Origin of the sequence: Nonomuraea sp. NPDC004580, assembly GCF_040609855.1 — a bacterium.
GTDB classification, from domain to species: domain Bacteria; phylum Actinomycetota; class Actinomycetes; order Streptosporangiales; family Streptosporangiaceae; genus Nonomuraea; species Nonomuraea salmonea.
The window spans coordinates 1-93,489 of the sequence record NZ_JBEXLH010000030.1; the positions used below are offsets into that span (position 1 = coordinate 1).

Sequence of the window (93,489 nt, forward strand, 5' to 3'; positions counted from 1 at the left end):
GGCGTATCAGATGACGCTGATGGTCGATCGCGCCGGTCAGGTGCTGACTCCGGCTGTGCGTGCGGAGCTGCGCGCCAGCCAGACCAGGTGATGTAGGTGAGTAATTCGTGGAACAGCGGCGGCTGGGAGCCCCCACCTCCGCCCCCAAGATCCGACCCCGCCTCGCCCGTCCGCCCCTACGCCGTGACCGGTGGACGGACGGCGCCGCGGGTCAAGCTGGCGATGGAGGCCCTGGTGTCGTCGGCGACCGCCGAGCACCGGGAGTTCTCCCACATCACGCCCGAGTACAAGGCGATCAGCCAGCTCTGCCTGCAGGTCAGATCGGTGGCCGAGGTGTCGGCGCTGTTGCGGATCCCGCTCGGCGTGGTGCGTGTTCTGATCGCGGACATGGCGGCGGAGGGCCTGGTTCGGGTGCATCAGCCGCAGCTCGAGGCGGGTCGACCGGACGTCAACCTGCTGGAAAGGGTGCTCAGTGGACTTCGCAGGCTCTAGCCCCGGTCTGACCTCGACGAAGATCGTGGTCGCCGGGGGCTTCGGCGTGGGCAAGACGACGTTCGTCGGCGCGGTGTCGGAGATCATGCCGCTGACCACGGAGGCCGTCATGACCGACGCCTCCGCCGGTATCGACGACCTCGGCATGACGCCGCTGAAGACGACCACGACCGTGGCCATGGACTTCGGCCGGGTCTCCCTCGACCGTGACCTGATCCTGTACCTGTTCGGCACGCCCGGGCAGCACCGGTTCTGGTTCATGTGGGACGACCTCGTCCGCGGCGCCATCGGCGCGGTCGTCCTCGTGGACACCCGCAGGCTCGCCGACAGCTTTCCCGCGATCGACTACTTCGAAGAGGCCCAGCTCCCGTTCGTGGTCGGCGTGAACGGCTGGGACGGCCAGTACCCGCACAGCGACGCCGAGGTGCGCGACGCGCTCACCCTGGCCCCGCACATCCCGATGGTGCGGCTCGACGCCCGCTCCAAGGACTCCGTCAAGAACACGCTGATCCAGCTCGTCGAGCACGCGCTGACGGTTCGGATGGCCGTGCCAGGCTTCGGCGGCTAGCGGAGCGGCTAGGCTGGAGTCTTGACGTACATTCGCTTCGAGGACTGGCCAACCACGTGTTCGAGACGCTTTCCGACCGGCTGACATCGGTCTTCTCCTCCCTCCGATCCAAAGGGCGGCTGTCCGATGCCGACATCGACGCCACCACCCGCGAGATCCGCATCGCCCTGCTTGAGGCCGATGTCGCGCTGCCGGTGGTCAAGGCGTTCGTCGCCCAGGTCAAGGAGCGTGCCCGCGGTTCCGAGGTCTCCCAGGCGCTGAACCCGGCGCAGCAGGTCGTCAAGATCGTTTATGACGAGCTGATCGGGATCCTCGGTGGCGAGACCCGCAGGCTGCGCTTCGCCAAGACGCCCCCGACCGTCATCATGCTGGCGGGCCTCCAGGGCGCCGGTAAGACGACGCTGGCGGGCAAGCTGGCCAGGTGGCTGCGTGAGCAGGGCCACGCGCCCATGCTCGTGGCCGCCGACCTGCAGCGGCCCAACGCCGTCCAGCAGCTCCAGGTCATGGGCGAGCGCGCGCAGGTCGCCGTCTACGCGCCCGAGCCGGGCAACGGCGTGGGCGACCCCATCGAGGTGGCCCGCAGGTCCATCGACGAGGCCAGGCGGCTCAACCACGACATCGTCGTCATCGACACCGCCGGTCGCCTGGGCATCGACCAGGAGATGATGAAGCAGGCCGCCGACATCCGCGACGCGGTCTCGCCCGACGAGGTCCTGTTCGTGGTCGACGCCATGATCGGCCAGGACGCCGTGGTCACGGCGCAGGCGTTCATGGAGGGCGTCGGCTTCGACGGCGTGGTGCTGACCAAGCTCGACGGCGACGCGCGCGGTGGCGCGGCCCTGTCGGTGCGGCACATCACCGGCCGGCCGATCATGTTCGCCTCCACGGGTGAGAAGCTCGAGGACTTCGACGCCTTCCACCCCGACCGCATGGCCTCGCGCATCCTCGACATGGGTGACATCCTCACCCTGATCGAGCAGGCCCAGAAGACGTTCGACGAGGAGCAGGCCGCCAAGATGGCGGGCAAGCTCACCTCGGGCGAGAACTTCACCCTCGAGGACTTCCTCGAGCAGATGCAGATGGTCCAGAAGATGGGGCCCATCAAGAACCTGCTCGGGATGATGCCCGGCATGGGGCAGATGCGCGACCAGATCAACTCCATCGACGATCGCGACCTCGACCGCATCGCGGCCATCATCCGCTCGATGACGCCCGCCGAGCGGCAGGACCCGAAGATCATCAACGGCTCCCGCCGCGCCCGCATCGCGGGCGGCTCCGGCGTGAGCGTGAGCGCCGTGAGCAACCTCGTCACCCGCTTCTTCGAGGCCCAGAAGATGATGAAGCGGATGGCGGGCGGCATGGGCATCCCCGGTATGCCGGGCGGCAAGGGCAAGGCGTCCAAGCAGCAGAAGAAGGCCAAGAAGGGGCGGCGCGTCAGCGGCGACCCGCGCAAGGCCGCGCTGGGCAAGGGCGGCTCCGCCGACGGCGCGCCGGCCGAGCCGGCCCCGAAGGGCGGCGGCGTCCTCGGCAACCTCGGCGGCAAGCTCCCGCCGGGCGTCGAGCTCCCCCCGGGCTTCGACCCCTCCAAACTCCGCCTCCCCGGCCAGAAGTAACGGGGCTCGGACCAGGACATCTGACCCACCGACCCCCGTCCGGCCTCCCGGACGGGGATCGGCTCCCGGCTTCCCGCTTTCGTCGTCGGTCTGGGGATCGCTCGCTGACGCATGCTCTCGGGTGGGTTCGGCGCTTCGGCTGCCGGCCCTGGCCGGTTCCCGCTGCTCTCTGGTCGAGGTCGTTGACGCCGTCACCCCCTCTCTCGCCTCAGGGACCTCGCTGTGTGGGGCTTTAGGGAGGGGTTGGGGGATCTTTGCGGTGGGGTTCGGTGACGGGTCGTGAGCAGTGCCGCAGATCTGGCACAATGACATGTTGGAACACCGTGACCAGGTGGGTGCCCTCTCATCTCCCGCCGGACACGTTTGTCCCTGGAGCGTCGTCGCGTCGTGCCCCACTCGGCGAGGCGCCGTTCACCCACGTGCGAATGCAGGAGAGACCACACCCGTGGCAGTCAAGATCAAGCTCAAGCGGCTCGGCATGATCCGCAACGCTCAATACCGCATCGTCGTCGCCGACAGCCGCACCAAGCGTGACGGCCGGGCGATCGAAGAGATCGGCCTGTACCACCCGAAGGAGAACCCTTCGCGCATCGAGGTCAACGCCGAGCGTGCGGCCTACTGGCTGGGTGTCGGCGCGCAGCCGACCGAGCCGGTTCTCAAGCTGCTCAAGCTCACCGGCGACTGGCAGAAGTTCAAGGGCGAGCCCGCCCCTGAGCCGCTGAAGGTCGCCGAGCCCAAGCCTGACCGTCACGCCCTCTACGAGGCCGCGGCCAAGGAGGCGCTGTCCGGTGGCGACACCGGCACGGCCGCCACCACGCCGAAGAAGGCCAAGAAGAAGGACGAGGCCGAGGCCCCCGCCGAGACCCAGACCGAGGGCGAGGCCTGACGTGCTCGAGGAGGCTCTCGAGCACCTCGTGAAGGGCATCGTCGAACATCCTGACGATGTCCGGGTCCGCGCACGCCGCATTCGCAGCGGGCGCGTCCTGGAGGTCCGGGTGCACCCCGAGGACCTGGGCAAGGTCATCGGACGCGGCGGGCGCACCGCCAAGGCGCTGCGTACGGTCGTGAACGCCCTGGCCGACGGGAAGTACGTACGGGTCGATCTGCTCGATCTGGACGAAGCAGTCCGTTAGCGTCAGGTTTGCGCGCCCTCATCGGCTTCGTACCGATGGGGGCGCTTGCGTTGAGAAGAGAAGGCAGGTTCACGTGCAGCTGGTCGTCGGCCGGATAGGCCGCCCCCACGGGGTACGCGGTGACGTGACCGTGGAGGTGCGCACCGACGATCCCGAGCTGCGCTTCGCCCCCGGCACCGCCATCGCCACCGACCCCGCCGACCAGGGCCCCCTGGTGATCGCAGGACGCCGGTGGCACAAGGGCATGCTGCTGGTGACGTTCGAAGGGGTCCACGACCGCGACGCCGCGGAAGAGCTGCGGGGCACCATGCTGGTCATCGACTCGGCCGACGTGACGCCGCCCGACGACCCCGACGAGTTCCACGACCACCAGCTCATCGGGCTGGCCGTGCAGACCGTCGCGGGCGAGCCCGTGGGAGAGGTGGAGGACGTGCTGCACCACGGCCAGGATCTCCTCGTCGTCCGCAGGAAGGGCCAGGACGACGCGCTGATCCCGTTCGTCAAGGCGCTGGTGCCCGAGGTCGACCTGGAGGCGGGACGGCTGGTCGTCGATCCGCCGGAGGGGCTGCTGTGATGCGGCTCGACATCATCTCCATCTTCCCCGAGTACTTCGCGCCGCTCGACGTCTCGCTGATCGGCAAGGCGCGCGAGCGCGGCACCCTCGACGTACGCGTCCACCAGCTGCGCGACTGGGCCCACGACGTGCACAGGACCGTGGACGACACGCCGTACGGCGGCGGTCCCGGCATGGTGATGAAGCCCGAGGTGTGGGGCGAGGCCATCGACGACGTGATCGAGGGCGGCTCGCCGCGCATGGTCGTGCCGACGCCGAGCGGCCGGCCGTTCACCCAGGAGCTGGCCCAGGAGCTGGCCCAGGAGCCGTGGCTGCTGTTCGCCTGCGGGCGCTACGAGGGCATCGACTCGCGGGTCATGGAGGAGTACTCCGGCCGCCTGCGCGTCGACGAGGTCAGCATCGGCGACTACGTGCTGGCCGGCGGCGAGGTGGCGGTGCTGGTCATGGTGGAGGCCGTCGGCAGGCTGCTGCCCGGCGTGCTGGGCAACGCGCAGTCGGCGGTGGACGACTCGTTCGCGCCCGGGGCGATGCAGAACCTCGTCGAGGGGCCGGTCTACACCAAGCCGCCGGTGTGGCGGGGGCATGAGGTGCCCGCCGTGCTGCTGTCCGGGCACCACGGAAAAGTCGCCAGATGGCGGCGCGACGAGGCGATCCGGCGTACCGTACGGAACAGGCCGGAACTGGCGGCGGCGCTCGACCCCGCGGCGCTCGACAAGCATGATCGCAAACTGCTCGAAGAGCTGTCGTTTCGCCTCCAGCCGGAAGATATGGCAAACTGAATCGCTGCCGACCAACCAGCGGTCGGTGTTGCGTGCCCGGGAAGAGCGACCCCGGACCCCAGGAGACAGCAAGCGCGTCCACTTCGCCGCCGTGCTCGTGCCGAGTGCGGACGGGTGGACCTCCGCGTGCTCGCGAAACATTGAGGAATAGACTCTCATGCACACGAAGATCCAGGAGCTCGAGAAGGCGACCCTGCGCGGCGACGTGCCGGACTTCCGCCCCGGTGACACGCTCGAGGTTCACGTCCGAGTCGTCGAAGGCAACCGTTCCCGAATCCAGGTCTTCAAGGGCTTCGTCCTGCGCAGGCAGGGCAGCGGCGCCCGCGAGACCTTCACGGTCCGCAAGGTCAGCTACGGCGTCGGCGTCGAGCGCACCTTCCCGGTGCACAGCCCGGTCATCGAGAAGATCGTCCTCGTGACCCGTGGTGACGTCCGCCGCGCCAAGCTCTACTACATGCGTGACCTTCGCGGTAAGGCCGCCCGCATCCGCGAGAAGCGTGAGACGACGGCCGCCAAGTAAGCGTCGTTTTCCGATGGCCCGCGCCAACGCGCGGGCCTTTCGGCTTTACAGCGGCGTTTCCTTTATGTGGAGCGACTCGTGCGTGGGTGTAACGTCGGTCGAAGGTTGTCGGGCCTAGTCATCATCTAGGCTCGTCAGCGATGACTAGCGAAAGCCAGGAGCACGGCGCTGCGCGCCGCCCTGTCGAGGACGAGGTGGACGTGGTCGCCGAAGAGACTCATAAGCCGGCCAAGGGTGAAAAAAAGGAGAAGAAGGGGTCGTTCTGGAAAGAGCTCCCCGTTCTCATCGTCGTCGCCCTTGTGCTGGCCCTGATCATCAAGACGTTTGTGGTCCAGGCCTTCTACATTCCGTCGGAGTCGATGGAGAACACCCTGCTCAAGAACGACAGGGTCCTGGTCAACAAGCTCGTCTACCACACTCGTGACATCGAGCGCGGTGACGTGGTGGTCTTCTCCGGCGTCGACTCCTGGGACGGCGAGTTCCAGATGGAGGAGCCGTCCAACGCGGTCGCGGGCTTCTTCCGGTGGGTGGGCACCGCCTTCGGCTTCGTGCCCGGCGAGAAGGACTACATCAAGCGCGTCATCGGCGTCGGCGGCGATCACGTGAAGTGCTGCGACTCCAAGGGCCGCATCACGGTCAACGGCACCCCGATCGACGAGGAGAGCTACCTCTATCCGGGCAACGTGCCGTCCGACACGTTCTTCGACATCACCGTGCCGCAGGGGCGGCTGTGGGTGATGGGCGACCACCGGTCCGTCTCGCTCGACTCGCGCTCCCACACCGGCGATCCAGGCGGCGGGTCCATCCCCGTCAGCCAGGTCATCGGGCGGGCCTTCGTGATCGTCTGGCCGTTCGACCGGTTCTCCTCCATCGACATTCCTGAGACGTTCGCACAGCCCGCGCTGCAGGCGCTCGGCGGCTCGGTGCCGGTGGTCGCCGGGTTCGGGCTCGCCGTACCCTTGGTCCTGGTTCGTCGGCGTCTGAGGAGGCGTCGATGACCTTCACCAAGAAGGCGGAGGGCGTGGCGAAAGAGAAGAAGAAGGGCGGGTTCCGCGAGACCGTCCTGCTGCTCGTCTTGGGGGTCGGCATCGCGCTGCTGCTCCAGGCGTTCGTGATCGGTTCGTTCTACATCCCGTCGGAGTCGATGGAGAACACCCTGCAGGTCAACGACCGGGTGTTCGTCAACAAACTTTCTGGCGATCCCGAGCGCGGCGACATCATCGTGTTCAAGGGATGGGACGGCGAGGACACGATCAAGCGGGTCATCGGCGTCGGCGGCGACAAGGTGGTGTGCTGCGACAAGCAGCGGCGCATCACGGTCAACGGCACCCCGCTCGACGAGGAGTCCTACCTCTACCCCGACGACTACCCGTCCGGCGACAAGTTCGACGTCACCGTGCCCGCCGGCAAGCTGTGGCTGATGGGCGACCACCGCAGCGCCTCGTTCGACTCCAGGGGTCACGCCAAGGAGCCGGGGGGCGGGTTCATCTCGGAGGACGACGTCATCGGCAAGGCCGTGGTGCGTTACTGGCCGCTGTCGCGGGGCTATCTGTTCTCCCGTCCCGAGACCTTCGACAAGGTCAAGTAGCCTCTCGCTTCAGGTCGCGGTTTGCGGCGAATGGGGCGTACGCTGCCTGTGTCATGACAGTTGCGTTCCGCCCTCGACCGAGCGTCGTCCGGCGCGATTCCGGACTCTACGCCTATGAGCGTGCGCTTGCCCGCCGCGGCCTCACCCCCATCGCGGGCGTCGACGAGGCCGGCCGTGGCGCGTGCGCGGGCCCGCTGGTGGTCGCCGCCGTCATCCTGCGCAAACCGGTCGCGGGGCTCGGCGACTCGAAACTGCTGAGCCCGCCGGTGCGCGAACGCCTCTACGACCAGATCATGCGCGTCGCCCACGTAGGCGTAGTGATCATCCCGCCTGGGGAGATCGACGCCAAAGGTCTGCACAAGTGCAACGTTTCAGGAATGCGGCGAGCCGTCGCACAGTTGCCCTGTGACCCGGAGTACATCCTGACGGACGGTTTCCCGGTTCCCGGGCTGCCGGCGCCGTCACTGGCCGTGTGGAAGGGGGACCAGGTGGCCGCGTGCGTGGCGGCCGCGTCGATCGTGGCCAAGGTGACCCGGGACCGCCTGATGGTCGCGCTCGACGAGCGCTACCCGCATTACGGCTTCGCCGAGCACAAGGGGTACGTCACACCGGGACATCGGCTGGCGCTGGAAACGCACGGCCCGTGTCCCGATCACCGTTACTCCTTCGTCACGGTGGCGAGGGGGATGGGTGAGAATGAAATGGGGGCCGGGGTTGCCTGAGCAGGCACACCGGGGGACCGGTACGACAGGAGGACCGCGATGAGCGCAGAGGATCTCGAAAAGTACGAAACCGAGATGGAGCTGCAGCTTTACCGCGAATACCGGGATGTCGTCGGTTTGTTCACATACGTGGTGGAGACTGAGCGGCGGTTCTATCTGACCAACTCAGTCGATCTCGACGTCCGTACCGCGGAGAACGGCGACGTCTTCTTCGACGTGAAGATGCAGGACGCCTGGGTGTGGGACATGTATCGGCCGGCGCGGTTCGTGAAGAACGTGCGCGTGGTGACCTTCAAGGACGTCAACGTCGAAGAACTCGCCAAGGCGGACCTGGAGATGCCCAAGGAGGGGTTCTCGGGGTAGCCCTCCTGCCTCACGTGAGGCCGGCGTCGTGGGCGAGGAGGGCGATCTGGGTGCGGTTGTCCAGGTCGAGCTTGGTCAGGATGCTGGAAACGTGGGCCTTCACCGTCGTGACGCCCATCGCCAGGTCGGTGGCGATGTCGGCGTTCGTACGGCCCTGGGCGATCGCCAGCGCCACCTCGTGCTCGCGGGGCGTCAGCGCGGCCAGCGCGGCCCTGGCCCGCTCGTAGGCGCCCGCCTGGGCGACCGTACGTTCCATCAGGCGCCGGGTGATGCGCGGTGACAGGATCGGATCGCCCCCCGCCACCCGGGTGATCGCCTCCACGATCCGCGGCGGCGAGGTGTCCTTGAGCAGGAAGCCCGCGGCGCCCGCGCGGAGGGCGTGCAGAACGTTCTCGTCGGTGTCGAACGTGGTCAGCACGATCACCTCCGGTGGCCGCGTCCGCGCCCGCAGGCGGCGGGTGGCGGTGATGCCGTCGACGCGGGGCATGCGCAGATCCATCAGGACCACGTCGGGGGCGTGGGCGTCGGTGGCGGTGATCGCCTCCTGGCCGTCGGCCGCCTCGGCCACGACCGTGATGCCGGCGGCGCCATCGAGCATCATGGACAGGCCCGCCCGGACCAGGGCGTCGTCATCGACCAGGAGCACGCGGATCATCCGGGCCATGCTAGCGGGGGCCGCCGCTCGGGCCCAGGGGCATCGTGGGGCGATGACGTCGGCCAAGGTAGGCGGGCCGTGAGGTGGAACTCGCCGTCCTTCTTGCCGTGGTCCAGCTGCCCGCCGTCCAGGCGTACTCGCTCGGTCAGCCCGACCAGGCCGAGGCCGCTGCCCGTCGCTGTGGGGGTCGTGCCCGCCGGAGGCAGCGGGTTGCTGATCTCGATGCGCAGATCGTCGCCGGGTTCGCCCTGCAGGTGGATCTCGACCGGCAGGCCGGGGGCGTGTTTGCGGGCGTTGGTGAGGGCCTCCTGGACCACCCGGTAGGCGGTCTTGTCCACCGGGGGCGGTGGGGCGCCGGTCACCTTGTCGCGTAGCCGTACCGGCTGGCCCGCCCCCTGCGCCTCCGCGATCAGGGTGGGCACGTCGGCCAGGCCGGGAGGCGGCTCCAGCTCGTCACGTTCGTCGTCCTGCTCATGCAGCAGACTGATCACGCTGCGCAGCTCCTCCAGCGCCTGGTGCACGCCCGCCCGCACCACCCCCGCCGCCCTCGCGAGCTGCTCGGGGGAGGAGTCGGGACGGTACTCCAGCGCGCCCGCGTGCGTGGCCACCAGGGACAGGCGGTGCGCCAGTACGTCGTGCATCTCCCTGGCCAGCAGGCGGCGCTCGGCCGCCCGCGCCTCGGCCACCCGCCTGCCCTGCTCCGCCTCGGCGCGCTGGGCACGTTCGTGCAGGGAGATGAGCAGGGCGCGGCGCGAACGGGCCCACGCGCCCCAGCCGAGCAGCGCGCCGTACGCGGCGCAGATCAGCAGCAACCACCAGGACAGCGAGATGCCCGAATTGGGCCGCCACCAGCCCTGGATCAGGTGAGCCGCCATGCCCGCGGCCGCCACCCCCGCCGCCACCGGGAACCGCCTGCGCTGCGCCACCTGCAACGCGCCCATCGTCGCCACCGGCGTCGCCACCGGGGACAGCGTCGCCAGCGCGGTCGCGGCGAGCGCGCCGTGCACCGGCCACCACAGCTGGGCCACCGCCGCCGCCAGGCTCGCCACCGCGATCGCCACGTCCATGCCCCAGGTGGGCCCGCCTACCAAGGTCCACAAGGTCACGCCGGTCAGCGCGCCCATCGCCAGGAGGACGACGGCGACGGCGAGGGAGAACCGGAGTCGGAACGCGCTCATCGGGCCAGGCTAGCCCGCGGCCCTTCCCGGCCATCACCTACCAAAGTCGGAGGCCCGGGCCACTGGGGGAGGAGGCGCCGCGGCCTCGGGCCCGATGTGGCGGGCCGGGGTCACGGGTCATCGTTGGCTGCGGCTTCTCCGGATCGTCCGGTCGGCTCGGTCGCGGGCCGGTGGAGCTCAGCCCCATCAACACCCCAAGAGGACAGGTGACGTCATGGACAAGTCTCTTCGAAGGCCGCTCACCGTCGGCGTTGCCGCTGTGGCCGCACTGGTCGTGTGGGCGGTGGCGGTGCCCCTGGCAGGGGTCGCGCTGACCGTGCACATGGGCGGCGGCATGCAGGAGATCGGGCCCGTGTCCGTGGTCGTGGCGAGCCTGGTGATCGGGCTGGCGGGGTGGGCGCTGCTGGCCGTGCTGGAGCGGGTCACGTCCAAGCCGGGCCGCGTATGGACGGTCGTCGCGCTGGCCGTCCTCGTGCTGTCCCTGCTCGGGCCGCTCGGCGGTGCGGCCGGTGGCGGCGCGATGTCGGTGCTGGTCGTGATGCATCTCGTCGTCGGCGGCGTCCTCGTGGGCGGGCTGGCGCGGCGATGAGCCGGCCTATGGCGGGCAGAGCGCCGTGGTCGCTCGTCCGTCCCCTGAAGCGTCGTGTTCCCGTACGTACCAGGAGATCCGCATGACAGTCCTCGCCCAGGCGATCGACGTCACCCGCCGTTACGGCGAGGTGTGCGCGCTCGACCGCGTCTCCCTGGACATCCAGGCGGGCGAGCTGGTCGGGCTGCTCGGCCCGAACGGCGCCGGCAAATCCACTCTTATCAACCTCTTCACCGGCCTGCGCCGGCCGACGTCGGGCACGGTCACGTTGTTCGGCGGCTCGCCGGGTGATCCTCTTGTGCGGCGCGGCATCGGCGTGACGCCCCAGGAGACCGGACTGCCCGAATCGTTGCGCGTCGGGGAGATCGTCTCCTTCGTCGCCGCACACTTCCCCGACAGCGTCGGCACGACCGAGCTGCTCGGCCGCTTCGGGCTGGACGGCCTGGCCAAGCGGCAGGTCGGCGGGCTGTCCGGCGGGCAGCGGCGGCGGCTGGGGGTGGCGCTGGCATTCGTGGGGAGGCCGCGGCTGGTGTTCCTGGACGAGCCAACGACCGGGTTGGACGTCGAGGGCCGGCGGGCGCTCTGGGCCGGCATCAGGGCGTTCCACGAGGACGGCGGCACCGTCCTGCTCACCAGCCACTACCTGGAGGAGATCGAGGCGCTGGCCGAGCGGGTCGTGGTCGTCGGCGAGGGGCGCGTGCTGGCCGACGACACGATGCGGGCCGTGCGCGGCATGGTCGGTACGTGGCGCGTCTCGCTCACCGCCGGCCATCTGCCCGCGCTGCCCGGCGTGCTCGCTGCGGAAATCCTGCCCGGCGTTCCCGCCGCTGACCGCCTGTCCGGCTCATCCGGCGCGCCTAGTTTGCCCGGTAGTTTGCCCGGTAGTCTGCCCGGCTCTCCCGCTGCCGATGGATTGGCCGGCGTGCTCGCCTCCGGGCGCGTGGATGGCCGTTTCGAGCTGGTCGTCAGTGATGCCGATCGGCTGGTCGTGGAGCTGGTCCGGAGTGGGGTGGCGTTCTCCGGGCTGGAGATCAGGCCGGCCACGCTCGAAGAGGCCTTCCTCGCCCTCACCTCGAAGGAGACCGCCGATGTCTAGCCTGGTGCTCGCGCACACCCGTTTCCTGCTCATCGAGCAGATCAGGACCCCGGTGGGCCTGCTCGCCGCCGCGTTCTTCCCGGCCGTCGCGATGGTGGCGTTCGTGGTGCCGTACACGGGTCAGGACCCGGCGGCGGCGACCACGGCGACGAGTTCGCTGATGGTGTTCGGCGCCATGTCGTCCGCGCTGACCGGGCTCGGCACCGCGGTCTCGCAGGATCGGGAGCAGCCGTGGAACCCCTACCTGCGCACCTTGCCCGCCGGGCCGCTGCCGCGGTTCGCCGGGCGCATCCTGTCGACGCTGGCGGTCATGCTGATCTCGGTGGTGCCCGTACTGGTGATGGGGGCGCTGTTCACGGCGGCGACGATCACGCCGGGCAGGCTGCTGCTGGGGCTGGGCGCGCTGGTGGTGAGCGTCGTGCCGTTCATGATGACGGGGTTGTTCGTCGGGTTCGTGCTGGTGTTCAAGGCGGCGATGGCGGTGTCGCAGCTGCTGTTCTTCCCGATGGCGATTCTCGGTGGGTTGTTGCTGCCGCCGCAGATCCTGCCGGGGTTCGTGCAGGTCATCTCGCCGTACGTGCCCACCAGGGGCGCGGCGGAGCTGATCTGGTGGGCGGTGGCCGGTGTGCGGCCGGGGGTGGTGCCGCTGGTCATGCTGGGTGTGTGGACGGTGGGCATGGGGGTCGCGGCCGTGTGGGCGTACCGGCGGGACGAGGGCCGGCGCTTCTCCTGACCGCACCCATGGAACGCTCACCCGCAGCCACTGCCTGATGGCTCATCCACAGCCGTCACCACGGCTCGTCGCTCATCCACAGCCGTCACCACGGCTCGTCGCTCATCCACAGAATCCCGTTCGGCCGAATTCAGTCCGCCCCGCATCCGGGAAAGTCATGCCGCACCCCGCATCCACCGACAGGACGGAGTTCGGCAGATGGCCACCGAGAGCAAGCAGGAGCTGGGCAAACGAGGCGAGCAACTGGCGGCGGCCTACCTCGAGTCCGAGGGCATGCGCGTGCTCGAACGCAACTGGCGCTGCCGCCACGGCGAGATCGACATCATCGCCGAAGACGGCCGCACCCTGGTCGTCGCCGAGGTCAAGACCAGATCGAGCAGGTCACACGGCTCGGCGCTCGAGGCGGTGAGCCGGGTCAAGCTGGCCAGGCTGCGGATGCTGGCGGCCCAGTGGCTGTCCGGTCAGCCCCGTACGTACGAGTCGGTGCGCGTGGACGTGGTCGCCCTCGAACGGTTCGCGGGTGACTTCTCCCTGTGGCACGTACGGGGGGCGATGTAGATGGCCGTGGCCCGTACGCGGAGTGTGGCCCTGGTGGGGGTCGCGGGCCGCACGGTCGAGGTGGAGGCCGACGTGGGCAACGGCCTGGCCGGCATCCACCTCATCGGCCTGCCCGACACCGCGCTGAGCGAGGCCCGCGACCGGGTCAGATCGGCCATGGTCAACAGCCACTACCCCTGGCCCGACGCACGCATCATCGTCAGCCTCTTCCCGGCCAGCCTGCCCAAGCGCGGTTCGCAATTCGACCTGGCCATCGCCGTCGCCATACTCGGAGCCGCGGGCGTGGTCCCCGCCGAGCGCATCGCGGAGCCGTTCTTCCTGGGGGAGCTGGGGCTCGACGGGCGCATCAGAGGCGTACGCGGCGTGCTCCCCTCCGTCCTGGGGGCGGCCACGCACGGCGACGTCACGGTCGTGGTCCCGGCGGCGAACGCGGCGGAGGCCGTCCTCGTACCTGATGTGAAGGTCATCCCGGTCGGCGACCTGCGCCAGCTCGTGGAGTGGCTGCGCAAGGGGGACGAGCCGCCCAGCCCGGTCGTCGAGGAGCAGCAGGAGCCGGGCTCCGCCGAGCCGCCCCAGACCACCGGCGCCCCCGACGTGGACCTGGCCGACGTCGTGGGCCAGCCGGTCGCCCGCCGGGCCCTTGAGGTGTGCGCGGCGGGCGGCCACAACCTGTGGATGCTCGGCCCGCCCGGCACGGGCAAGACCATGCTCGCCGAACGCCTCCCGACTCTCCTGCCCGACCTGGTGCTCGACCACGCTCTTGAGGTGACGGCCATCCACTCGGTGGCCGGCGCCCTGCCGCCCAACGCGCCCATGATGTGCCGCCCGCCCTTCGTCAGCCCGCACCACACGGCCACGGCGGCCGCGATCATCGGCGGGGGCAGCACGACCGTACGTCCCGGGGCGGTCTCGCTGGCGCACCGAGGGGTGCTCTTCCTCGATGAGGCGCCCGAGTTCCAGCGCAGCGTGCTCGACGCCCTGCGGCAGCCTCTGGAGTCGGGGCGGGTGACGGTGTCGCGGTCGGTGGGCTCGGTGACGTTTCCCGCCAGGTTCATGCTCATCCTGGCCGCCAACCCGTGCCCGTGCGCGCAGGCCGAGGACCAGAACGACACCTGCCGATGTTCACCGACGGTCAAACGCCGCTACATCGGCAGGCTCTCGGGTCCGCTGCTCGACCGGATCGACATGAAGGTCACGGTCGCCCGGTCGTCGCGACGGGAGCTTCTGGCCGATCGGCAGTTCGTGGAGGACAGCAAGACGGTGGCGGAGCGCGTACTCGCTGCCCGCGAACGCGCCGCAGCCCGCCTGGCCGGCACCCATTGGCGCTCCAACGCCGAGATCCCGTCCGCCGTCCTGCACGCCGACTTCCGCCCTTCGCCCGAGGCCATGCGCCCCATGACGGCCTGCCTCGACAGCGGCACCCTGACCGCCCGCGGCTTGGACCGCGTGGTCCGGGTCGCCTGGACCCTCGCCGATCTGGCCGCGAAAGACGCCCCCGGCCAGGACGAGACCAACACCGCGCTGGGCTTCTGGCTCGGCACCCACTCCTGATTCACTCGCCCGATCCCTGCCTGTAGGAGCAACCCCCATGCCCCTTACGCCCACACACCGACGCCCCCTGCGCGGCACCACCCCGCCGACGGCCCCCTTCCCTCAGGTGACAGAGACCCCCAGCATCGAACGACTGGGCACCCCCTTCTCAGCGGCAAGCGCGAACGTCGCGACACCCTTCCCGCCTGCCTCGGGCGCCTCCGCACCAGCTTCCAGCGAGGCGCCACCACCCGCTGCTGAGGCCCAGACCGGCACCGAGAGCGCAGCCCGGATGGGGCCCGACACCGCAGCCCGGATGGAACCCGACACCGCAGTCCGGATGGGACCCGACACCGCATCCAGGACAGACATTGTCGCCGGGGCGGGAACCGCAGCCGGGACGGGGACAGAGGCCAGGACAGGCACCGGAGCCGGGCCGGAGAGCGGGACCAGGGCGGGCGCCGGATCCGGACCGAGGGCTGGCGGGGGACTGAGCGAGGTGGAGGCCAGGGCGGCACTGATGCGAGCCTGCGACGTAGGCGACGTGCTCATGGGCCGCCTCGTCGCCGCATACGGAGCCCCACAAGCCGTCAAGGCGATCCGTTCCCGCACCCTGCCGCCGGAGTTCGTGGCCCAGGAAGCCCAGCAGGAACGTCCACCGGACCTGACCGCCCGCCTCCACACCTGGTACGCCCGCCTCGCAGCCGCCAACCCGGCAGCCGACCTGGCGGCGGGCACCGGATCCGGCGCCCGCCTGATCATCCCCGGCGACCCGGAATGGCCCACCCAACTGGACCAGCTGGGCCCGAGCCGTCCCCTGGCCCTGTGGGTGCACGGCGACGCGGACCTGCGCTTCTCCTGCCTCAAATCCGTCTCCATCGTGGGAGCCAGAGCCGCCACCCCGTACGGCTCGCACACGGCGGCCGAGTTCGGCGTGGGACTCGGAGAGTCGGGCTGGACCGTCGTCTCCGGCGGAGCCTTCGGCGTCGACGGAGCCGCGCACCGAGGAGCCCTGGCGGCCGGCGCACCGACGGTCGCGGTCCTGGCCTGCGGCGTGGACGTCTGCTATCCCAGCAACCACGACACGCTGTTCGCCGCCATCAAGGAACAGGGCGTCGTGATCAGCGAATGCCCACCGGGCGTCCACCCGACCAGGGCGCGCTTCCTCATCAGGAACCGCCTGATAGCAGCCCTGTCGAGAGGAACGGTGGTGGTGGAGGCCGCCATCCGCAGCGGCGCACTCAACACGGCCACCCATGCCCTGTCACTCAACCGGCACCTAGGAGCGGTTCCTGGCCCGATCACCTCGTCCATGTCCGCGGGCTGCCACAAGCTCCTCCGCGAGCGCAAGGCCGTCTGCATCACCTCACCCGAGGACATGATCGACCTGGTCGGCGTGATGGGCGACGACCTCGCCCCGCACGTACGCGCCCCCGCCGTCCCGAGAGACCGTCTCAACGAACCCACGAAGAAGGTCCTGGACGCCGTCCCCGCCCGCGGCGGCGCCGGCCCGGCCTCGATCGCAGTGGCGGCCGGCGTGACTTTGGACGCGGCGCTGAGCGCCTTGGGCGGCTTGGCAGCGGCCGGCTACATCGAACGAACCCCACGCGGCTGGCGCCTCCGCAAACCAAGCACCTCATACCGCAAGGCCCCCGACACCCTCGCCCTCCAACCCCCACCAACCCCCGAACCCGACCCCACAGATCTCCCCCCACCCCCAGACGATCTCCTGCACGTGGGCTACGAAGAGTGACGAAAATCCAGGATCATGGGCAGACCACGATGTAACGGACGACGGCCGACCTCTCACGTCCAAGGCGAGGATCGGGCGGAGGAAGGCCCGGAACTGCCCTTTTGCGACGTAGGCGAGGCATGTCCGTGAGGAGGGAGGGAAAGCGGCGACGAAGTAGGGGTCACTCACGGTGAAACGCCCTCGCGGCGGGGATCCGGGTCTCACAATGAATGCGCGGCCATCGTTTCCCTCTCCTGCGGTCTCGACCATAGCCGTGATGGATCAAACGATGGCCGTCACCACTCCTCCGCCCTCCATGCTCAGGTGCGTTGCGACAAGCACCAGAACCCGAGCGCCCGTCAGGGGTTCAAATTCGGCCGTCGTCCACACACGGCGGCCCGTCGGTCAGCGGCCCGTCGGTCAGCGCCCCGTTGACCGCGGCGAAGTAACGCGATGCGTCGGCCACCGTGGCCGCCGAGGGAGGGCAGTCGCTACACACGGCGGCCCTGCTCATGAGCTTGCTCGCCCGCATTGCTCCTGGGCCCTCCTCGCCTGGCGTGCTCGCATGCTTTGCTCGTGAGCCTTCCTGCCTGGCGTGCTCGCAGGCCTTTCGCGGGCCGTGCTTGCGCGCCTCTCGCAGGCCCTGCTCGCTGGCTCACCTCACCCGGCACCGACCCCAAGGAGGTGGCGCACACCGAACTCATGACGGCATAGTCGAACACACCACTCCGTGGGACGTGACCCACCCGCGGGGGCGGGCTTGGTCGTGGGCTCCCCTTGCGGGCCACGCCGGCGGGCTCTCGTCGCGTGTTCTCTCCGGCGTCGGATCGATGGTCGGCGGTCCCCTGGAGGGGGAGTTTCCTGGTGCTACTAGCGGGTGGCTTGCGTGTTGGGGTTGGTGGTGGGCGGGGCTTGGGGGAGATTTGGGGGATGGGTGTGGATAGGGAAGAGGTTGTGGCGGAGTTCGGGCGGTATTTGCGACTGGAGCGGGATCTTTCGCCTCATACCGTTCGGGCTTATCTGGGGGACGTCAACTCGTTGCTCGATCACCTCGGCGGGCGGATCGAGGCGCTTGAGATCGGGGTGCTGAGGGAGTGGCTGGCCGGGCAGCATGCGGCGGGGAAGGCTCGGGCCACGTTGGCGCGGCGCACCGCCTGTGCCCGTACGTTCACCGCCTACTGTCATCGGCGAGGGTGGCTGGCGAATGATCCCGGGCTGTTGCTGGGCAGTGCCAAGGCGGGGCGGGAGCTGCCTGCGGTGCTCGATCAGCGGCAAGCCGAGGCTGTGCTGGGGGTGGCGTCCGCCGGGGAGCCCAAGGAGTTGCGCGATCAGGCGATGCTTGAGCTGCTGTACGCCACCGGGGTGCGGGTGAGCGAGCTGTGTGCGCTCGACGTCGATGACGTGGATCGGGAGCGGAACGTCGTCCGAGTGCTGGGCAAGGGGCGTAAGGAGCGGGTGGTGCCGTTCGGGGCGCCCGCGTTGCGGGCGTTGGATCGGTGGTGCATTCACGGGCGGCCGCTGTGGGTGCGGGAAAGGACGGGGCCGGCGCTCTTCCTGGGGGTGCGGGGCGGCCGTATCGATGCGGGGACGGTACGGCGGGTGGTGCATGCGAGGTTGGCCCAGGTTGAGGGGGCGCCGGACATGGGGCCGCATGGGTTGCGGCACAGCGCGGCCACTCATCTGCTGGAAGGGGGTGCGGATCTGCGTAGCGTGCAGGAGTTGCTGGGGCATGCGTCGTTGAACACCACGCAGATTTATACGCATGTGTCGATCGAGCGGTTGCGGGCGGCTTATCGGCAGGCGCATCCGAGGGCTTGACCTGGTCAACGGCTCTGGTGGCCAGGGGTTCTGCCTCTTCGACCTCGGGTTCGGTCATGGCGGCTCTTCCGGTGCTGGCCTCTGGTCGAGGTGTGGCGGCGTGGGCGGGGTCGATTGGCCCTGCGTCTGCGGCACCTGAGGGTGATGAGGAGGAGGGTCGCCAGGAGGGCTGCGATCGCGAGGGCAGCGGGGTGCGGGGACGAGGCGGCTCGTATGAGGGTGGGGATCGGTTCCGGGTTGGGCGTGGTGAACTGTGGATCGCTCGGCAGGCCTTTCGCGGACCTTGTGGTGAAGGCGTTCTGATCGGCGGCATCAGGCCCGGTGCCGGCAGTGGTGTCGGTCGCAGTTCTGGTCGTGGCGTCCGCCGGAGCTCTGGCCGGGGGGTCGGCCGGCGTCTTGGTGGTGGGGTCCGCCGCGGTTTTGGTGGTGGGGTCGGCTGGGGTCTTGGTGGTCTGGTCTGTTGGGGTCTTGGTTGCGGCGGTGAGCCAGGCGTCGGCTGCCCTGTTGGCCGGCGTGTCGGCTGCGGGGGTTGTGGCGGGGGCTTGCTTGTCGGTGGCCGGGCTGCTGGTGGTGAGGGGCGAGTGGTTGGCACCCGTGCTCTCGCCGTTGGCTCGGATGTGGTGGCGGTCGGGGCTGTCCCAGAAGGGGAGGAGGCGGGTGGGGGCGTGGCCTAGGAGGTGGAGGGGGTTGAGGTATTGGGCGTCGCGGATGAGGCCCCAATGGAGGCAGGACTCTGGGCAGTGCGGTTTCGAGGGGGCCGCTATGACGCCTATCTCGGTGCCCGGGGTTACCGGGTGGCCGCGGGTCAAGGAGGGGGTAACGGGGAGGTAGGTGGTGCGCAGGCCGTTCGGGTGGTCGATGGTGACCACGCCTTTGCCTGCTATCGGGCCTGCGAAGCGGATGGTGCCTGGGCCGGCTGCCAGGACCGGGGTGGCGACCGGGGCGGCCAGGTCGATGCCGCGATGGCCCGCCAGCCAGGGCATGGGTGGTGGGGCGAAGCGGCGGATGATGCGGGGGTGGCCGTTCAATGGCCAGCGCCAGGTGGGAGCCGAGGGAGAGGCTCTGGCTGGGGTTGCTGAGGTGGGGAGGAGGGCGGAAGTCGTGATGAGGGTGACCAGGAGGGCGGCCTTGGCCAAGGCTGTCAGGAGGTGAGGGCTTCTTGAGGAAGCTCCTTGAGTGCGGGTGGGGTGGTTAAGGGGTGTGGTCTCGGTGGGTTTGAGGGTGGGGGGTTCGACGTTCATGCGCGGGAGTTTGGCGGGTGGGGTGGGGGCCGCGGAGTGGTGAACGTCGTTCTGTGGAGAAGCAGGGGTTGGCGCGGCCGGGCTGTGGATTGGGGCCTTGGACTTGGGCCGCATTGAGGTGATCGGTGGGTGGCTTGGTCAGATGGAGTGGCGTTTCGTGGTCATGTAGGTCGATGTTGTGGTGGGCGTCGGTGGGAGTGCTGGGCGGGTAGGACGGGGGCCTTCGGGGTGGATGGGGGAGAGCCAGATCCAGAACGTGCTCAGGGCTATGCCGCCTGCGCAGATGAGGATCACCGGGCGTAGGCCGATCAGTTCCGCCAAGAGGCCGCCTGCCAGGCCGCCCAGCGCCAGGACGCCCTGAATGGCGAAGGTCATCGTGGCGTTCACCCGTCCTCGCAGCTCCGGGCTCGTTTCTCGCAGGACGATGGCGCCCATGCAGGTGGCGAAGGCGACCACGATGGCGCCGGCGACCGTACCGGCTAGAGCGAGCATGACGAGCTTCCACCACAGCGGGCCGGTCAGCAGGCCCACGGTGAGGATCTCGGCGGGGAAGAAGATCACGGACAGGAGGAGTACGCGGTTCTCGCCGTACTTCTTCGACAGGCGGGCGGTCAGCCAGGCGCCCAGGAGGCCGCCGGCGCCGCCCAAGGCGATCAGTACGCCGATCAGCCCCTTGGGGATGCCCAGCGTGTTGACCATGTAGAGCATGTAGACGGCCGTGTACGCCATGGCGAAGAAGTTGATCGTGACGCCGGCGAACAGCAACGCGCGCAGCACCGGGTGCGTGACGCTCGCCTTCAGGCCCTCCACGATGTCGCGCCACATGCCCTTGGAGGCGGCGGGGGTGTTCCGCTCCGGCGTACGGATGGCGCGCAGCAGCAGGGCCGAGGTCAGGAAGGACAGCGCCTCCGCCAGTACGGCCAGCGGCGCCGTAAGGACCTGCACCAGGAGACCGGCCAGGCCGGGGCCGGCGACCGAGGCCACCGAGTACGTCGTCTGGAGGCCCGCCATCGCCTCCGTTCGCTGCTCGGGGCCCGCTATCGCGGCGATGTGCGGGAAGTTGGCCGCCTTGAAGAGCACGCCCGCCGTACCGATGACCAGTGCCACGACGATCAGCCACGTCACGTTCAGGATGCCGAGCAGCCACGCCAGGGGGACCGTGGCGGCTGCGGCGCAGGACGTCAGCTCGCACGCGATCATCAGCGGCCTGTGACGGGTGAGGCGGTCGGCGATCGCTCCCGACTGGAGGCCGAACAGCAGCACCGGTACGGACGCCGCCGCCGTCAGCATCCCCATCTGCGCCGGGGACGCGGTCAGCAGCGCCACGGCAGTCAGGGGGATGGCGAGCTTGGAGACCTCGGAGCCGGTGATCGAGATCGTCCGGGCCGACCACAGCAGGCGGTAGTCGCGTTGTTTGCGCAGGGGCCGAGGGTCAGCGGAATTCCGAAAGGAACGCTTCATAGATGTGAAGATAATCCTTCATAGTTTGTGAAGGCAACCTTTCATATCTTCAGGAGTGGGTACCTTGGGCTCATGACGGGCGAGACTTCGGCGCTCAGCGACCCCAAGGCGATGCGGGCGCTGGCACATCCGGCGAGACTGGCGATCCTGCAGCGACTCGGCTCACACGGCAGCGCCACTGCCACCGAGGTGGCTGAGGGGGCGGGGATCACCCCCAGCGCCGCCAGCTACCACCTGCGCATGCTCGCCAAGTACGGCTTCGTCGAGGACGCGCCCCCTCGCGGCGACGGCAGGGAACGCCTGTGGAAGTCCGCGGAGCGGAAATTCTCCGTCGGCATCGAGCCCGAGGATCAGCCCGAGGTGCGGGCCGCCAAGCAGATGTTGATCGAGGCGTTCCGGCGTGCGGCCAACGAGGAGGCGGAACGGGCGCTGCAGACGGTCGAGCGAGAGCCCGATGAGTGGCGGGACGCGATCACGTTCGGCCGGCATCGCATCAGGGTCGACGCACGGGAACTGGCGGGGCTCAGCCGGGAGATCGAGAAGCTCATCGAGCCGTACCTGGTGCGCAACCGGAGTGCGGAGGCCGCGCCTGAAGGGGCGAGGGTGTCCGAGGTGCAGGTCAACCTGTTCCCGACGCCGCCCAGGACGAAGCCGGGGCTGCCGACCGAGGACCACGGGTTCCCGGCAGTGCGGCGCGAGGGGGATATTCCGGAAATATCCGAGGAGTGAAGGTCCCGAGGTTGGAGGATGTGGGTGGCGGGTGATGCTCCTCGGAGCCGCCTCGGGGCGAGGGTAATGAGGGGCGGGAATGGGGTGTCGGTAGGCCGGGAGTATGTGGTGGGCGTTTGACCGGGGGCGGTCAGGCCGGCGCGGCGCGGGAGGTAGACTTTCCGGTGGCCTGTCACCGCAGGCCGACTTCGCATGCCCCATTGCGGACCGCTTCATCGGTCCGGGCCACGTGCCCGGCTGGAGCGGGTTCGGGGCATCAGGGCGGCAGACGACGCGCTGCCGCGGCACAACCGAAAACCGCGCCCATCCGCAGGGCGCCCAGACCTGGAGGACCAGCACATGGCCCCCGTCGTCACCATGCGACAGCTGCTCGAGAGCGGCGTTCACTTCGGCCACCAGACTCGGCGCTGGAACCCGAAGATGAAGCGGTTCATCTTCACCGAGCGCAACGGCATTTACATCATCGACCTTCAGAAGTCGCTGTCGTACATCGACCGCGCCTACGACTTCGTGAAGGAGACCGTCGCCCACGGCGGCACGATCCTGTTCATCGGCACCAAGAAGCAGGCTCAGGAGGCCATCTCCGAGCAGGCCGCGCGGGTCGGCATGCCGTACGTCAACCAGCGCTGGCTGGGTGGCATGCTCACCAACTTCTCCACCGTGCACAAGAGGCTGCAGCGTCTGAAGGAGCTCGAGGAGCTCGACTTCGACAACGTCGCCGCCTCGGGGCTCACCAAGAAGGAGCTCCTGATGCGCCGCCGCGAGAAGGACAAGCTGGAGCGTACGCTCGGCGGCATCCGTGACATGGGCCGGGTGCCCAGCGCCGTGTGGGTCGTCGACACCAAGAAGGAGCACATCGCGATCAGCGAGGCCAAGAAGCTTGGCATCCCTGTCGTCGCGATCCTCGACACCAACTGCGACCCCGACGAGGTCGACTACCCGATCCCGGGCAACGACGACGCCATCCGCGCCGTCGGCCTGCTGACCAGGGTCGTCGCCGACGGTGTCGCGGCCGGTCTGATGGCTCGCTCCGGCGCCGCCCGCGGTGACGAGAAGCCGGCCGCCGCCGAGCCGCTGGCCGAGTGGGAGCGCGAGCTCATCGAGCAGGGCACGGAGAAGGCCGCCGGTGAGGCCGCCGCTCCCGAGGCCGCTTCTGAGGCCGCTCCTGAGGCCGCTGCCGCCGAGACCGAGGCTCCGGCCGCCGCTGCCGAGGCTCCGGCCGAGGCCGCCGCTCCGGCCGCCGAGGGCGAGACCGAGCAGCAGGGCTGACGCCCTGACTTCGGGGTGACCTCCGAGGGTCTGCCCCCGACCGGCCCTTCCATGTTCTGATGGAAGGGACCGGTTCGGTGACGGGTTCTCGGTGGTCGTCCCGCCAGGGGCGGTCGCTGCCGCTCGGATTGCCGCGTACCGGCCGAGGCTGGTTCCGCTCTGGACGGTCCGCGAAGGCTCGGCAGGCTCGTGGCGGTGCCGGGAGGTGCCGCTGTGCCGGCTGAGCACCGCACGTGGCCGCCGGGGTTCCGGCAGCCGGGCAAGGTGTACGTCTCGGTCCGGCAAAAGGCCGGGCTGGGACGGCACGCCGGAGCGGTTCACCAGCACCGGGTGAGCTACTCCAGGGCTCGGGTCTCTGCCGATCGGGCCGGGAACCGGGCACGCCGAGCCTGGTCCTGAGAGGGACGAACTCGGGGCCGGCGTCCCTGGGTTCCGGTCGAAGGGCCGGGGCCAGTGGTCCGGTCCAGGTTCGAGGCTCCGGGTCGGGTCCGAGCGCTGGGGCTCGGGGCTGTGGGACTGGTGGCGGTAGGGCGGTAGGCCGAGGCGAGGCTGGGCAGTATGCCGGGCGAGGCAGCGGCAATGCCGACCGAAGGCCCTGGCCCGGTGCGAGGCCCTGGGCCACAGGGGTCCGAGGCCACGGTCAACGGCTTCGGGCAGTGGCTCGGTGCAAGGCACGACAGAAGGCTCACCGTACGGCATGCGCCCGCCGTACGAACCAGGGTGGAAGGCCGCAGACCGGCCCCCGCCCCGACCATGATGACGACGACGAAATCCCACAAGGAAAAAGAGCAATGGCTTCCGTGAACATGGCCGACGTCAAGCGGCTTCGCGAGATCACCGCTGCCGGCATGATGGACTGCAAGAAGGCGCTCGAGGAGGCCGAGGGCGACTTCGACCGCGCCATCGAGCTGCTGCGCCTCAAGGGTGCCAAGGACGTGGGCAAGCGCGAGGCCCGCACCGCGTCCAACGGCCTCGTGGCGCTCAAGCAGGACGGCGACTCCGCCGCCGCGCTGCTCGAGCTCAACTGCGAGACCGACTTCGTGGCCAAGGGCGAGCGCTTCCAGGAGCTCGCGGGCCAGGTCGTGGCCCACGTGCTGGAGACCCGTCCGGCCGACGTGACGGCGCTGCTGGAGTCGTCCTTCGACGGTAAGACCGTCAAGGAGCACCTCGACACGGCCAACGCCGCGCTGGGCGAGAAGATCGAGATCCGCCGCTTCGAGGTGCTCGAGGGCGGCTACATCGGCTCCTACATGCACAAGACCGACCCGGCCCTGCCGCCGGCGGTGGGCGTGCTGGTCCAGCTCGACAAGCCGAACGCCGAGGTCGCCAAGGACATCGCGCAGCACGCCGCGGCGATGGCGCCGACGTACCTCAAGGCCGACTCCGTGCCCGCCGAGGTCGTCGAGAAGGAGCGCAAGCTCTTCGAGGAGATGACCCGCGAGGAGGGCAAGCCGGAGGCCGCCATCGGCAAGATCGTCGAGGGCCGCGTGAACGGCTGGTACAAGGACTTCACGCTGCTCCAGCAGGCCTTCGTGAAGGACAACAAGAAGAGCGTGGGCAAGTACGCCGAGGAGAATGGCGTCGAGGTCCTGGGCTTTGTCCGTTTCAAGGTCGGTCAGGCTTAGGCTTAGGCAAGCCGCGAGCTCAACGATCCACCGAATGAAGGAGGCCGCCGCCGTGCAGGACCACCGGGAGTCAGCCCACGAATCCACACGGACGGCGGCTTCCTCATCTCAACACCCGCAGAGCCCGCTGAGGTGGAAGCGGGTGATGCTGAAACTGTCAGGAGAGGCGTTCGCCGGCAGCGAGCCGCTGGGCATCGACCCTGTCGTGGTCGATCATCTGGCCGACTCGATCGCCGAGGCGGTCAAGGAGGGCGTCCAGGTCTCGGTCGTGGTCGGCGGCGGCAACATGTTCCGCGGCGCCACCCTTTCGCAGGGCGGCATCGACCGGGCCAGGGCCGACTACATGGGCATGCTCGGCACCGTGATCAACTGCCTGGCCCTGCAGGACTTCCTCGAACGGCGGGGCGTGGAGACACGCGTGCAGACCGCCATCACCATGCAGCAGGTGGCCGAGCCGTTCCTGCCGCGCCGGGCGATCAGGCACCTCGAGAAGGGGCGCGTGGTCATCTTCGGCGCGGGGCTGGGCTCGCCGTATTTCTCGACCGACACCGCGGCGTCCCAGCGGGCCCTGGAGATCGGCGCCGAGGCGCTGCTCAAGGGCACGCAGGTCGACGGGATCTACGACTCCGATCCCCGCAAGAACCCCGACGCGGTCCGGTTCGACCACCTCGACTACGGCGAGGTGCTGCTGCGTGACCTCGCGGTCATGGACGCCACCGCGATCAGCCTGTGCAAGGACAACGATCTGCCGATCGTGGTCTTCGACCTGATGGGCGAGGGCAACATCCTGCGAGCGGTACGCGGTGAGAAAATCGGCACGCTGGTGAGTCCCGCAGGCAAATGACGGAGCGAGCCCGACACCGCCAGCTAGAAGACAGGGAGCCGCTGTGATCGACGAAACCCTCCTCGAAGCCGAGGAAAAAATGGACAAGGCCGTATCGGTGGCGAAGGAGGACTTCGCCTCCATCCGTACGGGCCGCGTCACCCCCTCGATGTTCAACAAGATCAACGCCGAGTACTACGGCACGCCGACGCCGATCCAGCAGTTGGCGTCCTTCCACGTGCCCGAGGCTCGCATGGTCCTCATCCAGCCCTACGACAAGAGCTCGATGGGCGCGATCGAGAAGGCCATCCGCGACTCCGACCTCGGCGTCAACCCCACGGACGACGGCCAGGTGATCCGCGTGACGTTCCCCGAGCTGTCGGAGGAGCGCCGCAAGGAGTACATCAAGGTCGCCAGGAGCAAGGGCGAGCACGCCAAGGTGTCGGTGCGCAACATCCGCCGCTCCGCCAAAGAGGTCCTCGACAAGATGATCAAGGACGGCGAGGCGGGCGAGGATGAGGTCAGGCGGGCCGAGAAGGAGCTCGACGACCTCACCCAGAAGCACGTCGCCAAGATCGACGAGCTGCTCAAGCACAAGGAAGCCGAACTGCTCGAGGTCTGAGCGGCGCGCCGCACGGCGGGCCGCGTCCTGCGGGCCGTCTCACGTAGCGGGTCTGCACTGCGGCCCTCGCCGCTGACGGCGGGGGCCGTGGCATATGGAGAAGTCTGTGGAAGAACGTACGGCTGGCACCAGCTCGAGCGGCGGCAGCCGTACCGGAAGGAACCTGCCTGCCGCGATCGCGGTCGGGGTGGTGCTGGGCGCGCTGGTCCTCGGCACCATCTACACGGTCAAGGAGCTGTTCCTCCTGGTCGTGGTGGGCTGCGTGGGCGTCGGTGTGGTCGAGCTGACCAGGGCGTTCGCCACCCGTGACATCGCGGTTCCCGTTCCGCCGGTGCTGGTGGGGCTGGTGGCGATGCAGGCCGGCGCCTACTGGGGCGGGCCGCTGTGGATGCTGGCGGCGTTCGCGGTGTTCGCGTTCGTGCTGCTGATCTGGCGGATGTTCAGCGCCGGCACCGACGGTTACGTACGCGACGCGTCGGCGTCGGTGTTCACGCTGTTCTACCCGGCGATGCTGAGCGCGTTCGTGGCGCTGCTGCTCAAGCCCGACGACGGCAGCCACCGGGTGTTGATCTTCATCGCGGTGACGGTGGCGAGCGACATCGGCGGCTACATCGCCGGCGTGCTGTTCGGACGCCACCAGCTCACGGCGATCAGCCCCAAGAAGACCTGGGAGGGGCTGGCGGGCTCGCTGGTGGCCTGCATCGCGGTCGGAGGCTGGCTGGTGACCTGGCTGCTGGGCGGCGAGCTGTGGCAGGGCGCGCTGATCGGGACGCTGGGTGCGCTGCTCGCGACCGTGGGCGACCTGATCGAGTCGATGATCAAGCGGGATCTCGGCATCAAGGACCTGGGGACGATCCTGCCGGGGCATGGCGGGCTGATGGACCGGCTCGACTCGCTGGTGACGACGCTGGTGCCGGTCTGGCTGCTGATGACGATCTTCTTCTAGCTCAGTGCTGGTGGGCCTGCATCGCCTGGACGGTGATGGGGGAGAGCCAGAGCCAGCGGACGGCCTCACCCCCGAATGCGAATCCTGACATGTCAGGCATGTGGGGTGGGTTGGCCTGCATGAGCACCCCCGAGTACTGCGGGCCCAGCGGGAACGTCGCCGGCTCGTGATACCACTTGGCCGTGTGGCCGTGGCCCAGCCAGGTCACCGAATGCCACGGATATTGACACAACCACACCAGCAGCAGCGCCGCGTCGCGCGGGTCGTCGCGGGTGGCCACGGCCAGCTCGACCCTCGCGTACGCGCCGGGCCGGTCGATCCACTGCTCGACCGTCGGCATGCGCTGGCAGCTCATCCCCACCGTCGACAGCACGGTGAAGCCGCGCTCGCCGTGCGGCGGCCGCTCGGTGATGCCGACGGTCGGCAGCCGCTCGCCGCTGGCGTCCCAGTAGCGGCCCGCCGGGCCCAGCACCTCGTCGAGGTGACCCATCACGAACTGCTGGAACGACGGCCACGACCCCTCGCTGTGCCGCCAGCGCCAGTAGGATCTGGCGTTCGAGATACGGGGCCGCAGCCCTTCGAGCGCCTCCGACAGCGCCCAGGCGAACGGCGACTCTCCCACCGCGTCGCGCGCGTACCCCGGCATGCCGCGGCTCATGTCTGCCCAGCCGGGGATGACCGCGAGCAGTTCGTCGTCCTCATAGAGCGCCACGCCGTCGCCCTCCTCGAACCACAGCGGGCTCAGCTGCCCCAGCGGGCGGCGGCCGTCGGGGTGCAGCGTGTTGGGGCGCGGCATGAGCGGCGGGCGGCCTGCGTTGATGCGGGCCAGGTCGACGACCAGCGGCGCGGGACGATGGTTGGCCAGCCACACGGCCCCGTGGACCGTGCCGTCGGGCGAGCACAGGTAAGCTACCGAGGAGTCCTCGTCCCGCTCGACGACGAGCGTCCGGCTCCCGTACGGGTTGCCGGCGGCGAGCACGACCTCGGTGCCACCCTCGCCAGATGCCGACCGAAAAATCGCCATACGAGATGACTGTAGATCGGCCGGAGACCAGGACGCGAGCCTCACAGTGACCAGGAATTCCACCTCCGATCCGAACGTTCACTACCCTGGTCGCAAACCCCTCAAGCAAAGGCAGCACAGTGTCCCAGCCTCCTGGTCAGCTCACCTTCGTCGCACCGCGACGGGCCAAGCCCGCCCGGCACCTGGCCGACCTGTCGATGGCCGACCGGCGGGCGGCGGTCACCGAGCTGGGCGAGAAGGCGTTCCGCGCCGACCAGCTCTCGCGCCACTACTTCGAGCGCCTCACCACCGACGTGCAGGCGATGACCGACCTGCCCGCGGCGGCGCGAGACAAGCTGGCCACGCTGCTGCCCGACCTGCTGACGCCGGTCAGAGAGCTGACCACCGACGGCGGCACCACGCGTAAGACGCTGTGGAAGCTCTTCGACGGAGCGCTGGTGGAGTCGGTGCTCATGCGTTATCCCGACCGGGTCACCATGTGCGTGTCGTCGCAGGCCGGTTGCGGCATGAACTGCCCGTTCTGCGCCACCGGCCAGGCCGGCCTGACCAGGAACATGTCGACCGCCGAGATCGTCGAGCAGGTCGTCGCGGGGGCCAGGGCCCTGGCGGCGGGCGAGGTGCCCGGCGGGCCCGGGCGGGTCAGCAACGTCGTGTTCATGGGCATGGGCGAGCCGCTGGCCAACTACAAGCAGGTCATCGGGGCGGTGCGGCGGCTGGTCGAGCCCGCGCCGCACGGGCTCGGCATCTCCGCGCGCGGCGTCACCGTCTCCACCGTGGGGCTGGTGCCGGCCATCGGCAAGCTCGCCGACGAGGGGCTGCCGGTCACGCTGGCGCTGTCGCTGCACGCGCCCGACGACGAGCTGCGCGACACGCTGGTGCCGATCAACACGAGGTGGAAGGTCGCCGAGGTGCTCGACGCCGCGTGGGCGTACGCGGCGCGGACCAAGCGGCGGGTGTCCATCGAGTACGCCCTGATCAAGGACGTCAACGACCAGGAGTGGCGGGCCGACCTGCTCGGCAAGCTGGTCAAGAACAAGCTGGTGCACGTCAACCTGATCCCGCTCAACCCGACCCCCGGCTCCAAGTGGACGGCCTCCCGGCCGGAGGACGAGCGGGCGTTCGTGCGGCGGCTGGAGTTCCACGGTGTGCCGGTGACCGTCCGCGACACGCGCGGCCGCGAGATCGACGGCGCCTGCGGCCAGCTCGCCGCCGCCGAATGAAGACCCGCCCAACTCCCGCACAGAGACCCGGCCCGCACAGAGACCCGGCCCGCACAGAAACCGGCCCGTGCGGGAAAGCGCGGCGCGGGCCCGTGCGGGGTGGGGCCTGGTCGGTCGTCCGAGGTTACGTACGGGTGCGGCGGAGCCAGGTATAGGCGGTCAGCGCGAGGGCGCACCACGCCAGGGAGATCGCGCCCAGCTCCGGCAGGCGGGTCACCAGTTCGCCGGCGTTCGCGGCTTTCATCCAGCCGATCAGCGGCACGGTGAGCCAGGCCGGGGCAGTGGCGCTGAGCAGGAGCATGGCCAGATAGCCGAGCACCAGGGCCATGATCGAGATGGCCGGTGAGGGGAGCACGGCCCTGCTGGTGAGGGCGCCCAGGGCGGTGCCGGTCAGGGCCGACACTCCGTACAGGAGGACTGCCGCCGCCAGCACGCCCGACGAGGGGCGCTCTGTGACGCCGAACAGGAGGGCCCAGAGCAGGGCGAGTGCCGCGAACACCGCACACGCCGCGAACGCCGCCAGCAGTCCCGCGGCCACCTCCTTGCCGCACCCGCCGACCTGGACGGCCGACATCTCCCGCTGCCGGTCGGGCTCCGTGTCGAGCAGGCTGCGGGCCGCCCAGGCGAGGACGGGGATCAGCAGTACGGCCCCGTCGGCCAGGACGGAGGCCTCCTCGCCGCGAGGGGCCCTGCTGCCGTGCAGGATCGCCAGCATGGCCAGGGTGAGCAGCAGCGCCTGGTAGACCCGGTGCGAGCGGACGTAGCCGGCGACACGGTAGACGGCCAGCGCGATCATGGGCTCTCCTCGATCCTGCGGGCCGCGTAGCCGTCCTCGCGCATCCTGGCCAGGAAGCCCGGCACCTCGTCGGCGGGCAGCGTGACCGCCACGGTGGCGTGGGCGGGCACGGCGGCGGGGGCGGCCGTGCCCTCCTTGAGGTGGCCGTCCATCATGGCCCACTGCCGCAGGCCGGGCAGGTCGCGCAGCCCGCCCTGGTGGTCGGAGGCGATGACGATGCCGCCCCGCCCGGCCACCTCGGCGGCGATCGCGGGCAGCGCCGCGCGCGTGTCGGCGTCGAGGCCGGCGAACGGCTCGTCCAGGATCAGCAGCCCCGGCTCGGCCATCAGCGCCTGCGCCAGGCCCACCTTGTGGGCGCTGCCCTTCGACAGGTCGCCGAGCGCGGCGCCGAGCAGGTGGCCCATGTTCAGGCGCTCGGCCCAGGGCTCCCAGCGGGCGCCGCCGCGTACGCGGGACATGTGCCGCAGGTACGCGGTCACCGTGAACGGCTGCCCGGTGGGAAACCGGTCGGGGGCGAAGCCGACGACCGCCGGCCGTTCGGTGATCGCACCCGACGTGGGCTTCGCGAGCCCGGCGAGCAGGCGCAGCAGCGTGGACTTGCCCGCACCGTTGGCGCCGGTCAGCTCGATCAGGTCGCCCGGCGCGAGACGTGCGTCGGCTTCTTCGATGACGAGCGGGTCACGTCTTCGATATCGGAAGGAGACTCTGGACAGACGCATGATCCTGTAACCGTATATGTCGGGTCGCAGGGCCGGGATAAAGGTCCGACAATGGAGACACCCCAGCACATCTCAAGAGGAGTGAGGCTTGAACCGCTTTCCACGCGTCATGGGCATGCGTTCAGGCTATGACCCCGTCGAGGTCGACGCTCTGATCGGGCGGATCGAGTCGACCCTGGGCCGGGGCTCCCACCTCCTGGAGCCCGTCACCGCCGATGAGGTGCGCAGCGCAACGTTCCGCGCCGTGCGCGGCGGCTACCAGGAGACCGCGGTGGACTTCGCGCTGGAGGCGTTCGTGGTGGCGCTGGAGACGCAGGCCAAGCGGCCCGTCCGGCTCGCCATGGCCGAGCCGACCGGCGACATGCTGCGCGAGGAGTGGTTCGAGACGCAGGCCGCCCGCGTCGAACGGGTCGGCTTCCGCTCGGGCCGCATGGGCACCGGCTACAACGAGGACGAGGTGGACGCCTTCCTCGACCGCATCGTGGCCACGCTGCGCGGCACGACCGACTACCCGGTGACGGCCAAGGAGGTGCGGACGGCGAAGTTCTCGACCGTGCTGTTCAGGGCCGGCTATGTGATCGCGGACGTCGACTCGTTCCTCGCGGGCATCGCCGACGTCCTCGATCAGCGTTCCTAGCGGGCCGCCTCGGCGTACGCGGCCTCGACGGCGGCGCGCAGGCCGTGCAGGTCGGGCTGGACGCGCTGGATCACCGACGGGTCCTCCGGCTCCTGGCCGAGCCGGTTGATCCACACGCGCGGCAGGCCGAGCCGGTGCGCGGGCACCTGGTCGTGGAAGTAGCTCTGGGCCACGTGCACCCATGCCTCCGGCTCGTACGCGCTCCTGAACACCTCGAAGTGCGCGAGCTCCGGCTTGTACGCCCCCGCCTCCTCCGCCGTCACCACCGCCTCGAACGGCACCGGCAGCCGCCGCAGCGCACCGGCCACCAGGTCGCGGTCACAGTTGGTGAGCAGCGCGAGCCGCCAGCCCGCCGCGCGCAGCTCCGCCAGGCCGGCCGCGACGTCGGGGAACGGCGGCCAGTACGGGATCGTCTCGCCCAGGATCGAGGCGTCGTCGGGGACCAGGTCCACCTTCTCCTCGGCGCACGCCCTGCGCAGCGTCTCGGCCAGCACGGCCCGGTAGCGCAGCACCGGCTTCGTGGTCTGCACCTCGGGCTCGTGCCGCGTGTACGCCTCCAGCAGCCGCTCGCCCCGCCCCGGGGCGACCAGTTCGGCGCCGGTGCGGATGCCGTGCCGCCAGTCGATCAAAGTGCCGTAACAGTCGAATGTCACCCATCGCATACGTCACATAATGGGGGCCATGTCGATATCCGTGCGTCCCATCGGTCCTGAGGACGAGCGTGTCGTGGCCCGCGTGCTCACCGAGAGCTGGGCGGGCACCACCGTGATGGCGCTGGGCAGCGGCGAGCTGATCGACGCCGCCGCGCTGCCCGGCTTCGTCGCCGAGCTGGACGGGGACGTGGCGGGGGCGCTCACGTACGCCGACCGCGGCGGCTCGCTGGAGATCATCACCATCAATGCCGTCGTGCCGGGCAAGGGGGTCGGGGCGGCGCTGCTCGACGCCGTACGGGCGGTGGCGGTCGCGCAGGGGCTGTCCAGGCTCACCCTGATCACCACGAACGACAACACCCACGCGCTGCGCTTCTACCAGCGCTACGGGTTCGACCTGGTCGCGCTGCACCGGAACGCGGTGGATCGGGCGCGCGAGCTGAAGCCGGACATCCCGGCCGAGGCGGATGGGATCCCGATCCGGCACGAGCTGGAGCTCGAACTCCTCCTCTGAACGGCACTCACGAGCACTCGGTGACCGGCCGCAGCCTGCCCGGCCCCTGACCGCCGGGGCCGGGGCCTGGAGATTCCTGGCCGGGCCGGGATGTGCCGAGCGGTCCTCCGAGCGGTCCTCCGTGCGGTCCTCCGTGCGGTCCTTCCTGCGGTCCTCCGTGCGGGCCCGCGGGCTGCGGAGGCGGGCCGGTCGGGCTGGTCGGGCCGGTCGGGCCGGGGCCGAGCGGGCCGGCGCCCGGAGGTTCTCGGCCGGGAGGGCCGGATTCTTCGGCGGCGCGGGCGCGGTGGAGCAAGGCGACGATGACAGAGGTCACCGGCGCGGCCAGGAACGCGCCCGCGATCCCGGCCACCACGCTGCCCACCGCGATCGCCACCAGGATCACCGCGCCGGGCAGGTCGAGCGCCTTGCCGTAGATCTGCGGCGCCAGCACGTGCCCTTCGAGCTGCTGCACGGCCACGGTCACGGCGACCACGATCAGCGCGACCAGCCACCCCTTGGCGACGAGCGCGACCACGGCGGCCAGCAGCCCGGCGACGAACGCCCCCACCACCGGCAGGAACGCCCCCGCGAACGTCAGCACCGCCAGCGGCAGCGCCACCGGCACCCCGAGGATCCACAGCGCGACGCCGATGCAGAACCCGTCGACCAGCCCCACGATGGCGACGCCCCTGATGTAGCGGCCGATGACGGTGAAGATGAGCGCCCCTGTCTCGGCCAGCTTGGGCCGGGCGGCGGCGGGTGCGAGGGCGGTCAGCCAGGGGAAGAGCCGGTCACCGGAGTGCACGAAGTAGACGGACAGGATGACGGCCAGCACCGCGCCGACCACGATCTCGCCCGCCGTCCTGACCCCGGCCAGCGCGCCGGTGGTGATCTGCCGGTTGCGCGAGGACAGGTAGTCGCGCGCCTGCGCGAGCAGTTGCCGGTCGTCGAACCCCAGCCGGACCGCCAGCCGGTGCAGGTCGTCGAGCACCTTGCCGACGCTCGCGCTCAGCTCCGTCAGGCTGGCCACGGTGGGCGGCACCAGCAGCGCGAACAGCGCACCGGCCACCACCAGGCCGCCGGTGAAGACGACGGCGGTGGCCAGGGCCGGCCCGGCGCCGCGCGACCTGAGCCAGCGGGCAGGCGGCACCAGCAGCGCCGTCAGGAAGACCCCGATGACGATGGACAGCGCCACCGTACGCAGATGATGGAGACAGAACAGGACCACCGCGACGACCGCGATCCACCCGAGCAGCCGCCACGGCTTCATCCCCACGCCCCCCGATCGTGCCTGGTCAGAGGAGTTCCCCAGGCCGATCGGGGGCAATCATGGCTAGGCGGGCGGCGCCAGGTGAGCGTGCTGGGAGCGCTTGCCGGCCGCGTACTCCTCCTTGGCCGTCCGCGTCGCGTCGGTGGTGGCGACCTGCGCCACGGGCACGTCCCACCACGCCTCGGACGAGGGCACGTCGTCGGCCAGGCGGTCCGTGGGCACGTAGATGACCGTGGTCTCGCTCGCCGACCGCGCCGTGTCGAGTGCCTTGCGCAGGTCGGCGACCGACTCGGGGCGCAGCACGGTCGCGCCGAGACTGGCCGCGTTGGCGGCGAGGTCGACGGGCAGCGGGCCGCCGTCGCTTGCCTGGTAGGCGGTGCCGAGGCGTTCGGCGCCGACGCTCTCCGACAGCCGCCCGATGGAGGCGAAGCCGGAGTTGTCGACCAGCACCACGATGAGCTTGACGCCGTCGGCGACGGCGGTGACGAGCTCCTGGGCCATCATTAGGTAGGAGCCGTCGCCCACCAGCACGAACACCTCGCGCTCCGGCACGGCCCGCTTGATGCCGAGCCCGCCGGCGATCTCGTAGCCCATGCAGGAGTAGCCGTACTCGACGTGGTAGCTGCCCGGGCCGCTGGGCCGCCAGAGCTTGTGCAGGTCGCCGGGCATCGACCCGGCCGCGCACACCACCACGCCGTCGTCGCCGGCCGCCGCGTTGACCGCGCCGATCAGCGCGGCCTGCGAGATCGGGGTGCGCTCCACCGCGTACGCGGCGTCCACGGCGGCGTCCCAGGCCCGGTTGAGCTCGGCGGCGCGCCCGCGGTAGCCGACGGGGGTGCTCCAGCCGGCGACCGCCTCGGACAGGTCGTTCAGCCCCTCGCGGGCGTCGGCGACGAGCTGCAGGCCGGACAGCTTGGCCGCGTCGAAGCCGGTGACGTTGACGTTCACGAAACGGGCGCCGGGCGCGAAGATCGTGCGGGAGGCGGTGGTGAAGTCGCTGTAGCGGGTGCCGACGCCGATGATCACGTCGGCCTCGCGGGCCAGCGCGTTGGCCGCCGTGGTGCCGGTGGCGCCGATCGCGCCGACGGCGAGCGGATGCCCGTACGGCAGCGCGCCCTTGCCGGCCTGCGTCTCGGCCACCGGCACGCCGTGCGCCTCGGCGAACGCGCGCAGGGCGTCGGTGGCCTCGCCGTAGATGGTGCCGCCGCCGGCCACGATGAGCGGGCGCTCGGCCGACCGGAGCAGCTCGGCGGCGCGGGCCAGCGCCGCGCGCTCCGGCCGGGGCCGCGGGACGTGCCAGACGCGGCGGGCGAACAGCTCCTCCGGCCAGTCGTACGCCTCGGCCTGGACGTCCTGCGGCAGCGCCAGCGTCACCGCGCCGGTCTCGGCCGGGTCGGTGAGCACCCGCATGGCGGCGAGCAGCGCGGACGGCAGCTGCTCTGGCCGGTTGATGCGGTCCCAGAACCGGGAGACCGGCTTGAGGCAGTCGTTGACCGAGACGTCGAAGGAGCGCTGGTCCTCCAGCTCCTGCAGCACCGGGCTGGCCACCCGGGTGGAGAAGATGTCGCCGGGCAGCAGCAGCACGGGCAGCCGGTTGATGGTGGCGCCCGCCGCGCCGGTGATCATGTTGGTGGCGCCGGGGCCGATCGAGGTGGTGCACACCAGCGTGGACAGGCGGTTGCTCGCGCGGGCGTAGGCGGCGGCCGTGTGGACCATCGCCTGCTCGTTGCGGCTGAGGTAGTAGGGCGGCTCGTCGCCTGAGGTGGCGAGCGCCTGGCCGACGCCGGCCACGTTGCCGTGGCCGAAGATGCCGACGACGCCGCCGAAGAACCGGCGTTCGACGCCGTCGCGCTCGCTCCACTGCTGCGCCAGGAAGCGGACGACGGCCTGCGCGACGGTCAACCGGATCATGACGTCCTCCCGAACGGCAGTCTGGGGTCGATGTCCTGGCCCGCCCAGGAGGAGCGGATCCAGGCGTGGCGCGGGTCGTCGCAGAACGCCATCGACCGCTGCTCCATGGGGCCCGCCAGGACGTTGAGATAGTAGAGGTCGTAGCCGGGCGCGGCCATGGAGGGGCCGTGGTAGCCGTACGGGATGAGCGCCACGTCACCCGAGGCCACTTCGGCGAGCGTGTCGATGTGGCCCCGCTCGGAGGAGTAGACGCGCTGGTAGCCGAGGCCGTCACCGGCGACCTCGAAGTAGTAGATCTCCTCCAGCACCGCCTCGCCCGGGTTGGGCGTGTCGTGCTTGTGCGGCGGATAGGAGGACCAGTTGCCGCCGGGCGTGAGCACCTCGACGGCCATCAGCTTGTCGCACTCGAACGCGTCGGGCGCGCAGAAGTTGTTGACCTGGCGGCTGGCCTGGCCGGCCCCTCTGATCTCGACGGGCACCTCGGATGCGGGCACGTGGCGCGGGTCGAACCTGCGGGTGGCGCGCGCCGAGGGCAGCGCGACACGGCCGGCGCCGGTCAGCGTCACCTCGGTGCCGATCGGCACGTACGCGAAGTCGGACGGCCCGTCGAAGACGGAGGCGCGCCCGGCCAGCTCGAACGTCCGCCCGGGGATCGTGACCGTGCACGAGCCGGCCAGCGGCAGGACGAGCAGCTCCTCATCGCCGGTCTCGAACGTGACCGGGCGCTCGCCCAGGTCCGTCACCCGCAGCCCCGAGTACGTCCAGCCGGCCAAGGACGGGGTGACCTCCACCGTCCAGGGGTCGCGGGCGGCTTTGCCGTGAGGAAGGTAGGTCATGCACGAACCTCTCGCACCAGGGCCGCGGCACCGTCGACCGCGGCCGCCACGTCGTCGTCCGGGGGATAGAGCAGGGCGCGCCCGACGACCAGGCCGCGCACGCCCGGCAGGCTCAGGGCGCGGTGCCAGTCGGCGTAGGCGGCGTCGATGTCGGGCGGGTCACCGCCGAGGAGCAGCGCGGGCAGCGTGGTGGCGGCCATGACGCGTTCCATCTCGGCCACGGCGGGGATCTTCAGCCACGTGTAGGCGGAGGTCACGCCGAGCGCCTGGGCGATGCTGATGGCCTTGATCACCGCGTCGGGGGACAGGTCGTTGCGTACGACGCCCGACTCGTTACGGCCCGACCAGAACGGCTCCACCATCGCCACCAGCCGCCGCCTGGCCAGGTCGCTGACCGCCCGCGCGCACGACTCCAGCGTGGCGACGGTGGCGGGGTCGGACGGGTCGATGCGGCAGAGCATCTTGCCGCCGTCGAGCCGCATGGCGTCGATGGAGTCGGCGTCGAAACCGGTGAAGCGGTCGTCGAGCTCGAACACCGAGCCCGCCAGGCCGCCCCTGTTCATGGAGCCGAAGGCGAGCTTGCCTTCGAGGGCGCCGAGCAGCAGCAGGTCTTCCAGGACGTCGGGGGAGGCCAGGATGCCGTCCACGCCGGGCCTGGCCAGCGCCACGCGCAGCCGGTCGAGCAGGTCGATGCGGCTGGCCATGGCGAGCGGCCGGTCGCGCACGCCGAGCGCGCCCCTCGCCGGGTGGTCGGCGGCGATGATGAGCAGCCGCCCGCCCTCGCCGGGCAGGCCGCGCCGCTCCCTGCGGGCCGCGGCGGCGGCGATCTCGCCGGGGCTGGTGGCGCGGATGCGGGTGAGCCGCCCGTAGTCGGCCGCCTTGGGCAGCGTGATGTCGCTCACGAGCGGGCCCCGTTCAGCAGGTCGTCCACCTCGGACGTGGTGGGCATGGCGTCGGCGCAGGCCAGGCGGGCGGCCACGAAGGCGCCGGCGGCGTTGGCGAAGCGCAGGGTGCGTTCGAGCGGCCAGCCGCGCAGCAGGCCGAGGCAGACGGCGCCGCCGAACGCGTCTCCCGCGCCGATGCCGTTGACGACCTCGACCTTCATCGGCTCGACCAGCGCGCTCTCCTCGGCGGTGCGCGCGAACACGCCTTCGGGGCCCATCTTCACGATCGCGACGCGTACGCCGGCGTCGAGCAGCGCCTGCGCGGCGGCCTCGGGGTCGCGGACGCCGACCGCGACCTCCACCTCCTCCTGGTTGCCCACGGCCACGTTCGCGTGCGGCAGCGCGCGCCGCGCGGCCTCGTGGGCGGCCGCGCGCGACTCCCAGAGGCTCGCCCGGTAGTCGAGGTCGAAGACGGTCCAGCCGGAGGTGCGCGTCTCGAGCGCGGCGGCGTGGGCAGCGGCGCTCGGCTCCTTGCTGAGCCCGGTCAGCGAGAACCAGAACAGCGGGGTGCGGGCGATCGCGCCGAGGTCGAGCATGGACGGCTCGATGCGCAGGTCCGGCGGATGCTCACCGCGGTAGAAGTAGATGGGGAAGTGGTCGGGCGGGAAGATCTCGCAGAACGTCACGGGGGTGGGTGCGCCCTCGATGGTGCTGACGAAGGCGTCGTCCACGCCGAAGCCGCGGATCGCCCGGCGTACGTAGTCGCCGAACGGGTCGGCCCCCACTCCGGTGATCACGGCGGGGCGCAGCCCGTGGCGAGCGGCGGCGACGGCCACGTTGGTGGGGCTGCCGCCGAGGAACTTGCCGAAGGTCTCGACGTCGGCCAGGCCGACCCCGGTCTGCAGCGGGTAGACGTCGACGCCGCAGCGGCCGATCGTGATCAGGTCGTACAACAGCACCTCCAGGGACGGAGCTTACCCTCGACACTATGGCATATTGTCATGACATTCGGATGTCCGCTATGTTGCGCTGTGTGCCCCGTCCGAAACCCCGTCGCTCACTTCTGCGGGCGCGGGACGTGAAGATCGCTCCTGCCTGGGAAAAGGCGCAGCATGTGGGCACTTCCTTGATCATGGCCAGGTCTTTACGTCATCTGAATGTCATGACATATTGGCCCATGGCTGCCTCCCTTTATGGACACGTCGGAGGGTTTGCATGGCATTGCGGAAACGGTCATTGGGTGTGGTCGCGGTCATCACCGCGGCCGGTCTGGGGCTCGCCGCGTGCGGCCAGTCCTCCGGCGGTGGTGAAGGCGGCGACGCCATCGAGCTGACGATCACCCAGAACGCCATCGCGGGCGGCAAGAACGCCGCCGCCGCGAAGTTCGTCGCCGACTGGGTGATCCCGAAGTTCGAGGCGGCCCAGAAGGCCAAGGGTAAGAACGTCACGGTCAAGTTCGTACCCAGCGGCGTCGACGACGAGCAGTACAAGACCAAGCTCTCGCTCGACCTCAAGTCAGGCAAGGGCGCGGACGTCATCGACATCGACGGCATCTGGGCCGGCGAGTTCGCCGAGGCCGGCTACCTCAAGCCGCTGTCGGAGCTGGTCGGCCCCGAGGCCGACAGCTGGGACGGCTGGGGCCAGATCCCCGAAGCCGTGCAGAGCATGACCGAGTTCAACGGCAAGAAGTACGCGCTGCCCGTCGGCACCGACGGCCGTGTCCTCTACTTCAACAAGAACCTCTTCGCCAAGGCCGGGCTGCCCGCCGACTGGCAGCCGACGAGCTGGCAGGAGATCCTCGACGCCGGCGCCAAGCTCAAGGGCTCGGGCGTGCCCGTGCCGATCCAGATCAACGCCGGCACCGCCATGGGCGAGGCCACCTCCATGCAGGGCGTGCTGCCGCTGCTCGCCGGCGCGGGCGGCGAGGTGCAGAAGGACGGCAAGTGGACCGGCGCGTCCCAGCCGCTCAAGGACGCCCTCGGCCTCTACCAGAAGATCTACGGCGGCGGCCTCGGCGACCCCAAGCTCCAGCAGGAGGCCAAGGGCCGCGACAAGTCGTTCCAGCAGTTCGCCGACGGCAAGATCGGCATCCTGATGGAGGGCGACTACTTCTGGCGCGGCGTGGTCAACCCCAAGACAGGCGTCGCCAAGATGGCCGACCGCGACCAGGTCGTCGGCTACGCGATGATCCCCGCCATCGAGCCCGGCAAGGGAATCCGCGGCCAGGACTTCGTCAGCATGTCCGGCGGCGCGCTGCGCACGGTCAACCCCAACAGCAAGCACCCCAAGGAGGCCTTCGAGCTGGCCGCCTTCACCCTCTCCCCTGAGGCGCTGAAGGAGGAGACCAAGGACGGCAACGTGCGCGTCGCCCCGCGCTCGGACGTCAACAAGGAGATCCTGGCCGGAGAGCCGCTGCTGACGTACATCTCGGAGAAGGTGCTCCCGGTGACGGCCTACCGCCCGCCGGTCGCCGTCTACCCGCAGGTGTCGGTGGCGCTGCAGGAGGCCACCGCGGCGGTCACCGGCGGCACCGCGCCCGACCAGGCCGCGGCCGACTACCAGAAGAAGCTTGAGGGAATCGTCGGTGGCGCAGGCAACATCGCCTCCTGAAGTAGCGACCGAGAGCGGCAAGGCCCGCTACAGCTCGGACGCGGCGGGCCTGGGCAAGGCCAGGGCCGGGGTCTTCATGACCCCAGCCCTGCTGCTCATCGCGGCCTTCCTCGTCTTCCCCGCGCTGTGGGTGCTCTATCTCGGCCTGACCAACTACCGCCTGACCGGGCTCGCCGCCGCCGATCCGCAGTTCGTCGGGCTGGACAACCTCCTCGACGCGGTCGCGAACCCGACGTTCTGGAGCTCGACCTGGCTCACCGTCGAGTTCGTGCTGGGCTCGGCGGTCATCGGGCAGGTCGGGCTCGGCTTCACCATCGCCTGGCTGCTGCGCGACAAGCGCGGCCCGCTCAAGCGGGTCGTCGAGGGCCTGGTCATCCTGGCCTGGATCCTGCCCAGCGCCATCGTGGCGTTCCTGTGGGTGGCGCTGCTCGACCGCGACGGCGGCACGCTCAACGCGCTGCTCGGCATGCCCGGCATGGCCTGGCTGCTCGACCACCCGATGCTGTCGATCATCGTGTTCAACACCTGGCGCGGCACCGCGTTCTCGATGATGTTGTACGGCGCCGCCCTCGGCAACGTGCCGCCCTCCCACCTGGAGAGCGCCCGCCTGGCCGGCGCCTCCGGCTGGCAGCAGCTCAGGGACGTCGTCTTCCCCCATATCAGGGGCCACATCCTGACGAACCTGCTGCTCATCAGCCTGTGGACGTTCAACGACTTCAGCCCGTTCCTGCTCACCGCCGGCGGCCCCGACGGCAAGTCCGAGGTGCTCGCCGTGCACGTCTACAAGGTGGCCCTGCAGGGCGGCGAGCTGGGCTACGGCGCCGCCGTCTCCACGATCATCCTGCTCATCAACCTGGTCGTGGCGGTGTTCTACCTGCGGCTGCTCAGGAGCAAGAAATGACGCGATTCGTCCTGGGCCGCATCGGGTTCTACACGCTGATCGCCGTGCTGCTGGCGTTCTTCACGATCCCGCTGCTGTGGCTGGTCACCGCGCCCTTCACCTCCGACCCCACCTACGAGGTGCGGCTGCCCGACTTCACCTGGGACAACTTCCAGGCCGTCATCGAGCACCCGTACGCGCTGCCGTCGCTGTGGAACTCCGTCGTGCTGTCGGCCGGCACCGCCGCGCTGGTCGTGATCTTCTCGGCGCTGGCCGCGTACGCGCTCAGCCGGGTGCGGCTGCCCGGCCGCGACGCCCTGCTGTACGGGCTGCTCCTGCTGTCGTCGATCATCACCGGCACGGCGGCCATGGTGCCGCTGTTCCAGCTCGCGGTGGAGCTGAACCTCATCGACTCGCAGATGGGGCTCATCCTCATCCTGACCGGCGGCCTGCTGCCCGCGGCGATCTTCATGCTCAAGGACTTCATGGACTCGACGCCGAAGTCGTACGAGGAGTCGGCCCGCGTCTTCGGGGCCACGCCGCTGCAGATCGTCCGGCACGTCGTGGTGCCCCTCGTCCGTCCCGGGCTCGCGACCATCGCCGTGTGGGCCGTGGCCAACGTGTGGGGGAACTTCCTGATGCCGTACCTGCTGCTCAGCGACGTGGAGAAGCAGCCGGCGGCGGTGATCACGTACACGCTGTACACCGAGGGCGGGCAGGCCAACCTCAGCATGCTGTCCACGTTCGGGCTGCTCTACTCGATCCCGGTGGTCCTCATGTACCTGTTCGTCAGCAAGAAGTACGGCTTCCGCTTCCACGGAGGGATCAAGCGTTAATGGCCGCCATCGAACTACGCGGGCTGACCAAGGTCTACCCGGGCGGGGTGACAGCGCTCGACGCGCTCGACCTGGCCATCCCCGACGGCGAGTTCTTCGCCCTGCTCGGTCCCTCCGGCTGCGGCAAGACCACGCTGCTGCGCACGATCGCCGGCCTGGAGACCGCCACCGGCGGCGCCGTCGTCATCGGCGAGCGCGACGTGACGGGCGTGCAGCCGGGCGGCCGGGACGTGGCCATGGTGTTCCAGGACTACGCGCTGTTCCCGCACATGGACGTCACCGACAACATCGCCTACCCGCTGCGCATCAAGAAGGTCGCCAAGAACACCCGCCGCGACAAGGCCGCCGAGGTCGGCGCGCGGCTCGGGCTGGAGCACCTGATGGACCGGCGGCCAGGGCAGCTCTCGGGCGGGCAGCAGCAGCGCGTCGCGCTGGCCAGGGTGATGGCCACGCAGGCGCAGGCGTTCCTGTTCGACGAGCCGCTGTCCAACCTCGACGCCCGGCTGCGGCTTGAGGCCAGGACGTTCCTCAAGAAACTGCAGCGCGAGCTGGGCGTCACCACCGTCTTCGTCACCCACGACCAGGCCGAGGCGCTGGCCATGGCCGACCGCATGGCCGTCATGGAGGCCGGGCACATCCGGCAGATCGGCACGCCGTCGGAGGTGTTCCAGCGGCCGGCCAACACGTTCGTCGCCGCGTTCATCGGGTCCACGCCGATGAACCTGCTCGACGGCACCGTACGAGGTGACACGCTGGACGTGGCGGGCTGCAAGGTCGCGGTCCCCGACTCGGCCGAGGGGCTGCTGTCCGACGGGGAGAAGATCGTGTACGGCGTACGTCCGGAATACCTCGCCTACTCCGCCGCGCCCGCCGACGGGGCGTTCGGCGGGAAGGTGGCCATCGTCGAGAACCTGGGCGCCTCCCACCTGGTGACCCTTGACGTCAACGACGTGAACGTGCAGGCCGTGGTGCCCGAGGGCAGCGAGCCCGCCGTCGGCGACGACGGCTTCGCCGTGCCCCGCCGCGACCGCGCGCTCGTCTACCGGAACGGAGAGCTCGTATGACCACCGGCCACTGGTCGCTGGACGACCGCCTGGAGCGGATCCTGCGCGAAGTGCCGTTCGAGGTGCCGCCCGGCACCGCCGCCGTGCACGTGAAACTGTCCTACGACAGGTCGCAGGGCGTGCTCGACCTCGGCTGCGGCGCACCGGACGGGTTCCGCGGCTGGTCGGGCGGCGCGCGCGACGAGTACACGATCACCCGCGACTGGGCCACCCCCGGCTACCTGCCGGGCGAGCCCGAGCCCGGCACCTGGAACGTGTGGCTGCGGCTGCACCGCATCCCGCCGCAGGGCCTCGACTACACGCTCGACATCACCTGCGAGCGCGCCGCCCCGCCGGAGCCCGTCGTCGCCGAGCCGCCGCACGGCGAACGCCCGCCCCGCAGGGACATCCCCGACGTCGGCGGCCTGCGCTGGTTCGCCGGCGACTTCCACGCCCACACCGTGCACAGCGACGGCGGCCTGACCATCGCCGAGCTGGCCGAGCTGGCCCACGGGCGCGGCCTCGACTTCCTCGCCGTCACCGACCACAACACGGTCAGCCACCACCCCTGGCTCGGCAAGATCGATCGGGGCGTCCACCTGCTGCCCGGCCAGGAGGTCACCACCGACCGGGGCCATGCGAACGTGTTCGGCGACGTCGGCTGGGTGGACTTCCGCCGGCCCGTCGACTCCTGGCACGACCACGCCGACCGCGCCGGCGGCGTGATGTCGATCAACCATCCGCTCGGCGGCGACTGCGCCTGGCTGCAGCCCATCGAGCGCCGTCCCCGCGTCGCCGAGGTGTGGCACTCCGGCTGGTGGGACCGCCGCTGGGGCGCGCCGCTCGCCTGGGCCGACGCCTGGCGCGACGACGTCATCGTGATCGGCGGCAGCGACTTCCACCGGCACGGCTCCGACGGCCTGCCGGGCGCGCCCACGACCTGGGTGCTCGCCGAAGGCACCGCCCCCGGCACGGACGCGGTGCTGGACGCCGTCAAGGCCGGGCGCACGGCCGTCTCAGCGGGCCCCGACGCGCCGCTCCTGCTGCGCCTCGGCGACGAGCTGCTCGCGCTGGACGCCGACGGCCTGGTCCTGGTCCGCCCCGACGGCACCCGGCAGGTCGTCCGCGGCGAGCGCGCCCTGCTGCCGGCCATCGACGGGCCGCACCGGCTGGAAACCCACGAGAACGAGGTGATCGCGCTATGCGCGTGAGGAAAGTCGCGAACGCCCCCGTCAGCTTCGGCGTGTTCGAGCTAAGCGACGCCCCGCCGCCGCTGACCGCCGACGAGATGGTCCGCGCCCTGGCCGACGCCGGCTACGAGGGCATCGACTCAGGGCCGATCGGCTACCTCGGCACCGGCTCCGAGCTGGCCGAGCGGCTGTCCGGCGCCGGGCTGCTGCTCGCCGGCGGCTGGGTTGACCTGCGCTACCACGACGCGGAGGCGTTCGAGCAGGACCTGGCCGGGCTGGACAGCGCGCTCGACTTCTTCGCCGCCGCCCCCGAGGGCGACCTGGCGCCCAGGCCCACGCTGGCCGCGCCCGGCACGCCCGAGCGGTTCGCGCGGCCCGGCGGGAACGCTCCCGGCCTGGCCGCCGCCGACTGGCCGGCCTACGCCGCCCGCATCCAGCAGGCCACCGACCGGTGCCGCGAGCGCGGCTTCGAGCCCGCCTACCACCACCACCTCGGCACGTACGTCGAGACGCCCGACGACGTCGAGCGGCTGCTGGAGCTGACCGACGTCGAGCTCTGCCTGGACACCGGCCACCTGCTGCTGGCCGGCGGAGACCCGGTCGAATGCCTGCGCAGGTGGGCGAGCCGGGTCACCCACGTGCACATCAAGGACGGCGACACCAAGATCCTCGCCCAGGCCCTGGCCGACGGCGTGGACCTGCGCGAGCTGATGGGCCGCGGCGGCTTCGCCCTCCTCGGCGAGGGCGAGCTCGACCTGCCCGCCGTCATCCGCACCCTCGACGAGATCGACTACTCCGGGTGGGTCATCGTCGAGCAGGACACCCTCCCGGGGCGGCGCAGCGTCGCCCAGAACATCGCCGACCAGGCGGCCAACCGCCAGAAGCTGAAGGACTTGGGACTGTGAGAATCGCGCTGGTGGGTTGCGGCGCCGTCACCCAGGCGGTCTACGTGCCGCTGCTGTCGCGCCGCCGCGACCTGTTCGAGGTGGTCGCCGTCTGCGACCTGTCGCGGACGCTGGCCGACGCCGTCGGCGATCGGCTGGGCGCGGGCAAGCGCTACACGGCGGTCGCCGACATGCTGGCCGACGGCGGGTTCGAGGCCGTCGTCGTGCTCGCGTCCGGCTCCCACGGCGAGACCGTGCGGCAGGCGCTGTCCGCCGGCTACGCCGTGCTCTGCGAGAAGCCGCTCGCCCTGACCAGGGCCGAGGTGGCGGCGCTGCCCGAAGGGCGGCTCATGGTCGGCTACATGAAGCAGTACGACCCCGCCGTGCGCCGCGCCGAGAAGCTGCTCGCCGAGCTGGGCGGGCCCGCCGCCATCAGGGCCGTCGAGGTGACCGTGCTGCACCCGAGCGGGGAGTCGCAGCTCGCCTTCGCCAACCTGACCCAGGCCCGCGACGTGGACCCCGGGCTGCCGGCCTCGCTGCGGGCCGCCGAGGACGAGCTGGCCTCCCAGGCGCTCGGCGCCGACGCGCCGAAGGCCGTACGCGACCTGTACGGCGTCGCGCTCGGCTCCATCTGCCACGACCTGTCGCTGCTGCGCCGCTTCACCGGCTCGCCCGCCGAGATCTCGTACGTCGAGACGTGGGGCGAGACGCCCGGCTCCATCGAGATCTCCGGACCCCTGCCCGAGACCGGCCGGTTCTCCCTCCGCTGGCACTACCTGGAGGACTACCCGGCCTACCGCGAGACCGTCGCGATCCACCACGACAGCGGCTCACTCGAACTGGTCTTCCCCTCGCCCTACCTCATGAACGCCCCCACCACGCTCACCGTGGTCACCCCGGGCGAGAGCCGTGCGGAATGGCGCGAGGTGACTGAGGCATTCGAGGTACAGCTGGCGGCCTTCCATGCTTACGTGAACGATGGCACGCCGCCGCTCACCGACGCGGGCGGCGGGCTCGAGGACATCGTCACGGCACAGCGGATCGCGGCCCGCTACGCCGTACAGCACGGACTGCCCATTGGAGGGGAAGCAGCGTGAGCACGGAGATCGTCGTCGTACCGCACACCCACTGGGACCGGGAGTGGTACGAGCCCTTCCAGCGCTTCAGGCTGCGTCTGGTGGCGCTGCTCGACGAGGTGCTCGACACCATGGAGCGCGAGCCCGACTACCACTTCACCCTCGACGGCCAGCTCGCCTGCGTGGACGACTACCTGGAGGTGCGTCCGGAGAACCGCGACCGCATCGCCGCGCTGGTCAAGGCCGGGCGGCTGGCCGTGGGGCCGTGGCAGATCCTGCTCGACGAGTTCCTGTGCTCGGGCGAGAACATCATCCGCAATCTGGAGCTCGGCATGGACAGGGCGGACAAGCTGGGCGGCGCCATGCCGGTCGGCTACCTGCCCGACATGTTCGGCCACACCGCCCAGATGCCGCAGATCCTGCGCAAGGCCGGGCTGCTGCACGCCTGCGTCTACCGCGGCGTGCCGTCCTCCGTCACCACCGACGCCTTCGCCTGGACCGCTCCCGACGGCACCGCGATCCGCACCCAATACCTGCCCGCCGGCGGCTACGGCAACGGGGCCCACCTGTTCCACGACAGCGAGGGGCTCAAGGAGCGGGCGGCGGCGTTCGTCAGGACCATGCGCGAGTGGCACGGGCCCGAGGGGTCGCTGCTCGCGATGTACGGTACCGACCACTCCGCCCCCGTACGCGGCCTGCCCGAGATGGTGGCCGCCATCGGCGCCCGCATGGACACCCTGTCCGGCTACATCGGCGCGTACTCCGGCGACGTGGACGGCCTGCCGCGTGTCCACGGCGAGCTGCGCTCCCACGCCCGCGCCAACATCCTGCCCGGCGTCATCTCCGTGCGCGCCCACGTCAAGCAGGCCATGGGCCGCGCCGAGCGGATGGTCGAGCGCTACGCAGAGCCGCTCGCCGCGCTCTGGGGCGAGGAGTGGCCAGGACGCTTCCTCGACATGGCCTGGTGGCGGCTCGTCGACGCCAGCGGCCACGACTCCGTCACCGGCTGCGGCGTGGACGACACCGCCCAGCAGGTCGCCGCCCGCATCGCCGAGGCCGAGCACCTCGGGCAGGCCGTTCGCGACATGGTGACCGCCCGCCTCGCCGAGGCCGCGCCGTCCGACGCCGTCGTCATCGTCAACCCGACGCCCCAGACGCGTTCCGGCGTCGTGATCCTCGACGTCGAGGGCACCGACCCCATCGCCGGCCCCACCGGCGAGGCCCTGCCCACCCAGCCCATCGAATACGCCCCCACGCTCCTGCTCGACCAGGAGATGGACCCGGCCGTCGCGCTCAGCTTCGTGCACGGCACCGAGCTGTACGGCCAGCACATCACCGACTGGAAGGTCGACGGCGACACCCTGGCCTTCACCGTGGCGCGCGAGACGTCCGTCGTGTTCGACGTGGACGACCTGCGGGCCGCCATCGACGGCGTCACCCGGGTCCGCATCGAGGCCGAGCAGCGCCGTACCGTCGCCGCGCTCGTCACCGCGCCGCCGCTCGGCCACACCACCGTCAGGCCCGCCCCTCGCGACGAGGTCTACGACCCCGACGCGCCGCAACCGCTGCCCAGCGAGCACCACCCGTCGTGCTGGCTGCGCTCCGACGACGCCCCGCTGCCCGTCCGCGGCGACGCCCAGGTGCTCGACAACGGGCTGGTGCGCGTCACCATCGCCGAGGACGGCCTGCTCGACATCGTCGGCGACAACGGCACCAGGATCACCGGCGCCGGCCGCATCGTGGACGGCGGCGACGTCGGCGACACCTACAATTACGCGCCGCCGCGCGCCGACCTCGTCGTCTCCCAGCCGGTGAGCGTCGAGACCGAGATGATCCTCAGCGGGCCGATCGTCGCCGCCGTGGACGTCCGCCGCACCTACCGCTGGCCCGCCGCCGCCGAGGCGATCGAAGGCATCCCCGAGGTGCCCGCACTCAACCGGCGCGCCGAGATGGAGGAGATCGTCGTCACCATGCGGGTCGAGCTGCGCGCGGGCGAGCCGTTCGTCCGGCTGCGCGTCGAGTTCGACAACCGGTGCGACGACCACCGCGTACGCTTCCACGTGCCGCTGCCCACGCCCGCCTCCGAGTCGCACGCGGAGGGGCAGTTCGCGGTCGTCACCCGGCCCCTGACCTCCGAGGGCGGCTGCGGCGAGACCCCGCTGCCCACCTTCCCCGCCTCCTCCTGGGTCGCCGCGGGCGGCGTGGCCGCGCTCCTTGAGCACGTCACCGAGTACGAGGTGAACGACGACGAGCTGGCGCTCACCCTGCTGCGCTCGGTCGGCTACCTCTCCCGCAACCGCAACACCCTTCGCCCCGAACCGGCCGGTCCTCAGCTGCCGACTCCTGCGGCGCAGTCGCGGGGGCTGCGGACGGTGAACCTGGCGCTCATGCCGTACCTCGGGTCCTGGGAGAAGGTCGTCCCCCATGCGGAGGCGTTCCGTCACGACCTGCTCGTGGTGCCGGGACTCGGCGACCGCTCCCTGCCCATGCCGCAGCCCGCCCCCGGCCTGTCGGTGACGGGCGACGGGGTGGTCATGACCTCGCTGCGCGACCGCGACGGCTGGCTGGAGCTCCGCGTCGTCGCCATGACCCCCAGCCCCACGGAAGCGGTCATCTCCACTGTCCAGGAGGCCCGCCACACCGACCTCAGAGGCCGCCCCGGCGCTCCGCTGCAGGTCACCGACGGCACCGTCCGCCTTCCCCTGTCTTCCTGGGAGATCGCGACCATCCAGTTCCGTAAACTCTGAGTAATGACTCGAACGCAGGTAGTAATCTTTCGGCCATGGTCACGGCCCAACATGAAGGTCTGAACAAGATCGCGACCCTCAATCTCGAATACACCCGCGAGATGCTGAGGGCGCTGTTCGACCTTCCCGTCCCGAAGGAGGGCGCGGCGCGACTCGCCTCGCCCGACCTCTCGGAAGCTGACCCCGGCGTCTGCCGGGCTGACAACGCCATCCTTTACGGCACGGGAGAGGAGAAATTCGGCGTCATCGTCGAGACGCAGCGCGACCAGGACGATGACAAGCTCTATGCGTGGCTGGAGTACATCGCCAACTTCCGGGCGCGTGAGCGGTGCCCGGCCTGCCTGGTCGTCATCTGCCCGACCAGGAAGGCGGCCCGCTGGGCCGCTCGCGAGATCCACACCGGCCACCCGGGGCTGATCCTCAAGGCCCTCATCATCCACGCCGGCAACACCCCGGTCATCACCGACCTCGCCCAGGCCACGGAGAACATCGGCCTGGCGATCATCTCCGCCATCACGCAGAGCGAACACCCGAAGTTCGCCACGATCTTCGCCGTCCTGCAACAGGCGCTGGATCACATCGATACGGAGCAGGCGTGGCGGTACGCTCGTTATGTCAATCTGTCACTGCTGGGTGACGCACAGGAAGAGTGGAACCGAGGCATGAGCACGATGACGTATCCGTACCAGGGCGAGTACGTGGAGGGCCTCATCGCCGAAGGCAAGACCCGCGGACTCGCCGAGGGCAAGCTCCAAGGTAAGGCCGAGGCGGTTCTCGATGCGCTCGAACTTCGGGGCCTCGCGGTGTCCGACGAGGTGCGGCGGCGCATCACTTCGTGCCAGGACCTCGACGTCCTGCGCGAGTGCTTCAGCAGGGCTCTCATCGTCGAGTCGGCTGAGGACATCTTCGGGTGACCTCGGAAGCCGCGTCGCGACGTTGAGTAGCAAGGCATGAGCACGATGACGTATCCGTACCAGGGCAAGTACGTGGAGGGCCTCCTCGCCGAGGGCAAAATCCAAGGACTCGCCGAGGGCAAAATTCAGGGTAGGGCCGAGGCGGTTCTCGAGGTGCTCGAGTTTCGGGGTCTCATGGTGTCCGACGAGGTGCGGCGGCGCATCACTTCGTGCCATGACCTCGACGTCCTGCGCGGGTGCTTCAGGAGAGCGATCACCGCCGAGTCGGTCGACGACGTCTTCGGGTGAGGTCAGGGGCCGAGGAGGCCCAGCTGGCGGGCGGCGCGGATGGCCAGCCAGACCTCTGCGAAGGCGCTGGTCGAGGTCAGGTCGCGGCCGGTCAGGTCGGCGAAGCGGCGCAGGCGGTAGGACAAGGTGTTGGGGTGGATGTGGAGGGCGGACGCGGCGGCCTCCACATGCCGGTTGCGTTCCATCCACACCCGCACCGACGTCAGCAGCCGTGACGAGTGGGCCTCGTCGTAGGCGAGCACCGGCCCCAGCACGTGATCGACCAGGGCCGACAGGGTGGCGGGGTCGTCGGGGAGCCAGCGGCCCGTGGTGTCGTCGCCGTAGTGGACCAACGGCTTGCCGGATTCGGCGGCGTTGGTGGCGGCCCAGACGGCTTCCCGTTGGGCGACTCTCAGGGATGTGCCTGGTGGGAAGGGGCGGCTGAGGCCGGCGGCCACTCCCGGTACGGCGGCCACCGCCGGGGCGATGGCGGGCGGGCCCAGGACGTAGTGGTCGTCGCCTCGGCGCAGCATCAGATGCGGGAGGTCGTCGAGCGCGCGGCGTAGCGCCTCGTCCGCTCCGCCTCGCACCCCGCCCGTGAAGCCCTCTGGGAGGTCGCGGGCCACCAGCAGGACCGTGTCGGTGTCCATGGGGAGGCCGAGGCGGGCGAGGCGGCGACGGGCGGCGGGCGGGTCGAGGAGGTCCTGGAGCAGCTCGGCCAGGGTTTCCGCGCCCTCCCTGCGCAGGGTCTCTCGTTCGTGGCGGGCCATCGCCACCTGCAGCGCGGCGACGGTGGCGATGTGCTGGACCACGGCGAGCCCGGCCGGGCGGGCTCCCTCGCGTTCCAGGGCCACCAGGTGGCCGGCGGGGCCGCCAGGGGCGGAGACGGGCAGGACGAAGCCGCCCGGAATCGTGGGCGGCGCGTCGGGTTCGGCGGGCAGCACGTCCAGGGGTGGCACCGGGACGCCGGGCAGCAGAGGGCGGCCGCTGCGGGTGGACAGGTAGACCTCGTAGCCGGACAGGCGTTCCAGGCGTGTGAAGAGGGTGGCGGTGTCGAGGTCTTCGGCGGCGAGCCAGCGCAGCGCGCCGAAGACCTGGAGCTGGGCGCCGAGCCGGTGGCTGGCGTCCTCCTGCAAGGCCGCGGCCACCTCCTGGGCGACCGCGATGAACGGCACCGCCAGCGGCACCTCCAGCACCGGCATCCCGCGCTCCTCGGCCGCCTCGAAGAAGGCCGGGTGCAGCGGCGGCACGTGGAGCTGGGCCGACAGGGCGAGCGCGGAGACGCCGGCGTCGTCGAGCCGCCGCAGGTAGGCGCGCTGCCGGGCGGCGGCGCGCGGCAGGCCGATGCCGGTGGTCATGATGACCTCGGCCCCGAGCAGCCACGGCGTGGGGTCGTCGAGCTCGCTGACGTGCGCCCACGACACGGAGCGGGACAGCCCCGCCTCCCCGGCGAGCAGGCGGAGCTGCAGGGCGGGGGAGCGCAGGAGGTCTTCGACGGTGAGCTTGTGGTCAGCCACAACACACACCGTAGTACTTCGTGGCACCTACAATTGCCGCAGGTCAGAGCCATGACGAACACTGGCGGACATGAACACAGGACCCGTCGACTCCTCCAAGGTCCCGCGCTTCGCGGGGTTCGCCACCTTCGCCCGGCTGCCCCGGCTCGACCAGGTCGAGCGGGCCGACGTGGCGGTGGTCGGCGTGCCCTTCGACACCGGCGTCTCCTACCGGCCGGGGGCCAGGTTCGGCCCCGCGGCGGTCAGGGAGGCCTCGCGGCTGCTGCGGCCGTACCATCCGGGCCTGGACGTCTCCCCGTTCGCGCGGGCGCAGGTCGCCGACGCCGGCGACATCGCGGTGAACCCGTTCGACATCGGCGCCGCCATCGAGACGATCGAGGACGCGGCAGGCGGCATGGACGCCCGGCTGGTCACGATCGGCGGCGACCACACGATCGCCCTGCCGCTGCTGCGTGCGGCGGCGCGCAGGCACGGCCCGGTGGCGCTGGTGCACTTCGACGCCCACCTCGACACCTGGGACACCTACTTCGGCGCCGAGTACACCCACGGCACCCCGTTCCGGCGGGCGGTCGAGGAGGGCCTGCTCGACACCGAGGCGCTCAGCCACGTCGGCATCCGCGGCTCCCTCTACGGCAAGAAGGACCTGGAGGACGACCGGCGGCTCGGGTTCGGCATCGTGACCGCGGCCGACGTGCTGCGGCGCGGCCTGGACGAGGTGATCGACCTGCTGCGCCAGCGCATCGGCGACCGTCCGCTGTACGTCTCGGTGGACATCGACGTGCTCGACCCGGCCCATGCCCCCGGCACCGGCACCCCGGAGGCGGGCGGGCTGACCAGCCGCGAGCTGCTGGAGATCCTGCGCGGTCTCGCGGGCCGCACCCTCATCGGGGCCGACGTCGTGGAGGTCGCCCCGGCCTACGACCACGCGGAGATCACCTCGATCGCCGCGTCCCACGTGGCGTACGACCTGGTCAGCCTGATGGCGCTGACCGAGGAGGAGACGGGATGAGCGGCTCCATCACCGAGATCGAGACCTACGGCGTCGAGCGCATCCCCGACGCCGACCGCACCGCCCGCCCCCTCGACCTGTTCAGGGTGGCCTTCGGCGGCGCGAACACGTTCGCCACCTGCGTGCTCGGCGCCTTCCCCATCCTGTTCGGGCTGTCGTTCTGGCAGGGGCTGGCCGCGACCGTGCTGGGGCTGGTCGTGGGCGCGCTGATCCTGGCGCCGCTGTCGCTGTTCGGCCCGCTGAACGGCACCAACAACGCCGTCTCCTCATCGGCGCATCTCGGCGTGCACGGCCGGGTGGTCGGCTCGTTCCTGTCGCTGCTGACGGCGATCGCGTTCTTCTCCATCTCGGTGTGGTCGTCGGGCGACGCGCTGGTGGGCGGCGCGCACCGGCTGATGGGGCTGCCGGACACCGACCCGTCGTACGCGGTGGCGTACGCCGTCTTCGCCGTCCTGGTGCTGGTGGTCTGCGTGTACGGCTTCCGCTTCATGCTGTTCGTCAACAAGATCGCGGTGGTGGCGGCGTCGGCGCTGTTCGTGCTGGGCGTGTTCGCCTTCGCCGGCGACTTCGACCCGTCGTACGCCGGCGCGATCAGGCCGGGTGACCCGCTGTTCTGGCCGTCGTTCATCGGCGCTGCACTGATCGTGCTGTCGAACCCGGTCTCGTTCGGCGCGTTCCTGGGCGACTGGTCGCGCTACATCCCGGCGAGCACCCCCCGCCGCAGGGTGATGGCGGCGGCGTTCCTGTCGCAGGTCGCCACGATCCTGCCCTTCCTGTTCGGCCTCACCACGGCGTCGATCATCGCGACCAAGGCGGCCGAGTACGTGGACCCGGCGGCCCCGAACTACGTGGGCGGCCTGCTGGCGATCTCGCCCGGCTGGTATTTCGTCCCGGTCTGCCTCATCGCCCTCATCGGCGGCATGTCCACCGGCACGACCTCCCTCTACGGCACCGGCCTCGACTTCTCCAGCGTCTTCCCGCGCTTCTCCAGGGTGCGGGCGACGGTGTTCATCGGCACGCTGTCGATCCTGTTCATCTTCGTCGGCAGGTTCGCGGCGAACCTCACGCAGAGCATCTCCACGTTCGCCACACTGATCATCACGTGTACCGCACCCTGGATGGTGATCATGATGATCGGTTACGTGACGCGGCGCGGCTGGTACGACGCGGAGGCGCTGCAGGTGTTCAACCGGCGCCAGCACGGCGGCCGCTACTGGTTCACGCACGGCTGGAACTGGCGCGGCATGAGCGCCTGGCTGGTCTCGGCGGGGGTGGCGCTGGCGTTCGTGAACCTGCCCGGCCAGTTCGTCGGCCCGCTCGGCGACCTGGCGGGCGGCGTGGACGTCTCGCTGCCGCTGGGCCTGGCGGTGGCGGCGCTGCTCTACCTGGCGCTGCTGACCGCCTTCCCCGAGCCCCGCGAGGTCTACGGCCCGCAGGGGCCGCGCCTGGTCAGGGCGGCGGACACGCCGGTGCTGCCCATCACCGCGGCCACCGAGCCGGTGGCCTGATGGCGATCGTCGATCTGTCGGTGCCGGTCGAGACCGGGATGCCCGTCTACCCTGGCGATCCCGAGGTCTCGACCGGCCCGGCGCTCACCGTGGCCCGCGACGGCGTCAACGTCCTGGGCCTGCATCTCGGCTCCCACTCCGGCACCCACGTGGACGCGCCCCGGCACATCGACGACGCGCTGCCGGCGCTGGACGAGTTGCCGCTGGAGCGCTTCTGCGGGCCGGCGGTCGTGGTGGACGCGCGCGGGCTGCCGCCGCGGGCGCCGATCGGGCCTGAGGCGTTCCGGGACGTCGAGGCCGGCGTGATCGTGCTGGTCGCCACCGGCTGGTCGCGGTGGTGGGGGAGCGAGCGTTACACCGAGCACCCCTACCTGACGGAGGAGGCGGCGGAGCTACTGGTCGAGCGCGGGGTGCGGACGGTGGGCATCGACGCGTTCAGCGTGGACCCGACACCCGCCGCCGACTTCCCCGCGCATCGGACGCTGCTGGGCGCGCACGCGGTCATCGCCGAGAACCTGACGGGGCTCGACCGGCTGCTCGCGCAGGCGGGCCCGATCGAGGTGTTCCTGCTGCCGCTGCGGCTGCCGGGAGCGGACGGCGCACCCGTGCGGGCCGTGGCCAAAGTCGGGGCCAGGGCGGGCTAGCGGGTGCCCCAGGAGTACGTCTGCTTGCGCAGCTTGAGGTAGACGAACGACTCGGTCGCGCGGACGGACGGGATGGCCCGGATCTTGCTGAGGATCTCCAGCAGGTGGCCGTCGCCCTCGCAGACCACCTCCACGATCACGTCGAAGGAGCCCGCCGTGAGCACCACGTAGTCGATCTCGTCGATGGCCGCCAGCTCGTCGGCGACCGACTCAAGGTCGCCCTCGCAGTTGACGCCGATCATGGCCTGGCGGGGGAAGCCGAGCGTGAGCGGGTCGGTGACCGCGACGATCTGCATGACCCCGGCGTCCTGCAACCGCTGGACGCGCTGCCTGACGGCCGCCTCTGACAACCCGACCGCCTTGCCGATCGCCGCGTACGGCTTGCGCCCGTCGGCCTGGAGCTGCTCGATGATCTGCTTGGACAGGTCGTCGAGCACAACCGGCCCGGATTTGCCGTTGTTTCGGCGTACGCGCGGCGGCGTCGTCATCGAGAGGATTCCTCCTAGCGGGTCGGCGTTACGGGGGCGTTCCCGCTGGGTTGCCGTCCTGGTGCGACATGGTGTCAGTTCCTGGCGGTCTGTCAAGCGAATTCGTAGCAATTTGATATCTTCACCACGAAATCCCTTGTCCAGCTGCATCTGCTCTGTCAGAGTCGCGGCATCTCAGCCACCTGTCCAGGAGGGCGAATGACAACCCGTCTGCAGAACTTCATCAACGGTGAGTTCGTGGACGCCAAGAGCGGCCGGTTCTCCGACATCATCGACCCCTGCACGGGTGAGGCGTACGTCCAGGCGCCCGTCTCCGGGCAGGAGGACGTCGACGCCGCTTACGCCGCCGCGGCCGCCGCCTTCGAGTCGTGGGGCCGTACCACCCCGGGCGAGCGGGCCGGGCTGCTGCTGAAGGTCGCCGACGCGATCGAGGCGCGGGCCGACGAGATCAACGAGGCCGAGTGCCGCAACACCGGCAAGCCGCCGGCGCGCATGGCCGAGGACGAGACGCCGATCGCCGCCGACCACTTCCGGTTCTTCGCCGGGGCCGCCCGCACGCTCGAGGGTCCGACGGCCGGCGAGTTCCTCGCCGAGCACACCAGCGTCATCAGGCACGAGCCGATCGGCGTCGTCGGCCAGGTGACGCCGTGGAACTACCCGATGATGATGGCGGTCTGGAAGATCGCCCCGGCGCTCGCGGCGGGCAACACGATCGTCCTGAAGCCGTCCGACACCACCCCGGTCTCCACGCTCAAGCTGGCCGAGATCCTCGGCTCCGTGCTGCCGCCCGGCGTCTTCAACGTCGTCACCGGCGACAGGGAGACCGGCGCGCTGGTCGTCGGCCACCCGACCGCGGCGATGGTGGCCATCACCGGCTCGGTCGGCGCGGGCATGTCGGTCGCCAAGAGCGCCGCCGACGACCTCAAGCGGGTGCACCTGGAGCTCGGCGGCAAGGCGCCGGTCGTGGTGTTCGAGGACGTCAAGGACCTCGGCAAGGCCGCCGCCGACATCGCGATGGCCGGCCTCTACAACGCGGGCCAGGACTGCACCGCGGCCTGCCGGGTGCTCGTGCAGGAGAGCGTGCACGACGAGTTCGTGGCCGCGCTCACCGAGGCCGCGGCCGCCACGGTCACCGGCGACCGCGGCGTCGAGGACGCGCTCTACGGCCCGCTCAACAACGAGAGCCAGCTCGCCAGGGTGCAGGGCTTCATCGACCGGGTCCCGGCGCACGCCAAGGTGCTCACGGGCGGTCACCGCGTGGGCGAGCGCGGCTACTTCTTCGCCCCGACCGTCGTGGACGGGCTCAAGCAGGACGACGAGATGGTGCAGAACGAGGTCTTCGGCCCCGTGATCACCGTCCAGACGTTCACCGACGAGGCCGACGCCCTGGCCAAGGCCAACGACGTCCGCTACGGGCTGAGCAGCTCGGTGTGGACCTCCGACCACGGCCGCGCCATGCGCATGTCGAACCGGCTCGACTTCGGCGTGGTGTGGGTCAACACGCACATCCCGTTCGTGTCGGAGATGCCGCACGGCGGCTTCAAGCACTCGGGGTACGGCAAGGACCTGTCGGTGTTCGGCCTGCACGACTACACCAGGGTCAAGCACGTCATGCACTACATCGGCGAATAGCAAGGAAAAATCCTGGAAATGACCGGGCTGAGTGCGATTGAGCTTGCAGACGTCGTCAAGGAGTATCTCTCGCATGGCGAGGTCGTCCAGGCGGTCAAAGGCGTGACGCTGGACATCGCCGAGGGGGAGTTCTTCTCCCTCCTCGGCCCGTCCGGTTGCGGCAAGACCACGACCATGCGGATGATCGCGGGCTTCGAGGCGCCCACCAAGGGCCTGGTGAAGCTGCACGGCCAGGACGTCACGAACGTCCCGCCGAACAAGCGCGACGTCAACATGGTCTTCCAGTCCTACGCGCTCTTCCCGCACATGAGCGTCTGGGACAACGTGGCGTTCGGGCTCAGGCAGCGCAGGACGCCGCAGGAGGAGATCAGGCGGCGGGTCGGCGAGACGCTGGAGATCGTCGATCTGACCGGCCGCGAGAAGCGCATGCCGCGCGAGCTGTCCGGCGGCCAGCAGCAGCGGGTGGCGCTGGCCAGGGCGCTGGTCAACCGGCCCAGGGCGCTGCTGCTCGACGAGCCGCTCGGCGCGCTCGACCTCAAGCTGCGCCAGGCCATGCAGATCGAGCTCAAGCGCATCCAGCGCGAGGTCGGCATCACGTTCGTGTACGTCACCCACGACCAGAGCGAGGCGCTCACCATGAGCGACCGCATCGCCGTCATGAACGACGGCCTGGTCGAGCAGCTCGCCGGTCCGCGCGAGATCTACGAGCGGCCCGCGACGCCGTTCGTGGCCGGCTTCATCGGCACCTCCAACCTGCTCGCCGGCACCGCCAGGGACGGCGAGCTGAAGGTCGGCGACGGCCGGGTGCTGGTGCCGGGGCACGACGGCGAGGTGACGGTGACCGTACGGCCGGAGAAGATCACCATCGGCACCGACGAGCCCGCGCGCGACCGCAGCGCCGTCCGCGGCACCGTCGCCGAGGTGATCTACCTCGGCACCTACAACAGTTACGCGGTACGTCTCTCCGAGGGGGCCGGGGAGACCACGATCACCGTGTTCCAGCAGAATGCCCACGACGCGACGGCGACGGCGGAGCGAGGCGACTCCGTGTGGCTGTCCTGGCAGGCGCAGCACTCGTACGTGATTGGAAGTCGATAGCACCCCATGAACCCCCTCCTCATGCGTGGAATGACGCAACCCCGCACCCGCCGCGACGTCTTCAGGCTGGCCGGCTTCTCCGCGGCCGGGCTGGCTCTGGCCGCCTGCGGCGTGCAGGGACAGAAGCAGGCGCCGCCCAAGGCGGACGCGGTGGCCGATTTCTGGGCCAAGCAGACCAAGCACGGCAAGGTCGTCTTCGCGAACTGGCCGGAGTACATGCCCGAGGACAAGGCTCCGCTGGAGCGGTTCTCGAAGGACACCGGCATCGCGTACGAGTACAAAGAGGTCATCCAGGAGAACGCCGACTTCTTCGGCAAGGCCGACCCGGTGCTGCGCGCCGGGCAGTCACTGGGCTACGACATCGTCGTCATGACCAACGGCATCCAGCTCCAGCACATGATCGAGCTGGGCTACGCGATCCCGCTCGACCACTCCAAGCTGCCGAACTTCCAGGCCAACGCCGGGCAGAAGTACAAGGAGCGGTCCTACGATCCGGGCAACAAGTACACGGTGCCGTACACGTCCGGGGTGACCGGCATCGCGTACAACACCGAGTACGTCAAAGAGGACATCACCAGCATCGAGGCGTTGTTCGACCCCAAGTACAAGGGGCGGGTCGGCATGATGAACGACGCCCAGGAGATCGGCAACTTCGGGATGATCGCGCTGGGCATCGACCCGGAGAAGTCGACCGAGGCGGACTGGCGCAAGGCGGGGGAGAAGCTCAAGGCCCAGCGCGATGCCGGAATTGTGCGGAAATATTATGATCAGTCGTATATCGACGCCGTGTCCAAGGGCGACGTCTGGGTGACCATGGCCTGGTCGGGCGACGTCTTCCAGCGCCAGCTCGCTGGCGAGCCCGTCAAGTTCGTCGTGCCCGCCGAGGGCGGCACGATCTGGACCGACAACATGCTCATCCCCAAGGGCGCCGCCAACCCCGTGGACGCGCTGATGCTGATGGACTACCTCTACCAGCCGGCCGTGGCCGCCGAGCTGGACGAGTACATCCAGTTCGTCACCCCGGTCCCGGCCGTGCAGGACCTGCTGAGGGAGAAGGCGAAGACGGCCGAGGGCGAGGACAAGAAGGCCCTGGAGGACATGATCGACAGCCCGCTCATGTTCCCCTCCGAGTCCGACTACGCCAAGCTGCGCACGTACACCACGCTCACCACCCAGCAGGAGCAGGTGTTCAACCCGATCTTCCAGTCGATCACCCAGGCCTGACCATGCGGCGGCTCACCCCCTACCTGCTGGCGCTGCCGAGCTGGCTGTGGCTGGCGATCTTCCTGGTCGTCCCCATGGTGGCGATGGCGTCGGTGTCGCTGCAGACCGGCAACGCCATCGACGGCTTCGCGATGACGTTCAGCTTCTCCAACTACGCTGACGCGCTCGGCCGCTACGGCACCCAGCTCGGCCGCTCGCTCTGGTACGGCGCCCTGGCCACCGTCGCCATGCTGGTCATCGGCTACCCGGTGGCCTACTGGATCGCGTTCAAGGCCGGCAACCGCAAGTCCGTCTACCTGTTCCTGCTCCTGCTGCCGTTCTTCGTCTCGTTCGTGCTGCGCACGATCTCGTGGAACTTCCTGCTGTCGGACAACGGCATCCTGTTCGGCACGCTGAAGGACTGGGGGCTGCTGCCCGGCGACTTCCATGTGCTGGCCACCACGTTCGCGGTGGTCGGCGGGCTGACGTACAACTTCCTGCCGTTCATGATCCTGCCGATCTACGTGGCGCTCGAACGCGTGGACCCGCGCGTCGTCGAGGCCGCCCAGGACCTGTACGCCACCCGCGCCGCCGCCTTCCGCCGGGTGGTGCTGCCGCTGTCGCTGCCCGGGGTGTTCGCCGGGGTGCTGATGACGTTCGTGCCCGCCACGGCCGACCCCATCAACGCGGCCATCCTCGGCGGCACGTCCAACACGATGATCGGCAACATCATCCAGACCGAGTACCTGACGAACCTCGACTACCCGACCGCCTCCGCGCTGTCGTTCACGCTGATGGCCGTGCTGCTGGTCGGCATCTTCGTCTACGCGCGGGCGCTCGGCACCGAGAACGTCCTCGAGGCGGCCGCGCGATGAGGAGCACCAGGGCCGGCGACCGGCTGCTGCACCTCTACACCTGGCTGATCATCATCTGGCTGTCGTCGCCGATCGCCGTGATGATCCTGTTCGGCTTCAACGACAAGCGCAGCAAGTCCAACACCAGCTGGCAGGGCTTCACGCTGCGCTGGTACGCCGAGCTGTTCGACATCTCCGACCTGACCGTGGCGCTGCGCAACTCCCTGGTGATCGCCGTGGTCAGCACCGTCATCACGGTCGTCATCGGCACCATGCTGGGCCTCGCGCTCGGCCGGCACCGCTTCCGCGCCAAGGGCGTGACGAACTTCCTCGTCTTCGCCGCCATCTCCACGCCCGAGCTGGTGATGGGCGCCTCGCTGCTGTCGCTGTTCGTCTCGGGCAACGTGCCGCGCGACTCCCTCACGATCATCGTCTCGCACGTGCTGTTCTCGCTGTCGTTCGTGGTGGTGACGGTACGGGCGCGCGTCGTCACGCTCGACCCGGCCCTGGAGGAGGCGGCCAGGGACCTGGGCGCGACCGGCTGGGGCACGTTCCGGCAGGTCACGCTGCCGTCGATCATGCCGGGCGTGCTGGCGGGCGCGATGCTGTCGTTCGCCCTGTCGATCGACGACTACGTGGTCACCAGCTTCGTCAACGGCTCCACCGTCACGTTCCCGCTGTGGATCGTCGGCGCGGTCAAAACCGGTATTCCGCCGCAGGTCAACGTCATGGGTACGCTGATCTTCTGCATCGGGGTGCTGATCGCGATCGCCAACGCGGTCGCGGCCCGGCGGCGCACCTGAGCTCGATCCCGAGATCACATCATGAAGAACATGTAGGGAAGTGGGATGTGTGGATCCGCTGAAGGCGCTTGCTGACGCGGAGCGCAAGCCGTACTGGCTGGACAGCCCGGCCAGACCCGAGCCGCAGGCGCGGCTCTTCGGACACACCACCGCCGACCTGGTCGTCGTCGGCGGCGGCTTCTCGGGCCTGTGGACGGCCCTGATGGCCAAGGAACGCGACCCCTCGCTCGACGTCGTCCTGCTCGAAGGCCGCAGGATCGGCTGGGCGGCCACCGGCCGCAACGGCGGGTTCTGCATGGCGACGCTCACCCACGGCCTGGCCAACGGCCTGGAGCGGTGGCCGGAGGAGATCGACAAGCTCGAACGCCTCGGCGTGGCCAACCTCGACGAGATCGAGGTCACGCTCAAGCGCTACGGCATCGACTGCTCGTTCGAGCGCACCGGCGAGCTGCACGTCGCCACCGAGCCGTGGCAGGTCGACGCGCTCGGCGAGCACCTCGACCTGATCTCCGACCTCGGGCTCGACTACGTGCCGCTCGACCAGGACCAGGTCCGCGCCGAGGTCTGCTCGCCCACCTACCTGGGCGGGCTGTGGGAGCGCAGCGGCTGCGCCATGCTCGACCCGGCGCGGCTGGCGTGGGGGCTGCGCGAGGCCTGCCTGCGGCTCGGCGTCCGGGTCCACGAGCGCACGCCCGTACGCGCGATGGACGACGACGGCACGACGATCACCCTGCGCACGCCGCACGGCGCGGTCGCCGCCCGCCAGGTGGCGCTCGGCACCGGCGTGTTCCCGCCGCTGCTGCGCCGTCTCAAGCACTTCGTGGTGCCGGTGTACGACTACGTGCTGATGACCGAGCCGCTGACCGCCGGCCGGCTCGCCTCGGTGGGCTGGCGCAACCGGCAGGGCGTGGGCGATTCGGGCAACCAGTTCCACTACTACCGGCTGACCGACGACAACCGCGTCCTGTGGGGCGGCTACGACGCCGTCTACTACAACGGCGGCCTGGTCAAGCCCGAGTACGAGCAGCGCGACGAGACGTTCGTCAAGCTCGCGGGCCACTTCTACGACACGTTCCCGCAGCTCGCCGAGGTGCGCTTCACCCACCGGTGGGGCGGCGTGATCGACACCTGCAGCCGCTTCAGCGCCTTCTACGGCCAGGCGCACGGCGGCCGGCTGGTCTACGCTGCCGGCTACACCGGCATGGGCGTCGGGGCCACCCGCTTCGGCGCGAACGTCATGCTCGACCTGCTGTCCGGCGAGCCGACCGAGCGGACCGAGCTGCGCATGGTCAAGGAGAAGCCGATCCCGTTCCCGCCCGAGCCGGTGCGTTCGGGCGTCATCCAGTTCACCCGCTGGTCGATCGCGCAGGCCGACCAGCACCAGGGCAGACGCAACCTGTGGTTGCGCGCGCTCGACCGGATGGGGCTGGGCTTCGACTCCTAGCGCCGCTCCTGGCAACGGCGTGCTGAAGGTATGGCCAGGAAACCCCTGGTGTGAGGGATAAGCCACGAGTGCCGGGCATGTTCCTGTACGACCCCCGTCGAGCTTGCGGGGGTTGGTGGCGTGCGTGCGAGATGGGTGGCCGGGCTGAGCCTGGTGCTCGTGGCCGGATGCGGGAGCGAGCCCGCGCCCGTGGTGCCCGCTTCGGTGGGGCGGGTCATCCGGTCGCCGGTCAAGGTGGCGCGCTGCCTGCTGTCGTTCCCCAACCCGCGCGGCGCGGCCCTGGCGCGCGCCCGGCTGCAGCGTGACATCGCCCGCTACCTGGCCGGCCGCCCTGGCCGCATCGTCTACAGCGCGCTCGACCTGGTCACCGGCGTCCGGCTGGGCCAGGGCGAGCACCAGAACGACATGATCACCGCCAGCGGCGCGAAGGTGGACATCCTCGTCGCGCTGTTGCACCGGCGCGACGCCGGGCTCGGCGAGGGCGAGCGCGACCTGGCGGAACGCATGATCAAGGAGAGCGACAACGGCGCCGCCGACGCGCTGTGGTCGCGCGTGGCCGGCTCCATGAGCGGCCTCTACCGCGAGCTCGGCCTGCGGGAGACCACGCCGGGGCCCAGCAGGTTCTGGGGCGGCACCAAGACCAGCCCCGCCGACCGCGTCCGGCTGATGCGGGTGCTGGTCAAGGGCGGTCGCGGGCTGACGAGGGCCGACCGGCGCACGGTGCTGGAGCTGATGGAGCAGGTGCAGCAGGACCAGGCGTGGGGCGTCAGCGCGGCGGCCAGGCCAGGCGACCGGGTGGCGCTCAAGAACGGCTGGACGCCCCGGCCGTTCATCCAGAACACGTGGGCCGTGACCAGCTACGGGCGGGTGGCGGGGCCGGGGCGCGACCTGCTGCTGTCGGTGCAGACCGACCGGCAGCCGGGGGAGGGGACGGGTATCCAGACCATCGAAGGCGTCGCCCGGATGGTCGGGGGCCGGCTCGACGGCCTGTCGCCCACGACCGTCCGGCCGTGCCCCACCAAGCCCATCCTCTGACGCCGCCGGTCAGGAGTGCGCCGCCGTCAGGACCTCCTCCGGGATGACCTTCGGCACGCCGCGCAGGCCCACCAGCGCCAGCAGCGCCACCAGGGCCAGCAGACCCGCCGTGACGTACGAAGCCAGGTGCACGCCGTCGAGGAAGGCCGTCTGCGCGGCGCGTACGAGGTCGGCCGCCTGGCCCGCCGGCAGGCCCTGCGCCACGGCGATCGCGCTCGCCAGCGACTCCTGCGCCGCCCCGCCCGCCACCCCGCCCGTCAAGCCGGCGGGCAGCTCCAGGTTGCTCCGGTAGGCGCTGGTCAGCACCGTGCCCAGCACCGCGATGCCGAGCGCGCCGCCCAGCTCGAACGCCGTCTCCGACACCGCAGCCGCGGCCCCCGCACGCTGCCGTGGCGCCGTCGCCAGCACGTTGTCGTTGTTGACGGTGAAGGCGAACCCGACGCCGACCCCGCCCAGGATCATCGCGGGGAGCAGCGTGAGGTAGTTCAGCTCGGTGCCGAGCGTCGTGTAGTAGAGGAACGAGCCCGCGTTCATCGCCAGGCCGAGCGCGACCACGCCGTTCCTGCCCAGCAGCGGGATCAGCCGGGCGGCCAGCACGCCGCCGACCGCGCCGCTCAGCCCGCCGGGCAGCTGCGCCAGGCCCGCCATCAGTGGCGACCAGCCCAGCACGAGCTGCAGGTACCAGGCGAACATCAGCATCATCGCCGACATCGCGAAGATCGCCAGCAGGTTCGTCAGGATCGACGCGCTGAACGCCCTGCGGGCGAAGAGCCGTACGTCGATCAGCGGCTCGGCCAGCCGCCGCTGCCGCCACCAGAACCACCCGAGCAGCACGATCCCGCCCGCCCCCGCCACCAGCACGTCCGCGTGATCGACGCCCTTGTTCGCGGCCTCCTTGAGCGCGTAGACGGCGCCCACGATGCCCGCGAACGACAGCCCCACGCTCAGCAGGTCCAGCCGGCCCGCGTGCGGGTTACGCGACTCGGGCAGCACCAGCCAGCCGCCCACCAGCACCACCGCCATGATCGGCACATTGATCAGGAACACCGAGCCCCACCAGAAGTGGTCCAGGAGCAGACCGCCCACCACCGGGCCGATCGCGAACCCCGCCGCGCTCATGCCGCTCCAGATGCCGATCGCGGCCGTGCGCTCGCCCGGCTCGGTGAACACGTTCCTGATGATGGACAGTGTGGACGGCATGATGGTCGCGCCCGCCACGCCCAGCAGCCCCCGCGCCGCGATCAGCAGCTCGGGGGTGGGAGCGTACGCGGTCACCACGGAGGCGGCGCCGAACGCGGCCGCGCCGATCAGCAGCAGCCGCTTACGGCCGACGCGGTCGCCCAGGTTGCCCATGGTCACCAGCAGGCCCGCCAGGGCGAAGCCGTAGATGTCGCCGATCCACAGCACCTGCGTCGCGCCCGCGCCGAGGTCGGCGGCCAGGCTGGGCAGGGCCAGGTGCAGGACCGTCAGGTCGAGGGAGAGCAGCAGCGTGGCCAGGCAGGCGATGGCCAGGCAGGCCCACGGATTCTTCACGCTTGTCATGCCGCCCACTCTCGGCGTACGCCCTGACCACCCGCCTACCGCACACTGACCGCCACCCGATCAGCGGGGCGACTCACCGTCCAGCGCGTCGAGGCGGGTGAGGGCCGTTTCGATGCGTTCCAAGGTGTCCTCGGTGCTGTACCAACTGCGAGGGCACGCCTCGCGGGCGCGTACCAGCAGGTCGCGGGCCGTGCCGAGGTCACCGCCGGCGGTGGCCGCCTCGCCGAGGCCGAGCAGCGCCCACGCCCTGATCTCCATCGAGCCCTTCATCCGCGCCAGCTCCGCCGCCTCCCGGTAGTCGGCCCGCGCGCCTTCGAGGTCGCCCAGGTGCGCGAGCGCGTCGCCGCGCCGGCACAGCGCCTCCCCGATCTCCGTGTACGCCCGCAGCTCCCGCGCCACCTCCAGCGCCTCGTCGGCCAGCGCCAGCGCACCCCGGTGGTCGGCCTGCGACAGCCGCAGGTCGCACAGCCCCGCCAGCACGAGCACGATGCCCCACCGCTCCCCGATCGCTCTGAACGCCGCGAGGCTCCGCTCGAAATCGGCCAGCGCCTCCTCCATGCGGCCGCCGAGCTGCAGCATGAACGCCTGCCCCGTGAACGCCAGCGCCTCCTGCCAGGGCGGCAGGTCCTCCTTGTGCTCCGCGAGCAGCCGGAACGCCAGGTCGGAGTCCATCGGCGGGCCGCTGTACATCGGCAGCAGCATCATCAGGAACTCCACCCGCGCCGGCAGGTAGTCGAGCGACAGCGTCACCCGCGCCTCGCCCAGGAGCGTGTGCAGCTTCTCGTCCGCGCCACCGGCCCAGGCCGCGACGAGCACGCACATCGCGAACTCCTCGTCCATGCCGGGCAGGCGGTGCTCGCCCAGTGCGGACAGCAGCCCGTCGGCCAGGTGGGCGCTGGCCGTGCGGTGGCCGCGCATCCACCAGTAGCAGGCGCTGTGGGCCAGCAGCCGCACCCCCAGCTCCAGATGCCCCGCCTCGGTGGCCCAGCGCACCGCCGCGTCGAGGTCGTCGCTCTCCTCGTCCACCCTGGCGAGCCAGACGAGCTGCTCGGACGTGCGCAGCAGCGGGTCGGTCGCGAGCATGAAGTCCAGGTAGTGGCGGGCGTGGGCATGGCGGATCTCCTCGGCCTCGCCCGACTCCTCCAGCCGTTCGAGGCAGAACGCCCTGATGGTGGCGAGCATCCTGAAACGCCCGTCCACGTACTCGACCAGCGACTTCTCCGCCAGCGAGAACAGCACGTCCTCCGGCAGCCCGCACACCCGCTCGGCCGCCTCCGGCCGCGCGCCGCCCGCGAACACGCTCAGCCGCCTGGCCATCCGCCGCTCGTCCTCGGTCAGCAGGTCCCAGCTCCAGGCGACCACCGCGCGCAACGTCTGGTGGCGGGGCAGTGCCGTACGGCTGCCGCGGGTCAGCAGCCGGAACCGGTCGTCGAGGCGGGCCGCGACCTCGGCCACCGGGAGGGTGCGCAGCCGGGCCGCGGCCAGCTCGATCGCCAGCGGCAGGCCGTCGAGGGCGTGGCAGATCCGTACGACGTGGGCCCGGTTGTCCTCCTCCACCGCGAACCCAGGACGGACCGCCGCCGCCCGGTCGGCGAACAGCCTGACCGCCGGGTAGCCGAGCGGGTCGTCCGCCTCGGGCGGCGGCAACCGCAGCGGCGTCACCGGCAGGACCGACTCGCCCGTGATGCCCAGCGCCTCGCGGCTGGTCGCCAGCACGCGCAGGCGGGGACAGGCGGCCAGCAGGTGGTCGGTCAGCTCGGCCGTCTCCGTCACCAGGTGCTCGCAGTTGTCCAGGATCAGCAGCAGCTCCCGGTCGGCCAGGGCGGCCACCAGCCTGTCCACGGGATCGATGCGGGAGCGCTCGTGGCCGTGCAGCAGGGCGTCGCGGATGTCCAGCGCCGCCAGCACCGCCTGGGGCACGCCGCCGGAGACGGGCGCGAGCGGCACGAAGCACACCTCGCCCGGCTCCCTGGCCGCCGCCTCCATCGCCAGCCTTGTCTTCCCCGCTCCACCGGCTCCGATGAGGGAGACCAGCCGCCCGTCCCGCAGGCTCGCCCCCACCCGATCGAGCTCCTCAGCCCTGCCGACGAAACTGGTCAGCTGACTCCGCAACCCCACCCGCACCGGCCCGGCGGGGTCGGTGCGGGGGTTGGTCGGAGGAGCCGGGTCTGCTTGGGGGTGGCTGCGTGAGAAGGCGGGGGTGGTGTGGGGGCTCGGGGTCAAGGAGGCGGGGGGTGTGAGGGAGGGGTCGGCGCGGAGGACGGCCAGGTGGGCGGCGGTCAGGTCGGGGCCGGGGTCGATGCCCAGCTCCTCGTCGAGGAGTTTCCTGGCCTCCTCGTAGACGGTCAGGGCCTCGGCCTGGCGGCCGCTGCCGTACAGGGCGCGCATGAGCTGGGCGCGCAGCCGTTCACGCAGCGGGTGGGCGGCGGTGAGGCGGGTCAGCTCGGCCACCAGCTCCCGGTGCCGTCCGAGCGTGAGATCGGCCTGGACGCGGTCCTCGGTGGCGGTCAGGCGCAGCTCCTCCAGGGCGGCGGCGGCTGCCTCGGCGTGCGGGGCGTCGGCGAGCGGTGCGCCGTGCCACAGGTCGAGCCCGGCGCGCAGCAGCGCCGCGGCCCGCTCGGGGTCGCCGCCGGCCAGCGCCTGCCGCCCGTCGCGGATGAGCAGCTCGAAGCGGCGGGCGTCGACGTCCTCGGGGTCGGCGACCAGCCGGTAGCCGGCCGGGTGGAACTCGACGCGGTCGCGGCCCAGCGCCCGCCGCAGCCGGGAGACCTGGGACTGCAGCGCGTTGGCCACGCCTTCGGGAGGACGGGCGCCGTACATGCCGTCCACCAGGTGCCCGGCGGTGACGATGCGGCCCGCGTCGAGGGCGAGCAGGGTCAGCAGGGCGCGTACGCGGGGCCCGCCCAGCTCCACCGGCTCGCCGCCCGCCCGCCACACGGCGGTGGGTCCGAGGATCTGGAAGCGCATGCCTCCGATTATCCCGGCAGCCGGGCCACCATTTCCTGGTACGTCGGGATCGGCGGCGCCGGCTCCCCCCGTACGCCGAGCGCGGTCGCCACGGCCGCCCCCAGCGCGGCCCGGTAGAGCAGCGACCCGGTGCTCACCCTGGCCACGCCGGCCTCGGCCAGCCGGGCGAGGGAAGGACCACTCGGCTGGTAGAGGACGTTGACCGGCAGTGGCGTGGCCGCCACCACCTCGGCGATCGCGCCGGGGTCGCTCAGTCCTGGCACGAAGATCCCGTCGGCGTGCCCGTACGCGCGGACCCGCGCAAGGGTGTCGCCGGTTCCCAGCCAGCAGGTGTCCGTACGGGCGTTGACGAACACCCCGTGGCCCTTGGCGGCCTCGATGACACGCTGGTGCAGCTCGATGGGGCGCAGGGTGCCGTCGGGCCTGCCGTCCTCCAGGTTGACGCCCGCGACGCCGAGCGCGGCGAGGCAGGACACCAGGTCGGCCACCTCGGAGGGATCGTCGCTGAAGCCGCCCTCGATGTCCACGGTCACCAGGACGCCGAGTCCGCTGATCGTCTCGGCTAGCTCGATCGTCTCGGCCTTCGTGGCGCCGGCCGCGTCCGGCTTGCCGTGAACGGCGGAGACGCCCAGGCTCGTCGTCCCGATCGCGGGGAAACCGTGGGCGGCCAGGAGCGCGGCGGAGCCGTAGTCCCAGGCGTTGGGCAGCAGGAGGGGGTCGCCGGGCCGGTGCAGGTCAGGAAAGTTCACGGGACCAGCCCTTCCAGGACACCGGCGGCCAGCGCGAGCGCGTGGGCGGGCCCAGGACAGGGGCGCACGCCGTAGCCGAAGGTGAGGTGCGAGGCGCCCCCGGAGTGCGGCGAGTCCTCGGGGTGGGGGGAGCCCTCGGGGTGTGGGGAGTCCCCGCCGTGCGGCGAGCCCCCGCTGTCCGGCGAGTCCTCGGTGTGTGGGGAGTGCCGGCGGTGGGGGTCGAAGCGGTCGGGGTCGGGGAAGACGGACGGGTCGCGGTTGGCGGCGACCAGGTCGATCGTCACCTCGTCCCCGGTCAGCGTGTCCACCCGGCGGGTCGCCGTCAGCGGCGGATCGTGCCTGAGTGTCTCGTGCAGCAGCGCGTCCACGTCCTGGCCGGGCGCGCGGTGGCGCAGGGCGTGCTCGATGAGGGTCTCGGTGGCGGTGTGGGCCTGGAGGAGCAGGGTGATCGCCGGGATGCCGGCGGTGGCGAGCAGTTTCGCGACGGCGGCGTCGGCGATCGAGCCGTCCGGGTCGCCCGGGCCGCCCGGGCCCGACAGGTAGCCGGCCGCGGCGTCAACCACGGCGTCGGCCACGGCGTCGGCCACGGCGTCGGCCACGGCGTCGGCCACGGCGTCGGCCACGGCGTCGGCCACGGGGGAGGTGTCCTCGATGCCGAGCGCGGCCCCGAGCACCGTCGTGGGCACCCCGCGCCAGGCGCCGCCGCGCCTCCGGGTCAGGTCACGGGCATCGGCGCGCAGCCCGGCCGGGTCGATGCCGTCGAGCAGCGCGACCAGGTCGCGGCGGCGCTCGGCGTGCGTCGCGCCGGTGCTGAACCGCGACACCCGGGCGCGCAGCCAGGCCAGTGTCCCCTCGGGGGCGTCCTGGGCGACGGGCGGCGGCACGTACCGTGGGTCGGCGAGCACCGCCGCGGCGTCGGCATGGCGTGTGATGAGCATGGACCCACGCTAGGGCGGCGTTCCTTCGGCCCCGGTCGAAGTGTGGCCGTCACGCGGCCAGCCGCTCCTGCTCGCCGGGCCGCTCGGGGTGCTCGGTCAGCGGGCCGGTGAGCGGCCCCGTGCCCCTGCTCGCGGGGTCGTGCGCGGTCCTGACGGCGGGCCGGCCGGTCGCGACGGCCAGCGCCATGGCGACGAGCAGCCCCATCTCGGCCAGCACCACGGCCCGCTCCAGCAGCCCGTAGTAGGCCGCGCCTCCGATGAGCGGCGAGGTGAACGAGGCGGGGTGCGCGGCCAGGTAGACCGCCAGCGACACCCCGGAGGCCGTGGCCATCGCGCGTACGGCGTTCCAGCGCGGCGCGCCGCCCCGGCCCCTGGCCAGGGTCCAGCCCGCGACCGGCAGCGAGGTGAAGACGACGGCCGCCGACCAGCGGTGGATCTCGCCGGACAGCGAGCCCACCTGGGAGGTGCCCGGGTCGGTCGGGAAGATCGCGCTCATCATCAGCCCGGCCGCGCCGGCCAGCAGCAGGACCCGGGTCGCCGCGGTACGCGCCGGGTCGGAGGCGGCCAGCCCGTACGCGAGACTCAGGCACGCTCCCGCGAGTGCCAGCATCCCGACCAGTACGGGCAGCAGCCCGCCGGAGACCAGCGCGTAGTCGCTGAGCAGCACCTGCGAGGGCAGCGCCACCTGAGCGTAGGCCAGCGCGCCCGCCGATGCCACGGTGAGCAGCACGGTGCTCCAGAAGGTCTGCTTCAGCGTCATCGGCCGACCTCGTCGTAGATGCGCTCGAACCTGGCGAGCGACGCCTGGTCGTCGTGCGTGAGCGCCAGCTCCCTGCTGGCCCGGCCCAGCTTGGCGCGCAGCTCGTCGTCCACCAGGATCGTGGTCAGGTGCCTGGCCAGCGCGACGATGTCGCCGGGCTCGTAGAGGTAGCCGTTGGAGTCGACCAGGTGCGGCAGCGCCATCGCGTCGGCGGCGACGACGGGCAGCCCCGAGGCCATGGCCTCCAGCGTCGCGATGCTCTGCAACTCGGCGATGCCCGGCATGCCGAACACGTCGGCGGCGGCGAACGCCTGCGGCATCGCCTCGTCGGGCACGAACCCGAGAAAGAAGACCCTGTCCTGCACGCCGATGCGCTTGGCCAGGCGTTCGAGCACCTCTCGCTGGTTGCCCTTGCCGACGAACGCGAGCTGGGCGTCGGTGTCGTTGAGCACCAGCGGCAGGGCGCGTACCAGCTCGTCGAGGTGCTTCTCCTCGTCGAGGCGGCCGACGAACAGCACGGTGGGCCGGTCGGGCAGGTCGAAGGACCTGCGGGCCCACGACTTGGGCTCGGCACGCGGGTGGAACCTGGTCAGGTCGATGCCGCAGGAGACCGGCTCGACCTCCCTGCGGAAACCCTGGTCGGCGAGGAGGCTGGCGGCCAGCGGGGTGGGCGTGGTGATGTGGTCGGCCCGCTTGAAGATCCGGCTGAAGTCGCGCCAGGCGAGCCGGCCCGCGTGCTCGCGCAGCCGCGCGGGGATGTGGGCGAACTGGAACAGGTTGTCGGGCATGAAGTGGTTGGTGGCGACGATCGGCACCCCGGCGCGGCGGGCGGCGGCGATGGCGGCCCTGCCGACCACGAAGTGGCCCTGGGTGTGCAGCACGTCGGGCTTGATGTCGGCGACCAGCCGGTCGAGCCTGGTCGGCACGGTCACCCGCATGGTCGGGTGGACCAGCAGCGGCGCCGAGCGCAATCGGTGCACGATCACGCCGTCCTCGACGTCGGCGCCGGCTGGCCCGGTCTCCGACTGGCAGACCACGTGCACCTCGTTGCCCCGTGCGGCCAGGCCGGTGGCCAGGCGGTGGGTGAAGTAGGCGGCGCCGTTGACGTCGGGCGGGTAGGTGTCGGTCGAGATCAGCACGCGGCGCGGCCGCTCGGGGGCGGGGCCGAGGTCGGGGACGCGGGGGACGCTGTGCAGAGGCATGGCCATGTGAGACGACTCCGTTTTCACCGGTTGCGGGGGGACAGCGGGGGCAGGGTTTCGGGCAGGGTTTCGGGCAGGGTCTCGGGCAGGGACATCAGCGGGTTTCCAGCGGGCTCGTTCTGGCCAGGGCCACGGTGCCCGCGGCGGTCAGCAGTGCCGCCACGACGGGCAGCGCTCCGGTCGGCAGCGGCTCGCCGAGCAGCAGCGCGCCGAACGCGACCGCGGTCAGCGGGTCGGCGATCTGCAGGGCGGCGAAGGAGACGCCGAAGTGCCCGACGGCGTAGGCACGCTGCAGCATCATGAGCGCCAGCAGGGCGGGGACCGGCAGCGCCAGCAGGTACAGCCAGTTCCAGGCGCCGTCCACCAGGACGCGCATGAGCGTCGCGGTGGCGCCGTACAGGACGCCTGAGCTGGTGGCGAGCAGGGCCGCGCGGCCGGCGGGCGAGGCGACCTTCGAGGCGGCCCACAGCAGGACCGCCGCGACACCGGCCACGCCGAGCAGCGTCAGCACGCCGTCGGGGTCGAGGTGGGTGGGGCCGTCGGACTCCGGCACCAGCAGCACCAGCCCGACCAGCCCGGCCGCGACCACGCCCGCCGCCGCCAGCTCCTTGCGCTCGGGCTTGCGATGGTGCAGCGTGGCGGCGAGGGGCAGCGCGAACAGCAGGCTGGCCACGCCCATGGGCTGGACGACGGTCAGCGGGCCGAGCCCGAGTGCGACGATGTGCAGGCCACCACCGACGAGGATGGACACGCCGCCGATCAGCCAGCGCGGTCTCCGCAGCAGGACGAGCAGCCCAGGCTTGGCGGTGCCGACCGCCTCGAACTGCTGCAGGGCGGCTCCGAGCGCGAAGAACAGCGAACCGACCAGGGCGATCACCGCGGCCAGCACAGTCATTGCGCACTCCTTTCGAACGGATGGTGACCTGGCAGGGTCAAAGGGACGTGTCCACCGGAAGGCGGTCAGCGGAAGCCTTGGTGGCGCGCCGCTTCCTGACCCAGCGCACGACCTCGACCACGACGGTGATGGACACCGCGATGCCGAGGCCGAGCAGCAGGCCCTTGATGGGGTCGTTCTCGAACGCCATCCCGCCGAAGAAGCCGATCAGCCCGGAGTACAGGCCCCACGAGCCCGCCGCGATCGCGTCGAAGAAGGTGAACGAGCGCAGCGGATGCCGTACGGCGCCCATGGTCAGCGTGGTCGCGGTACGCCCGCCGGGGATGTACCTGGCGACGACCAGGACCAGCCCGCCGCGCTCCGCCAGGGCGTTCCGGGCCCAGACGAACGCCTTCTTCTCCCGCAGCCGCCCCCCTGACCGGTGGCCGATCAGGTAGGAGATGTGGTCGCCGGCGAAGGCGCCCAGGGCGGCGACCACGATGACCAGGGCCAGGTTGGTCTGGCCCGAGACGGCGAAGACCGCCGCGGTGATCACGGACGTCTCGGCCGGCACGATCGGGAAGAACCCGTCGAGCAGCGCGAGCCCGAACAGCGCGACATACAGCCACGGCGACGACATCACCTGCTCGACCAGGTCGAGGATGGCGTGCGACATGAGCGTGTACTCCGATCGTTAGGGGCACCACACAGCCTGTCTGTGCGGGGGTCCCCGGGGTATCGGGGATGCCCCGGGTCGAACGCGGCCCTTTCCCGGATGCGGGTCAGGGCCGTCACCCCTGGAAGGTAGAAACTCCGCAGGTCACGGCACATCGGACGTAAGGCATGCCCCTCCCCCTACTTTCGTCGGGGGAGGGCGCCGGACCTCCGGATGACACCATCGATCAAACCGGTTTCGCGCGCCGGAATCAGGAGTGGAGGTAGGCGCTTTCCCGGTAGGGCTAGCACTACCGTCGCGGTGGACGGCTCCCCACCCCTACTTTCGTCAGGTGCGTCACCTGGCCTTCGGGGGTCTCCCGTACCGGCCGGCAGCGGATAACGTCGGCGGGCGTGAGGTACCTTCGCCAGCTCCGCCGCGCGAACCGCCGCCAGGTGGTCTACGACCTGCTGTTGTGGATCGGGCTCTGCGTGTTCATCGCCGCGATGGGGGCCGACCCGTTCCGCGACCCCGCCGGGTTTGCCCTGGTGACCCTGCCCCGCTGGGGTCTGGCCATGGCGGCGGTGCTGGTCGGCCGGCGCTGGCCGCTGGCCGCGCTGATGCTGCTGCTGCCGCTCGGGCCGTGGAAGTTCAGCGAGGGGTTCGCGACGGTGGACCTGACGTGGCTGCTGCCCCGGCGCGACGTCAAGATCCTCCCGCTGCTGCCCACGTCGCCGTTCATCATCTGGTACGCCTACCTGACCGGCCGCAGGGCGACCCGTACGGTGCCCGCGCTCGTGGCGTTCTGCCTGATCACGCTGGTCGGCGTGGCCGTGGTCGTGGCGATGGGCGGCGACCTCGCGCTGTGGGTGTCGATGGTCACCGCGCTGATCGGCACCTACCTGGTCCCCTATCTGCTCGGCGTGCTGCGCGGCAGGCTGCTGCACCAGCGGGCGCAGACCAGGCTGTCGGTCGAGGCGCAGGCGAGGCTGCGGGAGCGGGCGCGGATCGCGCGGGACATGCACGACTCGCTGGGCCACGACCTGGCGCTGATCGCGGTCAGGGCGGCCGGGCTCGAGCTGGCTCCCGGGCTGGCGTCCGCCCAGGTCAAGGCGGCCGGCGAGCTGCGCGAGGCGGCGTCCGACGCCACCGAGCGGCTCAGGCAGATCATCGGGCTGCTCCGCGACGACGCCGAGGCGGCGCCTCTGGCGCCCCTGGAGAAGCCGGCGGGGGAACCGGCGGGGGAAGCGGCGGGGGAGTCGGTGCCCGACCTGGTCAGCAGGGCGGCGGGCTCCGGCATGGCGATCACCCTTGACCTGGCCGGCGGCCCGATGCCGGAGCTGGCCGCCGCCGTGGTGCAGGAGGGGCTCACCAACGCGGCCAAGCACGCGCCGGGCGCCGAGGTCGCGGTGTCGGTCTCGCCGCGGCACGTACGCGTGCGCAACGGGCCGCCGCGCAGCAGGCCCACGGCCCGCCGGGGCGGGCTGGGGCTGATGAGCCTGCGCGAGCGCGTACGGGCGGAAGGCGGCACGCTGACCGCGCGGCCCCTGGGCGGCGGCTTCGAACTCGCCGTCGCCCTCCCCCGCGAGGGGGAGGAGGATCCCCGAGGTTCGGGAGGAGCCAGGGAGCTCGCCGCACCACGCTCGGAGCATGACCGAAGCACCTAGGCCCGGCATCGGCCGCGTCACCGCCGCGATCGTGGCCGTCGCCGCCATGCTGCCCTATCTCACGCTGAAGATCCTCTGGCTGGCCGGCCACTACGTCGGCGTCGGCGCCCCCGATCTGATGGCGGACCCGGCGATGGTCGGGATGAACGCGATGACGTTCGGCATGGACGCCGTCGGCCTGGTGCTGGCGCTGGCCTTCACCATGCGCTGGGGGCTGCGCCTGCCGGCCTGGCTGGTGCTGCTGCCGCTGTGGGTCGGCTCGGGCCTATTGTCGGTGGTGATCGTCAGCGCGCCGGTGGTGCTGGCCGCGTCCGGGCTGGACGCGCTGGACGGCGGCCCCATCGAGCCGTGGGTGTACGCGATGGTCTACGGCGGGTTCATCGGGCAGGGCGTGGGGCTGATGGCCGCGTTCGCGCTCTATGCCCGCGACCGCTGGCCTTCTGTCTTCACCACGCGGCTCGCGCACCCCTTCCCCAGCCTCACCAGGCCGCTGCAGCGGTTGATCGCGTGGGCCGCGCTGCCGGTGGCGGTGTTGCTCGGCGGCGTCATGCTGGCGGGGGTGATCGGGGCGCACCCGTACCTGGCGGTGCAGAACCTGCTGCGCGGGACGCTGGCGATCGCGGGGGCGCTCGCGCTGGTGGCGCTCGTGCGCGGGCGGGGGCGCGGCCCGTTCTGGCGTCCTGCGGTGCTGGTCTGGCTGGGCTCGGGCACGCTGTTCGCCTGGGGGCTCTACGCGATGGTGGTCGCGGCGGCGGCCGGGCCGCTCAGCGCGGCGGAGGGCGGCGTGGAGGAGTTCGTGGCGCTGTTCGGCATGCTGACCGGGCTGGTCATGGGCCTGTGCGCGGCTTTTCTGCTGGTGGAGCGGTCAGGTGTGGGCTCAGGTGTGGGCTCAGGTGTGGGCTCAGGTGTGGGCTCAGGTGTGGGCTCAGGTGTGGGCAACGTGCAGGCGGTGCAGGAGCCGCTTGAAGGCGATGATCGAGAACGTGATCGCGGTGCCGCTGATCAGCGCCACCGCTGACGTGCGCAGCAGCATGAACCCGGCGAGCGTGCCGGCCAGCGACTCGTAGACGGCGAGGAAGATGCTCAACGTCGAGTTCATGAACAGCACGAACGCCCACAGCAGGGTGATCCTGGCGAAGAACCTGCGCACGCGCTCGTGCTTGAGCACCGCCGACGGCAGGTGGATGTAGTCGAGCGTCAGCTTCTCCACCAGCGGCTTGTTGAGCCGCACGGAGGCGAGGAAGGCGATGCTGATGCAGATCGTGCCCATCTCGGGCTGGATGAAGAACCACATCCAGGTGCCGGTCCAGAACGCCACGATCGCGCGTACGGTGATCGCGAACGCGGCCAGGAACATCGTCGCGGGCACCTTGATCCGCCTGATCAGCCGCCAGATCACCCCCAGGTAGACCCAGGCGACGGTCAGGGCGAGCGCCCACCTGAAGTCGAGGACCACCATGGCCAGGTAGAACACGGCGAGGGGCGCCACGACGGCCTCGAGCAGCCGGGGGGCCGCCTGCCGGGCGAGCGCGGTGAGGCGTGGAAGGGTGACCGGTGGATGGTTCAAGGCTGCTCCGCAGATAGGCCGACGATCAGCGACTACCCGGGCTTCGGGGGACCAGGCTTTCCCGACGGCTCGCTCGCTGTCACCAGAGCGTCATCGGCCACCGTCCCCGGGAAGCACGCCGGTGGCTTACCGTACCTGAGGAGTGGTGGTGCGACTGCCTCTTTTGACGCGTTCGATCTGTCTCCATGAGAACAGCCGCGCCTTGAACCGGGCTTTCAGCCGAGTGACGCGGTGGCGAGCTTGGCGCCGAATCCCAGGAAGACGGCCCCGACGCCCGAGGCCAGGCCGGCGCCGAGCCGCCTGTGGCGGCGGAACTGCGCGGCCAGGAACGTGCCGCCGAAGATCAGCGCGGTCAGGTAGAGGAAGCTGAAGAGCTGGATGACCGCGCCGAGGATGACGAACGTCAGCGCCGGGCTGGCGTAGCCGGGGTCCACGAACTGCACGAAGAACGAGACGAAGAACAGGATCGCCTTCGGGTTGAGCAGGCTGATCGTCAGCGCCTTGCGGAACGGGCGGCTCTCGGCCCTGGCCGGCGCGGTGACGGCCTGCTCCGACACCTCGGGGGTGGCGCGCCACGACCTCCACGCGCCGCGGATCATCTGCAGGCCGATCCAGGCGAGGTAGAGGGCGCCCGCGTACTTGACGACGGCGAACAGCGCCGGGTGGGAGCGCAGCAGCGAGGCGGCGCCGGCGGCGCTGAGGAACATCAGCACGGTGTCGCCCGCGAAGACGCCGCACGCGGCCCGGTAGCCCGCCCGTACGCCGTGCGTGGCCGCGTGGCTGAGCACGAACAGGGAGTTGGGCCCGGGCAACAGGATGATCAGGAAGGCGCCGATGGCGTAGGCCCAGAAATCGGTGATGCCGAAGAACATGCTGCTTGCTCCTGGGGACGAACCGCTGACATCACACGATATCCGGCGGCCCGATGACTTTCCCGCCCTGCCCAGGTCTATCCCTGTGACGGAAGGGAGCACGACGTGGACTTCGGAATCGGCCTGCCCATCACGGGACCTGAGGCGAGCCCCGAGCGGATCGCCGGCGTCGCTCAGCGTGCCGAGCGCGCGGGACTCGGCGCGGTGTGGGCGTACGAGCGGCTGCTGCGGCCGGCTGAGCCGTACATGCTGGGGCTGAACCAGGTGGTGCCGCTGCCTGAGGAGAGCGCCATCGTGTACGACCCTCTGGAGACGCTCGCCTACCTCGCGGCCACCACCAGCACGATCCGCCTGGGCACCAGCGTCATCGACGCGCTCTACCACCCGCCGGTCGTGCTGGCCAAGCGCCTCGCGACGCTCGACCGGCTGAGCGGCGGCCGCCTGTGGATCGGGCTCGGCCAGGGCTGGATGGCGCAGGAGTTCGAGGCGGCGGGCGTGCCCGTCTCGCGGCGCGGGGCCGGGTTCGCCGAGCACGTGGCGGCCATGCGCACGTGCTGGGGCCCCGACCCGGTGAGCTTCTCCGGCCGCTTCTACACGATTCCCGAGTCGCAGGTCGGGCCGAAGCCGGCCGGGCTGACCCTGCTCGCGGGGGCGGCGGCCCCGGCCGCGGTCGAGCGGGCGGCCGCGCTCGGGATGGGGCTGACCGCCGTGGTGTTCGACTGGGACGCGCTGGGTCAGTGCGTGGAGACGTACCGGAAGGCCGGCGGGGCGGGGCCGTTCGTCATCCAGGTGAACGGCGTGATCGGCGACCGGCCGCTGGACGAGCGCATGCCGCTCACCGGCTCGGCCGAGCAGGTGGCCGAGGACCTCGCGCGGGCCAGGGAGCTGGGCGCCGACCACGTCTACTGGCAGCCGATCGGCTTCGACGCCGACGGCCTGGTGGAGCGCATCGCGGGACTGCCCGCCACCTGACGGAATTTGGGCCTTCTCCAAGGCGGTCAACGTCTTCACTCTCGGTTCAGGCGCCGGTCAACCCCGACCCCGAGCGCCTGAGGAGGACGAGGTGAGACACCGATTAGTCATCCTGCTTGCCGCCCTCAGCCTGATCAGCCTGACCGGCATGACAGGCGCGGGGGCCACCGCCGAGCCGCCGCCGAACAAGCAGTATCGGGTGGCGGGCCCGGCGGACGCGCGGCAGCGCAGCGCGGTGGCGGCGACCGGAGCCGCCATCGAGGAGGTGGACCCGGACTCGGTGCTGGTCACGGCGACCGAGTCCGAGGTGTCGGCCATCAGGCGGCTCGGCTATCGGGTGACGGAGGTGCCGCGACCGGCGCCGCCGTCATCGGTGGGCGCGCTGGACTTCCCGCCGGCGGACTCGGCCTACCACAACTACGCCGAGATGACCGCGGAGATCAACGCGCTGGTCGCGGCCCGGCCTGACATCGTCAGCCAGACGACGTACGGCACGTCGTACGAGGGCAGGCCGCTGCGCCTGGTCAAGATCAGCGACAACGTGGGCGCCGACGAGAACGAGCCCGAGGTGCTGTTCACCGCGCACCAGCACGCCCGCGAGCACCTGACGGTCGAGATGGCGCTCTACATCATGCACCTGCTGGCCGACAACCACGGCAGTGACGCCCGGATCACGAACCTGGTGAACACCAGGGAGATCTGGATCATGCCGGACCTGAACCCGGACGGCGGCGAGTACGACATCGCCACCGGCTCCTACCGCTCCTGGCGCAAGAACCGGCAGCCGAACTCCGGCTCCTCCGCGGTCGGCACCGACCTGAACCGTAACTGGGCCTACAACTGGGGCTGCTGCGGCGGGTCGTCCGGCTCGGCGGGCAGCGAGACGTACCGGGGGGCGAGCGCGGAGTCGGCGCCCGAGGTCAGGGCGGCGGCCAACTGGGTGCGCAGCCGGGTCGTGGGCGGGGTGCAGCAGATCAAGGCGCACATCGACTGGCACACCTACAGTGAGCTGATCCTCTGGCCGTACGGCTACACCTTCAACGACACGGCGCCCGGCCTGACGCAGGACGATCGCGACGCGCACGCCACGCTGGGGCAGAACATGGCGAGCACGAACGGGTACACGCCCGAGCAGGCCAGCGACCTCTACATCACCGACGGCACGATCGACGACTGGCTGTGGGGCGTCTACAAGATCTTCAGCTTCACGTTCGAGATGTATCCGCGCGGCTCCAGCCCCGGCTTCTACCCGCCGGACGAGCAGATCGTCACGCAGACCACCCGTAACAGGGAGGCGGTGCTGCGCTTCCTGGAGTACGCGGACTGCGTCTACCGCATCATCGGCAAGGAGGCCCAGTACTGCGGCACCGGCACCCCGTCGGAGACCGTCCACATCGACACGTTCGAGACGGCGACCGGCTGGACGGTGAACCCGAACGGCACCGACACCGCCACCATCGGGCTCTGGGAGCGGGGTGACCCGCAGGACACCACCTCAAGCGGCGCCAAGCAGCTCGGCACCACGGTCAGCGGCACGAACGACCTGGTGACCGGCCGCCTGGCCGGCTCGTCGGCGGGCGACCACGACATCGACGGCGGCGTCACCTCGATCCAGTCACCGCCGATCACGCTCCCCTCGACGGGCGCGCTGAACCTGTCCTTCTCGTACTACTTGGCGCACGGCTCGAACGCCTCCAGCGCCGACTACCTGCGCGTCCGCGTGGTGGGCAGCACCACGACGACCGTGCTCAACCAGGCCGGCGCGGCAAGCAACCGCAACGGCGCCTGGGCCACGGCCACGGCGAACCTGAACGCGCACGCGGGCCAGACCGTCCGCATCCTGATCGACGCCGCCGACGCCTCAGGGGCCTCCCTGGTCGAGGCCGGCATCGACGACGTCAGGATCACCCGGCAGCCGTAGCAGCCGGTCCCCCCTCCGCCGCACGACTCCGCCGCACGCTCGGCTGACTCGTGCGGCGGAGTCGTGTTTGGGTCTTGTAAGCCCGGGGTGTCAGAGCTACGATCGCGGCAATCCTTAGGAAAGTTTCCTAAAAGTAATCTTCGTCCGGACAAGACCTTACAACCGCAGCAAGGTTACTCGCGCAGACACCCCCCCGGCCCGTGTTCACCTCCGCGGGCCGTGCCGTACGGCTTGCGTTCTCACCCCCCTGCGCAAGCCGTACGGCACGCAGAACCAGAAGGAAAGACCCGTGAGATTACGCGCGATCCTCCTGACGCTGGCCACCGCCGCACTCGGCCTCTCCGTGCTCCCCGCCGCGCCCGCGCACGCCGCGGGCCCCACCGCGACGTTCGTCAAGGTGTCGGACTGGGGCTCGGGCTTCGAGGGCAAGGTGACCGTCACCAACGACAGCACCACCGCCATGCCGAGCTGGAACGTGCAGTTCGACCTGCCGTCCGGCTTCAGCATCCCGTCCGCCTGGGACGCCGTCATGACCAGGAGCGGGCAGCACTACACCTTCACCCCGCCGAGCTGGGCGGGCCCGCTCGCCCCCGGGGCCGGCGCGAGCTTCGGCTTCAACGGCAGCCCCGGCAACTTCCCCGGCATCACCGGCTGCACGCTCAACGGCGGCTCCTGCGGCGGCGGCACCACGAACCCCGGCGTCCCCGGCGCCCCGGGAACGGTCAACGCCACCGCCACGGCGAGCGCCATCACCCTGACCTGGGGCGCGTCCAGCGGCACGGTCACCGGCTACCGCGTCTACGAGGGCGGCACCGTCAAGGCCACGGTCACCGGCGCCACGGCCACCATCGGCGGGCTCGGCACCTGCCAGACGCACACCTACACCGTCAAGGCGTACAACGCGCAGGGCGAGTCGCAGGGACGTGACGTCACCGCCACCACCAGCGGCTGCACCGGCGGCGGAGGCACGCTGCCCAAGCACTTCCTCACCGGCTACTGGCACAACTTCGTCAACCCCGCCGTCGAGCTCAAGCTCGGAGCCGTCCCCAGCGAGTACGACCTGATCGCCGTCGCGTTCGGCGAGGCCACCTCCACCCCAGGCCAGGTCGCCTTCGCCGTGGACGGCGGCCTGGCCGCCGCGGTCGGCGGCTACACCGACGCCCAGTTCAAGGCCGACGTGCAGGCCCTGCACCAGCGCGGCAAGAAGGTCATCCTGTCGGTCGGCGGCGAGGCCGGCCGGGTGCAGGTGGCCGACTCGGCGGCCGCGACCCGCTTCGCCGACTCCGTCTACGCGATCATGCAGAGCTACGGCTTCGACGGCGTGGACATCGACCTGGAGAACGGACTCAACGCCACCTACATGGCCCAGGCGCTCAGGTCACTGCGCGCCAAGGCCGGCGCCGACCTCATCATCACGATGGCCCCGCAGACCATCGACATGCAGACGACCGGGATGGAGTACTTCAAGCTCGCCCTGTCGATCAAGGACATCCTCACGGTCGTCCACACCCAGTTCTACAACTCGGGCTCCATGCTCGGCTGCGACCAGGCGCAGGCGTACGCACAGGGCTCGGTCACCTTCATGACCGCCCTGGCCTGCATCCAGCTGGAGAACGGCCTGCGCCCCGACCAGGTGGCGCTGGGCCTGCCGGCCGGACCCGGCGCGGCGGGCGGCGGCGTCGTCGCGCCCGCCCTCGTCAACCAGGCGCTCGACTGCCTGGCCAAGCGCAGCAACTGCGGATCCTTCGTGCCGCCGCGCGCCTACCCCGACATCCGCGGCGCGATGACCTGGTCCATCAACTGGGACGCGAGCAACAACTGGCAGTTCTCCAAGACCGTCAAGCCCCACCTCCAGGGAATGCCATGACTTTTCGCAGCAGACTCACCGCTCTGGCGACCGGCCTCGCCCTCGTGCTGACCGGCGCCGGGCTCGCCACCCCCGCGCAGGCCACGACTCAGCAGGTCAGGCAGCTCGCCGCCGCCTGGACGCCGTGGACCTCGTACGCGACCGGCGCCGTCGTCACGTACCAGGGCGTCGACTACGTGTGCCTCCAGGCCCACACCTCGCAGCCCGGCTGGGAGCCGCCGAACGTGCCCGCGCTCTGGAAGCGCGGCTCGGGCGGCGGCGGCAGCGACACCTCGGCCCCGTCGGCGCCCGGCAACCTCCGCTCGACCGGCGTCACCTCCAGCAGCGTCTCCCTGGCATGGAACGCCTCCACCGACAACGTCGGCGTCACCGGCTACAACGTCTACCGGGGCGGCACCCTGGTCACGACGGTGTCCGGCACGTCGTACACCGACACCGGCCGCGCCGCGAACACCAGCTACACCTACACCGTCCGCGCCCGCGACGCCGCCGGCAACCTGTCGGCGGCCGGCAACTCCGTGACGGCCACCACCTCCGGCGGCGGCTCCGACCCAGGACCCAACCCGGCCAAGATGGCCGGCGCCCCCTACCTCTACATGGGCTGGGGCAACCCGCCGAACCCCGGCACGGTGATGGACGCGACCGGCGTGAAGTCGTTCACGATGGCGTTCATCCTGTCGAGCGGCGGCTGCACCCCGGCCTGGGACGGCAACAGGCCGCTCACCGGCGGGGCCGACCAGCAGGCGATCAACACGATCAAGTCGAAGGGCGGCAACGTCCAGATCTCCTTCGGCGGCTGGCAGGGCAACAAGCTCGGCCCCAACTGCTCCTCGCCGCAGGCGTACGCCAACGCGGTGCAGCAGGTCATCAACGCCGTCGGCCCGGCCGTCGTGGACTTCGACATCGAGAACACCGACGAGTTCGCCAACTACACCGTCCAGGACCGCATCCTGAACGCCCTCAAGATCGTCAAGCAGAACAACCCGAACATCAAGATCGTCGTCACCTTCGGCACCGAGCGGACCGGCCCGAACAACCACGGCGTCCGGCTCATCAACCAGGCCAAGGCACTCGGCGTGCCGATCGACAACTTCACGATCATGCCGTTCGACTTCGGCAGCTCCACCATCTACCAGGACACCGTCAACGCCTCCGAGGGCCTGAAGAACGCGCTCAAGAACGCCTACGGCTGGACCGACGCGCAGGCGTACGCCCACATGGGCATCTCCGGCATGAACGGCGTGTCCGACCAGCAGGAGATGACCACCACCGGCACCTGGACCCAGATCCGTGACTGGGCCAGGTCGAAGGGCCTGACCAGGCTCGCCTACTGGGCGGTCAACCGCGACCGCGGCTGCCCCGGCGGCGGCGTGGTCGCGCACTGCAGCGGCATCGCGCAGGCCGACTGGGACTTCACCAGGATCACCGCCGGCTTCTGACCCACCGGCCCGCCCCTCGGCGGCCTGCGCGGGCTGATGGCCTGGTCGATCAACCGGGACGTCTGCAACGGCAAGGAGTTCTCCCGGAACCACCGGGCCTGCCTCGACGGGCTCACCGCACCCTGACGAGCTGGGTGGGCTTGACCGGGATGCCGAGACCGGGCGGCCGGTAGGTGGGCAGCGCCTCGCCGTACTCGTGCATCCAGGCGTGGTCCACCATCAGCCGCATCCGCCCGAACCCGGGCCGCGCGCCCGGCTCGGGGAGCCGCCGGGGGACCGTGTCGCCGGCCAGCCTGGTCACGGCCCCGGCCAGCAGCTCCGGGTCGGGCGGCGTCAGGTCGCAGTGCTCGTCGGGGCCGATCAGCAGGTCCACGTCGGGCGGCAGCGGATAGATCGGCCGGGGGAGCGCGAGCACGCGCGGCGGCGGCGCCATCGGCCACCCCCCGGCCACCGCCTCGAGCAGCACCGACCGCGACGTCCTGCGCGCGAACAACCCCTCCGCCAGCGCCCAGCTCAGCGCACCCACGTCGGCGCGGTCCTCGCCGCACGCGTGCAGGCACAGGTACGGCACCAGCGGAATCCCCGCGCCGCCCGCCTGCGCCCACCCGCCGCCGCACCCGGTCAGCACCAGCAGCGCCAGCATCGCCCGGTACGCCGTGTCCGCGTGCGGCGTCTCCAGCCGCCCCGGCACGATCACGCACCGGCCGCCGGTCTTCTCCGCCGTCACCCCCAGCTCCCGCGCCGTCTTCACCGCCCGCGACGCCGCCACCCCCGTGTACGCCTCCTGCCATCCCGGCGTGTACGGCTCGGCCCGGTCCTCGTACCCGCCCGGCCACACCCCCGGCAGCCCGGGGCGCGGCACCCCGTACACGGCGAGCAGCAGGTCGAACACCGTCGTCACCGGCTCACCGCCGTCCAGCACCACCGGCACGCCCCGCCGCAGCACCCCCGTGCCGTCGTCGAAGCGCGGCAGCAGCACCTCCGCCGCCTCACCGCCGTACACGCTCAGCCGGTCGCACACCTCACCCGTCAGCCCGCCCGGCACGTACGCGCCCTCCCGCCGCCGCAACCACACCAGGGACGGCAGGTCCGTACGCTCCATCGCGTGCCCGGCGAACGGCGTGCGGTCCAGGAAGAACTCCTTGAGCAGCACGTGCCCCATGGCCATCGCCAGCGCGCCGTCCGTGCCCGGCCGCACCACCAGCGTCTCGTCCGACAGCCGGGTCGGGTGCGTGCCGATCGCCACCACCTTCTGGCCCTTGTACCGTCCGGCGATCACCCAGGGCGTGTCCGCCGTGCGTACCAGCCGGTTGTTCTCGCCCCACAGCAGCACGTACGCCTGCCGCGCCCAGTCGTCGGCCCCCGGCCCGGAGAAACGGGGGCCGAGCACCTGCTCGGGCGCGCACGGATGCTCGGTCAGCACCGCCCCGCCCAGCCCGCCCACCAGCCGCGACAGCGGCGAGGTCGCCAGCGCCGCCACCCGCTCGGCGCCGTGCCGCACCGCGGTGTCCACGATCGCGGCGGCGGCCAGCTCCGCCGCCGTCGCGTCGTCGAGCGGCACCCGCCGCTCACCTCGCATGCGGTGGTAGAGCTGTGAGTTTCCTGTGAGTTTCGCCCAGGCCGCGACCGGGTCGCGCTCCCCGTCCCGTACCTCGAAATACAGCCTGACCAGTGCCTGGTTGACCTGCGATCCCCCCATGGAAAAAGTTCAACACAGACCGTGATGTCGTATCGGGATACGTGTCGGCATGTCGGGGATAAGAATTGGCAGCACCCGACCCGGCCGAGTGGCAGCGGGTCCCGGCTTACGGCAGGCTAGACGCGCCATGGATTACGCAGCTCTCACGGGGATCGTCCTCGTCGCCGGTGTCGTGCTCGCCATCGTCGCGCAACGTCGTGACTGGCGCCCCCCTCTCTGGGTCGCCCTCGCCGTCGGCATCGCCGTGCGCGTGCTCATCATGTACCTCGCGGCCATCGACACCTGGCAGCCCGTCGACTTCGTCAACAGCTTCAAGCCCGCCGGCGAGGCCGTGCTGCGCGGCGAGGACCCGGTGCTGGCCAGCAACGGCGGCTGGCACTTCCTGCCGACCATCCCCTACGTCTACGGCATCCTGCTGTGGCTCGGCATCCCGTGGGAATACGCCGGCCGGCTGGTCACCGTGGTCGCCGACATCGTGCTCATCCCGCTGGTCGGCAAGCTCGCCGGCGGCCCGAGGGCGTCGCTGCGCGCCTTCCAGTACGCGCTCAACCCGCTCGCCCTGCTCGTCGCCTCCGTGCACGGCCAGGTCGAGCCGGTCGCGCTGGTGTTCGGCGTGGCCGCGTTCGTGGTGGCCCGCGGCCCGGGCGACCCCCACAGGCCCGGCATGGTCACCGACGTCGCCGCCAGGGTGCGCCAGGGCATCGCGGCCTACGGCGTACGCGGCTCCATCCCGCGCGTGATCGGCCGCCGCGGCATGCTGCACCGCGCGCTGCTCCCCGGCCCCGACGACCGCGCCCACCTGCGCCGTGGCGCGCTGGCCGGTCTGCTCATGGGCCTCGCGCTGTGCGCCAAGAGCTGGCCGATCTGGCTGATCCCCGGCATGCTGCTGCTCCTGCCCAATCTGCGCGCCCGCGTGATGGGGCTGTTCACCACCGGGCTCGTGCCGGTCTTCTTCCTGGTGACGCTGCCGATCTTCGCCGGCACATCGCTCAACCAGATCCCGGCCGTCATCGACACCATCCGCGACATCCGGCCCATCGTCGGCGAGTGGGGCTGGACCCCGTGGTTCACCGACGGCAGCTGGGACCTTCGGCCCGAGCTGGCCTCGTTCGGCACCAACCTCATCTACGTCAGCGTGATCGCCGTCATCCTGTGGTGGCGGCGGGCCGACCCGATCGACATGACGACGGCCATCCTGATCGTCTTCATGATCATGACGCCCCGGCTCGGCGCCCAGTACCTGCTGTGGTTCATGCCGTTCCTGGTCGCGCGGCCCACCAGGTTCGCCTGGGCGGCCATCTTGACCACGTCGTTCTGGTCGGCCTACGGCTATCTCTACATGACCCAGTTCGACCCGCAGGGGTGGTGGCTCCAGCACACCTACTGGTCGCGGGCCTCCATCCTGATCCTGCCGATCCTCGCGCTGGCCCTGCCCTGGAACCGCCGCGTCGCGAAGGTCCCAGGGCTCTCCTCCTCCGGGTCGCCCAAGTCGCGGATCACGTCACCGGCATAGGCGCTCCCACAACGTGATCCACTGGCCGGGACACACGTGGCCCACGACGGTGTCGCGGGCCACCCCGGCCGCCGCCAGCGCGGCGTCCACACCGGCGTAGCGCGTCTTCAAAGAGGCGCGCACCGAGCCGCCCACCCCGCCGAAGCCCAGCTCGACCAGCTCCTCGTACGAGCGGCGGTCCGACACCAGCGGGTCCGGCCTGCGTTCGATGCGCAGGATCGCCGAGTCGACCGACGGCACCGGGCGGAAGCTCTCCCTGCCGACCGTGTCACCCAGCCGCCAGTCGAACCACGGCCACGACAGCACCGTGACCAGGCTCCACCGGCCGTAGTCGCCGGCGCGCTTGCGGGCGTACTCCCGCTGGGTGAGCAGCGTCGCCGAGGTCAGGCCGGGCGCTCGCAGGCACCAGTCCACGATCCGCGAGGTCGCCGCGTACGGGATGTTCCCCACGACCGCGAACGGCTCGCGCGGCACCCGAGCCCGCGCGAAGTCGCCCCTGACCACCTGGATGCGCGGATCGCTGCGCGTCCGCGCGGCCAGCAGCCCGGCCAGCCGCGGGTCAAGCTCGTAGCCGATCACCCGCGCGCCCGCCTCCGCCAGCGCGAACGTCAGCGCCCCCGTGCCAGGACCCGGCTCCAGCACCAGGCCATCCGGGGCGGCGGCCTTGACCATCAGGTGCACGGCATGCCGGTCGACGAGGAAGTTCTGCGACAGCGTGCGCCGCGCCCGATCCGCGGGCGTGCGACCGCCACCGGCGTTCCTGATCTTCTTCTGAGTGTGTGAATGATTTCCGTGCGCGAAGTTCTGCGCCACAGCACTGCCCTTCCTGGGCCTCGAGATGAACAGGTCTCTCGAAGGGCCCCGGGCGCGCCTGCGGACGCGTCAGCCTCAGGTCAGCTCATCGCATCCGCTAGCGGGCCAGAGCCCGGCCGCGGCGGATGCGGATGAAGAACGGACAGCAGAACATGCTCGACATGCCGGTCACTGTAGGTCGCGGCCGATGGGGCGGGCAAAGCATTAAATGCCTCGCGCGCCGCGAGCGTCGTTGGGCAGTCTGGAGTCATGCAGGCGACGATCACGGTCACTCCGGCACAGCTCCCCGAGCTGCTGCTGCACGTCGCCGTGGTCCGGCCCGTCTTCCTGTGGGGCGCCCCCGGCATCGGCAAGAGCTCCCTCGTCCGCGCGTTCGCCGACTCGCTCGGCCTCGACTGCGTCACGCTGCTCGGCACCCAGCTCGCCCCGGAAGACCTCATCGGCGTGCCCGAGCTGGTCGGCGGGCGCAGCAGGTTCGCGCCGCCCGAGTCGATCGCGCGGGCCGAGCCCTACTGCCTGTTCCTCGACGAGCTCAACGCCTCGGCCCCCGAGGTGCAGAAGGCGTTCTACTCGCTGATCCTCGACCGTCGCATCGGCGCCTACGAGCTGCCCGAAGGCTCCGTCGTCATCGGCGCCGGCAACCGCGCCACCGACAACGCCCTGGCCAGGCCCATGGCGTCCGCGCTCATCAACCGGCTGGTCCACGTCCACCTGCGGGCCTCGTCCGACGACTGGCTGAAGTGGGCCGCCGCCAACGGCATCCACCCCTGGATCATCGACTACCTCGTGCAGCGGCCCGACCACCTGTGGAGCCCGCCGCCCAAGACCGAGGAGCCGTTCTCCTCGCCGCGCGCCTGGCACATGCTCTCCGACGTGCTCGTCTCCTACGGCGGCGACATCTCCGACGACACCCTCGCCACGCTCGCCTTCGGCACGCTCACCAGCGCCCACGCCTCCGCCTTCCGCGCCTACGTCAAGACCGTGCGGCACGCGTACGACCTGGAGTCCGTGCTCAAGGGCGACGCTCCATGGCCGCGCCGGCCCGAGGAGCGCGACCTGCTCTACTTCCTGGCCGAGACCTTCCGCGCCCGCCTCGTCAAAGAGCTGCCCGCCGACAAGCGCGGCGCCTCGGGCCGGGGCCGCGACCTCGCCTTCCGCGCCAAGACGCTGCTGGTCGAGCTGGCCGAGATCTCCCTGGAGTGCGCCCAGCTCGTCATCGCCAACGACGCCGACGGCGCGCCCGCGCTGCCCACCTGGTTCCTCGTCGAGGTCGGCAGAGACGTGCCCCGCCTGATGGCCGCCCGCTCATGAGCCGCCGCAAGGCCAAGACCGACCCCTGGCGGGCCGAGGTGCTCAAGGGCTGGCACACCGTCAGCCGGCTGCCGCTGTTCCGCGTCTTCCACAGCACCCTGTACGAGGCCCCCGACGGCCGCCTCACCCCCGACACATGGGCGTACGTCACCGCCGGCGGCGACGTGCACTTCCACCCCAAGCGCCGCGCCCCCGCCGACGAATGGGCGTGGGTGTTCGCCCACCTGCTGCTCCACCTCGCCTTCGGCCACGCCGACCCGCGCTCCTGCGCGCCGAAGGACGTCGACGACGACCTCCCCGACCCCGCGTACCACGCCGCCTGCTGCCTGGCCGTCGAACGCTTCCTGCGCACGCTCAAGATCGGCCGCTGCCCCGCGCCGCTGCCCGCCGAGCTGCCCCCGCACGACGAGGTGGCGCTGTCGGAGCTGTGGCGCCGCACCAGCGTGCCCGACGCCTACCGCCCGCCGGGCGAGCCCGACTTCCGCGTCGGCACCGCCGAGCTGGCCCGCGACCTCGACTTCCCCCGGTCGTTCGCCATCGGCATCGCCGACGCGGCCACGCATGCCCTCGACGTCGCCGGTGAGCCGCGCACCTCCGTCGAAGGGCACGTCAAGGGGCCGTGGGACACCGCGCTGCGCTGGTTCGTGTCGTCGTACCCGCTGCTCGGGGCACTGGCCGCAGGCATGAAGATCGTCACGGACGCCGAGCTGGCCCGGGAGTGGGACATCTCGATCGCCGCCGTCAGCGCCGAGGCGGGCGAGATCTACGTCAACCCGCTCAGCAGGCAGACCGAGCCGGGCTGGCGCTTCGTGCTGGCCCACGAGATGCTGCACGCCGCGCTCCGCCACGGCGAACGCGCCGGCCTGCGCGACGCGTACCTGTGGAACGTCGCCTGTGACTACGTCGTCAACGGCTGGCTGGTCGAGATGGGCGTCGGCGAGATGCCGGAAGGGCTGCTGTTCGACCAGTCGCTCACCGGCATGTCCGCCGAGGCCGTCTACGACCGCATCGCCACCGACCTGCGCCGCCTGCGCAAGCTCGGCACGCTGCGCGGGCGCGGGCTAGGCGACATGCTCGACCGCCCCGCCCCGCCGCGCCGGCGGCTACGTCGACCTCGACGACTACTACCGCAACGCCCTCGCCACCGGCCTGGCCTACCACCAGTCCAGCGGCCGCGGCCTGCTGCCCGCCGGGCTCGAACAGGAGATCCGCGCGCTCGACCAGCCGCCCCTGCCGTGGGACGCCCGGCTGGCCCGCTGGTTCGACGAGCACTTCCGCCCCGAGGAGCAGCGCCGCACCTACGCCCGCGCCTCCCGCCGCCAGGCCGCCACCCCGCACATCCCCCGCCCCGGCCGGATCAGGCCCGAGGAGGTCGTGCGGAAGGCCACGTTCGGGGTGGTGCTCGACACCTCCGGCTCCATGGACGTCAAGCTGCTCGGCAAGGCGCTCGGCGCCATCGCCTCCTACGCCGCCGCCCGCGACGTGCCGCGCGCCCGCGTGGTGTTCTGCGACGCCACCGCCTACGACGCCGGCTACCTGCCCGTCGAGGAGATCGCCTCCAAGGTCAGGGTGCGCGGGCGGGGCGGCACGATCCTCCAGCCCGGCGTCCGGCTGCTCGAACGCGCCGATGACTTCCCGCCCGACGGGCCCATCCTGCTGATCACCGACGGGGAGTGCGACGTGCTGCGGATCCGGCGCGAGCACGCCTTCCTGATCCCGCAGGGGGCCGCGCTGCCCTTCCGACCGCGCGGCCCCGTCTTCCACCTCAAGTGACGATCAGGCGCACCAGGTGGCCGTGCGACCGGTAGACGCCGTCCAGGACGCCCGTCACGCATTCGTACACGCCGGGGGCGGCCTGGCGTACCAGGAAGGACGGCTCCGCAGCAGGTGCACCTCAGGGCCCTCCGTCACCCACCCGTCGGACGCCATCGCCTCCCCGAGCCGGTGCACGGCGGGCAGCATCGCCGTCGCGTCGCACACCCCGGTGTAGCGGTCATCGATGTCCCAGCGCCGTCTGTCCACGTGTCCGATTGTTACAAGCCCGCGGTCTCTCGGTCGCATTAGCGTCGGAAGCCCACGTTGAAAGGACCTCCGCCATGGACGTACTCGACCGCGCCGAGCGCTACCTGCTCCACCACGGACGCCTCATCGACCGGCTGCGCTTCCAGGCGCTGTTCCGGGGCGGCCCGCGTGAGCCCGCGCTGCACGCGCTGCACGCCTACCAGAACACCGACGGCGGCTTCGGCCACGCGCTCGAACCCGACCTGCGCGGGACCGGCAGCCAGCCCGAGCCCGTCGAGGTGGCGCTGTGGATCCTCGACGAGCTGGACGCCTTCGACTCGCCGATGGTGACCGCCGCCTGCGACTACCTCGCCTCCGTGGCCACGCCCGACGGCGGGGTGCCGTGGGTGCTGCCGTCCGTGCGCGAGGCGCCGCGCGCCCCCTGGTGGCAGACGGACGACGACCCGCCCGGCGCGCTCGTCCCCACCGCGCCCATCGCGGGGCTGCTGCACAAGCACGGGGTCGCGCATCCGTGGCTGGCCGGGGCGACCGCGTTCTGCTGGTCGCGGCTGGCCGACCTCAAGGAGCCCGGCACGTACGAGGCGATGGCCGCGCTGACCTTTCTGACGTACGTGCCGGACAGGGAACGCGCGCTGGCCGAGTTCGACCGGCTGCGGGACGTCCTGCTCGGCACCGTCACCTACGACCTCGACGCGCCAGGCCACGTCCACCACCCGCTCGACTTCGCGCCCCGGCCGTCGCCGCTGCCGCTCTTCCCCCAGGACATCCTGGACACCCACCTCGACGCGCTGCTCGCCGCGCAGTCCCCGGACGGCGGCTGGGGCCCGAACTGGACGATGTGGACGCCATTGGTGGAGCACGAATGGGGCGGCTACCTCACCGTCCAGAGCCTGCAGACGCTGCACGCGTACGGGAGGCTGGGCGATCTGTCGTAGGGCGGGCGTACGTTGGAGCCATGTACGCCGAACGGCCCCCGGCCTCGGGCCTCACCGGCCGCATCACCTGCGAATGGCTCCGCACCAGCGACACCGCCGCCTCTTCCGTCACCACCGGGCAGAGGGGCGGTGGGCGGGTGCTCGTGGTGCCCGATGCCTGTGTCGACCTGATCTGGGGTGACAAGGGGCCGTTCGTGGCGGGGCCTGACACCGGGCCCATGCCGACGTCCATCAGGGCGGGCGAGACCATGGTCGGCGTCCGGTTCAAGCCGGGTGCGGTCGGCGCGTTCTTCGGCGTCCCGCTGGCCGACCTCCTCGACCGCCGCGTTCCCCTGGCCGACCTGCCCGGAGGCCACGCGTTCCTCCGCGAGCTGACCGACGGCCCCGCGAGCACGGCGGGGGAGCGGCTGCACGCCATGCGGGCGGCGGTGCGGCGCCGCCTGCTCGTCCCCCACCTCGGCTACGACGCCGACCAGGGCCTCGACCCCGTCGCCCCCGCCATCGCCACCGCCCTGAGCCAGGGCAGGACGGTCAGCGAGGTCGCCTGGTCACTCGGCTTCAGCGAACGCCAGCTGCGACGCCGCAGCGTCTCCGCGTTCGGCTACGCACCCAAGACGTTGCAGCGCATCGTCCGCTTCCAGCACGCGCTGCGCCTGGCCCGCACCGGGCTCCCGCTGGCCCGGGTCGCCGCCACGGCCGGCTACACCGACCAGGCCCACATGGCCAACGACGTACGGCGGCTCAGCGGCGGCCCGATGAGCCAGCTCCTCTGACCCGCCCCACTCGCCCCTGGGCAGGCCGCCCCGCCGGCCGCTTACCGGACACCAGCGCCTGCGCCCATTTCGCACTCGGGTCGCTGTCGATCAGCAACGCCCGCGTCAGCAGGCTCAGCGGAATCGCGAGAATCGCCCCGAGCGGCCCCAGCACGAAAGTCCACACGATCAGCGAGATGAACGTCATCGTCGTGGAAAGCCCCACGGCGTCACCCAGGAATTTCGGCAGAATGAACGACTGCGTGACGACATTGATGACGCAATAAGCCGCGATGACCAGGAGCATCGTCCGCACCCCGCCGTCCAGCAGCGCGAGCATGGCGGGCGGCAGCAACCCGATCACGAAACCGATGTTCGGAATGTAGTTGGCGATCAGCGCCAGCACACCCCAGAGCAACGGCAGTGGCACGTCCAACAACGACAGCGCGATCATGTCGAGAATCGCGTTGATCAATCCGAAGACCGTGGAGACGATCAGATACCGCCGCGTCTTGTGCGCGAACGTCGCCAGCGCCGTCACCACGTGCGGCCGATTCCCCTCGCCCGCCGTGAGCACCTTGGAGGTGACGGGCGCGTCCAGCGACATCGCCAGCAACAGCACCACGATGAGGAAGAGCGCGGACAGCACCCCGATCAGGCTGCCGAGCAGGATCTGCGCCAGCCCCAGCACCCTGCCGGGGTCGAACACCTGCAGCCCCCTGCTCAGCACGTCGTTGCTGAGCCCGTGCGCCGCGGCCCAGCGCTGCGCGTCGGCCACGAGCTGCTGGAACTGGTCGGTGTACGTGGGCAGCAGCGAGGCGAGCTGGGTGGCCGAGATGGTGATGATGCCGACCATGGCGAGCAGCACGAGGACCACGATGAGGAAGGGCAGCGCGACCTGGAGCCAGATGGGGGCGTGCCGGCGGGCCAGCCAGTTGCGTACCGGGGAGACCGCGATGACCAGCACGAGAGCCAGCACCACGGGCCCGGCGATGGAGGCGACCTCGCGGATGCCGAAGAGCACGATCACCCCGGCGGCCAGGCCGACCAGGATGATCACCGCCCTCGGCACGGATTGATCACGCACGCCCCCGTACCTACCCCTGGGCCGCCTCTGTGAGAGGGACGAACCATCGATTTGACGGTTCCGGGAGGCGTACATAGAGTTCACCAGTCCCACGAGAACGGCGGTGATCGCCGGGCTCACTCGGGGGCCACCTCCAAGAGATCACCACTCCGGTGAGACGTGCGCGTCCACTCGGATCGGCTGGTAAATTGGAGGGGTTGTCTCCGAAAGGGGGCGCGGCTTAATTCTTGGAAAGTCGAGCCGGTCCGGTCAATTTGACAGGGACTTGAGCGGCTGAAAAGATTAA

General features: G+C 70.9%; 89 protein-coding genes and 1 pseudogene. 61 read left to right on the forward strand and 29 right to left on the reverse strand.

Annotation, left to right across the window (positions count from 1 at the left end; translation table 11 throughout):
• The 13 genes and pseudogenes from ABZW11_RS27290 to ABZW11_RS27350 form a co-directional block, all read left to right on the forward strand.
• Positions 1–91 (forward strand): annotated as a pseudogene (locus tag ABZW11_RS27290) (roadblock/LC7 domain-containing protein); the annotation flags it as partial.
• Between the two features lie 5 nt (positions 92–96).
• Positions 97–492, forward strand: coding sequence for a DUF742 domain-containing protein (locus ABZW11_RS27295; RefSeq protein ID WP_355422622.1), 396 nt, complete (start codon positions 97–99; stop codon positions 490–492).
• A 7-nt stretch (positions 493–499) separates the two neighbouring features.
• Positions 500–1,060, forward strand: a complete 561-nt coding sequence (locus ABZW11_RS27300) for an ATP/GTP-binding protein (RefSeq protein WP_355422846.1) — start codon at positions 500–502, stop codon at positions 1,058–1,060.
• A gap of 56 nt (positions 1,061–1,116) precedes the next feature.
• Positions 1,117–2,673 (forward strand): signal recognition particle protein, encoded by a 1,557-nt coding sequence (gene ffh, locus ABZW11_RS27305; protein WP_355422625.1) that lies wholly within the window; start codon positions 1,117–1,119, stop codon positions 2,671–2,673.
• Positions 2,674–3,118: 445 nt separating this feature from the next.
• Positions 3,119–3,559 carry a 30S ribosomal protein S16 gene (rpsP, locus tag ABZW11_RS27310; protein ID WP_355422627.1) on the forward strand — a complete coding sequence of 147 codons (441 nt, stop codon included), beginning with the start codon at positions 3,119–3,121 and terminating at the stop codon, positions 3,557–3,559.
• Between the two features lies 1 nt (position 3,560).
• Complete coding sequence (locus ABZW11_RS27315) at positions 3,561–3,806, forward strand: RNA-binding protein (protein ID WP_020546537.1); 246 nt, start codon at positions 3,561–3,563, stop codon at positions 3,804–3,806.
• Positions 3,807–3,879: 73 nt separating this feature from the next.
• Positions 3,880–4,380, forward strand: coding sequence for a ribosome maturation factor RimM (rimM, locus tag ABZW11_RS27320; RefSeq protein ID WP_355422630.1), 501 nt, complete (start codon positions 3,880–3,882; stop codon positions 4,378–4,380).
• Complete coding sequence (trmD, locus tag ABZW11_RS27325; RefSeq protein WP_355422633.1) at positions 4,380–5,159, forward strand: tRNA (guanosine(37)-N1)-methyltransferase TrmD; 780 nt, start codon at positions 4,380–4,382, stop codon at positions 5,157–5,159. The genes rimM and trmD overlap by 1 nt, the downstream gene beginning before the upstream one ends.
• A gap of 157 nt (positions 5,160–5,316) precedes the next feature.
• A complete protein-coding gene (rplS, locus tag ABZW11_RS27330) occupies positions 5,317–5,679 on the forward strand; it encodes a 50S ribosomal protein L19 (protein ID WP_345397976.1) in 363 nt (120 codons plus the stop codon).
• A gap of 140 nt (positions 5,680–5,819) precedes the next feature.
• Complete coding sequence (gene lepB / locus ABZW11_RS27335; protein WP_355422636.1) at positions 5,820–6,677, forward strand: signal peptidase I; 858 nt, start codon at positions 5,820–5,822, stop codon at positions 6,675–6,677.
• A complete protein-coding gene (gene lepB / locus ABZW11_RS27340) occupies positions 6,674–7,267 on the forward strand; it encodes a signal peptidase I (protein WP_355422639.1) in 594 nt (197 codons plus the stop codon). Before lepB (ABZW11_RS27335) ends, lepB (ABZW11_RS27340) begins: the two co-directional genes overlap by 4 nt.
• A 53-nt stretch (positions 7,268–7,320) precedes the next feature.
• The gene (locus ABZW11_RS27345) at positions 7,321–7,989 is read left to right on the forward strand and encodes a ribonuclease HII (protein WP_355422642.1); all 669 of its coding nucleotides are present in this window, start codon (positions 7,321–7,323) and stop codon (positions 7,987–7,989) included.
• 39 nt (positions 7,990–8,028) lie between these two features.
• On the forward strand, positions 8,029–8,352 hold the full coding sequence (locus tag ABZW11_RS27350; RefSeq protein WP_026215037.1) for a DUF2469 domain-containing protein: 324 nt from the start codon (positions 8,029–8,031) through the stop codon (positions 8,350–8,352).
• A gap of 10 nt (positions 8,353–8,362) precedes the next feature.
• Here the strand turns inward: ABZW11_RS27350 and ABZW11_RS27355 are convergent, their stop codons facing one another.
• The gene (locus ABZW11_RS27355) at positions 8,363–9,016 is read right to left on the reverse strand and encodes a response regulator transcription factor (protein ID WP_355422645.1); all 654 of its coding nucleotides are present in this window, start codon (positions 9,014–9,016) and stop codon (positions 8,363–8,365) included.
• Positions 9,004–10,185: a histidine kinase gene (locus ABZW11_RS27360; RefSeq protein WP_355422647.1), complete on the reverse strand. Its 1,182-nt coding sequence runs from the start codon at positions 10,183–10,185 to the stop codon at positions 9,004–9,006. The genes ABZW11_RS27355 and ABZW11_RS27360 overlap by 13 nt, the downstream gene beginning before the upstream one ends.
• Positions 10,186–10,399: 214 nt before the next feature.
• On the opposite strand from ABZW11_RS27360, the gene ABZW11_RS27365 reads away from it, so the two are divergent.
• The 7 genes from ABZW11_RS27365 to ABZW11_RS27395 all read left to right on the forward strand — a co-directional run bounded on the left by ABZW11_RS27365 (position 10,400) and on the right by ABZW11_RS27395 (position 18,241).
• Positions 10,400–10,774 carry a DUF6069 family protein gene (locus ABZW11_RS27365; RefSeq protein WP_355422650.1) on the forward strand — a complete coding sequence of 125 codons (375 nt, stop codon included), beginning with the start codon at positions 10,400–10,402 and terminating at the stop codon, positions 10,772–10,774.
• 82 nt (positions 10,775–10,856) lie between these two features.
• Positions 10,857–11,870: an ABC transporter ATP-binding protein gene (locus tag ABZW11_RS27370; RefSeq protein WP_355422652.1), complete on the forward strand. Its 1,014-nt coding sequence runs from the start codon at positions 10,857–10,859 to the stop codon at positions 11,868–11,870.
• A complete protein-coding gene (locus ABZW11_RS27375; RefSeq protein ID WP_355422655.1) occupies positions 11,863–12,603 on the forward strand; it encodes an ABC transporter permease in 741 nt (246 codons plus the stop codon). Before ABZW11_RS27370 ends, ABZW11_RS27375 begins: the two co-directional genes overlap by 8 nt.
• Positions 12,604–12,801: 198 nt before the next feature.
• On the forward strand, positions 12,802–13,161 hold the full coding sequence (locus ABZW11_RS27380; protein WP_355422658.1) for a YraN family protein: 360 nt from the start codon (positions 12,802–12,804) through the stop codon (positions 13,159–13,161).
• Positions 13,162–14,712, forward strand: a complete 1,551-nt coding sequence (locus ABZW11_RS27385) for a YifB family Mg chelatase-like AAA ATPase (protein WP_355422661.1) — start codon at positions 13,162–13,164, stop codon at positions 14,710–14,712.
• A gap of 499 nt (positions 14,713–15,211) precedes the next feature.
• A complete protein-coding gene (dprA, locus tag ABZW11_RS27390) occupies positions 15,212–16,444 on the forward strand; it encodes a DNA-processing protein DprA (protein WP_355422663.1) in 1,233 nt (410 codons plus the stop codon).
• Between the two features lie 909 nt (positions 16,445–17,353).
• Entirely contained in the window at positions 17,354–18,241 is an 888-nt protein-coding gene (locus ABZW11_RS27395; protein WP_355422666.1) for a tyrosine recombinase XerC, read from the forward strand.
• Between the two features lie 5 nt (positions 18,242–18,246).
• Here the strand turns inward: ABZW11_RS27395 and ABZW11_RS27400 are convergent, their stop codons facing one another.
• Together ABZW11_RS27400 and ABZW11_RS27405 are read right to left on the reverse strand one after the other, a co-directional pair.
• Positions 18,247–19,596 (reverse strand): peptidoglycan DD-metalloendopeptidase family protein, encoded by a 1,350-nt coding sequence (locus tag ABZW11_RS27400; protein ID WP_355422668.1) that lies wholly within the window; start codon positions 19,594–19,596, stop codon positions 18,247–18,249.
• Between the two features lie 24 nt (positions 19,597–19,620).
• On the reverse strand, positions 19,621–20,943 hold the full coding sequence (locus ABZW11_RS27405) for an MFS transporter (protein WP_355422671.1): 1,323 nt from the start codon (positions 20,941–20,943) through the stop codon (positions 19,621–19,623).
• Between the two features lie 72 nt (positions 20,944–21,015).
• Between ABZW11_RS27405 and ABZW11_RS27410 the strand changes: the two genes are divergently transcribed.
• The 6 genes from ABZW11_RS27410 to ABZW11_RS27435 all read left to right on the forward strand — a co-directional run bounded on the left by ABZW11_RS27410 (position 21,016) and on the right by ABZW11_RS27435 (position 26,957).
• The gene (locus ABZW11_RS27410) at positions 21,016–21,672 is read left to right on the forward strand and encodes a helix-turn-helix domain-containing protein (protein WP_355422673.1); all 657 of its coding nucleotides are present in this window, start codon (positions 21,016–21,018) and stop codon (positions 21,670–21,672) included.
• A gap of 339 nt (positions 21,673–22,011) precedes the next feature.
• On the forward strand, positions 22,012–22,941 hold the full coding sequence (gene rpsB / locus ABZW11_RS27415) for a 30S ribosomal protein S2 (protein ID WP_355422676.1): 930 nt from the start codon (positions 22,012–22,014) through the stop codon (positions 22,939–22,941).
• A 791-nt stretch (positions 22,942–23,732) separates the two neighbouring features.
• Positions 23,733–24,566, forward strand: coding sequence for a translation elongation factor Ts (gene tsf / locus ABZW11_RS27420; protein WP_355422678.1), 834 nt, complete (start codon positions 23,733–23,735; stop codon positions 24,564–24,566).
• A 145-nt stretch (positions 24,567–24,711) separates the two neighbouring features.
• Positions 24,712–25,410, forward strand: coding sequence for a UMP kinase (gene pyrH, locus ABZW11_RS27425; protein ID WP_355422849.1), 699 nt, complete (start codon positions 24,712–24,714; stop codon positions 25,408–25,410).
• Positions 25,411–25,453: 43 nt separating this feature from the next.
• A complete protein-coding gene (gene frr / locus ABZW11_RS27430; protein ID WP_355422681.1) occupies positions 25,454–26,011 on the forward strand; it encodes a ribosome recycling factor in 558 nt (185 codons plus the stop codon).
• Between the two features lie 106 nt (positions 26,012–26,117).
• Positions 26,118–26,957 (forward strand): phosphatidate cytidylyltransferase, encoded by an 840-nt coding sequence (locus tag ABZW11_RS27435; RefSeq protein ID WP_355422683.1) that lies wholly within the window; start codon positions 26,118–26,120, stop codon positions 26,955–26,957.
• Position 26,958: 1 nt separating this feature from the next.
• On the opposite strand, the gene ABZW11_RS27440 is transcribed toward ABZW11_RS27435, so the two are convergent.
• A complete protein-coding gene (locus ABZW11_RS27440; RefSeq protein ID WP_355422686.1) occupies positions 26,959–27,981 on the reverse strand; it encodes a suppressor of fused domain protein in 1,023 nt (340 codons plus the stop codon).
• Positions 27,982–28,100: 119 nt separating this feature from the next.
• Here ABZW11_RS27440 and rlmN point away from each other — a divergent pair, with 119 nt between their 5' ends.
• Positions 28,101–29,201 (forward strand): 23S rRNA (adenine(2503)-C(2))-methyltransferase RlmN, encoded by a 1,101-nt coding sequence (rlmN, locus tag ABZW11_RS27445; RefSeq protein ID WP_355422689.1) that lies wholly within the window; start codon positions 28,101–28,103, stop codon positions 29,199–29,201.
• Between the two features lie 124 nt (positions 29,202–29,325).
• On the opposite strand, the gene ABZW11_RS27450 is transcribed toward rlmN, so the two are convergent.
• Positions 29,326–29,997 carry a hypothetical protein gene (locus ABZW11_RS27450; RefSeq protein WP_355422692.1) on the reverse strand — a complete coding sequence of 224 codons (672 nt, stop codon included), beginning with the start codon at positions 29,995–29,997 and terminating at the stop codon, positions 29,326–29,328.
• A complete protein-coding gene (locus ABZW11_RS27455) occupies positions 29,994–30,716 on the reverse strand; it encodes an ATP-binding cassette domain-containing protein (RefSeq protein WP_355422695.1) in 723 nt (240 codons plus the stop codon). The genes ABZW11_RS27450 and ABZW11_RS27455 overlap by 4 nt, the downstream gene beginning before the upstream one ends.
• Positions 30,717–30,804: 88 nt before the next feature.
• Here ABZW11_RS27455 and ABZW11_RS27460 point away from each other — a divergent pair, with 88 nt between their 5' ends.
• Positions 30,805–31,353 carry a DivIVA domain-containing protein gene (locus ABZW11_RS27460; RefSeq protein WP_355422698.1) on the forward strand — a complete coding sequence of 183 codons (549 nt, stop codon included), beginning with the start codon at positions 30,805–30,807 and terminating at the stop codon, positions 31,351–31,353.
• Here ABZW11_RS27460 and ABZW11_RS27465 read toward each other — a convergent pair.
• Positions 31,350–32,015: an HAD family hydrolase gene (locus tag ABZW11_RS27465; protein WP_355422701.1), complete on the reverse strand. Its 666-nt coding sequence runs from the start codon at positions 32,013–32,015 to the stop codon at positions 31,350–31,352. The two genes, ABZW11_RS27460 and ABZW11_RS27465, sit on opposite strands and share 4 nt — an antisense overlap.
• Before the next feature lie 19 nt (positions 32,016–32,034).
• On the opposite strand from ABZW11_RS27465, the gene ABZW11_RS27470 reads away from it, so the two are divergent.
• Positions 32,035–32,517, forward strand: coding sequence for a GNAT family N-acetyltransferase (locus tag ABZW11_RS27470; protein ID WP_355422704.1), 483 nt, complete (start codon positions 32,035–32,037; stop codon positions 32,515–32,517).
• Positions 32,518–32,524: 7 nt separating this feature from the next.
• Here ABZW11_RS27470 and ABZW11_RS27475 read toward each other — a convergent pair whose 3' ends face one another.
• From ABZW11_RS27475 to iolC, 5 genes are all read right to left on the reverse strand, one after another.
• The gene (locus tag ABZW11_RS27475; protein ID WP_355422852.1) at positions 32,525–33,766 is read right to left on the reverse strand and encodes an AI-2E family transporter; all 1,242 of its coding nucleotides are present in this window, start codon (positions 33,764–33,766) and stop codon (positions 32,525–32,527) included.
• A 63-nt stretch (positions 33,767–33,829) separates the two neighbouring features.
• The gene (gene iolD / locus ABZW11_RS27480; protein WP_355422707.1) at positions 33,830–35,677 is read right to left on the reverse strand and encodes a 3D-(3,5/4)-trihydroxycyclohexane-1,2-dione acylhydrolase (decyclizing); all 1,848 of its coding nucleotides are present in this window, start codon (positions 35,675–35,677) and stop codon (positions 33,830–33,832) included.
• Positions 35,674–36,513, reverse strand: a complete 840-nt coding sequence (gene iolB / locus ABZW11_RS27485; protein WP_355422710.1) for a 5-deoxy-glucuronate isomerase — start codon at positions 36,511–36,513, stop codon at positions 35,674–35,676. Before iolB ends, iolD begins: the two co-directional genes overlap by 4 nt.
• Positions 36,510–37,400, reverse strand: a complete 891-nt coding sequence (locus ABZW11_RS27490; protein ID WP_355422855.1) for a deoxyribose-phosphate aldolase — start codon at positions 37,398–37,400, stop codon at positions 36,510–36,512. The genes iolB and ABZW11_RS27490 overlap by 4 nt, the downstream gene beginning before the upstream one ends.
• Positions 37,401–37,411: 11 nt before the next feature.
• Positions 37,412–38,350 carry a 5-dehydro-2-deoxygluconokinase gene (iolC, locus tag ABZW11_RS27495; protein WP_355422713.1) on the reverse strand — a complete coding sequence of 313 codons (939 nt, stop codon included), beginning with the start codon at positions 38,348–38,350 and terminating at the stop codon, positions 37,412–37,414.
• 262 nt (positions 38,351–38,612) lie between these two features.
• On the opposite strand from iolC, the gene ABZW11_RS27500 reads away from it, so the two are divergent.
• From ABZW11_RS27500 to ABZW11_RS27545, 10 genes are read left to right on the forward strand one after another with little or no spacing between them, the layout of a single operon-like run.
• Entirely contained in the window at positions 38,613–40,007 is a 1,395-nt protein-coding gene (locus ABZW11_RS27500) for an extracellular solute-binding protein (protein ID WP_355422716.1), read from the forward strand.
• Complete coding sequence (locus ABZW11_RS27505; protein ID WP_355422719.1) at positions 39,982–40,908, forward strand: sugar ABC transporter permease; 927 nt, start codon at positions 39,982–39,984, stop codon at positions 40,906–40,908. The genes ABZW11_RS27500 and ABZW11_RS27505 overlap by 26 nt, the downstream gene beginning before the upstream one ends.
• Positions 40,905–41,723: a carbohydrate ABC transporter permease gene (locus ABZW11_RS27510; RefSeq protein ID WP_355422722.1), complete on the forward strand. Its 819-nt coding sequence runs from the start codon at positions 40,905–40,907 to the stop codon at positions 41,721–41,723. The genes ABZW11_RS27505 and ABZW11_RS27510 overlap by 4 nt, the downstream gene beginning before the upstream one ends.
• Complete coding sequence (locus ABZW11_RS27515; RefSeq protein WP_345398051.1) at positions 41,723–42,787, forward strand: ABC transporter ATP-binding protein; 1,065 nt, start codon at positions 41,723–41,725, stop codon at positions 42,785–42,787. Before ABZW11_RS27510 ends, ABZW11_RS27515 begins: the two co-directional genes overlap by 1 nt.
• Positions 42,784–43,977, forward strand: a complete 1,194-nt coding sequence (locus ABZW11_RS27520; protein WP_355422725.1) for a CehA/McbA family metallohydrolase — start codon at positions 42,784–42,786, stop codon at positions 43,975–43,977. The genes ABZW11_RS27515 and ABZW11_RS27520 overlap by 4 nt, the downstream gene beginning before the upstream one ends.
• The gene (locus tag ABZW11_RS27525; RefSeq protein ID WP_355422728.1) at positions 43,968–44,861 is read left to right on the forward strand and encodes a TIM barrel protein; all 894 of its coding nucleotides are present in this window, start codon (positions 43,968–43,970) and stop codon (positions 44,859–44,861) included. Before ABZW11_RS27520 ends, ABZW11_RS27525 begins: the two co-directional genes overlap by 10 nt.
• The gene (locus ABZW11_RS27530) at positions 44,858–45,937 is read left to right on the forward strand and encodes a Gfo/Idh/MocA family oxidoreductase (RefSeq protein ID WP_355422730.1); all 1,080 of its coding nucleotides are present in this window, start codon (positions 44,858–44,860) and stop codon (positions 45,935–45,937) included. Before ABZW11_RS27525 ends, ABZW11_RS27530 begins: the two co-directional genes overlap by 4 nt.
• The gene (locus tag ABZW11_RS27535) at positions 45,934–48,663 is read left to right on the forward strand and encodes a glycoside hydrolase family 38 C-terminal domain-containing protein (protein WP_355422733.1); all 2,730 of its coding nucleotides are present in this window, start codon (positions 45,934–45,936) and stop codon (positions 48,661–48,663) included. Before ABZW11_RS27530 ends, ABZW11_RS27535 begins: the two co-directional genes overlap by 4 nt.
• Positions 48,664–48,698: 35 nt before the next feature.
• Positions 48,699–49,577: a hypothetical protein gene (locus ABZW11_RS27540; protein ID WP_355422736.1), complete on the forward strand. Its 879-nt coding sequence runs from the start codon at positions 48,699–48,701 to the stop codon at positions 49,575–49,577.
• Positions 49,578–49,613: 36 nt separating this feature from the next.
• Positions 49,614–49,865 carry a hypothetical protein gene (locus tag ABZW11_RS27545; RefSeq protein WP_355422738.1) on the forward strand — a complete coding sequence of 84 codons (252 nt, stop codon included), beginning with the start codon at positions 49,614–49,616 and terminating at the stop codon, positions 49,863–49,865.
• Positions 49,866–49,867: 2 nt separating this feature from the next.
• Here ABZW11_RS27545 and ABZW11_RS27550 read toward each other — a convergent pair whose 3' ends face one another.
• Positions 49,868–51,361 (reverse strand): PucR family transcriptional regulator ligand-binding domain-containing protein, encoded by a 1,494-nt coding sequence (locus ABZW11_RS27550; protein ID WP_355422741.1) that lies wholly within the window; start codon positions 51,359–51,361, stop codon positions 49,868–49,870.
• 70 nt (positions 51,362–51,431) lie between these two features.
• On the opposite strand from ABZW11_RS27550, the gene speB reads away from it, so the two are divergent.
• The 3 genes from speB to ABZW11_RS27565 are packed head-to-tail and all read left to right on the forward strand — an operon-like array spanning position 51,432 to position 54,522.
• A complete protein-coding gene (speB, locus tag ABZW11_RS27555) occupies positions 51,432–52,370 on the forward strand; it encodes an agmatinase (RefSeq protein ID WP_355422743.1) in 939 nt (312 codons plus the stop codon).
• Positions 52,367–53,878, forward strand: coding sequence for a cytosine permease (locus tag ABZW11_RS27560; RefSeq protein WP_355422746.1), 1,512 nt, complete (start codon positions 52,367–52,369; stop codon positions 53,876–53,878). Before speB ends, ABZW11_RS27560 begins: the two co-directional genes overlap by 4 nt.
• Positions 53,878–54,522: a cyclase family protein gene (locus ABZW11_RS27565; protein ID WP_355422749.1), complete on the forward strand. Its 645-nt coding sequence runs from the start codon at positions 53,878–53,880 to the stop codon at positions 54,520–54,522. The genes ABZW11_RS27560 and ABZW11_RS27565 overlap by 1 nt, the downstream gene beginning before the upstream one ends.
• On the opposite strand, the gene ABZW11_RS27570 is transcribed toward ABZW11_RS27565, so the two are convergent.
• Positions 54,519–55,010, reverse strand: coding sequence for an Lrp/AsnC family transcriptional regulator (locus ABZW11_RS27570; protein WP_355422752.1), 492 nt, complete (start codon positions 55,008–55,010; stop codon positions 54,519–54,521). The genes ABZW11_RS27565 and ABZW11_RS27570 overlap by 4 nt on opposite strands.
• A gap of 198 nt (positions 55,011–55,208) precedes the next feature.
• On the opposite strand from ABZW11_RS27570, the gene ABZW11_RS27575 reads away from it, so the two are divergent.
• The 7 genes from ABZW11_RS27575 (at position 55,209) to ABZW11_RS27605 (ending at position 63,079) form a co-directional block, all read left to right on the forward strand.
• Positions 55,209–56,642 carry a gamma-aminobutyraldehyde dehydrogenase gene (locus ABZW11_RS27575; protein ID WP_355422755.1) on the forward strand — a complete coding sequence of 478 codons (1,434 nt, stop codon included), beginning with the start codon at positions 55,209–55,211 and terminating at the stop codon, positions 56,640–56,642.
• Positions 56,643–56,660: 18 nt separating this feature from the next.
• On the forward strand, positions 56,661–57,740 hold the full coding sequence (locus ABZW11_RS27580) for an ABC transporter ATP-binding protein (RefSeq protein ID WP_355422758.1): 1,080 nt from the start codon (positions 56,661–56,663) through the stop codon (positions 57,738–57,740).
• A 30-nt stretch (positions 57,741–57,770) separates the two neighbouring features.
• Positions 57,771–58,964, forward strand: a complete 1,194-nt coding sequence (locus ABZW11_RS27585) for a spermidine/putrescine ABC transporter substrate-binding protein (protein WP_355422761.1) — start codon at positions 57,771–57,773, stop codon at positions 58,962–58,964.
• A 2-nt stretch (positions 58,965–58,966) separates the two neighbouring features.
• Positions 58,967–59,818, forward strand: a complete 852-nt coding sequence (locus ABZW11_RS27590) for an ABC transporter permease (RefSeq protein ID WP_355422764.1) — start codon at positions 58,967–58,969, stop codon at positions 59,816–59,818.
• Positions 59,815–60,600, forward strand: a complete 786-nt coding sequence (locus tag ABZW11_RS27595; RefSeq protein WP_355422767.1) for an ABC transporter permease — start codon at positions 59,815–59,817, stop codon at positions 60,598–60,600. Before ABZW11_RS27590 ends, ABZW11_RS27595 begins: the two co-directional genes overlap by 4 nt.
• Positions 60,601–60,649: 49 nt before the next feature.
• Positions 60,650–62,044: an FAD-dependent oxidoreductase gene (locus tag ABZW11_RS27600; RefSeq protein WP_355422770.1), complete on the forward strand. Its 1,395-nt coding sequence runs from the start codon at positions 60,650–60,652 to the stop codon at positions 62,042–62,044.
• 120 nt (positions 62,045–62,164) lie between these two features.
• Complete coding sequence (locus ABZW11_RS27605) at positions 62,165–63,079, forward strand: serine hydrolase (RefSeq protein ID WP_355422773.1); 915 nt, start codon at positions 62,165–62,167, stop codon at positions 63,077–63,079.
• Between the two features lie 9 nt (positions 63,080–63,088).
• Here the strand turns inward: ABZW11_RS27605 and ABZW11_RS27610 are convergent, their stop codons facing one another.
• From ABZW11_RS27610 to ABZW11_RS27645, 8 genes are all read right to left on the reverse strand, one after another.
• A complete protein-coding gene (locus ABZW11_RS27610; RefSeq protein ID WP_355422776.1) occupies positions 63,089–64,621 on the reverse strand; it encodes an MFS transporter in 1,533 nt (510 codons plus the stop codon).
• A gap of 60 nt (positions 64,622–64,681) precedes the next feature.
• Entirely contained in the window at positions 64,682–67,588 is a 2,907-nt protein-coding gene (locus tag ABZW11_RS27615; RefSeq protein WP_355422779.1) for a BTAD domain-containing putative transcriptional regulator, read from the reverse strand.
• Positions 67,589–67,596: 8 nt separating this feature from the next.
• Positions 67,597–68,337: an isocitrate lyase/phosphoenolpyruvate mutase family protein gene (locus ABZW11_RS27620; RefSeq protein ID WP_355422782.1), complete on the reverse strand. Its 741-nt coding sequence runs from the start codon at positions 68,335–68,337 to the stop codon at positions 67,597–67,599.
• Complete coding sequence (locus tag ABZW11_RS27625) at positions 68,334–69,275, reverse strand: cytochrome P450 (protein ID WP_355422785.1); 942 nt, start codon at positions 69,273–69,275, stop codon at positions 68,334–68,336. Before ABZW11_RS27625 ends, ABZW11_RS27620 begins: the two co-directional genes overlap by 4 nt.
• Before the next feature lie 49 nt (positions 69,276–69,324).
• Positions 69,325–70,035, reverse strand: a complete 711-nt coding sequence (locus tag ABZW11_RS27630) for a DUF998 domain-containing protein (RefSeq protein ID WP_355422787.1) — start codon at positions 70,033–70,035, stop codon at positions 69,325–69,327.
• Positions 70,032–71,237 carry a glycosyltransferase gene (locus tag ABZW11_RS27635; protein ID WP_355422858.1) on the reverse strand — a complete coding sequence of 402 codons (1,206 nt, stop codon included), beginning with the start codon at positions 71,235–71,237 and terminating at the stop codon, positions 70,032–70,034. Before ABZW11_RS27635 ends, ABZW11_RS27630 begins: the two co-directional genes overlap by 4 nt.
• A gap of 94 nt (positions 71,238–71,331) precedes the next feature.
• The gene (locus tag ABZW11_RS27640; RefSeq protein ID WP_355422790.1) at positions 71,332–72,132 is read right to left on the reverse strand and encodes a DMT family transporter; all 801 of its coding nucleotides are present in this window, start codon (positions 72,130–72,132) and stop codon (positions 71,332–71,334) included.
• A gap of 37 nt (positions 72,133–72,169) precedes the next feature.
• Positions 72,170–72,787 (reverse strand): DedA family protein, encoded by a 618-nt coding sequence (locus tag ABZW11_RS27645; protein WP_355422793.1) that lies wholly within the window; start codon positions 72,785–72,787, stop codon positions 72,170–72,172.
• A gap of 392 nt (positions 72,788–73,179) precedes the next feature.
• Between ABZW11_RS27645 and ABZW11_RS27650 the strand changes: the two genes are divergently transcribed.
• Together ABZW11_RS27650 and ABZW11_RS27655 are read left to right on the forward strand one after the other, a co-directional pair.
• Positions 73,180–74,433 (forward strand): histidine kinase, encoded by a 1,254-nt coding sequence (locus tag ABZW11_RS27650; RefSeq protein ID WP_355422796.1) that lies wholly within the window; start codon positions 73,180–73,182, stop codon positions 74,431–74,433.
• A complete protein-coding gene (locus ABZW11_RS27655; protein WP_355422799.1) occupies positions 74,417–75,451 on the forward strand; it encodes a hypothetical protein in 1,035 nt (344 codons plus the stop codon). Before ABZW11_RS27650 ends, ABZW11_RS27655 begins: the two co-directional genes overlap by 17 nt.
• Here the strand turns inward: ABZW11_RS27655 and ABZW11_RS27660 are convergent.
• Together ABZW11_RS27660 and leuE are read right to left on the reverse strand one after the other, a co-directional pair.
• Positions 75,359–76,000: a VC0807 family protein gene (locus ABZW11_RS27660; protein WP_355422802.1), complete on the reverse strand. Its 642-nt coding sequence runs from the start codon at positions 75,998–76,000 to the stop codon at positions 75,359–75,361. The two genes, ABZW11_RS27655 and ABZW11_RS27660, sit on opposite strands and share 93 nt — an antisense overlap.
• 215 nt (positions 76,001–76,215) lie before the next feature.
• Positions 76,216–76,872: a leucine efflux protein LeuE gene (leuE, locus tag ABZW11_RS27665; RefSeq protein WP_355422804.1), complete on the reverse strand. Its 657-nt coding sequence runs from the start codon at positions 76,870–76,872 to the stop codon at positions 76,216–76,218.
• Between the two features lie 105 nt (positions 76,873–76,977).
• Between leuE and ABZW11_RS27670 the strand changes: the two genes are divergently transcribed.
• The 4 genes from ABZW11_RS27670 to ABZW11_RS27685 all read left to right on the forward strand — a co-directional run bounded on the left by ABZW11_RS27670 (position 76,978) and on the right by ABZW11_RS27685 (position 83,071).
• Positions 76,978–77,844, forward strand: a complete 867-nt coding sequence (locus ABZW11_RS27670; protein ID WP_355422807.1) for a TIGR03619 family F420-dependent LLM class oxidoreductase — start codon at positions 76,978–76,980, stop codon at positions 77,842–77,844.
• Between the two features lie 91 nt (positions 77,845–77,935).
• Positions 77,936–79,765: a M14 family zinc carboxypeptidase gene (locus ABZW11_RS27675; protein ID WP_355422810.1), complete on the forward strand. Its 1,830-nt coding sequence runs from the start codon at positions 77,936–77,938 to the stop codon at positions 79,763–79,765.
• A 289-nt stretch (positions 79,766–80,054) separates the two neighbouring features.
• Entirely contained in the window at positions 80,055–81,632 is a 1,578-nt protein-coding gene (locus ABZW11_RS27680; RefSeq protein ID WP_355422813.1) for a cellulose binding domain-containing protein, read from the forward strand.
• The gene (locus ABZW11_RS27685) at positions 81,629–83,071 is read left to right on the forward strand and encodes a carbohydrate-binding protein (protein WP_355422816.1); all 1,443 of its coding nucleotides are present in this window, start codon (positions 81,629–81,631) and stop codon (positions 83,069–83,071) included. Before ABZW11_RS27680 ends, ABZW11_RS27685 begins: the two co-directional genes overlap by 4 nt.
• A gap of 112 nt (positions 83,072–83,183) precedes the next feature.
• Here the strand turns inward: ABZW11_RS27685 and ABZW11_RS27690 are convergent, their stop codons facing one another.
• Complete coding sequence (locus ABZW11_RS27690; protein WP_355422819.1) at positions 83,184–84,770, reverse strand: molybdopterin-dependent oxidoreductase; 1,587 nt, start codon at positions 84,768–84,770, stop codon at positions 83,184–83,186.
• Positions 84,771–84,897: 127 nt separating this feature from the next.
• On the opposite strand from ABZW11_RS27690, the gene ABZW11_RS27695 reads away from it, so the two are divergent.
• The gene (locus ABZW11_RS27695) at positions 84,898–86,283 is read left to right on the forward strand and encodes a hypothetical protein (protein ID WP_355422822.1); all 1,386 of its coding nucleotides are present in this window, start codon (positions 84,898–84,900) and stop codon (positions 86,281–86,283) included.
• Here ABZW11_RS27695 and erm read toward each other — a convergent pair.
• Positions 86,272–87,096, reverse strand: coding sequence for an ErmE/ErmH/ErmO/ErmR family 23S rRNA (adenine(2058)-N(6))-methyltransferase (erm, locus tag ABZW11_RS27700; RefSeq protein ID WP_355422824.1), 825 nt, complete (start codon positions 87,094–87,096; stop codon positions 86,272–86,274). The genes ABZW11_RS27695 and erm overlap by 12 nt on opposite strands.
• A 249-nt stretch (positions 87,097–87,345) precedes the next feature.
• Between erm and ABZW11_RS27705 the strand changes: the two genes are divergently transcribed.
• Genes ABZW11_RS27705 through ABZW11_RS27715 form a run of 3 tightly spaced genes read left to right on the forward strand, consistent with a single transcriptional unit; the run spans position 87,346 to position 90,180 of the window.
• Positions 87,346–88,407: a MoxR family ATPase gene (locus ABZW11_RS27705; RefSeq protein WP_355422826.1), complete on the forward strand. Its 1,062-nt coding sequence runs from the start codon at positions 87,346–87,348 to the stop codon at positions 88,405–88,407.
• Positions 88,404–90,038 (forward strand): hypothetical protein, encoded by a 1,635-nt coding sequence (locus ABZW11_RS27710; protein WP_355422829.1) that lies wholly within the window; start codon positions 88,404–88,406, stop codon positions 90,036–90,038. Before ABZW11_RS27705 ends, ABZW11_RS27710 begins: the two co-directional genes overlap by 4 nt.
• The gene (locus ABZW11_RS27715; RefSeq protein WP_355422832.1) at positions 89,977–90,180 is read left to right on the forward strand and encodes a hypothetical protein; all 204 of its coding nucleotides are present in this window, start codon (positions 89,977–89,979) and stop codon (positions 90,178–90,180) included. Before ABZW11_RS27710 ends, ABZW11_RS27715 begins: the two co-directional genes overlap by 62 nt.
• A gap of 54 nt (positions 90,181–90,234) precedes the next feature.
• Here ABZW11_RS27715 and ABZW11_RS27720 read toward each other — a convergent pair whose 3' ends face one another.
• Positions 90,235–90,429, reverse strand: coding sequence for a hypothetical protein (locus ABZW11_RS27720; RefSeq protein ID WP_355422835.1), 195 nt, complete (start codon positions 90,427–90,429; stop codon positions 90,235–90,237).
• A 74-nt stretch (positions 90,430–90,503) separates the two neighbouring features.
• On the opposite strand from ABZW11_RS27720, the gene ABZW11_RS27725 reads away from it, so the two are divergent.
• Both ABZW11_RS27725 and ABZW11_RS27730 read left to right on the forward strand, forming a co-directional pair.
• On the forward strand, positions 90,504–91,364 hold the full coding sequence (locus ABZW11_RS27725; RefSeq protein WP_355422838.1) for a hypothetical protein: 861 nt from the start codon (positions 90,504–90,506) through the stop codon (positions 91,362–91,364).
• A gap of 20 nt (positions 91,365–91,384) precedes the next feature.
• A complete protein-coding gene (locus ABZW11_RS27730; RefSeq protein ID WP_355422841.1) occupies positions 91,385–92,137 on the forward strand; it encodes a DUF6597 domain-containing transcriptional factor in 753 nt (250 codons plus the stop codon).
• On the opposite strand, the gene ABZW11_RS27735 is transcribed toward ABZW11_RS27730, so the two are convergent.
• The gene (locus tag ABZW11_RS27735; protein ID WP_355422844.1) at positions 92,106–93,203 is read right to left on the reverse strand and encodes an AI-2E family transporter; all 1,098 of its coding nucleotides are present in this window, start codon (positions 93,201–93,203) and stop codon (positions 92,106–92,108) included. The two genes, ABZW11_RS27730 and ABZW11_RS27735, sit on opposite strands and share 32 nt — an antisense overlap.
• Positions 93,204–93,489: the final 286 nt, after the last annotated feature.

Bases quoted from the DNA above. Each gene is read 5' to 3' on its own strand.
- ABZW11_RS27595 (WP_355422767.1), top strand. From the start codon at position 59,815: ATGAGGAGCACCAGGGCCGGCGACCGGCTGCTGCACCTCTACACCTGG.
- ABZW11_RS27395 (WP_355422666.1), top strand. From the start codon at position 17,354: ATGGGTGTGGATAGGGAAGAGGTTGTGGCGGAGTTCGGGCGGTATTTG.
- ABZW11_RS27525 (WP_355422728.1), top strand. From the start codon at position 43,968: ATGCGCGTGAGGAAAGTCGCGAACGCCCCCGTCAGCTTCGGCGTGTTC.
- dprA (WP_355422663.1), top strand. From the start codon at position 15,212: ATGCGAGCCTGCGACGTAGGCGACGTGCTCATGGGCCGCCTCGTCGCC.
- ABZW11_RS27640 (WP_355422790.1), bottom strand. From the start codon at position 72,132: ATGACTGTGCTGGCCGCGGTGATCGCCCTGGTCGGTTCGCTGTTCTTC.
- iolD (WP_355422707.1), bottom strand. From the start codon at position 35,677: ATGATCCGGTTGACCGTCGCGCAGGCCGTCGTCCGCTTCCTGGCGCAG.
- ABZW11_RS27475 (WP_355422852.1), bottom strand. From the start codon at position 33,766: ATGAAGCCGTGGCGGCTGCTCGGGTGGATCGCGGTCGTCGCGGTGGTC.
- leuE (WP_355422804.1), bottom strand. From the start codon at position 76,872: ATGTTCTTCGGCATCACCGATTTCTGGGCCTACGCCATCGGCGCCTTC.
- ABZW11_RS27365 (WP_355422650.1), top strand. From the start codon at position 10,400: ATGGACAAGTCTCTTCGAAGGCCGCTCACCGTCGGCGTTGCCGCTGTG.
- ABZW11_RS27690 (WP_355422819.1), bottom strand. From the start codon at position 84,770: ATGGGGGGATCGCAGGTCAACCAGGCACTGGTCAGGCTGTATTTCGAG.
- lepB (WP_355422639.1), top strand. From the start codon at position 6,674: ATGACCTTCACCAAGAAGGCGGAGGGCGTGGCGAAAGAGAAGAAGAAG.
- ABZW11_RS27635 (WP_355422858.1), bottom strand. From the start codon at position 71,237: ATGCCTCTGCACAGCGTCCCCCGCGTCCCCGACCTCGGCCCCGCCCCC.
- ABZW11_RS27575 (WP_355422755.1), top strand. From the start codon at position 55,209: ATGACAACCCGTCTGCAGAACTTCATCAACGGTGAGTTCGTGGACGCC.
- ABZW11_RS27520 (WP_355422725.1), top strand. From the start codon at position 42,784: ATGACCACCGGCCACTGGTCGCTGGACGACCGCCTGGAGCGGATCCTG.
- ABZW11_RS27590 (WP_355422764.1), top strand. From the start codon at position 58,967: ATGCGGCGGCTCACCCCCTACCTGCTGGCGCTGCCGAGCTGGCTGTGG.
- ABZW11_RS27725 (WP_355422838.1), top strand. From the start codon at position 90,504: ATGGACGTACTCGACCGCGCCGAGCGCTACCTGCTCCACCACGGACGC.
- ABZW11_RS27385 (WP_355422661.1), top strand. From the start codon at position 13,162: ATGGCCGTGGCCCGTACGCGGAGTGTGGCCCTGGTGGGGGTCGCGGGC.
- ABZW11_RS27585 (WP_355422761.1), top strand. From the start codon at position 57,771: ATGACGCAACCCCGCACCCGCCGCGACGTCTTCAGGCTGGCCGGCTTC.
- ABZW11_RS27615 (WP_355422779.1), bottom strand. From the start codon at position 67,588: ATGCGCTTCCAGATCCTCGGACCCACCGCCGTGTGGCGGGCGGGCGGC.
- ABZW11_RS27405 (WP_355422671.1), bottom strand. From the start codon at position 20,943: ATGAAGCGTTCCTTTCGGAATTCCGCTGACCCTCGGCCCCTGCGCAAA.
- rpsB (WP_355422676.1), top strand. From the start codon at position 22,012: ATGGCCCCCGTCGTCACCATGCGACAGCTGCTCGAGAGCGGCGTTCAC.
- ABZW11_RS27400 (WP_355422668.1), bottom strand. From the start codon at position 19,596: ATGCGGCCCAAGTCCAAGGCCCCAATCCACAGCCCGGCCGCGCCAACC.
- ABZW11_RS27540 (WP_355422736.1), top strand. From the start codon at position 48,699: ATGGTCACGGCCCAACATGAAGGTCTGAACAAGATCGCGACCCTCAAT.
- ABZW11_RS27470 (WP_355422704.1), top strand. From the start codon at position 32,035: ATGTCGATATCCGTGCGTCCCATCGGTCCTGAGGACGAGCGTGTCGTG.
- rplS (WP_345397976.1), top strand. From the start codon at position 5,317: ATGCACACGAAGATCCAGGAGCTCGAGAAGGCGACCCTGCGCGGCGAC.
- ABZW11_RS27625 (WP_355422785.1), bottom strand. From the start codon at position 69,275: ATGCTCATCACACGCCATGCCGACGCCGCGGCGGTGCTCGCCGACCCA.
- ABZW11_RS27360 (WP_355422647.1), bottom strand. From the start codon at position 10,185: ATGAGCGCGTTCCGACTCCGGTTCTCCCTCGCCGTCGCCGTCGTCCTC.
- ABZW11_RS27515 (WP_345398051.1), top strand. From the start codon at position 41,723: ATGGCCGCCATCGAACTACGCGGGCTGACCAAGGTCTACCCGGGCGGG.
- ABZW11_RS27645 (WP_355422793.1), bottom strand. From the start codon at position 72,787: ATGTCGCACGCCATCCTCGACCTGGTCGAGCAGGTGATGTCGTCGCCG.
- ABZW11_RS27580 (WP_355422758.1), top strand. From the start codon at position 56,661: ATGACCGGGCTGAGTGCGATTGAGCTTGCAGACGTCGTCAAGGAGTAT.
- ABZW11_RS27440 (WP_355422686.1), bottom strand. From the start codon at position 27,981: ATGGCGATTTTTCGGTCGGCATCTGGCGAGGGTGGCACCGAGGTCGTG.
- speB (WP_355422743.1), top strand. From the start codon at position 51,432: ATGAACACAGGACCCGTCGACTCCTCCAAGGTCCCGCGCTTCGCGGGG.
- ABZW11_RS27685 (WP_355422816.1), top strand. From the start codon at position 81,629: ATGACTTTTCGCAGCAGACTCACCGCTCTGGCGACCGGCCTCGCCCTC.
- ABZW11_RS27545 (WP_355422738.1), top strand. From the start codon at position 49,614: ATGAGCACGATGACGTATCCGTACCAGGGCAAGTACGTGGAGGGCCTC.
- ABZW11_RS27465 (WP_355422701.1), bottom strand. From the start codon at position 32,015: ATGCGATGGGTGACATTCGACTGTTACGGCACTTTGATCGACTGGCGG.
- ABZW11_RS27610 (WP_355422776.1), bottom strand. From the start codon at position 64,621: ATGACAAGCGTGAAGAATCCGTGGGCCTGCCTGGCCATCGCCTGCCTG.
- ABZW11_RS27510 (WP_355422722.1), top strand. From the start codon at position 40,905: ATGACGCGATTCGTCCTGGGCCGCATCGGGTTCTACACGCTGATCGCC.
- iolB (WP_355422710.1), bottom strand. From the start codon at position 36,513: ATGACCTACCTTCCTCACGGCAAAGCCGCCCGCGACCCCTGGACGGTG.
- ABZW11_RS27375 (WP_355422655.1), top strand. From the start codon at position 11,863: ATGTCTAGCCTGGTGCTCGCGCACACCCGTTTCCTGCTCATCGAGCAG.
- ABZW11_RS27455 (WP_355422695.1), bottom strand. From the start codon at position 30,716: ATGCGTCTGTCCAGAGTCTCCTTCCGATATCGAAGACGTGACCCGCTC.
- trmD (WP_355422633.1), top strand. From the start codon at position 4,380: ATGCGGCTCGACATCATCTCCATCTTCCCCGAGTACTTCGCGCCGCTC.
- ABZW11_RS27570 (WP_355422752.1), bottom strand. From the start codon at position 55,010: ATGACGACGCCGCCGCGCGTACGCCGAAACAACGGCAAATCCGGGCCG.
- ABZW11_RS27355 (WP_355422645.1), bottom strand. From the start codon at position 9,016: ATGGCCCGGATGATCCGCGTGCTCCTGGTCGATGACGACGCCCTGGTC.
- ABZW11_RS27345 (WP_355422642.1), top strand. From the start codon at position 7,321: ATGACAGTTGCGTTCCGCCCTCGACCGAGCGTCGTCCGGCGCGATTCC.
- ABZW11_RS27380 (WP_355422658.1), top strand. From the start codon at position 12,802: ATGGCCACCGAGAGCAAGCAGGAGCTGGGCAAACGAGGCGAGCAACTG.
- ABZW11_RS27695 (WP_355422822.1), top strand. From the start codon at position 84,898: ATGGATTACGCAGCTCTCACGGGGATCGTCCTCGTCGCCGGTGTCGTG.
- ABZW11_RS27655 (WP_355422799.1), top strand. From the start codon at position 74,417: ATGACCGAAGCACCTAGGCCCGGCATCGGCCGCGTCACCGCCGCGATC.
- tsf (WP_355422678.1), top strand. From the start codon at position 23,733: ATGGCTTCCGTGAACATGGCCGACGTCAAGCGGCTTCGCGAGATCACC.
- ABZW11_RS27730 (WP_355422841.1), top strand. From the start codon at position 91,385: ATGTACGCCGAACGGCCCCCGGCCTCGGGCCTCACCGGCCGCATCACC.
- ABZW11_RS27705 (WP_355422826.1), top strand. From the start codon at position 87,346: ATGCAGGCGACGATCACGGTCACTCCGGCACAGCTCCCCGAGCTGCTG.
- ABZW11_RS27710 (WP_355422829.1), top strand. From the start codon at position 88,404: ATGAGCCGCCGCAAGGCCAAGACCGACCCCTGGCGGGCCGAGGTGCTC.
- ABZW11_RS27350 (WP_026215037.1), top strand. From the start codon at position 8,029: ATGAGCGCAGAGGATCTCGAAAAGTACGAAACCGAGATGGAGCTGCAG.
- lepB (WP_355422636.1), top strand. From the start codon at position 5,820: ATGACTAGCGAAAGCCAGGAGCACGGCGCTGCGCGCCGCCCTGTCGAG.
- pyrH (WP_355422849.1), top strand. From the start codon at position 24,712: ATGCTGAAACTGTCAGGAGAGGCGTTCGCCGGCAGCGAGCCGCTGGGC.
- ABZW11_RS27630 (WP_355422787.1), bottom strand. From the start codon at position 70,035: ATGACGCTGAAGCAGACCTTCTGGAGCACCGTGCTGCTCACCGTGGCA.
- ABZW11_RS27560 (WP_355422746.1), top strand. From the start codon at position 52,367: ATGAGCGGCTCCATCACCGAGATCGAGACCTACGGCGTCGAGCGCATC.
- ABZW11_RS27450 (WP_355422692.1), bottom strand. From the start codon at position 29,997: ATGATCGCGCTGGCCGTCTACCGTGTCGCCGGCTACGTCCGCTCGCAC.
- ABZW11_RS27410 (WP_355422673.1), top strand. From the start codon at position 21,016: ATGACGGGCGAGACTTCGGCGCTCAGCGACCCCAAGGCGATGCGGGCG.
- ABZW11_RS27500 (WP_355422716.1), top strand. From the start codon at position 38,613: ATGGCATTGCGGAAACGGTCATTGGGTGTGGTCGCGGTCATCACCGCG.
- ABZW11_RS27370 (WP_355422652.1), top strand. From the start codon at position 10,857: ATGACAGTCCTCGCCCAGGCGATCGACGTCACCCGCCGTTACGGCGAG.
- ABZW11_RS27565 (WP_355422749.1), top strand. From the start codon at position 53,878: ATGGCGATCGTCGATCTGTCGGTGCCGGTCGAGACCGGGATGCCCGTC.